Genomic DNA, 111,431 nt, shown 5'->3' with positions numbered 1-111,431 from the left:
CTGATCCGCGGCGCCTTTATCGCGACCTTCCTCAACAAATATTCGGCGTTGCCGATGGCGCTTACCGGCACGCTTGGCCACGCGACCGCGGCGCGGCGGGTCAAGGAAACCGCGACCTTCTTTGCCACGACCGCGCTGCCGGGCGCGCTCGACCGCTATGGCCCGGGTTTCAAGGCGGCGGCGATGGTGCGGTTGATGCACTCGATGGTGCGCATCAATGTTCTCTCGCGCCCCGGCATGTGGGACGCCGAAACCTATGGCACGCCGATCCCGCAGCTCGACCAGATGCCTGCGGGGCTGATCCCCGTATATTTCCTGTCGCAGGAGGTGCTGGCGAAGGGCCGGACGAGCTTCACACGCCTCGAACGCGGCCGCGTCGAACTCGCGCGCTACCGCTGCTATCTGCTTGGACTGCCCGAGGACCTGCTCGCCGACACGCCGCAGGAGATCGTCCGCATCTGGCGCACGCGCAGCGCGACGCTCCGCTACGAATATGATGATCAGGTTTGCGGCGGGCTCCTGCGCGCGACGATGGATGCCGAGCTGTCGAAGGACCGCTCGCCCAAGGGACAGGTCAAGCGCCGTCTCGAATATTCGGTGAGCCGCGTCTTCTTCGTCAAGGCCTTCCTCGCCGGCGACGAGGAGCGCGCCGCCACTGTCGGCGTGCCGGTGCGGCGCCGCGATCACCTCATCTATGGCGCTACGATGCTCGGCATCGCGGGACGGATGGCGGCGTACCGCGTCGCGTCGCGGCTGCCCATTATCCGCCATCTGGCCGACCGGCGCCTCGTCCACCGGATCGAGCGGCAGCTCGCCGAATATGGCCGCGCCGAATTTACCTCGGACGCTACGCACTATAAGCCCGCGACGGCGAGCTAGATTTTTCGAACCGAAGGATTTTCATGCAGACCGAGCAGGCAAGCGTAAACGGCATCAGCATCACCTATGAGGACAAGGGGCCGCGCGATGGCCCCGTCATATTACTGGTCATGGGTCTCGGCGGGCAATTGACGCTCTGGCCCGACGAATTCGTCGATGCGCTCAACGACCGCGGCTTTCGCACGATCCGCTACGACAATCGCGACGTCGGCCTGTCGACGCGTTTCGAGGCGGCGGGCATTCCCAATGTAAAATGGATGATCGTCAAGTCGGTGATCGGCTTGCCGGTGCGCCCCGCCTACACGCTCGCCGACATGGCAGCCGACGGCATCGGCCTGCTCGACCACCTTGGAATCGACCGCGCGCATATCGTTGGCGTGTCGATGGGGGGGATGATTTCGCAGCATATCGCGGCGCGCTATCCGGGGCGCGTGCTGTCGCTGACCTCGGTAATGTCGACCACCGGCAACCGCCGCCTGCCGCGCGCGCAGAAAGAGGCGATGCGCGTGCTCGCCAACCGGCCGATGAACGGCGACAAGGAAGCGCTCATCGCCTATTCGGTCAATGCGGCGCGTGTGATCGGCAGTCCGGGCTATCCGTCCGCCGAGGAGCGGTTGCAGCGCCGCGTGCGCGCCGATTTCGAACGCGGCTGGTATCCGCAGGGCGTCGCGCGGCAGATGGCGGCGATCGTCGCCGATGGCGACCGGCGTCCGATGCTGAAGGACATCAAGGCCCCGACGCTCGTCATCCACGGTGAGGACGACCCGCTGGTTCCGCTCCCTGGCGGGCGCGATACGGCGGACAATATCGTGGGTGCGCGGCTGCTGACGATCCCCGGCATGGGTCACGACCTTCCCCTCGCGCTGGTCGATACGCTGGCCGATGCTGTGGCAGAGCACGCGAGGGCGGTCGCCGTCACCGCCTGACTTATTTGAGGAACAGCGCCAGCGTCGCGAGGAAGCCCTTTGCCTCGGCCTTGCCCGGACGCGGGACGGCGGGGAGGTAGGCGCGACAGTCGAGGCATGCGGCCTGCACCGATCCGGCCTGCGTCAGCATCGTCAGGTCCTGCATAAGGCGCCGTTCGGTCAGCTGGCGGTTCATCGCCGCGATGCCGAACCAGCCGCGCGGAAGCGCCGCAGTTTCCTTCTCGGCGCCCGACCAACTCGCGAGCATCTTCGAAAATTCGCTCGGCTCGTCCTCGAAATATTTGGGGTGGAAATCGCCGTCGACCTTGGCGAGTTTGGCCGCCGCTTTCATCGCGTCGGGCAGCCCGCCGAACTGGTCGACAAGGCCGATCTGGCGCGCGGTGCCGCCCGCCCACACGCGGCCCTCGGCGATCGTGCGGACCTTTTCGATCGGCTGCTTGCGGCTTTTCGCGACGAGGCCGGTGAAGCGCGCATAAATGTCCTCGACGCTCGCCTGCGCCAGCGCGTTGAACTCGTCGTTAACCCCGCCGAACACGTCGGGCTGGCCCGACAGCGGCGTTGTCGCGATGCCGTCGGCATTGACGCCGATCTTGGCGAGCGCCTGATCGAAACTCGGCAAGATGCCGAATACGCCGATCGACCCGGTGATCGTCTCGGGCTCGGCAAAGATGCGGTCGGCGGGGGTAGAGACCCAATAGCCGCCTGACGCCGCGACATTCGCCATCGAGACGACGATCGGCAGCTTCTTTGCCTTGGCGGCAAGCAAAGCCTGCCGGATTTCTTCGGACGCGAGTACCGATCCGCCCGGCGAGTCGACGCGCAGGACGATCGCCTTGATGCTGCTGTCTGCGGCAGCGTCGAGGATATGCTGCGCGACGGTCTCGCCGCCCGCGAGGCCGGTCGGCGCCTCGCCGTCGACGATTTCGCCGACGACGGGAACGACTGCGATCGCGCTGCCCTTTTCCTTCGGCGGATTGGCCGCGACCCAGTTTTCGAGCGGGATCGCATTATATTCCCACGGCCTGCTGTCGTCGGCAGCGCCGCTGATTTCGGCGACGCGCGTGTTGAACGCCATGCGGCTGCCGAGCTTGTCGACCAGTCCGGCGTCGAGCGAGGCTTTCGACAGGTCGTTCCCCGCGGCTTGTACGGCGCCCGCCGTGTCGGCGATGAAGGCGTCGAGCTTGGCGGCAGGGCGCGCCCTTTTGACGTCGGTCAGCCAGTTGTCCCACAACACGCTGGCGTAAGCGAGATTGGCTTCCTTCGCTTCGGGCGACTGGTCGCTACGCAGGAAGGGTTCGACAGCGCTCTTGAAGGTGCCGACGCGGTAGATATGCGCGGTGACGCCGAGCCGGTCCATCAATCCCTTGTAATAGAGGCGCGACCCGCCGGGGCCGGCAATGGCAACGCCGCCGATGCTGTCGGCCCAGATTTCGCTGGCGTGCGACGCGACCTGATAGCTGTCGGTGGTGTAGGCGGTGGCAAAGGCCAGAACCGGCTTTTTCTTCGCGCGCACCTTGTCGATCGCCCCGCCGATTTCGGCGAGCGAGACCTGCCCGCCGCCAAGGAAGCGATCGAGATCGAGCACGACCGAGGTCACGCGCTTGTCGTCGGCGGCAACCTCGAGCGCGTGTACGACGTCGCGGACGCGGACTTCCTTGAGCTGCGCGCCGCCCGACAGCGCCGCGAGCGTATCGACTTCGGCAGGCTGTTCGCTGACGATGCCGTCAAGTTCGATCAGCAGCGCGCCTTCGTTGACCGGCAGGCCGGCATTGGGGCGGCCGGAAAGCAGGCCGAAGAGCAGGACGAAGAAGAGCAGCAGGAAAATGAGCGCGAGCCCATCCTTGATCGCGACCAGCAGGTTCCAGACCTTGCGCGGAAAGCTGGTGGTCGGTCGGGGCCGGTCGCCGTCGGGCAGCGGGCGGCGGACGGGGATGGCCCAGGGGCCGGCGGGGTCGTTGGGCGTGTTCGCGGTCGTGTCGTTCATACGCGCGAATCTAGGGACACGCCTCGCCCTTGGCAATGCACGCTTCGACGGGCGGGCGACGGGGAGGGGGCGAATGGCGTTTTGCTTCCCTTCGCTTCGGAAAGAGGGCGCTTGCCGATGTTACAACCAGCCTTCGCGCTGGTACCAGCGCACGGTTTCGGCCAGCGCCTCGTCGGTGCCCATTTCGGGGCGCCAGAGTTCGGCCGGCGGACATTTCCCCTCGGTCGCGACCCAGTCGGGATGCGCGATATAGCGTGCGCGGTCGGGGGTCAGCTTGGCGCGGCCACGGCGCACCAGCGTGTCGAGACGGCCGCCCGCCTTCAGCAAAAGGGCAGGGGTTGCGAGTGTCGACAGGCGTTGCTGTCCGACTGCGCGCGCGACTGCGCGGGCAAAGCCGCGATGCGACCAGCCGGCGGGCTTGCCGTCGTCGGGTTCGTAGATCTGGCCGATGCTGATGCGGTCGTCGGCGGCCAGCGCGACGAGCAATCGCGCGAGTTCGTCGACGTAAATCGCGGACATGCGCCCATTGGGGACCAGTGCGATGCCGCGCCGCGCCATGCGAAACAGGTCGAGCATCTCGGTGTCGCCGGGGCCGAAGACGGCGGGCGGACGCACGATCGTCCAGTCGAGCCCGCTGTCTTTGACGATGGCCTCGGCGCGTTCCTTCGACCAGCCATAGTTGGAAATGGCGGGCTCGCGCGCGGCGAGCGAAGAGACGTGGACGAAGCGCGTCACGCCGGCCTGGCGCGCCGCATCGACGACATGCGCGGTCGCGGTGGCATTGCCGGCCTCGAAGGCGGCGCGGGTGGGGACGTTGACGACGCCCGCGATGTGCATGACGACGTCGGCGCCCGCTGCCATCTCGGCGAGGCTTTCGGTCCGGTCGAGCGCCCCGGCGACCCACGTTACGCCGTCGCGCTCCGGTTGCGGACGGCGGGTGAGCGCGCGGACCTGCCAGCCCGCCGCGACCGCATCGCGCATTGTCGCCCCACCCACGAACCCGGTCGCGCCGGTCATCGCAAGGACGGGCTTCATAGAAGGACCATATGGTCGCGGTGGACCATTGCGCTGCGGGGGGCATAGCCGAGCGCCGCCTCTTGGGCGTCACGGCCGAGGCCGACGATGTTTGCGGCGTCGGCGCCCGGATATTCGGAAAGGCCGCGCGCGATGACGCGCCCGTCGGGACCGGCGATGTCGAGAATGTCGCCGCGGGCGAAACTGCCGCTTACCGCGGTTACGCCCGCGGCGAGGAGGCTTGCGCCGCCTTGCAGCGCCTTGGCCGCCCCCGCGTCGATCTCGACCCGGCCCTTCGCGGTCAGCCCGCCGGCGAGCCAGGCCTTGCGGGCGCTCGCGCCCTTTTCGGCGACGAACAGGCTGTGCCGCGCTTCGATCGACAGCGGCCGGTCGACCCGCCCCGATGCGATGGCAAGATGCGCGCCCGCGGCATTGGCAATGCGCGCCGCCGCGATTTTCGAGACCATGCCGCCCGATCCCATGCCCGACGCCGAGCCGGTGTCGGCCATCGCCTCGATCGCCGCGTCGATCCGCTCGATGCGCGCGATATGGACCGCGCCCTCCTGCGCCGGGTTGCGGTCGTAAAGCCCGTCGATGTCGGACAGCAGGATCACCCCGCCCGCCCCGGCCGCCTGCGCGACGCGCGCGGCGAGGCGGTCGTTGTCGCCAAAGCGGATTTCTTCGGTCGCGACGCTGTCATTCTCGTTGATAATCGGCACGACGCCGAGGCTGAGCAGCCGGTCCAGCGTCGCGGCGGCGTTGAGATAACGGCGGCGATGCTCGAGGTCGCCCAGCGTCACGAGCATTTGCGCCGCGGTCACCCCCTCGGCGCCGAGCACCTCGGCCCACACCTGGCTCAGCGCGATCTGCCCCGTCGCGGCGGCGGCCTGCGCATCTTCGAGCGTGCCGCGTCCGCCCTTTGCCAAACCGAGCCGCCGCGCGCCGAGCGCGATCGCCCCCGACGACACGACCGCCACCTGCTGTCCCGCGCGCGCGCGTTCGGCGATGTCGGTGGCAATGCCGGTGAGCCAGTCGCGCCGTACCGCCCCCGACGGATCGACGAGCAAGGCCGATCCGATCTTGACGATCAGCCGGGGGCAGGAGGCAGGCGGAAACAGGCTCATGGCGCCGCCGATAGCGCGATGCGAGCGCCCCGCCAATGCGAATGTCCGAAGCAGGCTCCATCACCAAATTCTATTCGGAAGGTCACAAAGGTCACGCCACGCCCCCCTCGTTTCGATATCCATCGCGGGCCGCGATGTCAGACGTGAGGGTCGAAGGGAAACGGCAAGAGGCTGGCATGGCCGGCGAACGCTATGCGCGCGGGATATTGTAGGACAGCATTTTTGGGGAGCTGGGTTCGATGGCGGCTTAGGGGTGGTTCGCTGCCACCCCCTGTGACCTGTCCAAAGTTCAGTAAAGGTCAGCCTTGTGCGCTGCCCGATTTGACGCCGCAGGGGTGCGGGACGCACCCAACCGCGATCGCGTGCGCAAACCTGCCAAAACCGCTTTTATCTACCGGATGAAAGAGCCGGGATGAAGGCTGGCATAGCCCGATATTGTAGGAAAGACCTTTTTTCAGGCGTCGGATTAGAGGTGGGAAGCTGCCGTCGGTTCCGCCCCCTCGTCACCCCGGACTTGATCCGGGGCCCATGACCTCGACGCCGCGACAGTGTCCGTATTCGGTCGTTAGCCGCCGCGTGGCGACCCCTCCATCCACCGCGATGGCAGGTCAGCCGCCGGCTCGCGCCTTCACCGCCGGCACCGCTTCACGCGGATTGTCGCTGAACAGCCCGTCGATACCGGTCTTCAGATAGGCGTCGATTTCCGCCGCCAGATCGCCGTGGCCTGCGGGATTGATGCCGCCCTTGACGCCGAGCGGCAGGAAATAATTTTCGCGGCGAAAGGTCCAGGGATGGACCTTCAGCCCCGCGGCATGCGCGTCGCGCACCAGGTCCGTCGGATCGCCGAGGCGGCCCAGCGCGCCGCGCGGGATGACCATTTCCTTGTACGGCCCGATACCGTCGGCATAGGCGGCGACGGCCGCAAGGCCCGCGGGCGACGCCATCGCGGCATAGCTGGTGCCCGGCGTGTCGGCCGGACCCCCCTCTCCATCCATCAACTGGATCAGGGGCAGGTCGCTCTTTGCGCGCAGCGCCTTCAGATTGCCGACTTCGAAACTCTGGATGAACACCGGCGCCGCGCGTCCCCGGTAACCGAAGCGGTTGAGCATCGCGAGCAGCGGCCCCTCGTGCGGCAGGCCGATCGACGCGAAATAGGCGGGATGCTTGGTTTCGGGATAGACGCCGACGGCCCGCTCGCGCCCCTTGTTCGTTTCGGCAAGGAAGGTCAGGATTTCCTCGAACGTCGGGATATCATATTGCCCGTCGTAATCGGTGCTGCGCAGTTTGGGCAATCGCTCGCGCGCGCGCAGCGTCTTGAGCTCGGCCAGCGTGAAATCCTCGGTAAACCAGCCGGTGACCTTTTGCCCGTCGATGGTCTTGCTCGTCCTGCGATCGGCAAATTCCGGGCGGTTCGCAACATCGGTGGTTTCGGAAATCTCGTTTTCGTGCCGCGCGACGAGGATGCCGTCCTTGGTCAGGACAAGGTCGGGCTCGATATAATCGGCGCCCAGTTCGATCGCGAGCCTGTAGCTTGCCAACGTATGTTCGGGCCGCTCGCCCGACGCGCCGCGATGCGCGATGACGATCGGCGGCTGGCCGTCGAGGGTTGCCTGCGCGGTCACGGGCTCAGCCGCGCAGCCGGCGGTGAGCATCAGGGCGAGCAGCGCCGTGAAACGCCGCATCATTTCGCAAAGCGCGCCTGCCAGTCGTCGGCCGAAAAACCGACACTGACGCCGCTCGCCGCTTCGACCACCGGCCGCCGGATCATCGCCGGCTGCTCGAGCATCAGCGCCTTGGCCGAAGCGGCGTCGAGGCTGTTTTTTTGCGCATCGGGCAGCTTGCGGAAGGTCGTGCCGGCCTTGTTGAGCAGCTTTTCCCAGCCCAGCGTATCGATCCAGCCCTGGAGCCGGACAGGGTCGAGCCCGTCCTTGCGGAAATCATGAAAGAGGTACGCCACGTCCCGCTCGTCGAGCCAGCGGCGCGCCTTTTTCACCGTGTCGCAATTCGGAATGCCATAGAGAATCAGCGTCATGCCGGAAGATTAGCAGGACGCGATTACATATTCGAGGCGTCAGGTGCGGGCGCCGCCTTCGAAACAAGGGGCCGCTCGGCGATCCGCGTGTTCGCGCTCGCCAGCTTGCCGCGCAGCGCGCGCGCAAAGCCTTCGTGGAGCGCCCCGGCGAGGTCGGGATTGGCGGCCAGATAAGCGCGCAGCGCCGCCGCCGGGACGAACCACAGCCGCGCGTTGCTGCCCAGCACCACCGTGCCGGTCGCATGGGTGCCGTCGAGCACGGTCGCTTCGCCGATCAACGCGCCGTCCGACAGACGCGCGATCTCGGCGCCGTCGCGCTGGACCGAAGCGAGCCCTTCGGCGAGGTAGAAAAGGCTGGGCGCGGCCTGGTTCTCGCGGATCAGTACTTCGCCGCGCTTTGCCGAAATCCAGTGCCCCTGATCGATGAGGCCGCGCGCCGCTAGGGCACCGAGCCGCCCGAAATGCTGGCGGCGCAGCTCCTCTTCCTCCGCCGAAAAGCGGACCTTGGTCCCATGCAGCCACAGCCGGGTCAAGATCCCGATGTTGACGACCAGGATGGCGAGCACCAGCATGCCGTAGCCGACATCGGGCTCGCGGAACAGGACGAGCGGCAACGCGACGAGCGCGGCGGCGGCAAGGCCGATGCGGACATAATCGATGCGCACGACGAAGCTCGTCGCCAGCAGCAACAGCAGCACCCCATAAATGAACCATGCGGAATCGAAATTCGCCATAGCCAATCGCTTCACGTCGGGGCCCCAAATCGGGCCGCGGATGTATAACGTTACCGATAGCTCAATGCCTTGATCGCGCCCCTACCGCCGTTTCAAAAGCTTGTAACAAACTATCAGTTTTTGGGGTCCAAGAAAAGCATAGGTGCGCAAACGTCACGATAATGCTAATTTTCCCGATTGATCGTGCCGGAAACATTGCTTCCGCGCGGCATAGGCGCCATGTGGCGCTCGATTCGAACGCGAAAAGACAGGCAGATGACGAAAAATTGGCAACCGCATAGCTGGCGCTCGCACGAAGCCCGCCAACTCCCCACCTATCGCGACGCCGATGCGCTCGCGGCGGCGGAGCGCGAGCTCAGCAATTATCCGCCGCTGGTGTTTGCCGGTGAGGCGCGCGACCTGACCGCCGAACTCGGCAAGGTTGCCGAAGGCAAGGCGTTCCTGCTGCAGGGCGGCGACTGCGCCGAAAGCTTTGCCGAATTTCATCCGAACAATATTCGCGACACCTTCCGCGTGCTGCTCCAGATGGCGGTCGTGCTGACCTTTGCGTCGAAGATGCCCGTGGTGAAGCTCGGCCGCATGGCGGGCCAGTTCGCCAAGCCGCGCTCGGCGGACATGGAAGATGTGAACGGCGTCGAGCTCCCGAGCTATCGCGGCGACATCATCAACGACATCGCGTTCGAGGAAGCCGGCCGCGAGCCCGACCCGCAGCGCATGGTCAAGGCGTATAACCAGTCGGCGGCGACGCTGAACCTGCTGCGCGCCTTCGCGAACGGCGGCTATGCGAATTTGCACCAGGTCAACGCCTGGACGCATGATTTCATGGACCGGAGCCCGTGGGCGAAGAAATATCAGGAAACCGCAGCACGGATCTCCGAAGCGCTCGCCTTCATGGAAGCGTGCGGCGTGACGCCCGAAACGGTCCCGCAGATCAAGGGCACCAGCTTCTACACCAGCCACGAAGCGCTACTGCTTCCCTATGAACAGGCGCTCACCCGGCAGGACAGCCTGACCGGCGGCTGGTACGACACGTCGGGGCATTTCCTGTGGGTCGGCGACCGCACCCGTTTCGAAGGCTCGGCGCACATCGAATATCTGCGCGGTATCGGCAATCCGGTCGGCATGAAATGCGGCCCCAGCCTCGAGCCCGACGTTCTGCTACGCCTGCTCGACACGCTCAACCCCAATCATGTCGCGGGGCGCATGACGCTGATCACGCGTTACGGCCACGACAAGATCGAGGCGCATCTGCCCAAGCTGGTGCGCGCGGTGAAGGAATCGGGCCACCCCGTCGTCTGGTCGTGCGACCCGATGCACGGCAATGTCATCAAGACCTCGACCGGGTACAAGACGCGGCCGTTCGAGCGTATCCTGGCCGAAGTGCGCGGCTTCTTCGCCGTCCACCGCGCCGAGGGCACGCATGGCGGCGGTATCCATATCGAGATGACCGGCCAGAATGTCACCGAATGCACCGGCGGCGCGATGGACGTGACGCAGATGGACCTCGCCGACCGTTACCACACGCATTGCGACCCGCGCCTAAATGCCGGCCAGAGCCTCGAGCTTGCTTTCCTGCTCGCCGAAATGCTCAATCAGGAAATGGCGGATCGCGCGAAACAGGCGGCTTGATTTAACGGCGATCTGGTCTTTCCAAGCCTGCGACAAGAACGGCGGCTGACGACCGTTAGTTGCCATTCCCTTTCTTCGTCATTCCCTCGAAAGCGGGAACCCAGCGAGCCAGCGTAGCCACTGGGTTCCCGCATTCGCGGGAATGACGAGGGGGCGGAACCGACGTCCACTCACCACCCCCGATCCGACATCGGCTACTTGCCCGGCCACCGCTTGGTGTCGGCGAACGCCCTGCCGAGCGCGACGTGCAAATCGGCATCCTCGGCCGCGCCGCCCAGCGGGATCTTGTCGGAGAATTCGTCCGCCGGCCGGTGATAGTCGCTGCCGAGGAAGGCTTCGAGCAGCTTCATGTCCGAAAAGCTGCCGCCCACCATCAGCGACGTCACGCCCTTGGCGCCGAGCGCCCAGCCGTCCTGCCGCTGGATGAAGGCATCGGCTTCGCCATCGTCGTCGAGCGTGCGGCCGAGCTTGGTCGCCGCCTCGCGCACAACGGCGTCATAGGCGGGCTTGCCGCGGCCGATCGTCGCCACCGGCGTGCCGCGGGGCGAGATCGCGATCGTGTCGACGTTGAGCGCAACGGTGATGTCAGACAGCGGTACGGCTGGATGGTCGGCGAAATAATGCGCCCCCAGCAATCCCTTCTCTTCCGCGGTCGTCGCGAGAAAATAGATGTCGCGATCGGGACGTGCGCCCCGCCCCAGCCGCTTCGCGACTTCGATCAGCACCGCGATCCCGCTCGCATTGTCGACCGCGCCGTTGCAGATGCGGTCGGCCTCGCCCTCGGGCGCGCAGATGCCCAGATGATCCCAGTGGCCGAGGAACAGTATCGCCTTGCCATCGGGTTTCGCGCCGGGAAGCTTGGCGACGATATTGTGGCTGGCAAAGGGGCGTATCGCCGATTGCGCGGTAAAGTCGACAGTTACCGGCAGCGTGGCGCCCTTGTAATCGGGCGACTTGGCGGCCTCGCGCAGAGCGGCTCCGTCCTGCCCCGACGCCTTGAGCAACGCATCGGCAGCTTCGGGCGAAAGGAAGCCGCTGACCGGCGCGCCCGACTTGGCGCTGGCCAGTCGCATGACCTTGCTGCCGACGCTTTCGCGCAGCGCGTCCCACGGCACGGCGTCGGTCGCGATCACGAGCACTGCGCTCGCGCCCGCATCGGCGAGCAGTTGGCGCCGTTCGCGGTAGCGCGGCAATTTGTCGCCAAAGGGCGCATTGTCGAACATCATGATCGCGAGCTTGCCCTTGACGTCGGCGTTCACCTGTCCCGCCCCGTCGACACCATAGCCGACGAACACCGCCGGCACTCCCACGAGCGATACCGACGCGTCGCGTCCGGTCAGGACGATGCCGTCGTTGGCGAGCGCAAGATTGCGGCCCTGCACCGTAAATTTCGCCGTTCCGCCAAGCGCCTGTGTCTCGACGAACGGTACGGGCTGCAACCATGGCGTTGCGCTGCCCGGTACGGCTTCGAGCCCGGCCTTCGCCCATTCGCCGACGATATAGGCGATGGTGCGGTCCTCGCCCTCGGTTCCCGGCGCACGGCCTTCGAACGCGTCGCCGGCCAGGATTTTCATATGCGCGGCAAGGTCGGCTTCGGTGACTGGTGCATCGCCCTTGGTGGGCGCGGCCGAAACGGCAGGCGTGACGGAAAGCAGGGCGACCGCCGCGATCGCGGCGCGGAAGGAACTATGTCTCATGGACGCGCCGCATGGCATTTCCGCCTTGTTCCGGCAAGGCTGTTCGTCGAACGACGAACGACCGGCCGGCCTCCCCGATATCATCCGTTAGTGCGCTGCTCGCGCCAGCAGCGCCCGTGCCGCCGCGACGTGCATATCCTCGATCATCCGCCCCTCGTGCCGCTGCGCGCCGCCGGTCGCGGCCGCGACCAGTGCCTCGGCCGCCGCGATCGCGTGCGCCGATGGCGCGAAGGCGGCGTTGCACGGACCCACCTGCGACGGGTGGATCAACGTCTTGCCGTCGAAGCCGAGCCGCCGCCCTTCCGCCGCTTCGGCCGCGAAGCCCACGGCATCGTCGATGGCGTTATAGACACCGTCGAATGCCCAGACGCCGCCCGCACGCGCCGCGAGCACAATCGCCTGGATCGCGTGGCCCATCGCACCGCGATCCATGCCGTCGGGCAACTTCAATTCATACGCCAGGTCGTTGAGTCCCGCGATCAGACCGACCACCGCCGGATCGGCGGCGATATCGCGCGCGGCGTAGATCGCTGCGGGCGTCTCGATCATCGCCAGAATCGGCAGGCCGAGGCCGCGCGCGCGTTCAAGGTCGGCGACGGCATCGACCTTGGGCAGCACGACGGCGCCCAGCGGCAGCCCCGCGACGGCATTGATATCCGCCGCCTGGTGTTCGCTGCCGGTGCCATTGATCCGCACCGCGACGCGCTTGCCCGGAAAGCCCGCGATCACCGCCGCGCGCATCGCCGCGCGCGCGTCGGCCTTGCGATCGGCAGGCACCGCATCCTCGAGGTCGATAATCAGCATGTCGGCCGCAAGACCCGCGGCCTTTTCGAGCGCGCGGGCATTCGATCCCGGGACATAGAGCAGCGAGCGGGGGGCAAAATCGGTCATGCGCTTTTCTGTGGCGCAGCCGCGCCGTTGCCGCAATAAGGAAGGCGGGTTTGCAACGTCGCAATTGCAAGAGGGGATGATCGATGGAATTCGCAATCGCAATGGTGGTTCTGGCGCTGGTGTTCCTGATCTGGGCGCTGACGCCGGTGCGGCAGGGCTATGCCTATACGATCGAACGCTTCGGCCGCTACACGCACACCGCGCAGCCGGGCCTCAACTTCATCATGCCGATCTTCGACCGCGTTGGGCGCAAGGTGAATGTGATGGAGCAGGTGCTCGACATTCCGGGGCAGGAAATCATCACCAAGGACAATGCGATGGTCGCGGTCGACGGGGTGGTCTTCTTTCAGGTGCTCGACGCCGCCAAAGCGGCCTATGAGGTCAGCGACCTGTATCTGTCGATCATGAACCTGACGACAACGAACCTGCGCACCGTCATGGGCTCGATGGACCTTGACGAAACCTTGTCGAAGCGCGACGAGATCAACCTTCGCCTGCTCCATGTCGTCGACGATGCGACGACGCCGTGGGGCGTCAAGATCACGCGCGTGGAGATCAAGGACATCCGCCCGCCCGCCGACATCTCCAACGCGATGGCGCGGCAGATGAAGGCCGAGCGCGAAAAGCGCGCCAACATCCTCGAGGCCGAAGGGATGCGGGCATCCGAGATCCTGCGCGCCGAGGGCGAGAAGCAGGGCCAGATCCTGCAGGCCGAGGGTCGCCGCGAAGCCGCCTTCCGCGACGCCGAAGCGCGCGAGCGCGAAGCCGAAGCCGAAGCCAAGGCGACGCAGATGGTGTCCGATGCGATCGCGAGCGGCAATGCACAGGCGATCAATTACTTCATCGCGCAGAAATATGTCGAGGCGGTGAGCCAGTTCGCGACCAGCCCGAACAGCAAGACGATCCTCTTCCCGGTCGAGGCGACGCAGCTGATCGGAACCTTGGGCGGCATCGGCGAACTCGCCAAGGACGCGCTCGAACGCAAGGGAGGCGCCTGACATGCCCGACTGGCTCGGCAACATGGAACCGCATTGGGCGTGGCTGTCGCTCGGCGTGCTGCTCGCCGCGGCCGAGATCGTCGCGCCGGGCTTCTTCCTCATCTGGATCGGCGCCGCGGCGGTCGTCACCGGCGTCATCGCGTGGATCGTGCCGCTCAGCGTCCCGTTACAGCTTGGCATCTTTGCCATATTGTCGTTCGTCGCGCTCTATGGCGGTCGCCGCTGGCTGAAGGCGAACCCGATCACCACCACCGACCCGCACCTCAACCAACGCGGCGGCCGCCTGGTTGGCGAGGTGCTGACGGTGACCCACGCGATCGAGGATGGCCGCGGCCGTGCCAAGGTCGGCGACGGCGAATGGCCGGTGCGCGGTCCCGATGTCGCCGAGGGAACGAAAGTCCGCGTCGTCAGCGCCGATGGCGGCGTGCTGGTGGTAGAGCCGATCTAGACCCTGTTTCAATAGGATTGAGGCAGGGGCTAACCGCCCTTGGGCCGCGAATAGATCGCCACCACATGCCCCAGCGCATCGCTGTCGCCGATGCGCCCGAACCCCAGCTTCGCCGCGACGCGCTCCGACGCATCATTGCCGGGGTCGATGATGCAGCGCACCTCCGCCGCGTCGAGGTTTGCGTCGGCCCAGCCCAGCGCCGCGCGCATCGCCTCGGTCGCGTAGCCCGCGCCCCAATGGTCGGCATCGAATGCCCAGCCCGCTTCGGGCCGCCCTTCGAGTTCGGGGATGCCGCGGCCGAAATAGGACAGGCCGCCCATGCCGATCAGCGTGTCGCTCGCGCGGTCGGCAAACACCCAATAACCGAATCCCATCACCGGCCACAGCCCGGCCGAACTCAGGAACTTGCCCCAGCTGACGTCGGGCGCACGCGGCTCGCCGCCGATAAACCGCGTGACGCGCGCATCGGCCCACATCGCGATATGCGTGTCCTTGTCGGCCAAACGTCCCGGGCGGAGACGCAGGCGGTCGGTTTCGATGACGGGGGCGATGTTCGGCATGGCGCGGATGTGCCCAAGCCTGCGCGCGGGGTCAATCGGGGATCAGATAATGATCGAACAGATCGTGGAGTACTGCCTTGCCGTCGACGGCGTGCTTGGCGCGCAGCACCGCCAGCGTGTCGACGCGCGCGAGTATGTCGGCATGTTTCAGCACGACATGATAATGTGGCCGGTCGCGAAAATCGTGGAACAGGAAAATGCAGTCGGGTTTGCAGTGGACGATCGACTGCAACAGGCAGGCAACGCGGAAACGCCCGTCGATCAGGACCGCGTCGGGACTGCCATTGAGGCCGCGCCAGATTTGCGTGTGATAGCGCGGCCAGTCGCGAATCCGGCCTTCGTCGGTGGGATAGCCCCACTCGCCCACCGGCCCGATATCGGCGTGAAACGGCGTGAATTCGACGACTTCGTGCGCCACCTCGGCCTGGACCTTCGCCAGCCAGCCGGGGTCGCTGTCGACGCTGACGATCCGCCGCACCTGCCGCGCCGCGACCAAAGTGCTGCCGCCGCAACCGAATTCGAGCAGCGAGCCGAGCCCCGCCAGTTGCAGTTCGAACTGCGTGACTTCCGCCGCGGTCATATGTGGCTGCATGGTCCCTCCACCGGAAAAGCGATATGGGACGAAACGCGCCGCGTCCAGCCCGGCGGAAAGGCGAGGGAGCGAACGTCGGTTTGGGGGGTGGGGAGCTGCCTCTCGCGAACCCCGGCGAAAGCCGGGGCCCAGACTCCCAATACCCAGATTGCGTTTTTGCGCCGGGCCCCGGCTTTCGCCAGGGTTCACATCTCTATCGGCGGCAAACGGTCGTTAGCCGCCGAACCGCTTTTCCCGTTCGTGCCGAGCGAAGTCGAGACACCCATCGACGCGACGCCGGACCCGATGGGCATCTCGACTTCGCTCGATGCGAACGGGTTGGGTTTGGCTTTATGTCCACTCCCGGTCGAAAGCGGACGGCGCGGGCGTTAGCGGTCGCCGCCGAAGGTATAGCTGAGCGCGATGCCGCCCGATGGCTGGCTGCGCGACCCCAATTGGCGCGCCACCGGCGAATCCGCCGCGTCGCCGACGAGCCGGTCGTAGCGGCCATAAACGGCGACACCCCAATTCTTGCCGATCATGCGGTGGTAACCCGCCGTGACGCCGACCGACTGGACCCCGCCGCCCGGATTATAGGCGGGAAGGCCGGAGGCAAGCGCGGCGGCGGGGGCGACACCGAAATAGGCGCGGGTGTATTTCGCGTCGCCGAGCGTGACGCGCGGGCCAATCGACAGGAGCCAGTCGTCGCCCTCGCGCGCGATATAGTCGGCGCTCACTTCGCCGACCCAACCCTTGTGGCCGCTGAGGCCCTTGCGCCCTTCGACGCGGACGCGGAGCGAAGGCGTCAGATAGGCTTGCGCGAAACCGCCCGCTTCGATCGAAAAGCCGACCTTGGGCAAGTCGGCGCCGATGTCGGACGCGGTGCGCTTGCCGATAAAGCCCAAGGCGGGCCCGAAGGCGAAATCGCCCGAATGGACGAGCGGCGAGCCAAAGCTTTCGTCGGGCGCCTCGAACTCGAACTCGCTCGCGCGGGTGCGCGAGACGTCGATATAGGGGCCGACGCTGTATTTGTCGGCGCCCGGCCAGGACGGAGCCAGTTGCGGGCCGAGGATGATGCGCGTGCGCTTTGTTCCCCCCGCATCCTCCTCCTGTGCGTGCGCCGGACCGGATACCAGCGCGCATGCGAGGACGAACAGGGCGGGGAATTTGCTATAGTCGGTCATGCGGAAATCCTTGTTGTTCCGCATGAAATCCCCGCGGCGGGTTTTTGTTCCTAGACCGGCGACCAGCCGGCGGCTTCGTCGCTTTCGTCCTCGCCGGGTTCGGGATGGCCGATCGCCTCGAGCAGCTTGTCGAGCACTGCGGGCACGCCCGCGCCGCTCGCGCCCGACAGCGCCATCACCGGATGCCCGCTCTCTTCCTCGAGCTCGGCCGACAGGGCGGCGATCAACTCGTCGTCGAGCGTGTCGGTCTTGTTGAGCGCCACGATTACCGGCTTGTCGTTGAGGTCGGCGCCATAGGCTTCGAGTTCGTCGCGCACGATACGGTAGCTGGTCGCGACATCCTCGTCGTTCGCGTCGACGAGGTGGAGCAGCACGCGGCAGCGCTCGATATGGCCGAGAAAGCGGTCGCCGACGCCGGCGCCTTCAGCCGCGCCCGCGATCAGCCCCGGAATGTCGGCGACGACGAATTCATGTCCCTTGTGGCTGACGACGCCGAGCTGGGGGCGGAGGGTGGTGAAGGCATAGGCGCCGACCTTGGCCTGCGCGTTGCTCACCGCATTGATGAAGGTCGATTTGCCCGCGTTGGGCAGGCCCACGAGCCCCGCGTCGGCGAGCAGCTTGAGGCGGAGCCACACCCACATCTCCTCGCCCGGCCAACCGGGCCCATGCTGGCGCGGCGCGCGGTTGGTCGAGGTCTTGTAGCTCGCATTGCCGCGGCCGCCGTCGCCGCCGCGCAGGAAGACGATCCGTTCGCCTTCCTTGGTGAGGTCGGCGAGCAGGCTGCGATCCTCATCGTCGTCGAGGATCTGGGTGCCGATCGGGACCTGGATGACGAGGTCGGGGCCGCCCGCACCGGTGCGGTCGCGGCCGGCGCCGGGGGTGCCGCGCTTCGCCTTGAAATGCTGGGTGTAGCGAAAGTCGATCAGCGTGTTGAGCCCTGCGACCGCTTCGAACACGATATCGCCGCCCTTGCCGCCGTTGCCGCCGTCGGGTCCGCCATATTCGACATATTTCTCGCGCCGGAACGACACGGCGCCGGGGCCGCCATCGCCGGACTTGATGAAGATCTTGGCTTGGTCGAGGAAATGCATGGCTGGGCCTTCAGCGGCGAGGAAGCGAAACTAAACCTCTAAACCCGCTCGTGTCGAGCGAAGTCGAGACACCCCGCAGCACAGCGTCAAGCCGAGAGGCAACTCGACTTTGCTCGATGCGAGCGGGAGTAGGGAAGGCGGCGCCTTAGCGCGCGCGCAATAAAATTGCCAGCGGCTTAGGCGCCGGGCTTGTCCCCATGTTCGGACCAGAATTTCGCGATCCGCCCGGTGATCAGTTCGGTTGCAAGGACGCGCGAGGTGTCGCGCGGCAGGCCCAGCGCCTCGGCCATCGGTCCGCCAAGCTGCGCGTCGCCCAATGCCATCAGCACCAGCGCGAGCGTATCTTCGTGCATCAGCCGTTTTTCGTGCGCGTCGGGCGCCATGCCGTCGATCAGCCGGTGGATCGCATCGACGATCGGGTCGAGCGCGTCGTCGTTGCCCGTCGCCGCCATCCAGGTCGCGAGCGCGCCCGCGCCGCCACTGTTGAAGGCATCGAAGGCAAGATCGACGATTTCGCGGACATTGCGTTCGCCCGGCGGCGATTCGGCCATTTTCCGGCCGATCGTTTCGCACACCGTCTCGGCCTGATAGGCGGCGAGCGCCTTTTGCAGCCCGGCAGCGCTGCCGAAATGATGCAGCAGGTTCGCATGCGTGCGGTCGATCCGCGCCGCGACGGCCTTCAGCGTCACGGCCGCCGGCCCCATTTCGATCAGGATCTGGCGCGCGGCTTCGAGTGCGGCCGACCGGCTCTCCTCCGGACTCAGACGCTTCTTTGCTATTGACACCACTGTAAGTAACCTCTAACTTTGCCCCACAGGCGTCCCCACGCCCGATTTCCCTTTCCGACGGTGAGCACCATATGTCCAGCCTTTCCCAGTCGCCGACGCCCGCCGATCTGTCGATCACTCCGCGCGACATGCGCTTTGGCCGCGACGACCGGCAGGGCCGCTGGTGGCTGAACGGCGACCCGATCGCCTCGGCTTTCCACACCGCCTTGTCGGTGACCTTTCCGCGCGGCGAGGCGATGTTCATCGAGGCGGTGAAGGCGCATCGCGACGGCGTTCCCGACAAGCTGGCCCGCGAAATCCGCGCTTTCACCCAGCAGGAAGTGATCCACAGCCGCGAGCATGTGGTCTTTAACAAGAAGGCTGCGGAAGCGGGTTACGACCTCTCCGAGCTTGAGGATGACGTCAACCAGGTACTCGACCTGATCAAGACGCGACCGCAGATCGTCAACCTGATGGCGACGATCGCGCTCGAACATTATACCGCGATGATGGCGGCGGTGATGCTGCGCGAGGACAAGATGTATGCGGGCGCCGAGCCCGAATGGGCGGCCTTGTGGAAATGGCACGCGATCGAGGAAATCGAGCATAAGGGCGTCGCCTACGACACCTGGCTGCACGCGACGAAGGACTGGAGCCGCTTCAAGCGCTGGCGCGCCAAGTCGCTGATGATGCTGCTCGTCACGACGCGCTTCTGGCCGAAGCGGGTGAAGGGCATGAAGGCCCTGCTCCGACAGGACGGTCTGACCGGCTGGCGTGTCACGGCGCGCATCTGGTGGTATCTGCTCGGCACGCCGGGTGTGCTGCGCAAGAGCTTCTTCCCCTGGCTTTCCTATTTCATGCCCGGTTTCCACCCGTGGAACCACGACGACCGTGCGCTGATCAAGAAATATGAAAGCGACTATGCCGACGCGATCATGCCCGCGCATTCGTCAGGGCCCGAACTGGTCGCGGCGGCGGCCTGATCTTACGTCTCCGCGGTTGCGGAGGCCCAGAACGGTTCTCTCTCTCGCTGCTTCTGGGCTTCCTCATCCGCGGAGATATATTGTTTGTGCGGATTAGGCTGGCGACAGAGAAGAACCTTTACTCTCCACCCCAATCGCGCCTTCGGCCACCCCGTCATGCGACGCCGTGATACCACCACACGCCGTCGCGGTCCTCGCGCTTCACCCGTCCTTCGACTTCCAGCCGCTTCAGATGCGCAAGCGCTTCGCCGGTCGCCATGCCCAGTTGCTCGGGACCGATGGACCGGTTGAACAGCATCGGAAAGCTGTCGACCGCGCGCATCGGCGCCTTCGCTATCGCTTCGGACAGATTGTAGAGACGCATGCGATGCTCATCGCGCAGCGCCATCAGGCGGACGTGCAATCCACGGAACGGCTGGCCGTGCGCGGGGCAGGTGATCACGTCGGCGGGGATCGTCGCGATCAGCTTGTCGATCGACGCCAGCCATTCGCCGAGCGGGTCGGCGTCGGGTTCGGTGATATTGACCGACACGTTCGAACTGATCCGCGGCAGCACCTGGTCGCCCGACACGAGCACGCCCTCGCGCTCGTTCCACAGGCACGCATGTTCGGGGCTATGTCCCGACCCGGTCACGACGCGCCATCGGTGCGTCCCCATGTCGAGCGTCTCGCCGTCGCGGATCCGTACATAGGAGCGCGGCAGGGCGAAAATCATGCGCTGGAACATGTTCCAGCCGCGCGAACGCTGTGCCTCGATCGCATCTTCGTCCCAGCCCGCGGCGCGCGACTGGGCGAGCACCTCGTCGGGTGCAGTGTCGGAGGAATCGGCGACGATCGCCCGGGCGGTGAGCATCTCGCCGCGCGTCATCCAGAGCTTCACGCCCTGCTTCTTCGCGATCCAGCCGGCAAGGCCGATATGGTCGGGATGCAGGTGCGTGCCGATGACGCGCGTAATGCGCTTGCCGTCGAGCGCACCGGCATAAAGCGCCTTCCACGCGTCGGAACACATCGTCAGGCAGATGCCGGTATCGACCACCGCGATACCGTCGCCCCGGTCGTCGGCGTCGTCGAGCAGCCAGCTGTTGATATGGCCGAGCGAGCCCGGCATCGGGATGCGCGCCCAGCTGATCCCGTTCGCGATGGGGATCGTTTCGCCCGTCCCCGGCGCCGCGTCGCCCCACGGATAGGTCAGGCCCGCGTGGCTCGTCGCGGTGAAACTGTCGTCCTGGGTCAGCGAGGCGTCCGGCGAGCCGCTGGCCGCCGGGATATGATCCTCATCGCCCCCCGCCGCCACGACGTCAGGCTTCGCCGTCGGCTTCGGCTTCCTCGGCCGCACGTGCTTCGGCGGCGGCGGTGCGTTCGGCGCGCAGTTCTTCGAGCAACGCCTCGCGGTCGCCCTCGAACCGGCTGTCCTCGGGCGCCTTGATCCCGGCCTTCTTCGCGGCCTTGGCGACGAGCGCGTCGAGTTCGCGCTGCGAGCAGAGGCCGAGCGTTACCGGATCCTTGGGCACGATGTTCGCGCTGTTCCAGTGGCTGCGGTCGCGGATCGCGCCGATGGTGTTGCGGGTGGTGCCGATCAGCTTGCCGATCGCGCCGTCGGATACTTCGGGATGGTTCTTCAGGATCCACGCGATGCCGTCGGGCTTGTCCTGGCGCTTGCTGACCGGCGTGTAGCGCGGGCCGCGAGTACGGCGGATCGTATCCTGCGCCTGCACGCTCATCTTGAGCTTGTAATTGGGGTCCTTCTGGCCCTTTTCGATTTCGTCCATCGACAGCTCGTGCGCGCGGACGGGATCGCGGCCGGTATATTTGGTTGCGGCCGTCTCGTCGGCGATCGCCTGCACTTCGAGGATGTGAATGCCGCAATATTCGGCGATCTGGGCGAAGGTCAGACCGGTGTTGTCGACCAGCCAGGCGGCGGTCGCGTGCGGCATCAGCGGGGTCGGATTGGCGTTGGCCATGGCGAAACACTCCAAGCGGAAATAATAAGGGCCGCCCCTCGCGGGGCGGCCGTTCGGCGGCTGATGTAGACCCGTTTGGCCGGTGGAGCAAGCGCGAACGGCGCTTGGGCGCCGGTGCGGCCGCGCCAAAGCGTCGGCGGCGCTTACGGACCGCACTGCCACAGCCCCGCGAAGACGCGCTGCGCGCCGTCGGCGCGGTCGGCGGTCAGCGTCGCCGGGCGCGGCGGCGATTCGCCTCCGCCCGCCGCCGGACCGACAAGCGCGACGCGAAGCTCGAGCCCCTTGGCGAAGAATTTGGTGCCCTTCGCCATCGCATCGAAGCCGCCATTGGCCGATATCGGCTCGACCGTGTCGCCGACCTTGACGATTCCGCGTGACGGCTCCTGCGACGCGACGTCGCCCTGCGCGAGCAGGATCGGCTGTGCGCCCTCTTCATCGGCGAAGCTGCAGGCGAGTTCGCCCTTCAGCTTGGCGCCGCCGACATCAGCTTCGGTCAACGCCGCCAGTTCGATCGGCGAGCCGTCGCCGCCGCGCGTCGGGACGTCGGTCGGCTTGATCGCGGGCGGCGGCATATTGGCCGCCTTGCCATCGGCGGCGACCTCGCCGTCATGGGAAGCGGTCGACGTTTTGTCGGTATCGGCGGGCTGCGAACAGGCGGCGAGGGCAAGCGAAAGAGCGGTGGCTGGAAGAAACAAACTGCGCATATTCATCGGGAGAATTTATCCTTTTGATTGCCCCCCGCTTGGCTAACCGCTGGAAATGGCAAGCTGTTCCCTCGGTTCATCCCACCATGAGCACGATCTTTCCCACATGCGCGCCCGCCTGCATGCGCGTGTGCGCCGCAGCGGCTTCGACGAGAGGGAAGGCCTGATCCATTGCGGGCCTCCACCCGCCGTCGGCAAGGCGAGGCCACAGCGTGCGATGGATTTCGTCGGCAAGCAGCGCCTTGAACTCCGCGCTCCGCGCGCGCAGCGTCGAACCCGTCAGCGTGAGCCGGCGGCGCATCACGTCGGCGATGTCGATTTCGACCTTCATTCCGCGCTGGAAAGCGATCGTCACGTGCCGCCCGTCCTCGGCCAGGCAGGCGAGGTTGCGCGGCAGATAGTCGCCGCCGACCATGTCGAGCACGACGTCGACGCCTTTGCCGCCAGTAAAGTCTTTCACCGCCTCGACATAGTCCGCGCTCGAATAATCGATGGCGAGGTCGGCGCCGAGTGCGGCCGCGGCGGCGCATTTGTCCGCGCTGCCACAGGTCACGACGATCTTGATATCGAACAATTTGCAGAGGCCGATCGCGGTCGTCCCGATCCCGCTGGTGCCGCCATGGACCAAGACCGTCTCGCCCTCGCGAACATAGCCGCGTTCGAAAAGATTATGCCATACCGTGAACACGGTTTCGGGGAGCGCCGCGGCTTCGGCCATCGAAAACCCCCCCGGTACCGGCAGGCAGCTTCCGACTGGTGCGACGCAATATTCGGCATAGCCGCCGCCCGCGACGAGCGCACACACCGCCTGCCCCAAAAGCTCGGGATCGCCGCCCGGACCGACCGCGACGACGGTCCCGGCAATTTCCAGTCCCGGCAAGTCCGATGCACCCGGCGGCGGCGGGTAATAACCCATGCGCTGAAGCACGTCGGGGCGGTTCACGCCGGCCGCGGCGACGCGGATCAGCACCTCGCCGGGTGCCGGCTGCGGCACCGGCCGCACCTCCGGCTGCAAGACTTCGGGCCCGCCCGGCGCGCTGATGGCGATGGCGGTCATGCTCGATGGCAAGCTGGTCACTTCGGAAAATCCCCCACTGGTCCTGTCATTCCCCCACCCCCTGCCTCGCCTTATTGACAGCGCGGCGACACGGGTCAACAGTCGCGCGCCCAAATTGGCATCTGGGACCAAAAGGATACGCCATGGACGATGACGACCTTCCCCGCCGCCGCGACGACGTTCTGACGGCGCTGGTCAAACAGCCGCTCGATCCGCTGTCGGTCGATGAACTCGACGACCGCATCGCCGCGCTTGAAGGCGAAATCGAACGCATCAAGGCGCATCGCGCCGCCGCGACGAGCCAGAAAGCCGCAGCCGAAGCGCTGTTCCGCAAGGGCTGATTATTCGGCCTCGGTGCTGAGCCCGAGTTCGGGGATGCCGATCGAGCGCCGCCCGCCGAAATCGGCGCGCACGACGATCACGCCCTGCTTTTCCATATATTCGACGAGGCGGCGGATGCGGCCGGGCGAGCGGCTGCCATAGGCGCGGCCGAGGATCTCGTCGTCGGGGCAGGGGTCGCCCTCCATCGCGGCGCGCGCGATTTGCAGGAAGGGTGCGAACATGTCGTGCGGCAGCCGGTCGGCAACGGCGAGCGCCTCGCGCCAGCGTGGCTCGGCCGGATCGAAAACGCCCCCCTTGGCGAGCGCGAAGCGGCGGCGGAACCCGGCGAGGTCGAGCGGCACCTTCTTCAGTTTCTGCATCCGGCAACGCACCGAAAAGTCCTGATAGAGGAAGGATTCGGGCTGGAAGGCGCATTCGGGGTCCGACAGCATCTCCTGCAACGTCTCGATCACCACCGCGTCGCTCTGCTCGGCTTCCTCGACCGCTTCCAGGATATCGAGTACCGGCGGCGCATCGGCATCCTCGTGCAGCGCCTCGCTCGCCGCGATGCGCTCCATCACCTCGCTCGCCGCGACCGGCTCGGGCTCGGGCGCAAAGACGCGTGGGACTGCGGGGGCCTCCATCTCGGTGAAGAGCATCGAACGCATGTCCTCGCCGCCCGCTTCCGGCAGCGGCATCAGCCCGTGCGTTCCCATCCGTGTCGAGGTCTGAGTCGACCCGATCCGCACCGCAACCGGCCGCCGCGAGATCGCGGGGCCGAGCCCCAGGAAGTGCCCGCGTTCGAGGTCGCGGATCGTCTCGGCCTGCCGCCGCTCCATGCCAAGCAGGTCGGCGGCGCGCGCCATGTCGATGTCGAGGAAGGTGCGTCCCATCAGGAAATTGCTCGCCTCGGCGGCGACATTCTTCGCGAGCTTTGCGAGCCGTTGCGTCGCGATTGCTCCGGCCAGACCGCGCTTGCGCCCGCGGCACATCAGGTTCGTCATCGCGCCAAGGCTCGCGCGACGGACATTGTCGGCGACGTCGCCAGCGACGCTCGGCGCGAACATCTGCGCCTCGTCGACGACGACCAGCGCAGGGAACCAATGCTCGCGCGGCGCATCGAACAACGCGTTCAGGAAGGCCGCGGCGCAGGTCATCTGCGCTTCGATATCGAGCGATTCGAGGCTGAGGATGATCGACGCGCGATGCTCGCGGATGCGCGCGCCCATCGCCGCGATCTCGCGCTCGTTATAATCGCCGCCGTTGATCACGACGTGGGTATAGGCATCGGCGAGCGTCACAAAATCGCCCTCGGGATCGATCACGATCTGTTGCACCAGCGCGGCGCTTTCCTCGAGGATGCGGCGCAAAAGATGCGACTTGCCCGACCCCGAATTGCCCTGCACGAGCAGGCGCGTCGCGAGCAGTTCCTGCACGTCGATACGCACACCCTGCCCGGTGCTGTCGGTCCCGATGTCGATGCTGGTCTTCACGGGGCCCGCCCTATCGGGGCGCTTGGGCAAAGACAACCGGGCGGGCTTCGGGTGGGCGGATTTTGCCGCGCGACCTTGCCAAGCGGCGCGAACGAGCCGAAAGCGCAGCATGGATTTCGACGACCAGCTTCGCCGCTATTTCGGTACCGCCGACATCGCGGCGATCCACCCCGAGGCGCATGCCGCGGGCACCGAACGCATGCGCGTCGACTTCGGGCTGGAGACGAACCCCGGCCGCCGCTTTGCGCTCTGGGCGCTGATGTACATGCTCGGCGCCGCCCCCGACCTTGATGTTGCGTTCAAGGACGAGGCGGAACGCAACACCGCGCGCGACTTCATGGATATGGTCGACCGGACCGCGGCGGACGACGGCAGCTAACGGCCGATTGTGGACGTCCGCCTTACTTGGGCGACACTATCTGCCAGCAGTTATCGCGAAAGGCTATGCGCTCACGCTTAGGCAGCCAAGCGGCAAAATCCGGCGCGAAAAAATCCCTTATCCGCGCTTCATAGGTGCAATCAAAGACGTCCTTGCCCTGGAGGTTGCAACTAACATTGCGGGTCTCAACCGTCGGTCCGAACTCGACAAAAGCCCGACCGTCCCGGGCATGACTTACATAAGTGGCGGTTGCACGGGTAACTTCGATTGCATGGATGTCACTCGGCTGAGGGGCAACAATTGCGGCAATGAGAAACATCGCGAACATCGGACGACGATATCATCTTGCGATGGCAACTGGAAGTCCGCTCCCCACGCCAAAACCGCTAAAAGCCCGGCCCGACGCCACCGGGGAGGGGCGTGGGCCGGACCCGCGCGGCCGCGCTGTCTCAATCGCCGGCGTCGTCCCACTGAAACACCGCTTCGAGCGGCTTGCCGAAGACGCGCGCGATCCGGAAGGCGACTTCCAGCGAGGGCGAATATTTGCCTTGCTCGATCGCCGCGATCGTTTGCCGCGTGACCCCGACGCGGTCGCCGAGGTCGCCCTGCGTCATCTCGCCCGCAAGGAATCGGAGCGTGCGGATATCGTTGGTGAAGGGCGGCTTAGCCATGCCAGCCCCGCCGGTAGCTCATCAGCACGACGATGCTGTTCACCAGTTCGGCGGCAACGATCGCGAACAGCCCCATATTCGCCAGCGGCACCCCGCTCTCGACGAAGGGCAAGTAGACCCCGACGACCATCATCCCCACCAAGAGGACATAATAGGCCGTTGCCGCGCCGCGGCGACGGATCGCGCGGTCGCGCTCGTCGGCGCGCGCGCGCTCCGACTTCGGCGCCTGCGCCGACAGGATGACGGTGCCGACGATGACGGTGACCGCATGCGCCACGGCGATCGACCCGAACAGCCACAGCATCGGAAACACCTCGCGCCCGGCGGGATGCCCGGAGAGGAGAAGCCCGAAATAGACGCAGTAGGCGGCGACCATGGCGAGGACGTTCAGCCAGGCGGTTTTTTCGCGGAAATTCATCTGGTGGCCTCCGGCATCGGCGATGAGAAGGGCCATGGCTCAATAACCCCGGCGATAGAGATAGAGTTGGGTACCGATCCGCACGATTTCGGCGACGACCAGCGTCGCGATCATGAGGTTGAGCTGCTCGGCCTGCCCGATGCCCCAGAAGATCAGGAAGATGTTGATCCAGATGCCGACGACGAGCGGATAATAGCCGAAATGCGTGCCGCGCATATGTATGTTGCGGTCGCGCTCATCCTCGCGTGCATGGACCTCGCGCGGGCTACGGATCGCGAGGAAGGCCGTCGCAACCGTCATCGCCACGATGATCGCGATAGTCACCGGCACCAGCATGCCGGCGGTCGCCATCACCCCCGCCGGACTTGCAACGATCCGCCACGGGTAAACGAGGAAATACCAGCCGAACGCCAGAATCATCGTCACCAGCGTGACCCAGTGAATCTTTTCCCGAAAGGACATCGTGCAGCTCCATGTCATGTGATTCGAACTCTATGTTGAATATTTTTAACATTGAGTCAATCAAAGATAACATGACCGGGCTTTGCCGCTTTCGCGCCCGATCGTTAGGCGCTAAGCCCCCGCGCCATGTCCACGCTCCCCAAAACGCTCACCCTCGACACCTCGACCAGCCGCGCGAATCCGACGCCGCAGCCGATGAAGCGGCTGACGGTGCCACGCATTCGCCAGCGCAAGGGCGGCGAACCGCTCGTGATGCTGACCGCCTATACGGTCCGTATGGCACAGCTGCTCGATCCGCATTGCGACATGCTGCTCGTCGGCGATTCGCTGGCGCAGGTGATTTACGGCCTGCCGCATACCGTCGGTGTGACGATGGACATGATGGCGCTGCACGGCGCCGCCGTCGTGCGCGGCAGCTATCATGCCGCGGTGATCGTTGACATGCCGTTCGGCAGCTATGAAGGCAGCCCGCAGCAGGCGTTCGACAATGCCGCGCGGCTGCTTAAGGAAACCGGCGCCGCGGCGGTCAAGGTCGAGGGCGGCAAGGTGCTCGCCCCGACGATCGAATTCCTGACCCAGCGCGGTATCCCGGTGATGGGCCATGTCGGGCTGACGCCGCAGGCGGTCAACATTCTCGGCGGCTATGGCGTGCGCGGCAAGAGCGAGGAAGAAGCCCGCTCGATCGTCGAGGATGCCGTCGCGGTGGCGCAGGCGGGCGCCTTTTCGATCGTCATCGAAGGCGTGCTCGAATCGATCGCGATCGAGATCACGAACAAGGTCGATTGCCCGACGATCGGCATCGGCGCTTCGGCAGAGTGCGACGGCCAGGTTCTGGTCACCGACGACATGCTCGGCATGTTCGAGCGCGTCCCCAAATTCGTCAAAAAATATGAGGATATGGCGGGTGTCGTCAGCGGCGCGGTGAAGAACTATGCCGACGAAGTCAGGTCCCGTTCATTCCCGACCGACGATCAGACCTACGCAGGTTGACGGTCGGCGCGCCCGCGCAACAGTGAAACGCTTGGCCTTTTTCGGCGTCGTCGCTAAGGAAGCGACCGGCCCAGCGCCACACTGAGTTTATGGAGGTTTGATTGGCCCTGAGCCCGACGAATGATGCCGCGCTGTTGCAGGAAGTCGACGAAGCCGTCCGCAAGGACCGGCTCGACACGATCATGCAGCGCTATGGCCGCTGGATTATCGGCGCGGTCATCGCCGGCCTGCTTGCGTTCGGCGGCTATCTTTATTGGGGGCATCGTCAGGATCAGGCGCGCGGCGAGCAGGCCGAAGAGCTGGTCGCGGCGTTCGACAAGCTCGGCGCCAACCAGCCCCGCGCCGCCGATGCCGAGCTTCAGAAACTCGTCGATGCCGGCGACCCTGCCTATCGCGCCGCTGCCCAGATGCAGCAGGCGAACATCAAGGCGCAGACGGGCGACCTGAAGGCCGCCGCTGCCTTGATGGCGAAAGTCGCCGCCGACACCAAGCTCGACCCGTCGCTGCGCGACCTCGCGCTGATCCGCCAGACCGCGTTCGAATATGATACGCTGAAACCCGAAGCGGTGATCGCGCGCCTGAAGCCGATGGTCGATGCGAAAGATCCGGCGTCGAGCTGGTTCGCGAGCGCGGCCGAATTGTCGGCGAGCGCGCATTACCAGCTCGGCCAGTTCGACCAGGCCGGCGCGCTGTACGCGCGCATCGCGAAATTGCCGAACGTCGCCAAGTCGCTCCAGTCGCGTTCGGTGCAGATGGCGGGCATGCTGGGCGTCGACGCGGTTTCCGACCGCGCGACCGACAGCGCCAGCGCCGAAAAGACCGCGGCGACCGCCGCCGCGGGGGACCAGAAAGGCAATGCCGCGCCCAAGGCAGCGGCAGCCGAAAAAGTTGAGGACACGAAATAATATGCGGAAAGCGCGTTACGGAATCTATGCGGCATTGCTGGCGCTGCCGCTTGCGGGCTGCGGCGTGTTCAAGGGCGATGGTGGGCCCAAGACGCCGACGATCGGCGATCGCGTGTCGATCCTGTCCAATGACAACAGCATCAAGGTCGACCCGGCAACCGCCGGCATCGCGGTCGTCCTCCCCGAACCCGAGGTCAATACCGCCTGGTCGCAATCGGGCGGGAACGCGTCGAAATCGATGGGCCATCCGGCGCTGGCCGCGACGCGCAGCCAGCTGTGGCAGGCGAGCATCGCGGGCAGCACCAACAAGCAGCGGCTCGCCGCTTCCCCCGTCGTAGCCGACAATCGTCTGTTCGCGGTCGACACCGATGCGGTTGTGTCGGCCTTTTCCGCCGACACCGGCGCGCAGCTGTGGCGGACGCCGATCGGCAGCACCGGCAAGGATTACAAGGATTCGCTGTTCGGCGGCGGCGCCGGGGTCGACGGATCGGTCGTCTATGCGACGAGCGGCGCGGGCGATGTCGCGGCGCTGAACGTCGCCGACGGGTCGGTGATCTGGAAGGTCAAGCCGGCAGGCCCGCTCCGCGGCGCGCCGACGATTGCCTTCGGCGGCGTCTATGTGATCAGCCAGGACAACCAGATTTTTGCGCTCAACGCCGCCAATGGCGCGGTGCTGTGGCAGGCGACGGCGTCGCTCGAACCCGGCAGCGTCTTTGGCGCCGCGTCGCCCGCCGCGGGGCAGGGAACGATCGTTGCCGGTTTCTCGTCGGGCGAGGTCCAGGCCTATCGCTACGAAAACGGACGCGACCTTTGGGAAGATGCGCTGGCGCGCACGTCGATAGCGCTGTCGGTTTCGACGCTCACCGACGTCGATGCCGATCCGGTGGTCGATCGCGGCCGGGTCTTCGCGCTTGGCCAGGGCGGGCGCATGGCGAGCTATGAACTGCTCACCGGACAGCGCAGCTGGGAAATTTCGATCGCGGGCATTTCGACGCCCTATGTCGTCGGCGAGTGGGTCTATGCGATGACCGACGACGGCAAGCTGCTGTGTGTCGCGCGCGGGACCGGCAAGGTGCGCTGGATCCAGCAGCTCGCGCGCTTCCGCGTCGAAACCGAAAAGAAGAAAAAGGATCCGATCCGCTGGACGGGACCGATCCTCGCGGGCGGGCGCCTGATCGCGGTGAACAGCGAGGGGTTTTTGCAGGAATTCTCGCCGACCGACGGTTCGCTGCTCGGATCGACCGATTTCAAGACGTCGCTGTCGCAGCCGCCGATCGTCGCGAACAATATTTTGTACGTCCTCGCGGACGACGGGAAGATCACGGCCTGGCGCTGATACGGCGTCCGGGCCGGGGCGGCCCGGTGTAGGAATAGGGACATGTCGCGATTCGCGACGATTGCCATTGTGGGCCGGCCCAATGTGGGCAAATCGACGCTGTTCAACCGGCTGGTCGGCAAGCGTCTGGCGCTGGTCGACGACCAGCCGGGGGTGACGCGCGACCGACGCGAGGGCGACGGCGAACTGCTCGGCCTGAAATTCACGATCGTCGATACCGCGGGTTTCGAGGATTATGACGCCGCGACCTTGCCCGGCCGGATGCGCGTCCAGACCGAAAAGGCGGTGCGTGAGGCCGACGCCGCTTTGTTCATGATCGACGGCCGCGCCGGCGTGACCCCGCTCGACGAGGAAATCGCGCGCTGGCTGCGCAGCGAGGACACGCCGATCATCCTTCTCGTCAACAAGGCCGAGGGGAAACAGGGCGAAAATGGCCTGATGGAAAGCTATTCGCTCGGCTTCGACAATCCGATCGCGCTCAGCGCGGAGCATGGCGAAGGCGTCGTCGACCTGTTCGATGCACTGCGGCCGATCGTCGAGGGTTTCGACGCCGCCGAGGCTGAGGCATTGCCGCCGATCGAAGGCGAAGAAGATGATGAGGACGCGCCGCTCGGCCCGATGAAGCTGGCGATCGTCGGCCGGCCCAATGCGGGCAAATCGACGCTGATCAACCGCATGATCGGCGAAGACCGGCTGATCACGGGACCCGAGGCGGGGATCACGCGCGATTCGATCCGCGTCGACTGGCAATGGGAAAAGGACGGCGAGGTCCACGAGATCCAGCTGTTCGACACCGCGGGCATGCGCAAGCGCGCCAAGGTGGTCGACAAGCTGGAGAAATTGTCGGTCGCCGACGCGCTCCACGCGGTCGATTTTGCCGAGGTTGTCGTGCTGCTGCTCGATGCGACCAAGGGGCTCGAGGCGCAGGACCTTCGTATCGCCGACAAGGTGCTGCAGGAAGGACGCGCGCTGATCGTCGCGCTCAACAAATGGGATATCGCCGAAGATCCCTCGTCGCTGTTCAACGGCGTGCGCACCGCGCTCGACGACGGGCTGAGCCAGGTCAAGGGGGTGCCCGTGCTCAGCATTTCGGGCGCGACGGGCAAGGGCATCGACACGCTGGTCCGCGTCGCGTTCGAGCAGCGCGAAATCTGGACCAACCGGGTATCGACCGCGCGGCTCAACCGCTGGTTCGAAGGCGCCGTTACGGCGAACCCGCCCCCGGCGCCCGGCGGCAAGCGGATCAAGCTGCGCTATATCACGCAGGCGCGGACGCGGCCGCCGACCTTTGTCGTGTTCGGATCGCGGACGGACGCGCTGCCCGGAAGCTACGAACGCTATCTGGTCAACGGGATGCGCAAGGAACTGGGGTTCCAGGGGGTACCGGTGCGACTCAATTTCCGTAATTCGCGCAATCCCTATGACGAGTGAGCGGGCGGCGCTGGTCGTCGATGCGCGCGGAATGCGCTGTCCCTGGCCCGCGCTGCGGTTGGCGCGGGCGATGCGCGACGCGGCCGAGGTCGTGTTGATTGCCGACGATCCGCAGGCGGGGCGCGAAGTCGCGGCGCTTGCCGCCGAACATGGCTGGCGTCTCGACAGCGACTCCGCGGCCGAGGGGAAGGGGCGCTGGCGCGTTAGCCGCTGACCCAAAATGGATCGCTTTCTTTGCCCGGACGTCCTCACCGTAACGTCTTTTTTACCTGATTTGGGGCATGGACTGCTTGGGACCACGGCCGAATTTGAATACCAAGGGATAAAGCATTGGACGAGATCCTGGTCGATTGGGATGAATTTCGCGCGACGCGGACCCAGTTGGGTGCGGCGTTCGTACGGATTCTCGGCTATTTTCGCGAAGACGGCACCAAGTCGGTAGCGGCGATCGAGGACGCGATGCGCGCCCGCGACGCCCGCGGACTCGTGATGCCCGCGCATACGCTGAAAAGCGAAGCGCGGCAGTTCGGCGGCGAAAAACTCGGTGCGCTCGCCGAGGATATCGAGATGTTCGCGCGCCACTGCGTCGAAAGCCAGATCAGCCCTGAGGAATATCTGCCGCGCGTCGTCGAACTGCGGCGGTTGTTCGAGGAAACGCTGGGCGCGCTCGAGCGCGAGGCCAATCCGCTCGTCCAGCGGCGCCCGGCCGGGTTCGGACGCGCGATCGGTTACTGAGCGGGCAAGGCTTTCCGCATCGGCTGCACCTGTCCGCGCGACAGGCTGCGCCACAACCATTCGAGCGGCCCGTATTGGAAGCGATCAAGCCAGGGTTTCGACCATAGCAGCATCGCGGCCCACATGCCGAAGCAGAACAGATAGAGCGCGGCGCGTCCGACGCTGCCGAACAGCCCCAGCCCATAACCGTAAAAGATCGTCGTCATGACGATCGATGTCGCCAGATAATTGGTAAAGGCCATGCGGCCCGTCGCGGCGAGGCGCGCACGGACGCGCTCGCTCGCGGCGGTCTGGATCAGCATCATGATCAGCGCCGCCCAGCCGACCGTCGCGGCGATGTCGAACGGCGCCGACAGCGACAGCGAGGCGCCGAAGGTCGATATTGCGCTGAACCCGGTAGCATATTGATACCAAGCCAGGCCGACGAGCGGCGGGAGTCCGATCAGGAAGCCGGCCAGTGCCCATTTTCGGTAGCGCGCGGCGTCCCATTCGCCGGTTAGCATCCGCGATTTGAACAGGGCCATGCCGATCAGCATCAGGCCCATCGTTTCCCACAGGAACATCAGCGCCTGGACAAAGGGGTCGGTCGCCCTCGGCCCCAGCTTTTCGGCGACGATGCCATTATAGCTGCCGAGGTGCCGCGCGATTTCTTTAGCGTAACTGGGGGAGTTCGGTCCCATGTCGGCGCTCAGCCGCGCCAGATCGCCCTGCATTTGCGCGGCTGCCTCGGGCGGCAGCTTTCCTGCTTCGGCTGCCGCGAACATCAGCCAGCCCATGCCGAAGAAGCCGATCCCGATGACGAAAAAGACGATCGCCCAGGTCAGGAGCGCCCTCACCGACAGGTTACGGAACGCGAAGAGCAGGACGCCGCACACTGCGTAGAGGAAGAGGATGTCGCCGAACCAGATGAAATAATAATGGATCAGGCCGAAGATGCCGAGCCAGAGCATGCGCGAATAATGCGCACCCGCAGCGCTGCGCCCGCGCGCGGCGGCGCTTTCGATCACCAGCAGGGTGCTGGCGCCGAACAGGATCGAAAACAGGCCGCGCATCTTGGAATCGACGAAAACGAAATTGAAGAACCAGGCCGCGAGATCGAGCTCGCCGACGGGCCCGCCCGCCAGCGGATTGGTATAGGCCGAAAAGGGCAGCGCAAAAGCGACGATGTTCATCGCCAATATGCCCATCACTGCCACGCCGCGGATCGCGTCGAGCGAGACGAGGCGGCTGGGCGGAGCTGGTTGATCTTCACGCATGCCGCTCTCCGTCTGTGTTGCTTCGGTACTACAGCCAGGATGCAATCTGGTCGAGCGGCTTTTTCCGTGTTGCATAGACGGGAACCGTCGCGTCGGTTGCGGGGTGGCCGGTGACGATCAGCATCAACGGCTTTTCGTCCGCGGGGCGTCCGCAAATCTCACGCAGGAATCCCATTGGTGACGGTGTATGGGTCAGGGTCGCGAGCCCCGCGCTGTGGAGCGCGGTGAGCAGCAAGCCGCTGGCGATGCCGACGCTTTCGGTGACATAATAATTTTGCCGCGTGTCGCCGGGTTCGATGCCGCCGCGCCGCTGTCCGAAAACGACGATTAGCCATGGCGCGACGTCGAGGAAGCCCTTGTCCTCGTCGGTTCCGAGCGGCGCCAACGCTTCAAGCCACTCCTGCCCGGCTCGGCTTGCGTAAAACTCGCGTTCCTCCTTTTCGGCGGCAAGGCGGATGCGATGCTTGATGTCGGGCGACGCGATCGCGGCGAAGTGCCAGGGCTGGTGGTTGGCGCCGCTGGGCGCGGTGCCGGCGGCCGCGATCGCAGCCTCGATCACGGCGCGCGGCACCGGGGTGTCGGCAAACATCCGGCACGTTCGCCGCGCCGCGACATGATCGCGAAACGCTTCCGCGGCGGCAATGCGGTCCGCGTCGGGGATCGAGGGCAGGGCGGTGTAGGGGATGGTGGGGTGCGGTTTCATCGTGCCGGTCTATCGTGGATGTGGCGGCCTCGCCAGCTTCCGTTTACCAGCTATTGACATCTATGTCAGTAATGCTATCTGATCATCATCTCCAGATTCGCACGAGAGCAGCCATGACCCCGACGATCTTCTCCCACCCCGACCGCAAAATGCCGACCTTTCGCCCGCTCAAGGCGCTGTCGCATTTCCGCAAGCTGATCAAGGACAAGGAAGACACCGAACAGGTGTTCCACATCTTTGAAAGCCTGCCGCGCAAGGGGTTCATGGACGACGCGCGTGCTTTCGTCGAAAGCGATCTCGGCAAGCGGCTGATGGAAAGCGAACCTTATCTGCCCGACCTGCTCGACGATCATGCATGGATCGATGCGCTGCCCGAGGGGAGCGTTGGCCACGCCTATGTCACCTTCATGCGCCGCGAAGGCCTTTCGGCGGCGGGCCTCGTCGCCGAAAGCGAGAAGATGGGGCGCCCGCAATATGACGACCAGGTGCAATGGTATTCGAACCGGCTGCGCGACACGCACGACCTGTTCCATATCCTGACCGGCTACGGCCGCGACGCGCTGGGCGAACAATGCGTGCTCGGCTTCACCTATGGCCAGACCGGCAATTACGGCAATTTCTTCATCGCCTATGCCGGCGGTTACGAAGTGAAGCGCAGCATCAAGAGCGATGCGCCCGTGTTCGGCGCGATCCGCCAGGGGCAGCGCAACGGCAAGGCGGCGAAGGCGATCATCGAACAGGATATCCGCGCGCTGCTCGCCGAGCCGCTCGAAGCCGCGCGCGCGCGCCTCGGCATTGCCAAGCCGACGCTGTATGAGGAAGCGCATCGCGCGTATCGGAGCCGCGGCATCGATCCGTATAATTTCCTGGCGTCGCAGCAGGCGATGGCCGCTTGAGCTGAAGATCCTCCCCATCGCTTCGCGACAGGGAGGAACTTGTTATAGCTTGGCGATCAGCGCTTGCGCCGCCGCCGGGTTGCGTACTTTCGCCCCCGAAATAAAGAATAGGAAGACGTCGCGGTCGCCCTTGGCCCAATCCTTGGCCCGCGCGCCCCACTGATCGAGCGCCTTGTCGTCATAGCCGGTTTCGACATCCTCCTGGCTGCGCTGCAACCGCGCATAGGTGAAATCGGCGGTCTGCTCGTCGATGCACGGAAATTCGTCGCTGTCGGCATAGACGATTGCCATGTTGCGGTCGCGCAGCATCTCGGCAAATGCCGGATCGCGGAAACTTTCGTTCCGCACTTCGATCGCGTGGCGCAGCTTCAGGCCGTCCTGCGTGTCGGGCAGCAGGTCGAGGAAGCCCGCGAAATCGTCGCGATCGAATTTCTTCGTCGCCATGAACTGCCAGTGGATCGGCCCGAGCCGGTCGCCGAGGCGGGTGAGGCCTTGCGTCAGGAACTTCTCGATCGAGGCGGCGCCGTCTTTCAGCACCTTGCGGTTGGTGCAAAAACGTGACGCCTTGACGCTGAACTTGAAACCGTCGGGAACCGCGGCCGCCCAGCTCGCAAACGTCTCGGGCTTCTGGCTGCTGTAATAGGTGCCGTTGATCTCGATGCCCGTCAGATGCTGGCCGGCATATTCAAGCTCGCGCTTCTGCGGGTGTTTGGGCGGGTAGAAGGTCCCGCGCCAGGGTTCGAAGGTCCAGCCGCCGATGCCGATGTGAATGGTCATTTGGGCCGTCTCCTCGCCTTTTTGTCGTCATCCCGGCGAAGGCCGGGATCTCATCGTTGCGCTATGCCGCACCGGAGAGATTCCGGCCTTCGCCGGAATGACGAGTTGGGGTTGTTACGCCAACGCCGCGTCGGCGCCCATCAGGTTCGGGAAGAATCCTTCATGCGCTTCGCGCAGTTCCGCGAGCGTCACCTGATGGTCGCTGTCGGGCAGCTCGAACACGATGCGGTCCTTGATCGTGCGGCCGACCGGGTCGACCGGCACGTCGGCGCGGCCGGCGGCGTCGAGGAAGTCGGCGAGGCAGGTGTCGCAGACGGTGACGAGGTAAAGGCCCTGGTCCTCGCCGAAGAAACTCTCGGCGACGCCGAAGGGCTGTTCTTCGCTGACCAGCACGCCGATGTTCGACTTCAAGGCCATTTCGGCGAGTGCGACCGCGATGCCGCCGTCGGACACGTCGTGGCAGGCGGTGATCCAGCCGGCGTTGATGGCGGTGCGGATGAAGTCGCCGGTGCGCTTTTCGCAGCGCAGGTTGACCGGCGGCGGCGGGCCTTCCTCGCGGCCGTGGATTTCGCGCAGCCACACCGACTGGCCGAGATGCCCGGCGCGCTCCCCGACGGCCAATACGATGTCGCCGGTGCGCTTGAAGCCGATGCCGACCGCCTTGTTCAGATCCTCGATCACGCCGACGCCGCCGATCGCGGGGGTGGGCAGGATCGCGCTGCCGCCGCCGGTCGCCTTGCTCTCGTTATAGAGGCTGACGTTGCCCGAAACGATCGGATAGTCGAGCGCGCGGCACGCCTGCGCCATCCCGTCGAGGCAGCCGACGATCTGCCCCATGATTTCGGGACGCTGCGGGTTGGCGAAATTGAGGCAGTTGGTGATCGCGAGCGGCGTCGCACCCACCGCGCTGATGTTGCGCCACGTTTCGGCGACCGCCTGCTTGCCGCCCTCGACGGGGTCGGCGTAGCAATAGCGCGGGGTGCAGTCGGTCGACATCGCGAGCGCGCGGTTGGTGCCGTGGATGCGGACGAGCGCGGCGTCGCCGCCGGTCTGCACCGTGTCGGCGCCGACCTGGCTGTCGTACTGCTCCCAGATCCAGCGGCGGCTGGCAATGTCGGGGGTGCCCATCAGCGTCTTGAGGTCTGCAGCGACGTCCGTGGTTTCGGGAACGTTCGTCAGTTCGGCCTGTTTCGGCGTCGGAACGTGCGGGCGGTCATAGAGCGGCGCGTCGTCGGCAAGCGGGGCGAGCGGGATGTCGCAGACGATTTGCCCATGATGTTCGAGCACCATGCGCCCCGTATCGGTGACGGTGCCGATGACCGCGAAATCGAGTTCCCATTTGTGGAAGATCGCCTTCGCAAACTCTTCCTTGCCGGGCTTCAGGACCATCAACATGCGTTCCTGGCTCTCGGACAGCATCATCTCATAGGCGGTCATGCCGGTTTCGCGCTGCGGCACATCGTCCATCTTGAGGTGGAGGCCGACACCGCCCTTTGACGCCATCTCGACTGACGAGCTGGTCAGACCCGCGGCACCCATGTCCTGGATCGCGACGATCGCGTCCGACGCCATCAGTTCGAGGCACGCCTCGATCAGCAATTTTTCGGTGAACGGATCGCCGACCTGCACCGTCGGGCGCTTTTCCTCGGCATCCTCGCCGAAGTCCGCGCTCGCCATCGTCGCGCCATGGATGCCGTCGCGACCGGTTTTCGAGCCGACATAGACGATCGGATTGCCGACGCCCGATGCGGCCGAATAGAAGATCTTATCCTGCTCGGCGACGCCGACGGTCATCGCGTTGACGAGGATGTTGCCGTCATACGCCTTGTGGAAATTGACCTCGCCGCCGACCGTGGGCACGCCGACGCAATTGCCATAGCCGCCGATACCGTGGACGACGCCCGATATGAGATGCTTCATCTTCGGATGGTCCGGGCGGCCGAAACGCAGCGCGTTGAGATTCGCGACCGGGCGCGCGCCCATTGTGAATACGTCGCGGAGGATGCCGCCGACCCCGGTCGCCGCGCCCTGATAGGGTTCGATATACGAGGGGTGGTTGTGGCTCTCCATCTTGAAGATCGCGGCGAGCTTCTTGCCGCCTTCGCCTTCGCCGATGTCGATGACGCCGGCGTTTTCGCCGGGGCCGCAGATCACCCACGGCGCCTCGGTCGGCAGTTTCTTCAAATGGATGCGCGAGCTTTTATAGCTGCAATGCTCGGACCACATGACCGAGAAGATGCCGAGTTCGACGAGGTTCGGCTCGCGCCCGAGCGCCGCGAGGACGCGATCATATTCTTCCGGAGACAGGCCGTGTTCGGCGACGATCTCGGGGGTGATGACGGAGGCGGGCGCGGTTGCTGTCTGAGTCATGGCGCGCCTTTAGCTGTGCGCGCGTAAAACGAACAGACCCCATGATGCGAAAACATCATGGGGTCTGCGGTCGGAGCTGGTTCAGCGCGAAGCGAGCGTGGTCGTCGCGGTCTTGAGCGGCTTGACGTCGCGAAGCGCGAAGCTCACCTGCTGCGAACCGACGGTGCCGCGGACGCGGCGGTCGCCGACGCGGAGCGTGAACGGCTTGCCGGTGCGCTCCTCGACGCCGCTGATCACGCGGGTGTCGCCCACCTTGGTGACGGTATAGCTGTAGGTCGCGCCTTCATGCTCGAAACGCTTGACCGTTTCGTCCTTGGCGAGCGCGGCGGTCGGCGCCAGCGCGAGCAGGCCAAGGGCGGGGAGAATATAGTTTTTCATGGTGCAAGTCCTTGTCGATTGAACAAAACTTGCCTTCGAGCCCCTCTCTTCTTGTGCGGTGCAGCATGGCGGGCGATGCGCGCGCCAGCAATTGCAAAAAACAGAAATGTGATTGCGCGGAGTGAAGCGGGTCAGCCGCCGCGCGGCATCCAGGCAAGCACGAGCCGCGCCGCCGCGCCTGCGGCGAAACCCGTCGCGAGCGTGCCCCAGGCGATGTCAAGCAATGTGACCCTGGTCGACCAGATCTTCATCGTGGCATGGTTGGTGAGATCGTAGGTCATGTAGCAGAAAAAGCCGAACAGGGCGCCCCAAAGCGCCGCGACCTGCCACTTGCCCGCCGTCAGCGCGGGCGCGACCGCGAATATCTGGATGCCGAGAATGTATAGGGCATAAAAGATCAGCGCGGGGGCCGGTCGCCATCCGTCCATCAACAGCGCGCCGATTTCGGGGCGGTAGATTTTGACGACCATGATCCGCAGCCATATCGCATCGAGGATGCCGAAAAGGATCGCAGTCGCGACATAGCCCGCGGCGAATTGCGGCATCATGGCGTTTCTCCGGCCTTTCGAGGACGTCTGTTCGCGCCCGCCCACGCCGCCGTCCCCGCGAGCAGCGCATAGGCAGAGAGCATCGTCGCGGGGATGGCGAGCGAATAGGCGGGCTCTTTCGGGCCGAACCAGTCGATCGCCTGCACGAAGAGGAGCAGCGCGGCGAGTATCCAGAGCCGGCGATTGCCGCCCGGCGCCCCGGTACGGCGGGCATAATAAAGGAAGGCGGCGCCGATCAGCAGCAGTTCGAGCGGCATCGCGACCATCGGGTGGTTCCAGAGCCCGAACCCGAGCTTGGGCGGCGCGCCATAAAGCGTCAAATCGGGGATATGGACGATGAGGTCGATGAACCAGTGCGAGACGACCACGAGCGCGGCGCCGATGGCGGCTTCCTTGCTCCGTGTTACGACCCAGACGATCGTGCCGAATATCTTTGCGAAGATCAACGTGCCGAGCAGGCTGTGCGTATAGGGCATGTGATGCAGGTCCATCGGGTTCATCGCGGTGATCCCGGGAACGATCCGCATCGCCTCGATTCCGGGGACGAGCAGTGCCGCGAAGCCGATATCGACGAGCTGGGCGGCGACGAACAGCGTCCCGAGCCCCGCCGCCTTGGGGCGCGCTGCGGCGACCAGCGCCGGGGCGAAATGGCCGATGAACATGGCGCGACGCTATCGGGCAAAATCACCACGTCAAGCTTGACCGCGAGGGGGCGAAGGGGCCAAAGCAGGGGCCATGACGGATACCCCCGACCCCGCTGCCGCTCCCGACATCGCCTCGCTGTCGTTCGAAGCCGCGATGGGCGAGCTTGAAACGATCGTGCGGCGGCTCGAAAGCGGCGACGTCAGCCTTGAAGAGTCGGTAACGCTTTACGAGCGCGGCCACGCGCTGCGCGGCCATTGCGAAGCGCGGCTGGCGGCGGCGCAGGCGCGGATCGAGCAGGTCAGTCTGGGTGCCGACGGCCGTCCCGCGGGAACCATCCCCTTCGGCGAAGGCTGATCCGCCATGGCGCGCGCCGACGACCAGCTTTCGCGGGGAACCCAGTTGCTGCTCTCGACTCAGGCCGAGGTTATGGCGGGGATCGACCGGCTGTTCGACCAGCTGCTGCCCGTGCCGGCCGACCCGCGCGGGCCGCTCTATGAAGCAATGCGACACGCCGCGATCGCAGGTGGGAAACGGCTGCGTCCGATGCTCGTCCGCGCGGCGGGCGACCTGTTCCATGTCGATCGCGCGCTGACCCTGCGCGTCGGCGCGGCGGTCGAGGCAATGCACGTCTATTCGCTGATCCACGACGACCTGCCGTGCATGGACGATGACGACATGCGCCGCGGCAAGCCGACGGTGCACAAGGCGTTCGACGAGGCGACCGCGGTGCTCGCGGGCGATTCGCTCCACGCACTCGCCTTCGAATGGCTCTGCGACCCGGTGACGAGCGCCGACCCCTTCGTGCGCGGCGAGCTGTGCTGCGAACTTGCACGCGCCGCGGGGCCGGCGGGCATGGCGGGCGGGCAGATGATGGACCTCGCCGCCGAAACGTCCGATTTCGACCTGCCGACGGTGACGCGGCTCCAGCAACTCAAGACCGGCGCGCTGATCGCCTTTTCGGTCGAGGCGGGAGCGATCCTCGCGCGCATCCCGCCCGACGGACGCCGCCCGCTGCGCGGCTATGCGCGCGACATCGGGCTGGCGTTCCAGATCGCCGACGACATCATGGACGTCGAGGGCGACGAGGCGCTCGCGGGCAAGGCGCTGCACAAGGACGAAGCGGCGGGCAAGGCGACGTTCGTGACGCTGATGGGGCTGGAGCGCGCGCGCGAACAGGCGACGTTGCTCGTCGATCAGGCGATCCAGCACCTTGCCGGCTTCGGCGAAGAGGCGGCGCTGCTCCGCGCGATCGCGCGCTATGTCGTGGAAAGGGACCGTTGATGCGGGTGGGGGTTTATCCGGGCACGTTCGATCCGATCACGCTCGGCCATATGGACATCATCCGCCGCGGCGCGAAACTCGTCGACCGGCTTGTCATCGGGGTGACGACGAACATCACCAAATCGCCGATGTTCGACGACGACGAACGCATCGCTATGGTGAAGGCCGAGGTCGCCTCGATCGAGGGCGACATCCGCGTCGTGGGCTTCAATTCGCTGCTGATGGATTTTGCCGAGCGCGAGGGGGCGAGCGTCATCGTCCGCGGGCTGCGCGCCGTCGCCGACTTTGAATATGAATATCAGATGGCGGGGATGAACCAGCAGCTCAACGACCGGATCGAAACGATATTCCTGATGGCCGACGTCGGCCTGCAACCGATCGCTTCGCGTCTGGTCAAGGAAATCGCGATCTTCGGCGGCGACATCCATAAATTCGTGACGCCCGCCGTGTGCGAGGCGGTCACCGCGCGTATCGCCGAACGTGGCCTTCGTCAGGGCGAAGGGTGATACCATCCATTGAGCGTTCAGCTTTTTCCAGCTAGGGCGCGCCGGACGGGGCGCAGTTCCGGAATGTTACACAAAGGCCGATCCAGCATGAAATCTTCCTTCCGCCCCCTGGTATTGATGGCGATGGCATTCGGTCTCGCGGGGGCTGCCGCTGCGCAGGAGGCGCCGCCCGCGCCCGCGCCGAACCCCGAGGCAAGTCAGCCCGCGCCGCCGGTGGAAACGCCCGCTCCCGCTCCGGTCGAAACCCCCGCGCCCGCCGCGGAGGCGACCGACGCGGCGCCCGCGGCAGAGGTGCCCGCGGTCCCGGCGATGACCCCCGACCAATATATCGGCAACCCCGAATATATGCTCAACCTCGACCTTTCGACGGGCGGGCGTGTGGTAATCCAGCTTTATCCCAACGTCGCGCCGAACCATGTCGACCGGATCAAGCAGCTTGCCCGCGCGGGCTTCTATGACGGGATCAAGTTTCACCGCGTGATCGACGGCTTCATGGCGCAGACGGGCGATCCGACGGCGACCGGGCAGGGCGGATCGCAGCTTCCCGACCTCAAGGCCGAATTCAACGCGACGCCGCACCTGCGCGGCACGTTGTCGATGGCGCGCGCCGAGAATGAGGACAGCGCGAACAGCCAGTTCTTCATCATGCTCCAGCCGCGCTTCGCGCTCGACCGGCGTTATACGGCGTTCGGCCGCGTCGTTTCGGGCATGCAATATATCGACGCGATCCATAAGGGCGAGCCGCCCGAAGTGATGTCGCGCATGGTCCAGGTGTCGGTCGCCGCCGACAACAAGCCGATGCCGCCGGCATCGATGCTGGTCGAGGCACAACCCGCGCCGCCGCCCGCTGCCGACGTGAGCGTCGACGAACTCAACGCGCCGATCGCGCAGTAATCGCAGGCAGGCGCGCGAACCCACATGCGCGTCGACGCCTTCGATTTCGATTTGCCGACCGATCGCATCGCGCTGCGTCCGGCGCGCCCGCGCGATGCCGCGCGGATGCTGGTGGTCGATGGCGCGGCCATCGCCGATGCCGGGGTGCGCGACCTGCCGGCGTGGCTCCGCCCCGGCGACTGCCTTGTCTTCAACGATACGCGCGTGATCCCCGCCCAGCTCGAAGGCCGTCGAGGCGTTCGAGATGATGGCGCGCAGAGCGCCCCGGGGGCAAAAATCGGCGCGACGCTGCACAAACGCATCGACTTGCGCCGCTGGCAGGCGTTCATCCGGAACGCCAAGCGGCTGCGCGTCGGCGAAACGGTCGATTTTGGCGAGGGCGTAGCCGCGCTGGCCGAGGAGCGACTGGCCGACGGCAGCTTCATCCTCGCCTTTGCCGGCGACGAGCCCGTCGAACTGTTGCTCGAACGCGCCGGAACCATGCCGCTGCCGCCCTATATCGCGGGCAAGCGGGCGACCGATGAGGACGACCGCCGCGACTATCAGACGATGTTCGCGCGCGAAGACGGCGCGGTCGCGGCGCCGACTGCGGCGCTGCATTTCACGCCGGGCTTGCTCGAGGCGCTCGCGGCGGCGGGAGTTAAGACCGAGACACTGACGCTCCACGTCGGCGCGGGCACCTTCCTGCCGGTAAAGGCCGACGATACCGAAGATCATGTCATGCATGCCGAATGGGGCCGGATCGACGCCGAAACCGCGGCGCGGCTCAACGCGGTCCGGGCAGCGGGCGGACGCGTCCTCGCGGTCGGCACCACCAGCCTGCGCCTGCTCGAAAGCGCCGCGCGCGACGATGGACAGATCGGACCATTCGCGGGCGACACGGCGATCTTCATCACCCCCGGCTATCGTTTCAAGGCGATCGACGGGTTGATGACCAATTTCCACCTGCCGCGTTCGACCTTGTTCATGCTCGTCAGCGCACTGATGGGGCTGGACACGATGCAATCGGCGTACGGGCACGCAATCGCGGAAGGCTACCGCTTCTACAGCTATGGGGACGCCAGTCTGTTGTTGCCGACGCGGTAAGCCGGAAGAGCGCGGCTTTCCGGCTTGTCCGGGGGGGCAGGGCGGTGCGCCGGCGCGGGCGGCCGATCCCGGTCCGCTTTAGATTTCGATGATGATCCTGATCTTGTCGAGATCGACCTCGGCCGCCTTGGCGATGTCGTCCTTCGCGCGTGCGATGACGTCGCCCAGGCTTTCGGCTTCTTCGATACCGAGCAATTCGGAAAGCTCGACCCCCAGCAAGACCGCCAGCGTTTCCATCCGGCCGGCTTTGGGCCGCGCCTTGTCCTGTTCCCACGCCGAAATCGACGGTTCGCTGACGCCGAGCTGTTTTGCAATTTGCGACTGGGTCAGCCCCCTCGTCGTCCGCAGCCGCTGCAGCCGGGCACCAAGACTTTCGGCCTTCGGCGGTTCCGACGCGGGCAAGGTGCTCCCCTGTGGTCCGACGACGCTGCGCAGCTGCGCGGCGCTGAGCGTCGCCGACGAGACGGGCGCGTCGAACTGACAGCCATGAATGCGCGCGCTGGTCCAGACGACCTTGGCCCAGGTCGGCCCGGCGTGCGGCAGGCCGATTTCGATCCGGTCGCCGATATCCAGCGCGATTTCGCTTTCGATCAGCAGGCCGGTCGATGAAATATTGTGCACCAACACGGACACATCGCCGCCGCTCGGCTTCGCGCCCTGCAATTGCAGCCGAAGCGTGTGGCGAGCGCTGCGCAGCTTGCCGCGCGAGGCTCCGCTGGTGTCGATATATGCTGGAATCGCCATAGCCTGCCTGATCAGCCCGCTGGCGTTAAGGGCGCGTTACCGCCCACGCAAATGCCGTGCGACCATATGTGCGATCGCGGCGACCGCTGCCGGTTCCTGCCCGCCCAAATTTCCTCGAAATCACAAACGACTCGCCTTGCTCGCCGGGGCCCGGAGGCGTTCGATACAGGCCCGGCCGGTGTTCGATCATGCCTGCCGTGGCGGGAACTTAGCTATTGGCTAAGTCGCCTCAATTCGCTTCGTCGCATACCGATTTCCGGGGGCAGTCCAGCGATTTTGGCACTCATAGCGCCATAAGTTGTTAAGATCGTGAAGTTTATCGACCTTCCGGCCGCCTTAACATTTGATCGTCCACTGTCTCAAACTCGAACAGGCCGTGCGCGCTGCGGCCGGGCCGGGCGAATCCTAAGCGCCCGGGATTGCTTATGTAAATTATTTGTTTATTTTCCCGAAGGGATTTGAACGATTCTTTAGTTCACTGCGGTGGACGACAGGATTGGGCCCGCGACGTGCCTTGGACCAACAAAGGCATGTTTGCGGGATTGGGGGTATTTTTGGCATATATCGATCGTCAGTTCGTGGCGCGATTCTGCGCGGCTGCAGCGCTTATGCTGTTGTCGGCGGGGGCGACCACTGCGAATGCCAAGGACAGCGGCGTTGCGTTCGATGGCGTGTCGCTCAATGTCGTTCTTTCGGGCCATATCACGGCGAAATGTTCGGTCGGCGGCGGCGGCACGGTCAACCTCGGCGAACTGGCCGGTGACAAGCAGGCTACCGCGCGTTTCGACGTCGGGTGCAACGTTCCTTTTGAAATGATTTTCCGGTCGGCTTCGGGCGGGATTGCCCATGCCACGCGACCGCAGGGCGAGGGGCCGTATGTCGGCCTCGTCCCTTATCGGCTGGGCGTGACCGTTCCAGCGCTGTCGCCACTGCCGACGCAACTTCACGCCGATTTCACAAGCAATCAGATGATCGCGGGCGCCGCGCTCAACAGCGGCGACGCCATCGCAGCCGGGGGCGGCGAAATCCGCCTCCAGACAGAAATGACGCAGGGCCGCGATCTGCTGGCCGGCCAATATGTGGATTCGATCACGATCGTCATCAATCCCCGCGTCTGAAAGATGCTGGCTCGTGAAGCCAGTAGGGTCGTTGGTAAGTAAGTGCATGTAAGTAAACGTGAAAGGGAGTAATAAAATGAAGTTTTCGCATCTGATTATCGCCGCTTCGGTTGCCGCTCTGAGCAGCACCGCCGTTTCGGCCCAGACCACCGTTTCGAACGCAACCTACGTCAATCCGGCCAACCCGGGCAACGTCGGCACGGCGAGCTCGTCGGAAACCGCCGACTTCACGATCCAGGGCACCGTCAGCCAGGCTTGCGTCCTGGGCGCCGGCGGCGACCTGAACGACGTGAACTTCGGCACGATCGGCATCTATGCCGATGCGACGAGCACCGTTGAAAACGTGTTCACCTCGGTCGGCCCGGCCAACGGCCACACCCGCACCAACCTCGCGGGTTGCAACACCGCAAACCGCATGACCGTCCGCAAGGGCAATGGTGTCGACGGCCTGCGCAACACCACCAACACCGGTGGTTATGACGGCAACGTGTTCCAGGCGAACATTCCTTACTCGATCGCCGCCCAGTACACGGCGGGTGCCGTCGGCACGATGGTGCCGCAGGCTTCGATCAGCCAGTTCTCGGTCAGCACGACCGAAGACCAGGACTTCAAGGAAAATGCAGCCTGGAAGTCGGGTGCGGCGTTCCGCATCGACATCTCGGATCCGACGAAGGCGCTGGTTGCCGGCACCTATTCGGACACCGTGACGGTTGAACTGGCTGCCATCTAAGGCGCTGGACAATAGATGTCGTGGGGGACTTTATGTCCCCCCGGCATTTGCTTTTTGGGGGACGGGGGATGTGCGGGCGCAGTTCGCACGACAATTCTCCCTCGTGCGAGGGGTAAATGGCAAAATTCCGGCTGACGGGCCTTTTCACGAAACTGCGTCTGGGCGCGGTTCTTCTCGTTCTGGGCATCATCGCGTCGACATCGGCGCTCGCGATGCGGGTTTCGCCGATGGTCTCCGAACTGTCGACATCGGGCAGCGGCGCCGTCGCGCGTATCGAAGTCGGCAATGTCGGCTCGGTTTCGATGCCGTTCGAAACCAAGATCACCCGCATCGATTTCGACGAAGACGGCAAGCTGATCGAAACTCCTGGTGATGAGGATTTCATCACCTTTCCGCCGCAGGGGCTGGTTCCCGTATCGGGCCGGCAGGTCGTCCGCGTCCAGTGGATCGGTCGCCCCGACATCCCGACGTCGCAGGCCTATTATCTGTGGGTCCGCCAGTTGCCGGTCGAAACCAACCCGCAAAAGATCCAGGGCACCGACGCGTCGGTGTCGATCGATATTCTTTACACGATGAAGGCGCTGATCATCGTCGCCCCGCCGGGCGCGAAGCCCGAAGTCGAAGTGGCGTCGCTGGTGCCCGAAATGATCGTACCGCCGACACCCGACATCGACCCGTCGCTGCAGTCGGCCACGCCTGCGGATGCCAAGCCGCCCGAACCGCAGCCCGGTTTGAAGGTCGTCGTCGTGAACAAGGGCAATCGCTATGCCCTGATGAGCGGCGCGAAATGGGTGCTCACCGCGACGACCGCCGATGGCAAGCCGTTCGAACGCACCTACGGCAACGAGGAAGTGGCGCAGCTTGTCGGCGTGGGCTATCTGGCGCCCGCGGGCGGAAAGCGTACTTTCTCGATTCCGACCGGAACGGCGCTCGACCCAGCCAAACCGATGACGATGCGATTTGTCCGGTGAGGGCCTGGGTCCGCGCCGCGGGCAGCGCGATCGCCATCAGCGTCGGGATGTTGAGCGCAGGCCATGCTTCGGCCTCGGGCGTCGTGCAACCTGCTCTGCCAGTCACGAATCTCGCCCAGAGCGCGGTTCCCGCCGCGCCTGAGGCCGTGCGGCGCGCCGACATCAATCCCTATAATCGCGATATCGAGATTACCGCCCCGCTCCAATTCAACCGGCGGATATTGGGCGAACTGCCCGTGCTGCTGACCGCCGATGACCGCTTCGTCGTGGGCACCGAAGGGTTTCTTTCGCTGATCGGTCCGCTGCTGACGTCCGAGGCGCAGGGCGAACTGCGCGCGCTGCTCGGTGACAAGCCGCGCTTCCTGCCCGAAGAGGTCGCGGTGTCGGGGATCCGGCTCGAATATGATCCCGAGCAGCTCGCGGTCCTCGTGCTCAAGATCGCGCCCGAAAAGCGCTCGATCGAAACTCTCTACCAGAACCGCCAGGCGGAAGAGCCCGGCGACCCGCCCGTGCCGTTCAGCGCCTTCATGAACATCAGCACGACGGTCTCGCGCCTTTCGCAGACCGGCAATATCGAAAAGCCGGAGCTGTTCCTGAACGGGGCCGTTCGGTACAATAACCTGGTCCTCGAAGCGGATGCCCAGGCACGCCGCGATTTCTTTACCGACAAATATAAGGTTGAGCGCCGCTACGCGCGGCTGGTTTACGACCAGCCGGAGCAGGCGCGGCGCTGGTTCCTCGGCGATCTCGAGCCCGAGACCCGCGGCCGCCAGAGCTTCCTCAACATGGGCGGGATCGGCGTGGTGCGCCAGCGCCAGCGGTTCGACTCGTTTCGCAACAATGTCCTGTCGGGTGGTCGGCGGCTCGTGTTGCAGGAACAGTCGACCGTGCGCGTCATGCGCAACGGCATCTACCAGCGCGAATTCACGCTCGACCCGGGGCAATATGATATCTCGAACCTGCCGCTCGATACGGGCAGCAACAATATCCAGATCGAGGTCCAGGGCATTTCCGGCGCGCGCGAAACCTTCGACTATCAGGCCTATCTCGATACGATCGACCTCGAACCCGGCGACTACGAATATGGCGCCTATCTCGGCGTCCTCGATGATGGCGGGTTCGGCAATCCCGATTATTCCAGCGGGACGCCCGTTTTCACCGGCTTCTGGCGAAAAGCCTTTTTGAACCGGCCGGCGATCGGTTTTGGTACGCAGCTTTCCGAAGACGTCCAGAACATCACCGGACAGACCCAGTTCCTGCTCGCGAACAGCGGTCGCATCCGCGTCGATGTCGGCGGCAGCCACAGCAAGGACGAGGGAGCGGGTTTCGCCGCGACGGTCGGCTATGACCAGATCATTGGCGGGGCCACCGGCTACGACACGCTGACCGTCGTTCTCGACTATACGTCGCGGAATTATGCGACGGTAAGCTCGATCGAGGGCGTCAATCCGATCTCCTTCAATCTCAGCGCCGCTTATACCAAGCGGTTCTCGCACAAGCTGTTCGCGAGCACCAATGTCTCTTTCCGCAAGAGCCGGAGCCCGCTGTTCGACGATTCCTACAGCATTTCCTCGACCGCCAACTACCGGTTCAACAAGGAATGGACGCTTCAGTTCGGCGCTGAATATGTGAAATCGGGTTTCCCGAACGGGTTCGGCCGCAACAATGGTTTCGGCGTGACGGTCGGGCTGATCTGGCAGCCGAGCTACAATCGCCGTGCCGAGGCGCGCTATAATTCGCTGCGCAACAATGGCAGCGCGCGTTACCAGAAGACCGTCGACAACCGCGCCGGTTCGTTCGGCTATTCGCTGGCGAGCAATTACAACGATGGATCGACCTCGATCGGCGGTCAGCTCGACTATGTCGGCAACCGGTTCGATGCGAACCTCACGCACACGGTCTTCGGCGAAAACTTCGACAATATCGGCGACAATCAGGTCACGACGCTGCGGGTCGGCAGTTCGATCGCCTATGCCGGCGGCCGGGTCGCGGTCGGACGCACGATCAACGACAGCTTCGCGCTCGTCTATCCGCACAAGACGCTGAAGGACCGGCAGGTCATTGTCGGCGACGCGCTGGAGGGCGGCACCTATGTCAGCAAGAGCGGCGCGCTTGGCCCGGCGGTGCAAAATTCGCTGACGTCGTTCCTCAACCAGTCGGTCCGCTATGACGTAATCGACCCGCCGCGCGGCTATGATATCGGGGACGGGGTCAAACGCGTAAGACCGGCTTACAAGAGCGGCTATGTCATCGAGGTCGGAAGCGCCGCATTCGTCAGCGCGATCGGCACGCTGAAGGGTCGCGACGGCCAGCCGCTCAAGCTGGTCAGCGGAATCATGCGGCGCACCGATCGGGCCGATGCGAAGGAAGAACCGTTCTTTACCAATACGGTTGGTCGCTTCGCTATCGCCAAGCTGGAGCCCGGCGCCGAATATAATGTACAGTTCCATTCGGGTGGCCACAGCGGCTTCACGTTCAAGGTACCGGAAGACAATGACGGGCTTTTGGATCTCGGCATTGTCGAACTCGGGCGCAGGGAAGGCCAGTAGCATGACGATATCGCGCAAGACTGGAAGGAGCCGGCTGTTTCTCGGCGCCGCCGCCGTTTGCGTCGGGGCCTTGGTGCCGGCCGCGGCACAGGCGTGCACGCTGTCGGTCGAACCGGTGCAGGACCAGCTGATCATCCGCCATAATCCGCTCGAGGATGGCGCGGCCTTCGGCACGTTGGAGATCAATATCGTCAACCGGGGCGACGGCGAATGTGTCGGCCGGCTGGGCGCATCGCTGCGGGGGGAAACCTTCGGTTTCCGATCCGAGGATGGCGCGGCGCCGATCCCTTACCAGCTTGTCGACGAGAAGGGCAGCAACGACATTACGCCGCGTGCCGGCCGGAACATCCAGGGTATGGGCGGGCGGCTCATCCGGCTGATGCCAGGCGAACGGACGATGGAATTGCTGTCGGTCGCCGCCGCCCCCGATAGCGCGACATCGCAGGGCCGCTATACGCAATCGCTCGACCTGACGGTATCCGGTGACGACGGCATGCTGCTCGGCACCAGGCCGCTGACGCTGGGGATCGACGTCCTGCCCGCCGCCATGATCGGCCTGAAGGGGCAGCTCGCGCGCGCGCGGGGTACCAACTCGGTCGATCTGGGTGAACTGGTCCCGGGAACGAAGGACCTCCCGATCACGCTGTACGTGATCTCGACGGGAGGGTACCGGGTATCGGTCGTCTCGGAAAACCAGGGCCGGCTCAAGCATGAAAATGCCGGATGGTATGTCGACTACCGGTTGCGGATGGGGCGGTTCGACCTCGACCTGACGTCGCCGGCCGGTTTCGAAATCGTCTCGAACCGGGCGCGTTTCGACAATTACCCGGTCAGGATCGAAATCGGCGAAACCGCCGGCAAACGTGCCGGCGGCTATATGGATACGGTGACCTTCACGGTCGCCGCGCTGTAATTCAGATCGGCTGGATCGTCAGCGAAAGCGTCAGCGGCGTTTCCAGCGACACCTCGTCGAAACGATAGGCGATCTGCTGGATGCGCGGGCCATATTCGCGGTGCACTTCCTGTATGCCGAGCGCCGACAGTTCGACGGTGCTGTCGCCATAGAGCAGGCGCGCACGCTCGGTCTGCGCCAGCGGGCGATATTGCGCCGAGACCATATAGCCCGACGCATTGTTGCACCCTTCGGTCACGAGACCCGGCGAATTGCCGAGCGCGTCGGCATAGATGCTGTGATCGACCCAGCACGCCATCGGCACCGTGGCGGTGACTTGAAACGTTCCCATGGCCTGCTGGCTTGCCGCCGCGGCCGGTGTGGACGCGAGCAGGGCCGCAATGCAGCCCAGCTTCGTCACATTCTGTATCGCAGTCGCCATTTCACGAAAGCCCCTACAAGTTCGAGGACCTTCATACCGGGCAAGTAGTTAATGCCCTGTTCTCCCATTCTGGTTAACAATTCATGCCGTAAACGCTGAAATTCGAGGTCACGGTGCGATGGGCGGGGCGTCGATATGCCAATTCCCCGGCCGCTGTTCTGCGGTGATCGCTGTCCCGCTCCGGGACGGCTTATTTACACTATCGCAAGGCATTGCGGGCATAGCGGCCAAAGTGTGGGGATCAGCAAGAGTTTGATTGATGGATGTTCCATCGCAGATGGATTTCGGGGACCGGGGGGATGACAGTGGCGAAGAGGGCCAGCGCGGCTTCTTCGGCATGATCGGCTCACGTATCGGCAAACAGCGCGGCGATGCCGTACCCAACCTGCACACGCGCGAAGCGCTGCTCCTGCTCCAGAATTATGAAGAAAGCGGCCAGGGATGGTTCTGGTCGACCGACGCCAAGGGGCGGCTGACCTATATCACCGATTCGGTCGCGCGGTTGATGGGACGAACGCGCGCCACGCTGCTCGGCACGATGTTCACCGACCTGTTCCTGCCCGCCGACAGCCATGGCGAACGCCAGCGCACCTTGCCCTTCCTGCTCACCCGGCAATCGAAGTTCGAGGAATTGCCGCTGCGCAGCGCGTTCGAAGGCGACGGCCGCTGGTGGGCGATATCGGGGCGGCCCCAGTTCGACGGCGACCGGTTCACCGGCTATCGCGGCAGCGGCACCGATATCACCGCGCAGCGCCGATCGGCCGAGGATGCGTCGCGGCTGGCGCTTTACGATTCGCTGACCGGGCTCGCCAATCGCTTCAATATTTCGAAAAAGCTCGACACGACGCTCGCCGCCTTTTCGCAGCAGCAGCGCGCGTGCGCGATCATGCTGCTCGACCTCGACAGGTTCAAGCAGGTCAACGATACGCTCGGCCACCCGGCGGGCGATGCGCTGCTGAAACAGGTTGCCGAACGCCTGCTCAAGATCGTTGGCGACAAGGAAATGGTCAGCCGGCTCGGCGGCGACGAATTCCAGATCATCCTCCCCGACATCGAGGATCGCGGCAAGCTCGGCGACATGGCGGCCGATATCATCGCCAGCCTGTCGCAGCCCTATTCGGTCGAGGGCAGCCGCTGCATCATCGGCGCGTCGGTGGGCGTGGCGATCGCCCCCTTCGACGGCGTCAGCAGCGACGATCTCGTCCGCAATGCCGACCTCGCGCTCTACGCGGCCAAGGGCAACGGGCGCGGCCGTTTCGCATTCTATTCGAGCGACCTTCACCAGGCAGCCGAACAGCGCCGCGCGCTCGAAGAAGATTTGCGCGACGCGCTGGCCCGCGGCGAGATCGAATTGCGGTACCAGCCGGTCGTCCACGCCAAGTCGAACATCGTGACGGGCGTCGAGGCGCTGGTTCGCTGGACGCATCCCGAACGCGGGCTGATCTCGCCCGCTGTGTTCATCCCGATCGCCGAGGAAGCCAATCTGATCTGGCAGCTTGGCGAATGGGTGCTGCGCAAGGCGTGCGAGGACGCGTCGCGCTGGCCGGGCGACATGCGCGTGGCCGTCAATGTGTCGCCGATCCAGTTCGCCAACGCCGACCTGCCGAAAGTCGTCGCCAACGCGCTCGCCGCGACGGGTCTTGCACCCGACCGGCTCGAACTGGAAATTACCGAAAGTGTGTTCCTCGGCGATTCGGCCGAAACCGGCCGCATGTTCAAGGCGCTGAAAGGGCTGGGCGTCCGTCTCGCCCTCGACGATTTCGGCACCGGCTATTCGTCGCTCGGCTATTTGCAGACGGCGCCGTTCGACAAGATCAAGATCGACCAGAGCTTCGTGCGCGGCGCCACCGAGCCCGAATCGCGCAACAGCGCCATCATCGCCGCGATCGTGGCGCTCGCCGAAGCGCTGGAGATGGAAACGACCGCCGAAGGGATCGAATCGCTCGACCAGCTCGACCTGATCCGCCGGCTCAACGTTAGCCATGTGCAGGGCTATGTTTACAGCAAGCCGGTGGCGAATGCGGAATTGCTCGACCATGCCGAGGCCGGAACATGGACGATCAAGCCCGCCGGTCCAGCGCGCCAGCGCAACGATCGCTTTTCGCTGTTCCGCAAGGTCGGCGCGATCCACGACAACCACCGCTACAATGTCGTGATCCGCAACCTGTCGGCGACGGGGGCCTTTATCGAAGGCATTTTGGACGTGCCCGTCGGCACGCGCTTCGTCATCGATTTCGGCGAGGGGCAACTCGTCACCGCAACCGTCCGCCGGTCGATCAAGCACCAGCAGGGCGTCGAATTCGAACAGACGATGGTCAGCGACGGCAATGGCGGCCTCTGCACGCGGCATCGCGTTTCGCCCTATCTGATCGCGGCGGCGGCGCAGCAGACCGACAGCGCGCTCGCGCTGCCGTCCTTTACGACGACCAGCGACTGGAAAGCCGCCTGACACCGGAACCCGGCGGGCGCTGACCCGTTTTGTCTTCGACCATCACCGGACGGAGACCAACATGAGCCAGACCAAAATCTTTGCGCGGCTGAAGGCCGATCACGACCGCCACCGCGAACTGCTCGACCGCATCGACGCGACCCATGGCGACAGCGACGAGCGACGCGCGCTCTTCGAGACCTTTCGCGTCGAGGTGACCGCGCATGCGGCGTCCGAGGAAATGTCGCTCTATGCGACGATGCTCGCGAACCCGGACCTGCGCGACGAGGCGCAGCACAGCGTCGCCGAGCACAAGGAAATCGAGGATTATCTGACCGAACTTTATGAAATGGACTTTTCCTCGACCGGCTGGCTGACGCGCTTTCGCACGATGAAGGAACGCTATCTCCACCATATCGACGAGGAAGAGGAAGAGATGTTCCCCGAGGCCGAAAAGGGCCTTTCGGAGGCAAAGAAGCGCGAACTCGTCAAGATTTTCGAAAAGGAGAAGCCGAAGGAAAAGGCCAAGGCGGCGGACGAGGAACCATCGAGCGAACACGCAAAGGCCTGAGCGCCCGGCCTCGACTTTCGGCGCGCGTCCCGCCATAGGCGCGCGCCATGACCGACAGATTCGCCTTTTCGATTGCCGCGACCGACGGCGCCGCGCGGACGGGCACGATCCGGATGCGGCGCGGCGAGATTCGCACGCCGGCGTTCATGCCCGTCGGCACCGCGGCGACGGTGAAGGCGATGCGTCCTGCTGAGGTGCGCGCCACGGGCGCCGACATCATCCTCGGCAACACCTATCATCTCATGCTCCGCCCGAGCGCGGAGCGCATGGCCCGGCTTGGCGGGCTGCACGATTTCATGGGCTGGGACCGGCCGATCCTGACCGACAGCGGCGGCTATCAGGTGATGAGCCTGTCGGCGCTTACCAAGCAGAGCGAAGAAGGCGTCGCGTTCAAGAGCCATCTCGACGGCTCGCGGCACATGCTGACCCCCGAACGCTCGATGGAAATCCAGCGGCTGCTCGGCAGCGATATCGTGATGGCGTTCGACGAATGCCCGCCGAACGGCGTCGATGCGAAGCGCGCCGAGGCCAGCATGGAACGCTCGATGCGCTGGGCCGCGCGCAGCCGGGCCGGGTTCGATGCCGGCGAGGAGCATGCGGCGCGGTCGGCGCTGTTCGGCATCCAGCAGGGCTCGCTCGACGAGACATTGCGCGCGCGTTCGGCGGCGGCGCTGACCGACATCGGTTTCGATGGCTATGCGATCGGCGGGCTCGCCGTGGGCGAGGGGCAGGAAGCGATGTTCGGCGTCCTCGATTATGCGCCGGGCCAGCTTCCCGCCGACAGGCCGCGCTACCTGATGGGGGTCGGCAAGCCCGACGACCTGGTCGGCGCCGTCGCGCGTGGGGTCGATATGTTCGATTGCGTGCTGCCGACGCGGTCGGGGCGCAACGGCCAGGCCTTTACCCGGGACGGGCCGATCAATATCCGCAACGCGAAATTCGCCGAAGATCGCGAACCGCTCGACCCGTCGTGCGGCTGCCCGGTGTGCACGACCTGGTCGCGCGCCTATCTTCATCATCTCGTCCGCTCGAACGAAATACTCGGCGCGATGCTGATGACGCAGCACAACCTGCATTTCTATCAGGATTTGATGCAGGGTATGCGCGAAGCGATCGTCGCTGGGACCTTCGCCTCGTTCCAGGGCGATTTCGACGCGCGCTACCGGCGCTGATTCAATCGAGCTTGCTCAGCAGGTCGAGCAGCGATTGGGGAATTGTCTCGTCGACGGTCGATTCATAGGCGCGGCGCAAGGCACCGTTGACATCCTGCCCCTTGGCGGATGGCTTCTTTTCCAAGGTCTTTCCCGAATTTTCACCGTGCGGCGAACCGGTTTTCGACGACATTATAGGGGCATCCGCTGGGACATGGGGCCTTTTGCTAACCGCGCATGAACCAAAGAGCAATGGCGCGTTTGGTTCTTTCCCATGAAACCAATTTGCGGCTAAATCGTTCCCTAAGGTCGAAATATATCGGAATGGTGGGCTGGGGGGCAAAAAGACCTGTCCCTTTTCCGGACGGTCACCGCCGATTTCGACGCTAATCAGGAGGTAGAATATGTCATTGGGTCAGTCGGTTGCACCGCATCTTCCCTATCTGCGGCGCTATGGCCGGTCCATTTCCGGGAGCCAGAAAAATGGCGATGCGCTGGTCGCTCGCCTGCTCGAAACGCTTGTCGTCAATCCGGGCGCGGTCGATGCGGCCGGCGATCTGCGCATCCAGCTTTACCGGATGGTGCACGACAATTTCGGGCTGATGGCCGAACAGACGGGCGCCGGCGAGGAAATCGCGCACAGCGACATCGCCATTGCCGACGCGCGGCTTCGCCGCATTCCGTCGCTGGCGCGGCAGGCGCTGCTGCTCACAGCGGTCGAAGGTTTCAGCTTCGAGGATACGGGGCGGATCATCGGGCGCGATGCCGAAGCGGTGCGCGCCCTGATCGACGAAGCGACCGACGAGATCGACCGCCAGACGCGCGCGCGCATCCTGATCATCGAGGACGAGCCGATCATCGCGATGGATATCGAAATGATCGTCCGCGACCTCGGCCACGATGTCGTCGCCGTCGCGACGACGCATCGCGAGGCGGTCGACGAAGCGCAGAAGCACCAGCCGGGCCTCGTGCTCGCCGACATCCAGCTTGCCGACAACAGCTCGGGGATCGAGGCGGTGCAGGAAATCCTCACCGATCTCAAGGTGCCGGTCATCTTCATCACCGCCTTTCCCGAACGGCTGCTCACCGGCGACCGGCCCGAGCCGGCCTTCCTGCTCACCAAGCCGTACCAGCCCGCGACGCTCCGCGCGGCCATCTCGCAGGTGCTGTTCTTCGACGAATCGACGATCCCGGCCTGAATATCGGGCGAGGGGTTGATACCGCAGGGGTGGCGGGCGATAGCGGCGGTCGATGACCGCACCAGACGCTTTCGCGCGCCAGTCCGCGCTTGACCGGCTCACCGCCCATGCGCCTTTCCTCGCGCGGCTCGCCGAGCTCAACCCCGACGATGTGACGCGTTTCCTTGCCGACGGAACCGACGCGGCACTGGCCGACGTCGCACCACCGCCCGTCGACGACGATATCATGCGGTCGCTGCGCCTTTGGCGCGGCCGGATGGCGCTGCTGCTCGCGCTCGGCGACCTGTCGGGCGAACATGATGTCCGGGCGACGACGCGGCTGCTTTCGGACTTTGCCGATCGGGCGTGCGACTCCGCGCTCGCCGCCGCCTTTGCCGAGCGCGTGCCCGGCGAGGAACCGCGCGGCCTGTCGGTGATCGCGCTCGGCAAGCTCGGCAGCCACGAACTCAATTATTCGTCCGACATCGACCCGATCCTGATCTTCAACCCCGACACGCTGCCGCGCCGTTCGCGCGACGATCCGGGCGAGGCGGCGGTACGGATCGCGCGGCGGATGACCGAGATTTTGTCGGCGCGCACCGGCGACGGGCATGTGCTGCGCGTCGACCTGCGCCTGCGTCCGCATCCCGAGGTGACGCCGATCGTGCTGCCCGAAAGCGCGGCGATATCCTATTATGAGTCCGAGGCGCTGGCATGGGAACAGGCCGCCTTCATCCGCAGCCGCGCGTCGGCGGGCGACCGCGCGCTCGGCGAAGATTTCCTTGCGGCGATCCAGCCCTTCATCTGGCGCCGCAGCCTCGATTTCCGGCAACTCAAGGAAATTGGCGCGATGAGCGACCGGATCCGCGATCATTTCGCGCAGGGGCAGGCGTTCGGGCCGGGGTTTGACCTGAAACGCGGGCGTGGCGGCATCCGCGAGATCGAGTTTTTCGCGCAGGTCCACCAGCTCATCTATGGCGGGCGCGATCCGTCGCTGCGCGTTCCCGCGACGGTCGATGCGCTCGCGGCGTTGGCTGCGGTCGGGCGGATCGAGCCCGATGTCGCGACGCGGCTTTCGGGCCATTATGCGACGCTCCGCCGGATCGAACACCGGCTTCAGATGATCGAGGACCAGCAGACGCATTGCCTGCCCACCCAGGAAGCGGCGCTCGATTGCGTCGCGCGGCTCGATGGCGAAACCGACGGTGCGGCGCTGCTCGCGATGCTCGAACCCGTCGCCGCCGACGTCGGTGCCTGTTACGACCGGCTCGTCGCCGAGCGCGCGGTGACGACCGGCCTGCCCCGCGACGAGGGCGGCCTTGCGACACATCTGGTGGCGGCGGGCTTCGACCCGCCCGACGCCGCGCTGCGCACCATCGCCGAATGGCGCGGCGGCAAGCTGCGCGCGCTGCGCAGCCCGGCGGCCCTCGACGCGCTCGAAACCGTGCTGCCCGAACTGGTGAGGGCGCTCGGCGCGGCGCCCGATCCGCAAGCGGCGCTGACGCGCTTCGACAAGCTGGTGGCGGGCCTGCCGAGCGCGGTGGGTTTTTTCCACCTGCTCGCCGCGCAGCCCGAGCTGGCGAAGATCGCGACGCGCACGCTTTCGCTCGCGCCGACGCTTGCCGATGCGCTTGGCGCGCGCGTCGAACTGATCGAGGGCCTGATCGACAAGCGCGCGTTCGAAGCGCCTGCGGCCAAGGCCGAACTGCTTGCCGAGTGGGAGGCCGGGCTTGCCGGGCTCGACTATGAGCGCCTGCTCGACCGTGTGCGCGACCGCGTCGGCGAACGGCGTTTCGCTTATGGCGTACAACTGATCGCCGGGGCGACCGATCCGCTCGCGATCGCGTGCGGCTATTCCGAACTGGCCGAGGCGGCGTTGCAATTGCTGGCCGACGCGACGGTCGCCGAATTTGTCGAGGCGCATGGACGGATCGCGGACAGCGAATTGGTGGTGCTCGCGCTGGGGCGGCTCGGGGGGAGGGCGCTGACGCATGCGTCGGACCTCGACCTCATCTATCTGTTCACCGGCGACCATCTCGCCGAATCCGACGGACCGCGGCCGCTCGGCGCGACGACCTATTACAACCGGCTCGCGCAGCGCGTGACCGCGGCGATGTCGGTGCCGACCGCGGCGGGCAAGCTCTACGATGTTGACACGCGCCTCAGGCCCCAGGGCGCGCAGGGGCCGTTGGTGGTCACGCTCGACAGCTTCGAACGCTATCAGCGCGAAGAGGCGTGGACGTGGGAGCATATGGCGCTCCTCCGCGCGCGGCCGGTCTATGGCTCCGATGCCGCAAAGGCGGCAGTGCAGACGGTCATCGGCGACCTGCTCGCCATCCCGCGCGATGCGGGGAGGATTGCCGCCGATGCCGCCGGAATGCGCGACAAGATCGCCGCACACAAGCCGGCGAAGGGCGCGCTCGATATCAAGGGCGGACCGGGCGGGCTCGTCGATCTGGAATTCGCGATGCAGGTGACGCAGCTTGTGAGCGGCCGGTGCCACGATCCGAATATTGCGGCGGCGCTGGCGTGCCTCAAGGCCGCCGGGCTGGCGCCCGCCGCGGTGTGCGACGCGCACGGCCTGCTTGCGCGCATGCTCGTCATGCTGCGCCTCACCGCGCCCGAGGGCGAGCCGCCGACGGCGGCGGCGCGGCAGTTGGTGGCAAGCCAGTGCGGCGAGCCCGGCTGGCCGCAGATGCTTGCCGCGCACGACGCAGCGCGGCAGGAGATCGCAAATTGGTGGGCCTCGATTCGCCCCGCACAGCAGGAGACAAAGCCGTGACACTCGCCATCGGAGACGCCATTCCCCCGGTCAAGCTGCTCGACGCCGACGGCGCGGCGATCGATCTTGCCGCGATGAAGGGCGCGCCGCTTATCGTCTATTTCTATCCAAAGGCCGATACGCCGGGCTGCACGACCGAGGCGCAGGACTTCACTCGCCTCGCCCCCGAATTCGCGCATCTGGAGGCGCAGGTGCTCGCGGTGTCGCGCGACGCGCCGGCAAAACTCTGCAAGTTCCGCGACAAATATGGGCTCACCGTCCGCCTCGCGTCGGACGAGGATGGCGCGGTGTGCGAGGCATTTGGGACGTGGGTCGAAAAGCAGAATTACGGCCGCACCTACATGGGGATCGAACGGTCCACTTTCCTCTTCGGCCGCGACGGCAAGCTGGCGAAAGAGTGGCGAAAGGTGCGGGTGAAAGGCCATGCCGACGCCGTGCTGGAGGCCGCAAAGGCGCTTTGACATGCCGACGCTGGGCGAAGCCGCGCGTGCGGTCCTGCTGACCGCGGATCCGCACGATAAACGCCGCGCGGCGCGCCGTCTCGCGCGGGCGTGGCGGCGCGGCGAGCTCGAACATCGCTGCGACGTTCCGATGCCAGGCCAGCCCGCGTGGCCCGCGCGGCCCGAACTGCTCACGCCCAGCCAGATGCCGCGTCGCCGCAAGGGCGGGTCGGACCGGGGCCGCATCGCCATGCTCCACGCGCTCGCGCATATCGAGTTCGTCGCGATCGACCTAGCGGTCGATCTGGTCGGCCGGTTCGGCGGCGAGTTTCCGCGCGGCTTCGTCGACGACTGGATCGGCGTTGCGGCCGACGAGGCGATGCATTTCGCGCTGCTCGACCGGCGGCTGCGCCAGATCGGCAGCTTCTATGGCGATCTGCCCGCGCATGCGGGGTTGTGGGAAGCGGCGCAGCTCACCGCCGACGACGCGCTCGCGCGCCTTGCGATCGTCCCGATGGTGCTCGAAGCGCGCGGCCTCGACGTGACGCCGATGACCGTCGAGCGCTTCCGGGGTGCCGGCGACGAAGCTTCTGCGAAGATTTTATCGCGCATTTACAACGACGAAATCCGTCATGTGAGCGCGGGCACAGACTGGTTCCGGCAAAAGTGCGACGAAAGGGGATTCAACGTCGTCGAAACGTGGCAGGCGCTCGTAAAATCGCGATTTCGCGGCAGTTTGAAGCCGCCATTCAACGACTCGGCGCGTGAGCGTGCCGGTTTAACGCAAGAATTCTACGCTGTTATTGCTTCGTAAGGATTGGAACAGCACACAGGCTTCCGCGGGGGATGAGCAATCATCCAAACCAAGAAACACCGGCGCCAAGGCCCGTTTATGGACTTTGGCGACATGGCAAACGCGGGGTCGTCGTTTTGATTAACACTCTTCTGGCGCAGAAGTTGCACCAAGTCGCAATTCTTTGCGTAGCAGCAAGTTTCGGATTGGCCGCTCCGGCCGTCCACGCCGTCGAAACCAGCGCCGATGCCGGCATCATCGTTCCCGACGAGCCCGATGACGACAGCTTTACCGCTGGCGTGCCCTCGGCCAGCGAAGACAGCGAAGCACGCGCGATCTTCCAGGCGTGGAAGCGTCTCGATACCGGCCTGACGGCGTCGATCGGGGTTTCGGTTCCGTCGCGTCGCCCGATCGAAAAAATGTCGCTCTCGTCCTCCTATGGCATGCGCGTCCACCCGGTCACCGGCAAGGTCGCACGCCACAATGGCATCGATATTCCGGCGCCGCACGGCACCCCGATCTACGCAACCGCCGACGGCATCGTCGGCCGCGCCCAGCGCCTCGGCGGCTATGGCAATTATGTCGAAGTCGAACATGGCAACGCGATCCAGACGCGCTACGGCCATATGTCGTCCTACATCGTGCGCCCCGGGCAACAGGTGAAAAAGGGCGACATCCTCGGCTATGTCGGTTCGACCGGCCGTTCGACCGGCAACCACCTCCATTATGAAGTCCGCATCGAAGGCGCCCCGGTCAATCCGATGCCTTTCGTTCGCTCGGATCAGATGGCGATCGCCGCGATCACCGGCAAGAATGTCGCGATGGGCGGCCCCGAATAAGAATTAACCAGGCTTTCCTGGGTCGGAGAGGAGGGCGCTCCACGGCTGATGCCGGGGCGCCCTTTTCTTTTGCAACCGACGCCCTATCTTGACGCCATGGCCACGCAGCTTTCCGATATCACCCTGTCGCCCGCCGCCGCGGCGCGCGTCCGCTGGATCGCCGACCGCAAGGGCGAGGCCGACGCAGCGTTGCGCCTCGCGGTCGATGGCGGCGGCTGTTCGGGCTTCACCTATCGCTTTGGCCTCGCCGACAGCATCGACGCCGACGACATCGTCAGCGAAACCGACGGTGTGAAGCTCGTCGTCGATCCGGTCAGCATCGACCTGGTGCGCGGCTGCATCGTCGATTTCGTCGATTCGCTCGGCGGCTCGTCGTTCAAGGTCGAAAATCCCAACGCCGCCTCGGGTTGCGGCTGCGGGTCCAGCTTCTCGATCTGACGCCTTTCCCCGCCGCCTGCTTGCTGGCATAGCTGCGGCCATGAAAATCGCGACCTTCAATATTAACGGGATCAAGGCCCGCTTGCCGCGCCTCGTCGAATGGCTCGAAGAAACGCAGCCCGATATCGCCTGCCTGCAGGAATTGAAATCGAGCGACGAAACGATGCCGACGAAGGAGATCGAGGCGGCGGGTTACGGCTTCCTCTATCACGGGCAAAAGGGCTTCAACGGCGTCGCGATCCTCGCCAAGGGCACGCAGCCGGTCGAAACGCAGCGCGGGCTGGCGGGCGAGGACGAGGATGAGCAGTCGCGTTATCTCGAGGCCGACGTCCACGGCCTGCGCGTCGGTTGCATCTACCTGCCCAACGGCAATCCCCAACCCGGCCCCAAATTCGATTACAAGCTGCGCTGGATGGCGCGGCTGCGCGAGCGCGCGAAAGTTCTTCTCGCTTCCGAAATTCCGACCATCCTGACCGGCGACTACAATGTCATCCCGCACGACGACGATGTGTGGGACCCGCGCGCGATGTCGACCGACGCGCTGATGCAGCCCGATTCGCGCGATGCGTGGTTCCGCCTGCTCGGCGACGGCTGGACCGACGCGATCCGCAGCCGTCATCCGGCGGGCGGTGTGTGGACCTTCTGGGACTATCAGGCGGGCGGGTGGCAGCGCGACCATGGCTTTCGCATCGACCATCTGCTCTTGAGCCCCGCGCTCGCCGACCGGCTGGTCGATGCCGGCGTCGACAAGGATCACCGCGGGCGCGAGAAGGCGAGCGACCATGCGCCGACCTGGGCGGTTTTGTCGTAGATTTTTCCACTGACGTGGAAGAGCGGCACCGGCCCGCTCCCCCACCCGGCCTCCCCGACGATAGTGGTCTATGGGAGGCCGGGTGGGGGAGCGGGCCGGTGCCGCTCTGCTTCGGCCGCGCCGAAGCGACCCTCACGCGTCGGGATACAGGGTCGTCATCACCCGCTTGGGATCGAGCGCATAATGATGCGCGACCGCCCCCGCGATTACGCTTTCGAGACTGCGTGTCGGCTTGAGGTCGCGGCCTTCGTATCGCGCGGCGGTCGCCAGCCCCGGCCAATCCGCCGAGACCTTGCCGCCTGCCGCCAGCCTGCCGCCCAGTAGCATCGCCGTCGATGCGGTGCCATGGTCGGTGCCGCCGGTGCCGTTGACCTCGACCGTGCGGCCGAATTCGGTCGCGACGATCACGAGCGTCTCGTTCCACGCCGGACCGAGCCCCGTCTGCAACGCGCCGATCAGCTGGTCGAGCCCGCGCAGCTGCGCGGCAAGCCGCCCGCGCTGGCCGCTGTGCGTGTCCCAGCCGCCGGTTTCGACCATCATCACGCGCGCGCCATCGGCGGGCATCATCAGCGACGCGGCGAGCTTGCCGAGGTCGGCGCCGTTGCGGCCATTGTTGCCGCCGATGTCGCTCGCCAGTTCCTGCGTCCTGACCGCGCTGTCCCACAAGGGATGGAGCAGCGGGTCGTTCGCATACATGGCGGTCAGCCGCGCGATCAAGTCGGCGTCGGCCTGCGGCAGGCGGCTCGGCGCATAGGTGCCGACCTGCACCGACCCGCGCAGCGCGAGCGGGACGGCGGGTGCGATGGCGATCGCATCGCGCTCGGCGGCGGGCAGCAGGGTCAGCAGCCGCCCGACCCAGCCGTCGTCGCGGCCATAGGGCCGCGCCCCGCCGCCTTCGAGCATATTCTGTCCGTCGAAATGCGACCGGTCGCGATAGGCCGTTGCGACCGCGTGCGCGAAATGTGCCTGCTTGCCGGTGTAAAGGCTCGCGGTCTGCGCAAGCGACGGGTGCAAGGTAAACAGGGCGTCGAGCTTCACGCCGCCCGCGCTTTCGTCGGCCAGCGCGCGGCGCGCGGCGGCAAAGGCCGGGTCGCCCGTCGGCGCAACGGTGGCGAGCCCGTCGGCGGCGCCGCGCTGGATGACGAAGACGAGGCGCTTCGGCGTGCCCGCGGCGGCATAGGCAAAGCGGGGCAGCGCGCCCGCGGCGGCGACGGTGATGCCCGACAGGATGATGGAACGGCGCGAGAGGATCATCGTCTATCTCCGCAAAAAAGCCGGGCTCGCGAACAGCATCGCGATACCCTGTCCGGGGCTGTCGGCGCGCGAGATCGCCTGTGCCGTTTCGGGGGTGAGTGCGTCGGCGAGGACGAGCGGCGCCAGCACGCGCGCATCGGCGCGGTCGCCGATCCGCCCCGCGATGCGGCTCGCCAGTTCGACGCGCTGCATCAGCGCCGCCGATCCGGCCCAGGTCGCGACCATGTCGTCATAGCCCTTGGGCGATCCGGGGCGCCACACCGGCTGGCCGAGCTGGGCAAACATCGCGGCGATATTCTGGCGCTCGCCAAGCCCCGGCGCTTTCAGGGCGCGCAGCATCGACACCGTCCAGTCCCATGGCGATTTGAACATCGCGGGTTCGGCCGCCCAGGGCTCGGGTGAGGCGATGAGCGTGCGATAGAGCGAGGGCAAGTCGCCGCCGGTGCGTTCGAAATCCTGCGCCAGCCGGCCGACGAGCGGCGCGGGCGGTTCGTCGCCGGTGAAGTGGCGCGCAAGCTTGGTCGCGACATGGCGCGCGGTCGCGGGATGGACGGCCAGATCGCGCAGCACCTCCTCGGCCTGTTTCGCCCCGGGCTGGCCGTAACTCTTGCCCAGGATCGTCTGCGCCCCCGGCTGGTGGAGCCGGTCGACGAAGACGGTCTCGCCCGGTCGTGCGTTGGCCGGCATCAGCCGCTGTCCTGCCCCCCGCCCGAGCCCGGCGACGGTCAGCCCCGTCAGCGCCTTGGCGAAATTCGTGACATCGGCCTGCGTATAGCCGGCGCGCACGCCGAGCGTATGCAGCTCCATGATTTCGCGCGCCAGATTCTCGTTGAGCCCCGGTGCCTGCCGTTTGCCGCGGTTCCGCACGCGCGTCGCAAAGACGCTGTCGGGTCCGAAGCTTTGCGCCTGGTCGAGGAACAGCAGCATCGCGGGATGATGGACCGCAGCGACCAGCAGGTCGGAAAATTTGCCCATGATATGCGGGCGGATTGCCTCATTCTCGTAATTGCCGGCGAAGCCCACGACCGTCTGCTTGTCGGCCGAGATCGCGAAATGATTGGCCCAGAAATGAACGAGGCGCTCGGCGAAGGGCGTCGGCGTCGCGACCGCCGCGGCAAGGCGCGCGCTCGCGGCCTCGCCGTAATGGCGGCGGAACCCCGCGCGCGCCATGCGGCGCATCGCTTCGGCCGCGTCGCCGCCGTCGTCGCCCATTTGCGCATTTGTCGCGTCGCGGCGCATTGCCTGCCGCTCGTCGCGATATTCGGCATAGGCGATGGCGATCGCCTCGCGCCCCGCCAGCCCCGCGATCGCCGCGGGCGCGGGGTCATAGTCGCCGATCTGGCGGGTCAGCCAGTCTTTCGGGTCGTCCACCGCCGGATCGTCGAAACGGCGGCCGAGCCCGAAACGGTTGGCGGCAAGATACTGGACTGCCATGACAAACCTTTCCGTGCCCCCAAACGCACGATGACGGCCATTTGTCGCAAAGCTGTCCCAGCGATCAGAGCGATTTGTCGTAAATCTGGTACACCCGGTTGACCTTCGCCTCGATCGCCTCGGCGACGGCATTCATTCCCTGATTGTCGTCGAGCACCCAGCCGATGTCGCCTTGTTTGGCGTCATAGTCACGCACCGCGTCGCGGCGGATGAACTCGATCATCATGAACGCCAGCGTGCTGGCCATGCGGCTGTTCTGCAGCTTTTTTGCGACGCCCATCAACGGAACGCGCAGGATGCGGCTCTTGGGTTTGCGCAGCCACCACAGCAATCGCGCCCAGTTGAAGGGCAGCAGCGAGCCATCCATGTCGATCAGCAGCTGGTTGATGTTGGGCAGCACGATCATGAACGCGACCGGTTCGCCATCGAGTTCGGCGACACGGATCAGATCCTCGAACACGATGTCCTTCAGCTTCTTGCCGACATAGGCGATTTCGCTGTCGGTCAGCGGTACGAAGCCCCAATTGTCCGACCAGGCGTCGTTGAGCAGCCCCATGATCAGCGTCGCTTCGGCGTCGAAGCGGCGCTTGTCGACCTTGCGGATACGGATCCGCGCGTTCTTCTCACCCGCCGCGACGATGCGGTTGACCAGCGGCGGAAAGCCGTCGGCAATGGCGACCGAATAGTTCAGAAGCTGCTTGGCGGGGGCATAGCCCGCGCCCTCGATCCAGCCGCGATAGAGCGGACTGTTGTGGCCGAGCATGATCGTCGGCGGCGTATCGAACCCCTCGATCAAGAGGCCGGGCTCGTCCCAGATCGAAATCGACAGCGGCCCCAGCGCGCGCGTCATGCCCCGCGTCCGCAGCCAGTCTTCGGCGGCGACGAGCAGCGCCTGCGCGCTCGCTTCGTCCTCGGCTTCGAGCAGCCCCCAGTTGCCGGTGCCCGGCCCCATGCCCTGTTCGGCCGGCTGCGCGAGCGCGAGTTCGTCGATATGCGCCGAGATGCGCCCGGTCGTGCGGCCATCGCGGCGCGCGAGGAAATATTGCGCCTTGCCATGTTCAAACCATGGATTCTTGCCGGGCGTGAGCAGGCCGTACACTTCGCCCTTCAGCGGCGGGACCCACGCCGGATCGCCGCGATTGAGCCGATAGGCGAGTTCGACAAATTCGCGCAGATCGGCCTTGTCCTTGACCGGGACGATCGTGATCGGGCCTTCGTTATGCGCGCTCATACTGGTTTCCTGAAATGCCAACCCTACATGGATGGCGACGCATTAGGGCATAGATAGGGCGCTGGCGACCCGCATTCGGCCATTTTGCTGCCACGAAACTATGGTTCTGGACTCGCTATGACGACGATCAATCCCCCCGCCGATCGGGTCGCGACTCCCTTCGCGCCGTCGGCCCCAAAGACGCCCAAATCCGCGATTGCGGACGATATGGCGATGATCCGCGCGGCGTCGGAGCTGACGCGCGATCTCGTGCAGCCGTCGGCGCGCATCTATTGGACCGACATGCTGGCGTCGGCCTTCATCGGCTATGCCGGCATCGCGGCGGCGATTTTTGCGCCGTCGACGCTATGGATGCTCGTCGCCGCGGCGATTTCGGTCGTTGCGCTCTACCGCGCGGGCAGCTTCATCCACGAACTCACGCATATTCGCAAGAATGCGCTGCCGGGCTTCCGCCTTGGCTGGAACATCCTCGTCGGCGTGCCGATGCTGATCCCCTCTTTCATGTATGAAGGGATTCACAGCCTGCACCACAACCGCACCAAATATGGCACGGTCGACGATCCCGAATATCTGCCGCTCGCGCTGATGAAGCCCTGGACTGTGCCGCTGTTCGTCGTCGCCGCGGCGTTCGCGCCGCTCGCACTCGTTTTCCGCTATGGCATTCTGACCCCGCTATCCTTCCTGATCCCGCCGCTGCGCCGGGTCGTGGTCGAACGCTATTCGGGGATGATCATCAACCCGCTGTTCCGCCGCAAGCCGCCCGAGGGCGAGTTCCGCCGCCAGTGGGCGTGGCAGGAAGGCGGCGCCTGGGCGTGGTCGACGCTGCTGATCGCTGCGGGCCTATTCGGCTGGGTGCCTTTGCGCGCGCTGGTCATCTTCGGCGCGATCGCATCGGCGACGCTGGTCCTCAACCAGATCCGCACGCTCGTCGCGCATCTGTGGGAAAATGACGGCGACGTGCTGACCGTGACCGGCCAGTTCCTCGACAGCGTCAACGTGCCGCCCCCGGGCCTCCTGCCCGAATTGTGGGCGCCGGTGGGCCTGCGCTATCACGCGCTGCACCATCTGCTGCCCGGCGTGCCCTATCACGCGCTGCCCGAGGCGCACCGCCGCCTCAAGGACGCGCTGCCCGCCGATTCGCAATATCATGGCGCGAATTACGACAGCCTGCCCAGGCTGGTGATGAACCTGGTCGCGGGTTCGGCGAAGGGCGCCGCGGCCTGAAGCCGCGCAGGCGCGGCCGGTTTCCGCCGGCCCCTTCCTGCGTCTTCCCGGACCCACGCCTCCCCGCGTCGCGGTTCCTATCACCCCCCGCGCCCCAGCCGCTCGACCAGGAAGTCGACGAACACCCGCACCCGCGCCGGGGTGTTCGCGCCGCCCGCGAAAACCGCGTGGATCACCTCGACGTCGCCCGGATTATACTCCTCGAGGATCGGGACGAGCGCGCCGCTCGCGATCTGGTCGGCGATGCTGAACGCGCCGACGCGGGCGATGCCGACCCCGGCAGCGGCGAGCTGCCCCAGCGTCTCGCCATTGTTCGCCTCGATATTGCCCTGCACCGCCAGCGCATAGTCGCGCGTGTCGTCGCGAAAAGGCCAGGTTGGTTCGGCGCGGCGGAAATTGAAATTCAGGCAGTTATGATCGTGCAGATCCTCCGGACGGCGCGGCGTGCCGTGCGCCGCCAGATAGGCGGGCGAGGCGACGATGACGCGGCGGCCTTCACCAAGCTTGCGCGCGGTGAGCGGGCTGTCGGCCAGCGGGCCGAAGCGGATCGCGACGTCGGCCTGTCCCGCGGCGATATCGACAAGCCGGTCCGCCAGGCTGATGTCGACCAGGATATGCGGATAGAGGCGCACGAAATCGCCGAGCAGCGGCACGATGCGCAGCCGGCCATGCGCTTGGGCCGCGCTGACGCGCAGCCGCCCGCGCGGGGCTCCCTGATCGGCGATCGCCTGTTCGGCGTCGCCAAGGTCGGCCAGGATGCGCCGCGCCGCGCGCAGATAGGCCTCCCCCTCGGGCGTGAGCGCAAGCGCGCGCGTCGACCGCAGCAACAGCCGCACGCCCAATCTGGCCTCGATCCGGTCTATCGTGCGGCTGACCGCCGACGGGGTGAGGCCAAGGCAGCGGCCCGCCGCGGAAAAACTGCCCTCCGCGACGGTTGCGACAAAGACCTCCATCGACCGCGCCCGATCGCTGCCGCCATCGATCTTTGCGTTCATTTCAAAAATCCTTCGCTTCGTGCGGCGCTACACCAGCCACATGTCCCCGTCCATCTATGCGTGCAACGCAATCGAAAGGACGGATAATGGAATATCGCCAATTGGGATCGTCGGGGCTGCGCGTCCCGGCCTTGAGTTTCGGGACCGGCACCTTCGGCGGGCAGGGACCGCTGTTCGGCGCGTGGGGCACGAGCGACGCGGCCGAGGCGCGGCGCCTGATCGACATCAGCCTCGACGCCGGGGTGACCCTGTTCGACACCGCCGACGTCTATTCGAACGGTGCGTCGGAGGAGATTTTGGGCGAAGCGATCAAGGGCCGCCGCGACGCGGTACTCATCTCGACCAAGACCGGGCTGCCGATGGGCGACGGGCCGCAGGACTGGGGCGCCTCGCGCAGCCGGTTGATCGGCGCGGTCGACGCCGCGCTCCGCCGGCTCGGCACCGACCATATCGACCTGCTCCAGCTCCACGCCTTCGACGCGTCGACTCCCGTCGAAGAACTGATGGACACGCTGGCGACGCTGATCGCCGCGGGCAAGCTCCGCTACGCCGGCGTCTCGAACTATCCGGGCTGGCAGCTGATGAAGGCGCAGGCGGCGGCCGGCCGGCGCGGCACGCCGCGCTTCGTCGCGCACCAGGTCTATTATTCGCTGATCGGGCGCGCTTATGAAGCCGACCTGATGCCGCTCGCCGCCGATCAGGGGATCGGCGCGCTGGTGTGGAGCCCGCTCGGCTGGGGACGCCTCACCGGCAAGATCGGGCGCGGGCGCCCGCTCCCCGCGGGCAGCCGCCTCCACGAAACCGAACAGTTCGCGCCGCCGGTCGCCGAAGAACTGCTCTACCGCGTGATCGACGCGCTCGAAGCGATCGCCGCCGAAACCGGCAAGACGGTGCCGCAGGTCGCGATCAACTGGCTGCTCCGGCGCCCCACCGTGTCGTCGGTGATCATCGGCGCGCGGAACGAGGAACAGCTTCGCCAGAACCTTGGCGCGGTCGGCTGGGAACTGAACGCCGAACAGATAGCAGCACTCGACGCGGCAAGCGACGTGCTGCCGCCCTATCCGCACACGCCGTACCGGCAACAGGCGGGCTTCGCGCGCCTCAACCCGCCGCTCGTCTGATCGGAAGAACCGACATGAAAATCAACTTTCCCCTGCTCGCGCTCGCGACGGGCGCCTTCGGCATCGGCATCACCGAATTTGCCCCGATGGGGCTGCTCCCCGACATGGCCAAGGGGCTGGGCGTCTCGATCCCCGCCGCCGGGCTGCTCGTTTCGGCCTATGCGCTCGGCGTCATGCTCGGCGCGCCGCTGATGACGCTTGCCACCGCACGGATGAACCGCCGCACCCTTCTGATCGGCCTGATGGCGATCTTCACGCTCGGCAATTTCCTGTCCGCCATCGCGGGCGACTACACGACGCTGATGGTCGCGCGCGTGATCACCTCGCTCAATCACGGCGCCTTTTTCGGCGTCGGCTCGGTCGTCGCGGCGAGCCTCGTTCCGCCCGAGAAGCGCGCGAGCGCGGTCGCGGCGATGTTCATGGGGCTGACACTTGCGAATGTCATCGGCGTGCCGCTCGCGCCCTGGGTCGGCGAGACGTTCGGCTGGCGCGCCGCCTTCGGCGCGATCGCCGTCTGGGGGCTGATCACCATCGCGGCGCTGCGCTTTGCGCTTCCCGACATCGGCCGCGATACGGGTGGCAACATGCTCGCCGAACTCGGCGTGCTGAAGCGCCGCGAGGTGCTGATCGCGCTCGCGCTCACCGCGATCGGTTCGTCGGCGATGTTCACCGTCTTCACCTATATCGCGCCGATCCTGCGCGACGCCGCGGGGGCGGGGACCTTGTTCGTGACCGCGATGCTCGTCGTCTACGGGCTCGGGCTCACCGCGGGCAACTGGCTCGGCGGCCTGTTCGCCGACAAGTCGATCGACCGCACCCTGATCGTCTCGCTCGCCGGGCTCGCCGCGACGCTCGTGATTTTCGCGGGTGCGATGTTCCAGCCGCTCGCGGCGGCGGTCACCATTTTCGTCTGGGGAGTCGCGACCTTCGCGATCGTCCCGCCGCTCCAGATGCGCGTGATGGAGGCGGCGTCCGATGCGCCCAATCTGGCCTCGGCGGTCAATATCGGCGCCTTCAACCTCGGCAACGCCGTTGGCGCTGCGGTCGGCGGCGGGGTGATCGGCCTCGGGCTCGGCTATCCGGCGGTCTCGTTCGCGGGGGCGGCGATGGCGGTGACGGGACTTGCGATCGTAGTGGCGACGCGGACGCAAAAGGCTCCCGCGCTGGCCAAAGCCTGATTGCCATTTCGGCGGCGGGCCCTATGCAATCGGCGGCATGAAGACCCTGATTCTCGCTGTCCTGACGGGCAAGGCACGCCCTTTTCGCGGTGACGAGCCGAGCGCGATCGGCAAGCTGCCGGTCGCCGATGCGGTCGCGGTCGACGCGATGGGGCTCGTCGGCGACGAACAGGCCGACCGCAGTGTTCATGGCGGCATCGACAAGGCGATCCATCATTATCCCGCCGACCATTATGACTGGTGGCGCGGCCAGCTCGGCGCCACGCCGTTGCTCGATGCGGCGGGCGCGTTCGGCGAGAATATCTCGACCATCGGGCTCGACGAAAACAGCGTCTTCCTCGGCGACCGCTTCCGCCTCGGCAGTGCGCTCGTCGAAGTGACGCAGGCGCGCCAGCCATGCTGGAAGCTCGACCATCGGTTCGGAACGAAGGGCGTGATGGCGGGGGTCGTCAAGTCGCGGCGTTCGGGCTGGTATTACCGCGTGCTCGAACCCGGCACCGTGCGCGCGGGCGACGATCTCGATCTGGTCGACCGGCCGTATCCCGAATGGCCGCTCGCCTCGCTTTTCGGCCTGTTGATCGGCGGCGAGGCGAAAGATCGCGTCGCCGATCTCCGCGCGCTCCGCGAGGTGCCCGTACTCGCCGAAACCTGGAAGGTCCGCCGCGCCAAGCTCGCCGAACAGTTCGGCGCCGATTAGGCGGTCATCGCAAAACGCTTCGGCGGCAACCCGACATGGCGGGTAAAGGCGGTGCTGAACGCGCTCGCCGATCCATAACCGACCTGGCTTGCAATCTCGTCGAGCTTTCCCGCGCCGCGGCGCAGCAAGTCTTTGGCGATGCTCATCCGCCAGCTTTGCAGATATTCCATCGGCGGCACGCCCACCGTCCGCGCGAACCGGTCGAAGAAGGCCGAGCGCGACAGCGCGGCTTCCTTCGCTAGCGCCGCGACCGTCCACGGCCGCGCGGGCGCGCCGTGGATCTGCCGGATCGCCGCCGCGAGCCGTGGGTCGCGCAGGCCGCGCAGCAGCCCCGGCGGCGCGTCGTCGCCCTCGACCGATCGCAGCGCCTCGACGATCAGCACCTCGACCAGCCGCGACAGGATCAGGTTGCATCCGGGCCGCTCTTCGCCCGCTTCTTCGCGCACCAGCCGCACCAGCGTCGCCAGCCGTTCGGCGCCGCGCAGGTGGATGAGCGCCGGAAGCTGCGACACGAGCAGCGCGGCGTCGGGCGACTCAAAGACGAAATAGCCGCCGAGCATCGTCACATCGGGCGCGCCCTCCTGCCGGCCGTGGCGCACTTCGCCGGTCAGGTCCGCCGCCGCGTGCGGATCGATCTCGACGGGCTCGGCGGGCTCGAACCCTCCCATGGTGAAGCCGGGCGTCGCGGGCAGGAACACGAAATCGCCCGCCTCGATCGTCACCGGATCGGCCTCATCGACCGACAGGCGGCAGCGTCCCTCGATCACCGTGCAGAACCCCGGATACCCGAAATCGCCATAGCGCACGCTCCACGCGCCCGCGCCGCTGATCGCTTTGGAAAAGACGGTGCGCGGGCGCAGCAGCGCGATCAGGTCGGACAGGGGGTCAGTCATATGGACTATCTCGAACAAAATATGGACTTCATATTATAGATAGTCCGATGTTCGCCGTCTAGGCTCCTTTCATCACCCCCGCGAAAGGAACATATATGAAAACCATCCTCATCACCGGCTGTTCGTCGGGCTATGGCCTTGAAACCGCGCGTCATTTCCACGCGCTCGGCTGGAATGTGGTCGCCACCATGCGGCGCCCCTCCGCGGCACCTTTGACAGCTTCCGACCGCCTCCACACGCTTGCGCTCGACGTCACCAACCCCGACAGCATCGCCCTCGCGCTCGAACGCGCAGGCCCCATCGACGTGCTCGTCAACAATGCCGGCATCGGCCTGTTCGGCGCGCTCGAACATTCGCCGATGCAGAAGATTCGCGACATTTTCGAAACCAACACGCTCGGCACGATCGCGATGACGCAGGCGGCGATCCCGCAGATGCGCGCACGCGGTTCGGGCGTCATTGTCAACATCACTTCGACGACGACGCTCGCGCCCTTTCCGCTCGCCGCCGCCTATACCGGCAGCAAGACCGCGATCCAGGGCTTCACGCGCAGCCTTGCCCACGAACTGGCGCCGCTCGGGATCGCGGTGAAACTCGTCGAGCCCGGCTACGGCCCGACCACCGCTTTTGCGCAGAATACCGAGATCCGGCTCGAAGACGTGCTGCCCGAACCCTATTGGTCCTATGCGCAGCCGATCCTTGCGGGCATGGCCGAACCGGCGCTGTTCACGACCGAGGCCGATGTCGCCAAGGCGGTGTGGCAGGCGGTGCACGACGAGAGCGGCCGGTCCCATTTCCCAGCCGGGGCCGATGCGCTCGCACTGGTCGCCTGACGATATGCGTCAGCTATCCACGCGGCCCTCGAAATATTCCGGATCGGCGAGCCGCGCCTCGGCGACGAGGCGGGCGGTCTGTTCGGCGAGGGCCGCCACCTCGTCGGCGCTGAAATGCAGCCCCAGCTTGCTGCGCCGCCAGAGGATATCGTCGGTCGTGCGCGCCCATTCGTGCGTCACCATCCAGCGAACTTCGGCGAGGCTGAGCCCGTGCGCGATCTCGCCGCCCAACGCGTCCCAACCGTCCGCGCCCGCCAGCCAGCGGCGCGCATCGGTGCCATAAGCCTGCGCAATGCGGTCGACCGTCGCGGCGGGCAGGAAGGGATAGGCGAGCTTATATTCGGCCTTCAGCGCCGCAATGCCGTCGGTCGCGAAATCGCCGCCGGGCAGCGATGCCTTGCCGGTCCAATGCTTGCGCGCCAGCGCGTCGATATGGCCGGTGAGCTGGTCGACGGCATCTTGCGCGACATGGCGATAGCTGGTGATCTTGCCGCCATAGATGGTGAGCAGCGGCGCGCCCTCGGCCATGTCGAGATCGATGCGGTAGCCGCGCGTCGCCGCCTCGGGGCGCCCCGATCCGTCCTCGACCAGCGGCCGCACGCCCGAATAGGTCCACACGACGTCGGCGGGAGTGACGGGCGCGCGGAAATAGAGGCTCGCGCCTTCGCACAGATAGGCGATTTCCTCGTCGCTCGCCCTCGCTTCGCTCGCCGGACCCTCGTGATCCTGATCGGTCGTCCCGATCAGCGTGAAGTCGCGTTCGTAAGGGATGGCAAAGAAGATGCGCCCGTCGGGGAGCTGGAAGAAATAGGCATAGCCATGCTCGAAGACCTTGCGCACGACGATATGCGACCCGCGAACCAGCCGCATCTGGTGGTCGGGTTCGGCATCGGCGCGCTTCAGCAGGTCGAGCACCGCCGGGCCTGCCGCATTGACGACGCTGCGCCCGGTAAAGCGATATTGATGCCCCTGGTCGTCGCGCGCGTCGACGATCCACAGCCCGTCCTCGCAGCGCAGCATTTCGGCGCGCGTTCGTGTGCGGACGCGCGCACCGCGGTCGGCGGCGTCGCGTGCGTTGAGCGCCACCAGCCGCGCATCGTCGACCCAGCCGTCCGAATATTCGAAGCCCTTGACATATTGCGGTTGGAGCGGCGCGCCCGCGGTGTGGCGGCGAAGGTCGATCGACCGCGTCGCGGGCAGCTTCTTGCGGCCGCCGATATGGTCGTAAAGAAACAGGCCGAGCCGCAGCAGCCAGCGCGGGCGCAGCCCGTCGCGATAGGGGAGGACGAAGCGCAGCGGCCGGATGATATGCGGCGCGATGCCCCATAAGACCTCGCGTTCCTTCAGCGCTTCGCGCACCAGGCCGAATTCATAATGTTCTAGGTATCGCAGCCCCCCGTGGATCAGCTTGGTCGATTTCGACGAGGTGCCCCCTGCAAGGTCGTTCGCCTCGATCAGCAGCACGCGCGCGCCGCGCCCGGCGGCATCGCGCGCAACGCCGGCGCCATTGACACCGGCGCCGACCACGATGACATCATAGGGGGACGGGGCATCGGACATCGCCGTTCCCTATGGCAAGTGTGACGAATTTGCCAAGGGGGCGACATCGTATGCGGCTTACGTATGCGCGTTGCATTCGCGGGGTGCATCCTCCAATTCTGAAAAACTATCCAAGGGGACCGTAGTTGAGCGTGAAAGTCGAAACCCTGATCCTGTTCGGCGCAACGGGCGACCTTGCGCAGCGCATGCTCTTTCCCTCGCTCTACAATCTCCACATGGACGGCCTGCTCGAAGAGGCGCTGACGGTCGTCGCGTCGGGACGTTCGAAGATGGATCGCGCGGCGTGTCACCAAATGGTGCGCGAGGCGCTGACCGAGCATCTGCCCGATGACCGGCTCGACGACGGCGCGATCGCGCGCTTCCTCGAACGCATCGATTATTGTCCGGTCGATGCCGGCGCGGGCACCGGCTATGACGAGCTCGCGATAATGCTCGGCGACCGGCTCGGCCGCCCGATCGGAGCCTATCTATCGACCCCGCCGTCGATGTTCGGCCCGATCGCGCAGGGGCTGAAGGCCGCGAATATCGCGTGCGCTGAGTGCCGCATCGCGATGGAAAAGCCGATCGGTCACGACCTTGCCTCGTCGCGCGAGGTGAATGCCGAGGTCGGCGATGCCTTTGCCGAGGATCGCGTCTTTCGCATCGACCATTATCTCGGCAAGGAAACGGTCCAGAACCTGCTCGCGCTGCGCTTCGCCAACATGCTTTTCGAGCCGCTCTGGAATGCGCAGGCGATCGACCATGTCCAGATCACCGTCGCCGAAACCGTCGGGCTCGAAGGCCGCGTTTCCTATTATGACGGCGTCGGTGCATTGAAGGACATGGTGCAGAACCATATGCTCCAGCTGCTCGCGATCATCGCGATGGAGCCGCCCGCGAGCGTTTCGTCGACCGCGGTGCGCGACGAAAAGGTCAAGCTGCTGCGCTCGCTTCGCAAGATGAGCGCCGACGATGTGAAGGCGCACAGCGTGAAGGGCCAATATAGCAGCGGCGCGGTCAATGGCGGCGCGGTCGCGGGCTATGCCGACGAACTCGGCAATCCGTCGAACACCGAAACTTTCGTCGCGCTGAAGGCCTATATCGACAATTGGCGCTGGAAGGGCGTGCCTTTCTACCTGCGCACCGGCAAACGCATGCCGCAGCGAAAGTCCGAGGTGCTGATCCAGTTCAAGCCGGTGCCGCACAATATCTTCGCGCGCGTCGGCGCGGGCAAGCTCGATGCCAACAGCATGATCATCAACCTCCAGCCCGAGGAAAATATCCGGGTCAAGGTGATGGCGAAACAGCCCGGCCTCGACCGCGACGGGGTGAAGCTGAAAGAGGTGACGATGGACGTCTCGCTCTCGCACAGTTTCGCCGGCGAGCGGCGGCGGATCGCCTATGAGCGACTGCTGCTCGATTTTATCGAGGGCGACCAGACGCTGTTCGTGCGCCGCGACGAGGTCGAGGCGCAGTGGCAGTGGATCGATTCGATCCGCGACGCCTGGGCGGCGGTCGACATGGCGCCGCAGACTTACACCGCGGGAAGCTGGGGGCCGAGTTCATCGATCGCGCTGATCGAACGCGACGGAGCGAGCTGGCATGATTGAGCGCACTGAAAACCTTCTCCCCTTGGGGGAGAGGGATAGGAAGCCTTGTCGCGTAGCGATTGGGCGCAGTTGGATGAGGGTCGCTGCCGTCGCTTTCGCCCCTGCCGTTCACACCCTCACCCAGCTTCGACCAGCGAGCAAACTCGCAAGTCTGCGCATCCCTCTTCCCCAAGGGGAGAGGGTTTTGGAATTGTCATGACCCCTCTCCACCCCACCATCGCCGCGGTCACCGACCGCATCATCGAACGCAGCCGCCCGCGCCGCGCCGCCTATCTCGAGCTGATGGATCGCCAGCGCGAGGCCGGAACAAACCGCGGCAACCTGTCGTGCGGTAATCTCGCGCATGGCTTCGCCGCCTCGGGCGAGGACAAGCCCGCGATCCGCACCGGCGCGGCGATGAATATCGGCATCGTCACCAGCTACAACGACATGCTGTCGGCGCATCAGCCCTATGGCCGCTACCCCGAGCAGATCAAGCTGTTCGCGCGCGAAGTGGGCGTCACCGCGCAGGTCGCGGGCGGCGTCCCGGCGATGTGCGACGGCGTGACGCAGGGGCAGGCGGGTATGGACCTGTCGCTGTTCAGCCGCGACAATATCGCGCAGGGCACCGCAATCGCGCTCAGCCATGCGATGTTCGAGGGCGCGCTGCTGCTCGGCATCTGCGACAAGATCGTCCCCGGCCTGCTCATCGGCGCGCTGCGCTTCGGCCATTTGCCGCAAATCCTGATTCCTGCCGGGCCGATGCCCTCGGGCCTCGCGAACAAGGAAAAGCAGCGCGTCCGCCAGCTTTATGCCGAGGGAAAGGCGACCCGCGACGAACTGCTCGAAGCCGAGGCGGCAAGCTATCACGGTGCGGGCACTTGCACCTTCTATGGCACCGCGAACTCGAACCAGATGATGATGGAGCTGATGGGGCTGCACATCCCCGGCAGCGCTTTCACCAACCCCGGCACCAAGCTCCGCCAGGAACTGACGCGCGCTGCGACGCACCGGATCGCCGCGATCGGCTGGGACGGCGACGATTACCGCCCGCTCGCGCGCTGCATCGACGAAAAGGCGATCGTCAACGCCGCGATCGGCCTGCTCGCGACCGGCGGTTCGACCAACCACGCGATTCACTTGCCCGCGATCGCGCGCGCGGCGGGGATTATCATCGACTGGCAGGATTTCGACGAACTCAGCCACGCGGTGCCGCTGCTCGCGCGCGTTTATCCGAATGGCGCGGGCGACGTGAATAATTTTCACGCCGCGGGCGGGATCGGCTTTGTCGTGCGCGAGCTGCTCGGTGCCGGACTGCTGCACGGCGATGTGCTCACCGTCGGCGGGACGATGGCCGACTATGCGGCCGAGCCCGTTCTCGTCGACGATAAACTTCGCTGGCAAGCCGCGCCCGTCGAGAGCCGCGACGATACGATGCTGCGCCCTGTCGCCGCGCCCTTTTCGCCCGACGGCGGGATGCGCCTTCTCGCGGGCAATCTTGGGCGCGCGATCATCAAGACCAGCGCAGTCGCCGAAGACCGCTGGACGATCGAGGCGCCGTGCCGGATCTTCGACGACCAGAATCAGGTGCTCACCGCGTTCAAGACGGGCGAGCTCGATCGCGACGTCGTCGTCGTCGTCCGCTTCCAGGGGCCGCGCGCCAATGGGATGCCCGAACTGCACAAGCTGACCCCGGCGCTGGGCGTGCTGCAAGACAAGGGTTTCCGCGTGGCGCTGCTCACCGACGGCCGCATGTCGGGCGCCAGCGGTAAGGTGCCCGCCGTCATCCATTTGTCGCCCGAGGCGCTGCCCGGCCCCGACGGGGTCAGCGGCCCGCTCGCCTATCTTCGGGACGGCGACGTCGTCCGCGTTTGCGCGGTGAAAGGCGAGGCGATTGCGCTCGTCGACGAGGCCGAATGGGTCGCTCGCACCCCCGCCACCGCACCGCCGCCCGCGCTGGGCGTCGGCCGCGAGCTGTTCGCGCTGTTCCGCCACCACGCCGACGAAGCCGAAAAGGGCGGCTCGGCCGTTCTTGCTGCCATGGAGTCCGTCATTTGAGCCAGTCCATCGACCAGATCATGCGCCTCGCGCCGGTCATCCCGGTGATCGTCATCGACCGCGTCGAGGATGCGGTGCCGATGGCCGAGGCGCTCGTCGCGGGCGGGCTCCGCGTCCTCGAAGTGACGCTGCGTACCCCCGCCGCGCTCGATGCGATCCGGGCGATGAAGGCGGTGCCCGGCGCTGTCGTTGGCGCGGGAACGGTGCTCAATCCCGCGATGCTGAAGGACGCGATCGATGCAGGCTCCGAATTCATCGTCTCGCCCGGTCTGACCGACAAGCTGGGCGAGGCCGCCGTTGCCAGCGGCATTCCCTTCCTGCCCGGCACTGCCAACGCCGGCGACATCATGCGCGGGATGGACCTTGGTCTCGAGCGTTTCAAATTCTTCCCCGCGGCGACGAGCGGCGGCATTCCGGCGCTGAAGGCGCTCGCGGGGCCCTTCGGCAACGCGCGCTTCTGCCCGACGGGCGGGATCAGCGCCGCGACCGCCCCCGAATGGCTCGCACTCGAAGCGGTGCTGTGCGTCGGCGGCAGCTGGGTCGTCCCGTCGGGGCCGCTCGACCCGGCCCGGATCGAGACATTGGCGCGCGAGGCATCGGCGCTTTCGGCCCATTGATTAACCCCATCTTACCTGTCATCGTGCAGGGACAAGCGGCAACATAGCCGCCGTGGGGAGATGTGCGTGCCAAGACCGCAGCCGCATTTGGAAGAAGTTCTGAGTTCCGAACCCGGGCCGCACATCGCCGCGCTCTTCGATTTCGACGGCACGATCATCTCGGGCTATTCGGCGACCGCGATGCTGCGCGAGAAATTCCAGCGCCGCGAAATGTCGGTCGAGGAGATCGCCGAGACCGCGCAGGTCGTCGCGCAGCACAGCCTTGGCCAGATCGGTTTCTCCGGCCTGATGTCCGCCGCCGCCAAATTCATGAAGGGCGTCGACGAACAAAGCTTCGTCGACTTCGGCGAGGAACTCTACAAAAAGCATATCGCGCGCAAAATCTATCCCGAAACGCGCGCGATCATCGAAGCGCACCAGGCGAAGGGGCACCGCGTCGCGATCATCTCGTCGGCGACGATCTACCAGATCGAACCGACCGCGCGCGACCTCGGCATCACCGATATCAAATGTTCCGCCTATGAAATCGAGGACGGCGTTTTCACCGGCGATATCATCCGTCCGCTCTGCTTCGGCGAGGGCAAGGTGCTGGCCGCCGAGGAATTGGCCGCCGAATATGGCCTCGATCTCGACCAGAGCTTTTTCTATTCGGACAGCGACGACGATATCGAGCTGCTCGAACGCGTCGGCAAACCGCGCCCGCTTAACCCGAACATGAAATTGAAAGCCATCGCCGACGAACATGGCTGGCCCGTCCAGCGGTTCGCAAGCCGCGGCACGCCGAGCTGGGTCGATTACACCCGCACCATCTATGCCACGGGCTCGCTTGTCGGCGCCTTCGCCGCAGGCCTGCCGATCTGGGCGCTCACCCGCTCGCAGCGCGAAGCGGCGAATTTCTCGATCGGCCTGTTCGGCGACTTCGCGACCGCGATCACCGGCGTCGAGCTCGAGGTCGAGGACGAACGCCACCTCTGGTCGTCGCGCCCGTGCGTCTTCATCTTCAACCACCAGAGCAAGGCGGACGTGATGATCCTCGCCAAGCTCATCCGCCGCGACATGGGCGGGGTGGGCAAGAAGGAGATCAAGGACATCCCCATCCTCGGCAAGCTGATGGAATGGGGCGGCACCGTTTTCGTCGATCGCGCCGACGGCAAGAGCGCGATCAAGGCAATGGAGCCGCTGGTCGACGCGATCCAGAAAGAGGGCAAGTCGATCTGCATCGCGCCCGAGGGCACGCGCAGCCTGACGCCGAAGCTCGAACCCTTCAAAAAGGGCGCCTTCCACCTCGCGATGCAGGCAGGGGTACCGATCGTCCCGATCGTGATCCACAACGCCACCGATGTCGCGCCCAAGAACGAGTTCGTGATGCGCCCCGCAACGGTGCGCGTCACCGTCCTGCCGCCGGTCGACACCTCCAAATGGACCCCGAGGACCATCAACAGCCATGTCCGCGATGTGCGCAACATGTTCCTGCGTACGCTCGGCCAGCCCGAGGAGAGTGTTGCGGAATCGGTCGCGACCGAAACGCCTCCTATGGCAAAGACTGAAAAGCCGAAGGCAAAGAGGGCGGCGGGGAAGACGCCCGCCCCAAAGAAAAAGGCGCCGGCGCAAAAGCCGGCCGCCCGCAAGGGAAAGACCGGCTAAGCGGTGGCCGACGGAACGCCCCGCGCCGAAATCGTGGCGGAGCAGGCGGCCGACCGGCTTTACATCATCGACGCGCGCAACGGCGTCGAACGGCGCATATTGCTCGACTGGATTCATTCGACGAGTGGCGATGACGAGCCCGTCTGGGCGAGCCTCGATATCGAGGACGGCGACCATGCGCTGCCCGTCGATGTATTGCAGGCGCGGCTTGGCGGTGCCTCGTCGCGGCTGGTCGTGCCGCTGCGCGTCGCGTGGCGCATCCCGGGTTTCGACAAGGACCGCGCGCTCAAATTCCGTCACCTGATTTTCGGCGACCCGCGCCACCCGGGGCCGCTCCGCGCGCGTGCGATTCTGCTCCGCGACCGCCGCCGCGCGCAAATATTGGTGGGAGAGGCGGCGACGCTCGACATGCTGCGGACACGTTTCTGCGCGCAGACCGGCGGCGGCGACGGCGAAGGCGAGGGCAGTCCGGAATTTGCGCGCTTCGTCGCGCGTCAGGCGGCGCTTGCGCTTGACGTGGCCGAGCGCGGCATTCGCGGAACGCGGTACAAGGTACCCCGCTTCGTCGCCGATGGCCTGCGCACCAGCCCCAAATTCCGTGCTGCGCTCGCCGATCTGGCCGAGGCCACCGGTCGCCCAGTCGCCGACCTTTACCGCGAAGCGCGGCCGTTGATGAAAGAGGTCATCGCGCGACCCAGCGCGCTGTTCCTCGACCTGCGCGCGCGCCTCGATCGCATGATGTTCGGCGGCTATGCGCCCGAGATGGAGATCGACGCCGCCGAGCTGGCAAAGCTCCGCAATATCCTTCGCGAGCACCCGACCGCGATCCTTTTCACCCACAAAACCTATATCGACGGCGCGACGCCCAGTCGGCTGACCTATGAAAAGGACATGCCGATGCTGCACAGCTTCGGCGGCGCGAACCTCGACTTCGCTGTTATGGGGGAATTTTTCCGCCGCTCGGGGATGATCTTCATCCGGCGCAGTTTCCAGGACCAGCCCGTCTACAAGCTGGTGCTGCGCCACTATATCGCATGGCTGCTCGCCAAGCGTTTTCCGCTGAGCTGGGCGTTCGAGGGCACGCGCTCGAGGCTCGGCAAGCTGATGCCGCCGAAGTACGGCCTGATGAAATATGTCCTCGACGCGGCGCATGCGACGGGGACGCGCGGCGTGTATTTCGTGCCGTTCGTCACTAGTTTCGACCTGATCCGCGACGTCGAGGAATATGCCGCCGAACAGACGGGGCGGAACAAGAAGCCCGAAAGCCTGTCGTGGTTCATCGGCTATATGAAGAGCCTGAAGGAACCGTCGGGGCGTATCCGCCTCGACATCGGCGAACCCGTTGTGATCGACGCTGCGCCGGGCCCCGACGATCGGCGCGCGCTCGAAAAAATCGCCTTTGCCGTCGCGGTCGAGGCAAACCGCGTCACCCCGCTGACCGTCACGTCGGTGATGTGCCTGATCCTGCTCGGCATGGCGCCGCGCGGCGCGACCTCGGCCGAATTGCTCGGCGCGATTGGCGCGGTGACCGACTGGGCGCGCGCGCGCGGCATCAGGCTCAGCAAGGAACTCGAAAGCGGCGGCGATGGGGCGCTATCCGCCACCGTCGATACGCTCGTCGCGAGTGGGCTGCTCGCGCGCTACGAAGCGGGCAGCGAGACGATTTATTCGATCGACCCCGCCAAACACCCGATGGCGAGCTATTATCGCAACATCATCGCGCATCATTTCCTCGACCGCGCGATGGTCGAACTCGCGTTGTTCGAACTGCGCGATGCCGTCAGCGGTGACGCGACCGCCGCCTTCTGGGCCAAGATCGATCGCCTCCGCGACCTGTTCAAATTCGAATTTTTCTATCCGCCGCGGGGCGAGCATCTCGCCGCGATCGAAGCCGAGCTTTCGCGCATCGACCCCGTCTGGGACCGACGGCTCGCCAGCGGCGACCGCGGCATCGCGCAGCTCCTGCGCCGCTGCCAGCCCGTCGTCGGCCACGCGATCCTGTTGCCCTTTGCCGAGGCCTATTCGGTTGTCGCCGACCTGCTCGCGCGCGCGAACCCCGGCGACGCCGTCGACGAAAAGGCGCTGCTCGATGCCGCACTGACCGAGGGGCGGCAGGCCTATCTGCTCCGCCGGATCAGCAGCGAGGCGGCGATCGGCAAATTGCTCTTCGCCAACGGCCTGTCGTTGATGCGCCATATGGGGCTGGCCGAGGAGGCAACGCCGGACATTCTTACGCAGCGCCGCGCGTTGCTGTTGGAACTGCGCGGGCTGGCGAACGTGATGGAAACGATGCGACTGTCGACCGTGGCGCTGGCCGACCGGTTGCCGGGGACGAGCGATGTCTGAACTGCCGCCCCATTTTCGTCATCCCGGCGAAGGCCGGGATCTCGCCATTGCGTCAGATTGCCACGATGAGATCCCGGCCTTCGCCGGGATGACGACTGTGGCGGGAGGATAATATGCTCAAACAGCTCAGCGCACAGGACGCCCAGTTCCTCTATACGCAGACCGCGAACAATCTGACGCACATCATGGGCGTCTATATCTACGACCCCTCGACCGCGCCGGGCGGCTTCGTGCGCTTCAAGGACATTATCGCCCACGTCGAGAGCCGCGTCGACACCTCGCCGCTCTTCAAGCGCCGCCTTCACCGCCTGCCCTTCGATATCGACCACCCCTATTGGGTCGAGGACGAGCATTTCGACATCGAAGCGCATATGAGCCACGCGCGCCTGCCCGAACCGGGCGACTGGCGGCAGTTCTGCATCGCGGTCGCGCGCTGGTTCTCGAAGCCGATGGATATGAACCGTCCGCTCTGGGACATTTATATCATCGAGGGGCTCGACCGGATTCCCGGCATTCCGAAGGGCAGCTTCGCGATGCTCCACCGCGTCCACCACGCCGCGGTCGATGGCGCGTCGGGCGCGCACGCCTTCATCGCGATGAGCGATATCGACGCAAAGGGCACCCCCGCGATCCCCGAACCGCCGCCGGTCGAGGAATTGGGCGAGGCGCCGTCGAGCGCCGAAACCCTCTCGCGCGCTTGGTCGGCGTCGATGCAGTCGCCGGTCAAGTTCATGAACGCGCTGATGAAGATGTCGCCCGCGATCGTCGCGTCGGCGCGCAAGTCGATTGCCGAGGGCGGGATGACCGCGGGGGTTCCCGAAACGCGCTTCAACGTGCCCGTCGGCCCACACAAGATGTTCGACGCGACAACGGTTGCGCTGGCCGACGTCGCCGAAATCCGCAAGAAGGTGCCCGGTGCGACGGTCAACGACGTCGTGCTGACGACGGTTGGCGGCGCGCTGCGTAAATATCTTCTGAAGCACAAGGAATTGCCGAAAGAGAGCCTCGTCGCGGTCGCGCCGGTCAATCTGCGCGGCAAGGGCGGCAAGGCGTCGACCCCCGGCAATCAAGTGTCGGCGATGAGCGTGCCGGTGCGCACCGATATCGCCGATCCGCTCGAACGCCTCGCGGCGGTGCGCGACTATACGGTCGAGGCGAAGGAGGCGAAGGCTGGCGTCAGCGCGCGGATCATGACCGACCTGTCGCAGCATATTCCGGGCGCGACGATGGCCGCGGTCGCGCGGCTCGTCACCAGCGAGCGTTTTGCCGTGCGCGGGACCAACCTGTTCATTTCGAACGTGCCGGGTGCGCAGGTGCCGCTTTACCTAGCGGGCGCAAAGCTCGTTCAGCAGCACGGCATGGCGCCGCTTGCGAACAATATGGGACTGTTCGTCGCGACCCCCAGCTATAACGGCCGCATCGCCTTTTCGATCATCTCGGAACGCGCGATCATGCCCGACATCGCCTTTTTTCGGGAGTGCATCGACGAAAGTTTCGCCGATCTGATGGCGGCGGCGCCAAAGCCCGAAAAGCCAAAAGCCGTTACGGCAAAGCCAAAAACGGCCGCGAAGCCCAAAGCCAAACCGAAAGCCGCGCCGAAACCGGCTGCAAAGAGCCGGGCGAAACCGGTTGCCAAAGGCAACGCAACCCGCAAGACTCCGAAAAAATAACGATGCTCTCGCAGGATTACCGAATGCTCTTCACCCCGACGCTCAGCGCCGACCGCGATCTTGCGACCGCGCCCGACTATGCCGCCTGGAGCAAGGCAGCCCGCGAACATGACAAGAAATCGGGGCTTCAGACTTGGCGCGACGCCGACGAGAGCAAGCATTTCGACTATAAAGCGATCCGCGCCCGGCTCGAAAAACTGCGCGCGCTGTCGGCGGCGGGCGACGTCAAGGGGCTGCTCTTCGTGCTGAACGAGGGCATCCACGGCAATATCGACGGCATGGGGCACGAACGGCTGTACCAAAAGGCGCGTTTCGGCACGAAAAAGCTGGTCGAAGATTATATCGCCGAGGTCGTCGCGTCGCTGCACAAAATCGCCGCCGCGCGCAGCATCCCCCGCGAGGAAAAGCGCGATTTCTTCCGCCGCGCGCAGCATTGCTACGGCCGTTCGGCGCTGCTGCTCTCGGGGTCGGGCAGCTTTCTGTTTTTCCATATCGGCGTCGTCAAGGCGCTCTGGTCCGAAGGCGTTCTTCCCGCGATCATGTCGGGCGCGAGCGGCGGGTCGATCGTCGCCGCGGTCGTCTGCACGCGCAAGGACGCCGACATCGGCGCCTTCCTCGAAAGCGAACGCCTCGCCAACCCCGACCGCGATCCCGAGGGACGCCGCCTCGCGCCCGACGAGGTACGCGACCGCCTCGCTGACCTTATCCCCGACCTGACCTTCCAGGAAGCCTATGAGGTCAGCGGTCGGCATCTCAACGTTTCGGTCGCGCCCGCCGAAAAGCATCAGAATGGCCGGCTCTTGAACGCGATCACTGCGCCCAACGTGCTGATCCGCGAAGCTGTGCTGGCGTCGTGCGCGGTTCCGGGCGTCTTTCCGCCGGTGATGCTGATGGCGCGCGACGATGCGGGAGAGCGCGTTCCCTACCAGCCCGACCGCCGCTGGGTCGACGGGTCGGTGACGCACGATATCCCGACCAAGCGCCTCGAACGCCTCTATGGCGTCAACCATCATATCGTCAGCCAGGCGAACCCGATCGCGCTGCCCTTCGCGACCGACACGCGTAAGCAGATGGCGCCGATCGAGGCGATTCAGCACGCCTCGATGACGACCTTCAAGGCGTGGCTCAACGCCAATATGGTGATTTTCCAGAAGCCGCTCGAACTGATCCCGCCCTTGAACAGCATCGCCAATATGGCGCGCTCGGTGATCAACCAGGAATATACTGGCGACATCAACATCATCCGCCCGCCCAAATTCTGGTCGCCGGCGAAAATTCTCTCGGACCTCGGACAGGACGACATCGACGAGCTCATCGACACCGGCATGCGCACCGCCTGGCCCAAGATCGAGATGGTCCGCACCCAGACCGCGATCAGCCGCGCGCTCGAAGCGATATTGGCGAAAATCGACAAGGCGGGCGACGATGGCCCCGGGCACCGCAGCGGCGCGCTGCAAAAGGCGGTTCGCTGAGCATGGCGGCCGGCGCCGTCATCCTGCCAGCCGAATCCGCCGGTGCGGGGGCGCGGCTGCACGTCACTCACTGGCTTCCCGAAGGCCGCCCGCGCGCCATCGTCCTCCTTGCGCACGGCTATGCCGAACATGCCGGGCGCTACACCCATGTCGCGACGCGGCTGACCGACGCCGGCTACGCGATTTATGCCGTCGATCATTGGGGGCATGGCCAATCGGATGGGGAGGGCGGCTATGTCCCGCGCTTTTCGGCCTTTCTCGACGGGATGAGCGAACTGCTGACGCTCGTCGAAATCAACCATGGCGAGACGCCGCGCCTGCTGCTGGGGCACAGTATGGGCGGGCTCATCGCGACGCTGTTCCTCGTCGAACGGCAGCAGGCGTTCGTCGCCGCCGCGCTTTCGGGTCCCGCGATTCTGCCCGCCGAACCGCCGTCGCGTTTTACCGTCTGGATCAGCCGTTTCCTCTCGCGCTTCTTTCCCCGCCTTGGCGTGTTGTCATTGGATGCGAGCGGCGTCAGCCGCGACCCGGCGGTGGTCGACGCCTATCGGGCCGATCCGCTGGTCTATGGCGGCAAGATCGGCGCGCGCCTCGGTAAGGAATTCATGGACGCGATGGCGGTCGCGCAGGCCGACGCGCCGAAAATCCGCCTGCCGATCCTGATCCAGCATGGCGCGGCCGATCGCCTCACCGCGCCCGCGGGCTCGCGCTATCTGTTCGACAATGTGGCATCGCAGGACAAGCGCCTCGAAATCTATCCGGGCCTGTTCCACGAAATCTACAACGAGCCCGAACAGGGTGCGGTGCTGGGCGACCTGATCGAATGGTTCGACGCGCATGTAAAGGAACGGGGCGCCGCATGAAAATCCTCCTCGTCCTGATCTTTTCCCCGCTCATCACGCTCGCGCTGCTCTATTTCCTCTTTCCCGAACAGCTTGTGCAGCTCATGCGCTGGCTGATGCGCAAACGTGCGCGGGTGGTGCGCAAGACCGTCGTCGTCGACGGCCGGACCTGGCCCTATCTGGAGGGCGGCGATCCGTCTAAACCCACCCTCGTGATGGTGCACGGTTTCGGCGCCGACAAGGATCACTGGACCTTCTATGCCCCCTGGCTGACCAAGGACTATCGCCTGATCGCGCCCGACCTGCCGGGCTTCGGCGAAAATGACCGTGACGGCGAACTGCCCTTCGACGTCGCAAGTCAGGCGGCACGGCTCCGGGCCTTTCTCGATGCGCTCGGCGTCGAACGCCCGCACCTTGGCGGCAACAGCATGGGCGGCTGGATCGCGCTGCGCTATGCGATCGACTATCCGGGCGCCCTTCGCACACTGACGCTGATGAACAATGCCGGCATACTCGGCGCGGATGAAAGCGAACTCCAGAAGCTTGCCGCCGACCGCGATTACAACCCGCTCGTGCTCGCCAGCCTCGAAGATGCCGACCGGTTGATCGCCTTCGTCGTGCACAAGCCGACTTTTGTGCCCGCGCGCCTGAAGCCGGTCATCTACGCCGACGCGCTCAGGCACCGCGACCTTCTCGACAAGATTTTCTGGGTTATCGCCGACGAAATGGAGCAGCGACCGCTCAACGACGAACTCGGCAAGGTGACGGTGCCGACGCTGATCATCTGGGGCCGCCACGACAAGCTGATCGACGTCAGCTGCGTCGCGGTGCTCGAAAACGGCATCGCGAACAGCCGCACCCACATCTTCGAACATGTCGCGCACGTGCCGATGATGGAGGACCCGAAGGCGACTGCCGAGATCCAACGCGCGTTTCTGGCGGAGCATTAAATCCTCCCTGCGGCGAAGCCGTGGGGAAGGGGGGGCGCGTGCAAAGCGCGTGGTGGAGGGGCGCGCTATACCCCCCCCCCCGTCAGCGCTCCGCGCTGCCACCGTCCCATCGCTGCGCGACAGAGAGGAACTTGCCTTGCCAACCCTTTAATCCCGCGTCAGTCTCTCCCGAAAATAGCGGGAGAGACATATGCGCCTCAAAGTGGGGCTGCTCGGCGGGGGCAGTTGGGGGACGACGGTCGCATCGGTGGTGTCGCGCAACGCGCCGATCACGCTGTGGGCGCGCGACGCCGAGACGGTCGACGGTATCAACGCCGACAACGAGAACCGCAAATATCTGCCCGGCATCAAGCTGCCTTCCGCGCTGCGCGCGACGCACGACATGGCCCAGGTCGTCGCGGGCGCCGATGTGCTCGTCATGGGCGTCCCCTCGCACAGTTTTCGCGCCGTCCTCGAAGAGGCGAAGCAGCATCTTCGTCCCTGGGTCCCGGTGATCAGCCTGACCAAGGGGCTCGAACTCTCCTCGGGCAAGCGGATGACCGAACTGATCGAGGAAGTGCTGCCCGGCCACCCCGTCGGCGTGCTCACCGGCCCCAACCTCGCGCGCGAGATCATGACGGGCCAGGCGGCGGCGAGCGTGCTGTCGATGGAGGACGAGATCGTCGTGCGCGCGCTCCAGCCCGTGTTCCACTCGGGCCTGTTCCGCGTCTACACCAACACCGACCTCTTGGGCTGCGAACTCGGGGGGGTGCTCAAGAATATCATCGCGATTGCGGTCGGCATGGGCGACGGGCTTGGCGCGGGCGACAATACAAGGTCGGCGCTGATGACGCGCGGGCTCGCGGAGATCACGCGGCTCGGCGTGGCGATGGGCGGGCGGCCCGAAACCTTTGCGGGCCTCACCGGAATGGGGGACCTGATCGCCACCTGTACCAGCCCCTTGTCGCGCAACCGCCACGTCGGGGTCGAACTCGGCAAGGGGCGCTCGATCGACGCGATCATCGCGGGCATGAACATGGTTGCCGAGGGGGTGAAGAGCGCGCCCACCGTGATCGCGCTCGCCGAACGCCATGGCCTCGACATGCCGATCGCGCGCGACGTCTATGATGTGACGCAGGGAAAACGCAGCGCGCAGGAGGTATTTCGCGGCCTCCTGCGGTCCGCCGTCGGCGACGAAGCGCACCCCGGCTGAGGATTTTTGGACGATTCCGCCGCGACCCGTGGCATTTCGGCGACCAGCCGGGAAGAAAAGGACGCGGTGCTTCGTTGACTCCCCTGACCGGCCCGCACGCGGGCAGGCAATCAGGAGATGGACGATGAAAAAATGGACCACCCTCGCCGCAATCTTGGCTCTCCCCGCCACCGCCGCCGTGGCCGCCGTTCCCTATGGCGCGATGCCGCCGGGCTTCGAGGCGCCGCACATCCGCACCGCCCCGATCGCGGGCGTCGTCAACCAGCAATGGTATAATTACAAGGCCGATATCATGGAGGCCGAGAAGGAGCTGACCAGCGATCTTCGCCGCGCCACCGACCGTGAAGACCGCTGGGACGCGTGGGACGAATGGACCGTCGAAGTCGTCGACGCCGACAAGGACTATGTGAAGGAAATGCGCAAGAAGGGCTATCGCACCGGCCGCGTCACGGTCGGCGGTTAAGCCGCGCCAATTTTCCCGGAGCCCTCTCCGGGTCGCACGGAAGGGCGGGTGTCATGGGGCACCCGCCCTTTCTTGTTCGGGAATGACGAAATTATTCGATGCCTAGGAAACGCCCTCCGCCAGCAGCGCCTTCGCCTCGGCGCCCTGCCAGTCGATCGCGCCGACGACGCGCCAGATTTCGCGGCCTTCCGCGTCATAATAAATGCTCGTCGGCAGCGCGCTGTTCGCGGCGTCGAGCAGGCCGTTTTCGGGGTCGAGATAGGGTTGCAGCGCCGTCAACCCCGCTTTCTGGAACCACGGATCGACGATCTCGGCGCCCTGCAGATCCTGCGCGACCGCGATCACCGTCATCCGGTCCTTGCTCTTCGCCGCGAGCGCGTCGAGCGTCGGCATCTCGGCCACGCACGGCGCGCACCAAGTCGCCCACAGATTGACGAGCAGCGGCTTGCCGCGAAAGGCGGCGAGCGTCACCGCCGCGTCGTCGGGACCGCTGAAGGCGGCCTTGGGCGCGGCTTCGCCCTTGTGGCTGCGGTCGATCATATATTCGAAGGCGCTGACGCCCTTCGCTTGGCCCGCCGAAACATTTGCTTGGCCTTGCGCGGCTTGCTCGCTGCCTGCCTTTTGCCTATCGCAGCCCGCGACCGATCCGGCCAGAGCTAGGGCGAGGATCAACAGCGACGGATTTGGAACGCGGCGAATGGCGAATACTCCGGACAGCAACAGCATGTGGGGCGGCCGCTTCGGTGGCGGACCCGCCGCGATCATGCAAGAGATTAACGCGTCGATCCCCGTCGACAAGCGCCTGTGGGAAGAAGATATCACCGCCAGCCGCGCGCATGCGGCGATGCTCGGCGCCACCGGAATCATCGATTCGGGGGACGCCGTGGTCATCGACCGCGGCCTCGCGCAGATCGCCGACGAATTCGCCGCGAACGGCGTTCCGGTCGACCTCAGCCTCGAAGATATCCACATGACCGTCGAGGCGCGGCTGAAGGAGCTCGTCGGCGACGCCGCCGGGCGGCTCCACACCGCGCGCTCGCGCAACGATCAGGTCGCGACCGATTTCCGCCTGTGGACGCGCACCGCCTGCGAACGCATCGATGCAGGGCTCGCGGCGATCCAGGCGGCGCTGCTGACGCGCGCCGACGACCATGCGGACAGCATCATGCCCGGCTTCACCCACCTGCAGGTCGCGCAGCCGGTGACGCTTGGCCATCACCTGCTCGCCTATGTCGAAATGTTCGGCCGCGACCGCAGCCGCTTCGCCGATGCGCGCCGCCGCCTCAACGAATCGCCGCTCGGCGCCGCCGCGCTCGCGGGCACCAGCTTTCCGCTCGATCGCGACGCCACCGCATCGGCGCTCGGGTTCGACCGCCCGATGGCGAACAGCATCGATGCGGTGTCCGATCGCGACTTCGCGCTCGAATTTTGCGCATCGGCGTCGATCGCCGCGATCCACCTGTCGCGGCTTGCCGAGGAAATCGTGATCTGGGCGAGCCAGCCTTTCGGTTTCATCAGCCTGCCCGACGCCTGGTCGACGGGTAGCTCGATCATGCCGCAAAAACGCAACCCCGATGCCGCCGAACTGGTGCGCGGCCGTGCCGGCCTGCTGCTCGGCGCCTTCCAGCGTCTGTCGGTGATCGTGAAGGGGCTGCCGCTCACTTACTCGAAGGATTTGCAGGACGACAAGGAAACCGTCTTCGGCGCGTTCGATGCGCTTGCGCTGTCGCTCGCGGCGATGACGGGCATGGTCGAAACGCTGACCTTCCGCACCGACCGGATGCGCGCGCTTGCCGCGTCGGGCTATTCGACCGCGACCGACTTGGCCGACTGGCTGGTGCGCGAAAACGGCCTGCCGTTCCGCGAGGCGCATCATGTCGTCGGCGCCTGCGTGAAGCGCGCCGAGGAACTGGGCGTCGAGCTCTCGGCGTTGCCGGCAGAGGACGCCGCCGCGATCCACGCGGCGGTCACGCCCGACGTCCTCGCCGCGCTCACCGTCGAGGCGTCGGTCGCCAGCCGCACCAGCTATGGCGGAACGGCGCCCGAACGGGTAAGGCAGGCGATCGCCGCGGCGCGTGCCGCGCTGGAAGGACAGGATTGATGGCGACCAAGCGCCTCGTCATAGCCGGTTTTGCCGTTGTTGCGCTGCTCGGCGCGTGCGGCAGCAAGGAAGATTTGAAGCCCGTTGCAGGCCAGCCTGCGGCAGCCATTCCCGTCGGCGCGACCCGCGCCCCGACCACGGAGGAGCTTACGACGCCTGACGCGCAGGCCCGGCCCGCGCGCAGCGACGAACTTCTCAAACGGTCCGAACGCCGCGAAGCCGACGATTTTGACTTGCCGCCTCCGGGCTGAGCTTAGGACTTTTCAATGGATCATTTTGACTATCGTGACGGCGTTCTCCACGCCGAAGACATCCCCCTGCCGCGTATCGCCGAGGAAATCGGCACCCCCGTGTATGTCTATTCGCGCGCAACGCTCGAACGCCATGCGCAGGTGTTCCGCGACGCGCTGAACGATATCCCGAAAAAGCACATCGCCTTCGCGATCAAGTGCAACCCCAACCTCGGCGTGCTGCGCGTCCTCGCGCGGCAGGGCTATGGCGCCGACGTCGTCTCGGGCGGCGAGCTCGAACGCGCGCTCGCGGCTGGCATGGCGCCCGAGGACATCGTCTTTTCGGGGGTCGGCAAGACGCGCGCCGAACTGGCGCTGGGGCTCGATCGCGGGATCGGCCAGTTCAATATCGAGCATGAGCCCGAGGGCGTCGCGCTTGCCGAAATCGCGGCGCGCAAGGAAATGACGGCGCGCGCGGTGCTGCGCGTCAATCCCGACGTTGATGCAGGCACCCATGCCAAGATCTCGACCGGCAAGGCCGAGAACAAGTTCGGCGTCGGCATCGACGTCGCGCCCGAAATCTTTGGCCGGCTCGCCGGACTGCCGGGGCTCCAGATGCGCGGCATCGCGCTCCACATCGGCAGCCAGCTGACTAGTCTCGATCCGCTCGAGGCGGCGTTCGAACGCGTTGGCCGCTTGATCGCCGACCTGCGCGCCGCGGGGCACAGCATCACGCATGTCGACCTCGGCGGCGGGCTCGGCGTCCCGTACAAGCCCGACGACAATCCGCCGAGCCCGGCCGAATATGGCGCGATGGTCGCGCGCGTGACCAAGGATTGGGATGTCACCTTGATGTTCGAACCCGGCCGCGTCATCGCGGGCAACACCGGGGTGCTGCTGACCGAAGTCCTGTGGGTCAAGCCCGGCGCGACCAACCCCTTCGTCATCGTCGATGCGGCGATGAACGATCTCGCGCGCCCCGCGCTCTACGATGCGTATCACGACTTTGTCGCGGTGAAGCCGTCGGGCGAGACGATGACCGCGTCGATCGTCGGCCCGGTGTGCGAAACCGGCGACACCTTCGCGCGCGACCGCGTGACCGATCGGGTCGAGGCGGGCGACCTCGCCGTGTTCCGCACCGCGGGCGCCTATGGCGCGACGATGGCGTCGACGTACAACAGCCGCAGCCTGGTGCCCGAGGTGCTCGTCGATGGCGAGCGCTATGTCGTCGTCGCCGACCGCATCGCAGCGGGAACGATCATGGCCGCCGAACGCGTGCCCGACTGGATCGACTGATACGGCGCAGTTGCGCGGATACGCGGCGACGCTATCTTTTCTTCGTCACCCCGGACTTGGTCCGGGGTCCATGGCCCAACGGCGCGGCAGGGATCATGAATGCCGGACCAAGTCCGGCATGACGAAGAAAAGGGCGAACTGATGCACCAACTCCCGATCTTCCTGAACCTGACCGGCCGCACCGTCGTGCTGGTGGGCGAGGGGGAGGCTGCCGATGCCAAGGCGCGGCTGATCGAGCGCGCCGGCGGGCGCATCGTTCCGGCGTGGGAAGCGGGCGCGGCGCTGGCCTTCGTCGCGCTCGACGATGACGCCGCGGCGCGCGCCGCCGCCGAAGAATTGCGCGCGCGCGGCTTGCTCGTCAACGTCGTCGACCGCCCCGATCTCTGCGATTTCACCACCCCCGCAATCGTCGACCGCGCCCCGGTTACCATCGCCATCGGCACCGGCGGCGCGTCGGCGGGGCTGGCGAAGGCGATCCGGCAACGCGTCGAAGCCTTGCTCCCCGCGCGGCTCGGCGCGCTCGCCTCGGCGCTGCAGTCCGCGCGCGGTGTGATGAAGGCGCGCTGGCCCACCCCCGCCGACCGCCGCCGCGCCATCGACGCCGCGCTGGCAAGCGGCGGCGCGCTCGACCCGCTCGACGCGACCGCGCCGGACAAGGTCGATGCCTGGCTGGCCAGCGACACCGCCACCCCGCCATCGCGCCTCGAAACCATCCAACTGACCAGCCCCGACCCCGACGACCTGACCCTCCGCGCCGCGCGCCTGCTCGGCGAGGCCGATCATATCTTCCACCCCGCGAAAATCCCCGCGGCGATCCTGACCCGCGCCCGCGCCGACGCGGTGCGGCATGTCGTCGATGCACCGCCGCGCGATGCGCCGACGGGCCTGTCGCTGTGGCTGGAGATGCCGACGAGCCGGCGCAGCGACTAAAGACCCGAAGCCGATATCCGAACCTCGCCATCGGCTTGCGATCGGCAGGGGGCAGCGACCTGTCTTATGCCGTGCCGGTCGCCAATTTTATCGGTTGAGCCACATGTCGAACAGCCGATTGAACATGAAGGTGAATGTCCCCGCGATCAGCAACGCGCCGATAACGATGCCGTGAATATGTTTGCGATGCGCGACATGATCGCCCTTTCGCGCGCTGGCGACGATGCGCCAGCTGACATAAAGCGTCAGAACGGACAGCAGGTGGATCAGGCTGAACTGACCGGCGTTGAGGTCGCGAATGAAGAAGGTGTCGATCGCGGTGATTACCATCGCGGTGATCCACACATAACCGGTCATGCGGTGCAGCCGGTCACCTTTCGCCCGCAGCAACAAAAAGGGCGTCAGCGCCAGCGCGATTGCCAAGGTTCCGAAATGGATCGGATATGTGATCGGGACCAGTGCCATCTGATCACGCCCGCGCCAGATGGCCAACCCCATCGCCGCCAGCATGCCCACGCTACCGACGGACAGGACATAATCCATCGCCCCTGGCTGATAACCCCACAATTTGCGCGACGGCTGGACGCCTGCCGAAATCGCTTTTTCCATCATTCCCCCCTTGTGGAAAGGCTAGCGCAGACAATCAAAAGTGCAACTTTTGGTGAGAACGGCTGGATCGGCGATGCCGGGAGCCGCCACGCCCCGACCAGATTGCCGGTGTCGGCCGGTCGATGCTGAAAGACGGCTATGTGATCGAAAACCACATTCATTCGGACCACCCGATCTTTGCCGAGCTCGCAAAGACGCACGCGCTCGGCTGATCGCGCTTACGGCGCGATCGCCAGCCCGTCGCCATTTTTCCCCGCCGCGATCCGCCGCAGCACCTGCCCGCTCGCGACATCGATTTCGGCGACCTTGTCGTGACCCGTCTCGGCGGCATAGATTCGCGTCGAATCGGCGCTGAACAGCAAGGTTACCTGTCCTTTCGCCTGCTCGCCCGACACGGTGATCGTCTTCAGCGGCGCGCGCGTCTCGGCATCGAACAGGCTGATCGTTCCCGACGCGATATTGCTGGTCGCGACCAGCTTGCCGTCGGGGCTCGCCAGCACGCGGATCGCGACCGGGTCGACCGGCCGTTCGGCGATTTTCTCGCCCGTCGCGGTATCCCACACCGATACGCGCGGCGCGTCGAGGTCGCCCACCCACAGCTCGCGCCCGCCCTTGGTCAGCGCCAGCCCCTCGGGCTTGCCGCCGACGGTCAGGTCGCGCAGCTTCGCGCCCGCATTCAGGTCGAGCACGCTCACCGTCCCCGACCCGATATTGGTGGTATAGGCGGTGCGGCCGTCGGGTGCGACGACGATCATGTGCGTCCCCTTCTGCCCGGTCGGAATCGAAGTCAGTGCGCCGTCCGGCGCGACCACTGCGACCGACTCGCTGCCCTCGGTCGTAGCAACCAGTCGCCCGTCGCCAAGCCACAGCAACCCGTGCGGCCGCCGGTTGGGGCTCAGGTCGATCGTGCGCAATTTCGTCCGCTTCGCGATGTCGAACACATCGATCGTCGTCCCACCATAGGCCACGACCGCCGCCTGTTTGCCGTCGGGCGAAATCGCGATTTCGTGCGGCATCTTCCCCGTCGGCAGCCGCGCCAGCTCGCGTCCCGTCGCTAGCGATATGATGCTCAGCGTATCTTCGGCCTTGTTGCCGACCAGCAGCGTTTCGGCCGCCGCGGCGGGCGCAGTCAGAAGCAGGATGGCGAGGGCGGCGGCACGGTGCATGGCGGGTCTCCCGGTTACGGCCGCCCATCCTATCCCGCGGCGCGCGCCCCGCAACCGCGCTTCGACGAGTGACGGGCGCGCCATTACGATAAGTTAACTCGGCGATTGCGGAGGGTCCCCTTACCCCGGTCGGGCGGCCCGGGGCCGCAGAGCGACGGAGGAGGGGGACTATGGAATTGCCATCGATCGATATCGACAGCGTGCCGCTGCTGGAAACCGCGGTCGGGCTGTTCGGGTCGCTGATCGGCGACAGCGCGTCGTCGGGACCGTCGGTGTTCGAGATCGCGGTCACCATCGCGCTCATCGTCAACGACTGACCCGCCGCGGCGGCGGGTCAGTCGTTGACGATGAGCGCGATCCTGCACCTCGACACCGCGCGCCAGGGCTTCACGCTCGCCGCCGCGCGCGCCGACGTGTTGCTGCTCGAACTCGCCGTCCAGCCGCCCTCGCCGCTGCCGATCCGCAGCTATGACGCGGCGAGCGGCCGCCTCATCCATGTCAGCGCCTCGCGCCGCGACAGCAGCTTTCGCGCGATGGCGCTGACGCTGCTCCGCCAGCTTGGCCGTACCGACGCCGCGCCGCTGTTCGCGGCCGAGACGCAGGCCGGCGATTTCGCCGCGCGCTGGCACGCGATGCGCGAACTGGTCGCGCTCGATTCCGCCGCCGCGCATCGCTTGCTCGCCGCGATGGCCGCGGGCGATCCGCATCCCGAGGTGCGCCGCGCGGCGGTGGCGACGCTGGCGCTCTTTCCGCCTTCCGGTGAGACGGGGCGGAAGGGGGGCGGAGGGCCGGGGCCTTGCACAAGCCCTGCGCCCTCCGCCCCTTGTCGCCGCGAGGATGCGCAGCCGTGCCGCGCCTGATCGACCCGCCGGGCACCCCCGCGCTCGACCTTGCCGAAGTCGTCGCGCGCCTCGACGAAAGCGGCGTCGACCTCGCGGACGAAGGCAGCATCGCGCATTGCGCCGCGCTGCTCGCCGGTCTGCGGCGCAACCGCGACTTTCTTGCCGACCGCGTCGTCGCGGCGCTCAAGGCGAGCTACGCCGACCAGCTCGAAATCAACCGCTATTCGGCGCAGGTCTTCCTCCTGCACCGCAGCCCGCGCGGCTATTACCTCCGCGCCAACCTCTGGCCCGCCGCGACCGACGCCGTCTATGCCGCGAGCGGCTCCGCCGCCTTCTCCTACGGCGTGCCGCACGACCATAATTTCCATTTCCTCACCGCCGGCTATTTCGGCCCCGGCTATATCAGCGACTATTATGACTATGACCCCGAAGCGGTTGACGGCCGCCTCGACGAGCCGCTGAACCTCAAATTCGTCGAGCGCAGCAGCCTGAGCGAGGGCAAGCTAATGCTCTACCGCGCCCACCGCGACATCCACAGCCAGCTCCCCCCCGAAAGCCTGTCGGTCAGCCTCAACATCATGGACGAGGGCGAGCATGTCCCTTGGCGCGACCAATATATCGTCGATCTCGGCCAAGAAGCGGACAAGCGCGGCACGATCGCCAGGCGCCCGACGCTGACCAGCGGCGAAATGCTGCTCCGCTGCGCGGTGCATCTGACGGAAAACGGCCGGGACGTGGCCGACCATTTCGCGAAAGCGCATCCTGTCCCCCGCGTCCGTGCCAACGCCATCGCCGCGCTGGCGGCGGTAGAGGAAGGCGCGGGCAGGGCGGCGGTGCTGGAGCGCGGGATGCGCGACGCGGACGCGCGGGTCAGGGATGATTGTGAGAGGTGGCTGGGCCTCCGCGCATGATAGCCGATCTCGCGCCTTCGGCATGTAAAGCAGACAAACCTGCCCCAACTTTGTCATCCCGAACTTGATCTGGGATCCATAGCACCGCCGACGTCATGCCACAGGATTAAGCATGACCCTTCACGCCGCCTGTCCAGAGTGGCGTACCTTTGGGCACCCGGCGTCTGAGAAGGGATATCGGAAGCACACGCTTGGCGCCCTCGATCTATTCGTATCGCGTCGCTGACGTTCTGAGGCCTCGATTACCTTGGTGAACTCGTCTATGGTTCCGCTGCATTAAGGGGCATGGAGTGCGCATGATCGAAGACCTAAGGGCGAGAGCAATGAATTCCGTTTTTGCCATGTCGAGTTTTTCGACTTCTTGGCGGACATGGAGGCCTGCGATTGCAGAATTGACCGACAACCTGACTGATGCAGGCAAGGTTTACGAACTTGGGGATCATCTAAGTGACGTTTTCAAGATGACGGGCGGCGCTGGGCGCGATCAGGGGTCACTTTCGGGCGGCGGAGCCGCGTGGGAAGGCCTGGTTTGCTGGTATCTGAATCTCGTGATGACCGGATCCCGAGCTGTCGTGGTGAAGCAAAGCAAAAGTTTGATCCCAAAAACTCTGTCGGATGCCATGACTGTGACTTATAAAAATGTGCCGACAAATACCGAATCAGATCTTTCGGGAATAATATTTCCACAAAAAATTCGAGATATATCTGATGTTTATGATACATCTATATTGAATTCTTTTATTGAAAATAATATATCAGATATTTCTCTTCACAATATACAATGTAAGACTAATTGGAACGATAACGCGCAGATTCCAATGCTTTGGGACATGATTTACCAGTTTAGAGGCGTGAAGAAGCATAGCGTAAGGATTGGCGTCTCGGGCGTTGATTTGGATGATTTGGCAGATTTTACCTACTCGTTTGTGACGGTGCCAACTCAGTCAAAACCGATAAAGCCAAATTCGATGGCTGTTCGCCGCGTGGAATCGCTTTCTGGCGGGAACTATTGGGGTCGTTCGAGTCAGGCTGGTGTCGCGGAAAGCCTTTCGGAAATCTTCAAGCGAGTGTTCAAGTCGGCGTTCGATGGTGGCATTCGGGGTCATATCGACAACCAAATCAAGAATGGATCAATTTCCATTTCAGTGCCCTAGGATGGGCTTGATTTGTTCTCAGTCTATGACAGAAAGAAACTCCCTTCTGGAGACGATGTATGCTGCTTGAGCGAACTCCCGCATTAAGGATCGATGAAAGCCCCGTCGAGGCGATCGTCAAGGTGCACCGGCCGATGATCGACCTGTTTGCGGGGTGTGGCGGGTTGTCGCTCGGATTTGAGCAAGCTGGGTTCACCCCTGTTTTCGTGAATGAATTGAACGCAGATGCGCGATCAACATATCTTGCGAACCGCGACCATCTCATCGCTGGAATACCTTTTAATCAGCGAACCGATCTGCATTCGGCCGATATTCATGAACTGGACGGCGATAGAATTTCGGCCCTCAAGCTGCGCCTAGAAGGTTTGAACCTGGGTTTGAATTTTGGGGGAAGCAGCAATTTGGACGTGCTGGCTGGCGGACCGCCATGTCAAGGTTATTCGGGCATCGGGCATCGGCGCTCATATTCTGTGGACAAGGCCGAACTGCCGTCAAATCGACTTTACGAACGAATGGCTTTCGTAATCGAGCAAATACGGCCACGAATATTTCTTTTTGAAAATGTTAGAGGTCTGTTGTCCTCTCGATGGACCGCCGAAGGAACAAAGGGAGAGATTTGGCGTGACGTCTATGGACGTTTTAAGCGCCTCGGTCTTGAGCACGGGTATGTCGTGCGCTGGAAATTGGTTCACGCGAAGGACTATGGCGTCCCTCAAAATCGACCGCGTGTCTTAATAGTTGGCATTCGTTCTGACATTGTAGACAAGATGGGTTCTCGGCTTTCGCTTGCTGCGCATGAGGAAGATGCCGTCGCGTGTGGAATGTTGCCGCCTCATGGCGAAATTGCACCTCACCTTGAGGATATCTTCTCTGATCTGGAAGATTCTACGATTCTTAAAAGTTTGCACGATCAGGAATTTGGCGGGAATTTTTCTACGAGCGCTTATCCCCGACCGGCCATCGGGAAATGGCAACAATATTTCCGCCCTGGCGAGCTAGCCCAAGCTCGGGCGCCATTGCAGGAGCAGGAATATAGCAAGCACTCATTGCACGTTGTGCAGAAGTTCGCTGCAATGATCGCTAATGGGGGCCGAATTCCGCCGGAGTTCCAAACAAAGAAGTTCGCTCAGCGTGTGTTGCCTCGTCGTTGGAGCAATCACGGGCCGACAATCACCGCCTGCTCGCTGGCTGATGACTATGTGCACTACCAGCAACCCCGATCATTGACGGTGCGAGAGTGGGCGCGTCTACAAACATTTCCTGACACCTATGTCTTTAAGGGCAAGCGAACGACAGGTGGCTTGCGACGTGCCGGTAATCCACGCGAGGGGAACTTTGAACGAGAGGTGCCAAAGTACACTCAAATTGGAAACGCGGTTCCCGTTAAGCTTGCGGAAGCTGTAGCCAAGCATTTCGATGAGTTATTGAAGTATGCTGGTTTGTAGGGCGTCCCTTGATTGATTTTGTTTCGCCCGAAAAGCGATCTCGGATCATGCGCGGGTCGAAAGGAAAGGATACTAGGCCGGAGATTGCAGTAAGGCGGGTGCTAAGACGGCTGGGCATTGGTTATCGGTTGCACCGGAACGATTTGCCGGGGCGTCCTGACATTGCATTGATTGGGCGGAAAAAAGCAATTTTTGTACATGGTTGCTTTTGGCATCAACACGGCGACCTAACCTGTCCAATCGTCCGTCGACCTTCAAGCAACAGCGGGTTTTGGTCGCGAAAGTTTGAAAAAACGCGGGAACGGGACATCCGAAACGAAAGGGCATTAGTAGGCACCGGTTGGTCGGTGCTTACATTGTGGGAGTGTGAGACATTGGGATCAGATTTGGAAGCGAAGCTAAGGTCATTCCTCGAAATTTCCTGACGGTTTTACGTATAATCCGGCGCAAAATCTTCGGCCACACCGCGAAAAACCCCTTTCCTACATTATTCCGCCATGCCAGCCTCGGGGTCTGGCTCTTTGACTTGTCCGAACCGCTGCTTCATCGCGCGCCAAACATCGCGGCCGCGCGCGATTTTTTGCGATCTTTCCTGCCGCCGCCGCGCTGGGCGACATTGGTGACTTTCCGCCCATGGCTGGCCGTCAACCCCTTGTTTCCGGTGTCGATGCGGTGGCAAGCTTGACAACTTCCGCCTGCCGCGCGCCTCATTGGCGATCGGGGGTCAAAACAGACGCATGTTGGGCTGACCTTTACTGACTTTTGGCCGAAAGCGACGCCCGCGGCGCCGCGCCGTCCACTCCCTGCTGACAGCGCCGCAAACCCCTGCTAGGGCGCCGCGCATGACCACGCCCTTGTCCCATATCCGCAATTTTTCGATCATCGCGCACATCGACCATGGCAAGTCGACGCTCGCCGACCGGCTGATCCAGTTCACCGGCGGGCTGACAGCGCGCGAAATGTCGGCGCAAGTCCTTGATAATATGGATATCGAGAAAGAGCGCGGGATCACGATCAAGGCGCAGACGGTGCGGCTCAAATATACCGCGAAGGACGGCGAAACCTATGAGCTGAATCTCATGGACACGCCGGGGCACGTCGACTTCGCCTATGAAGTGTCGCGCAGCCTCGCCGCGTGCGAGGGCGCGTTGCTCGTCGTCGATGCGGCGCAGGGGGTCGAGGCGCAGACGCTCGCGAACGTCTATCAGTCGATCGAGCACGACCATGAAATCGTGCCGGTGATCAACAAGATCGACCTGCCCGCCGCCGACGTCGACAAGGTGAAGGCCGAGATCGAGGATATCATCGGCCTCCCCGCCGACGACGCGGTGCTCGCGTCGGCTAAATCGGGGATCGGCATCGAGGAATGCCTCGAGGCGATCGTGACGAAGATCCCGCCGCCGAAGGGCGACGCCGCGGCGCCGCTCGTCGCGATGCTCGTCGACAGCTGGTACGATCCCTATCTCGGCGTCGTCATCCTCGTCCGCGTGATCGACGGCGTGTTGAAAAAAGGTCAGCAGATCAAGTTCATGCAGGCGGGCACCACCCACCTGATCGACCGCGTCGGCTGTTTCACGCCCAAGCGCGAGGAACTGACCGAGATCGGCCCCGGCGAGATCGGCTTCATCACCGCGCAGATCAAGGACGTCGCGCAGGCGCGCGTCGGCGACACGGTGACCGACGCGAAAAAGCCCGCCGCGGCGCCGCTGCCGGGGTTCAAGGAAGTCCAGCCGGTCGTCTTCTGCGGCCTCTTCCCGACCGACGCCAACGACTTCGAGAAATTGCGCGAGTCGATCCAGAAGCTGCGTTTGAACGACGCGAGCTTCTCGTTCGAGATGGAAAGCTCGGCCGCGCTCGGCTTCGGCTTCCGCTGCGGCTTCCTCGGCCTGCTCCACCTCGAGATCATCCAGGAGCGGCTGACGCGCGAATATGACCTCGACCTCATCACCACCGCGCCGTCGGTGGTCTACAAGCTGAAGCTCAGCCACACCAAGAATGAGGCGGCGAAGGAGATCGAGCTTCACAACCCCGCCGACATGCCCGACCCGAACCGCATCGACGAGATCGAGGAGCCGTGGATCGAGGCGGTGATCTATGTCCCCGACGATTATCTCGGCCCGATCCTGAAGCTGTGCCAGGACCGCCGCGGGGTGCAGAAGAACCTGACCTATGTGGGCGGCCGCGCGCAGATCACCTATGAACTGCCGCTCAACGAAGTCGTGTTCGACTTCTACGACCGGCTGAAAAGCATCAGCCGCGGCTATGCGTCGTTCGACTATCACCAGATCGGCCACCGCCCCGGCGACCTCGTCAAGATGAGCATCCTCGTCAACAACGAGCCGGTCGATGCGCTGTCGATGATTGTCCACCGCGGATCGGCCGAAAGCCGCGGCCGCGGCATGTGCGAGCGGCTGAAGGACCTGATCCCGCGCCACATGTTCAAGATCCCGATCCAGGCGGCGATCGGCGGCAAGGTGATCGCGCGCGAAACCATCGCCGCGCTGCGCAAGGACGTGACCGCCAAATGCTATGGCGGCGACGCGACCCGCAAGAAAAAGCTCCTCGAAAAGCAGAAAGAGGGCAAGAAGCGGATGCGCGAATATGGCAACGTCAACATTCCGCAGGAAGCCTTCATCGCCGCGCTTCGCATGGGCGACGACGCCTGACCGGCTTGATGCGCTAGGTCGGCGACGGCGCGAATTGCCAGCGTCGTCGGTCTTGCCTATCCTGCGAGCCGCAGGAGGCCGCGATGACCGGGACGACGGACAGGCAGGCGGGGGTGCCCGCGCAGCAGGCAGCGGCCGGGCGGCTGGGCGATATCGCGGTGCACAGCGCGCTGAACGACGGGACGCAGGTATGCCTGCGCACGATCACTCCCGACGACGAGGCGCTGCTGCGCGACGGGATCGCAAAGCTGTCCTCCGAGTCGCGCTACCTGCGCTTTTTCTCGCCGGCGCCGATGCTGCCCGATGCGGTGATCGAGCGGCTGGTCGACGTCGACGGGCACGACCATATCGCCTGGGGCGCGATCTGCAGCGAATGTCCGGGCTGGCCCGCGATCGGCGCGGTGCATGCGGTGCGCAATCGCGGCGGCCCGAACGGCGAGAGCCGCGTCGGCGAATATTCGGTCGCGGTGCTCGATGCCTTCCACGGCAAGGGGCTGGCGCGGATGATGACTGCGGCGCTGTTCGTCCAATGCCTCGCCGAGGGACTGACCGAACTCGACGTCCACACCCTGTCCGAAAATCGCGCCGCGATCGCGCTCGTCCATGCGCTCGACGCCCGGTGGAAGGGCGAGAGCGCGGGTGTTGCCGAATATGCGGTCGACGTCGCGGCAGCGCTCACCGCGCTGCGCGCCGACCCCGCCCAGCGCGGCGTCCGGGACGTCTTGGCACAGCTCGGCGCCTGACGAACGGCCTGGTCCTCCCCGCCGCCGCGGGTCGCAGACGGCGGCGGGAAGGTGAGGGGGCAAGGGTTGCCTCGCCGCCCCGCGGCCGGGATTAGCGCGCGTGGCGCGGGGCAGCGGTGACGCGGGTCACAGCACGGCGACCGTTCCGGACATGCAAAAAGGGCGCCGAAGCCAAGCTCCGGCGCCCTCTGGCAACCCCGAAGAGGGATTATTTCGTCTGCGTGTCGCCGACGCCGGTTTCGGACGGGGCGATCTCGCCATTGTCGTCCATCGCGTTGGCCTTTTCCTCGCCCATTTCCTCGACCTTGTCGGCCTTGTCTTCCATCGCTTCCTTGGCGGCGCCTTCGGGCATCGCGTCAGCCTGATCGTCGATCGCTTCGGCTTGGGCTTCGGCCTGGTCCTCAACCTTGTCGGCGGCCGGGCTCTGGCAGGCGCCGAGCGAGAGGGCCGAGGCGGCGGTGAGGGCGATAATCATCTTGCGCATGTCGAGTTCTCTCCAAAAGTTGACTCAGCCGCTTAACGCGGGGTGAACAGGAGGGTTGCAAAGAAAACGTCATCCTGTTGAAAGAACGCGCATCTTCTTTGGGTTTCTGACGCCGCCCGCTGCTCGAGGCAAAAAAAAGAGGGCGCCCGAGGCGCCCTCTCTCATTCTGGTCCGGTCCCGCGGCTCAGAAGCGCTGTTGGCGCTCGTAGAGGTCGCGATAATGCTGGATGCGCGTCACGCGCAGTCCGGGCATGCCGCTGCGGTCGATCGACCGCTGCCAGCCGGCAAATTCCTCGAGGGTCAGCCCATAGCGTTCGCACGCTTCGTCGACGGACAGGAGCCCGCCGTTGACGGCCGCAACAACCTCTGCCTTGCGGCGAACGACCCAGCGGGTCGTCGATGCGGGCGGCAAGGTGTCCAGCGTCAGCGGTTCACCCAAGGGGCCGATGACCTGTGCGGGCCGGATTTTCTGATTCTCGATCATAGTCATTCCATATTTGCATCGTCGGAGGGGGGTGGTTCCGACGTTTTTTGCTTTAGGCCGGAGGGATTCAACATCGACTGAAGCCCTCTGGTAAACAGGTCATTCATAGTTTCCGGCAGGGCGTTCACCTCGTCCGACAGGTCGAGGAAGCGAACGGCGCGCGCCGCTTTTTGTTCCGCCGTCCGGCGCGCTCCGCCCAGAATTTGACGCAGCGCGTTAAGCGCTGCGTCGTGCGATTCGCGCAACGCCTGCGCGCGCACCAGCCGCGCGGTCGGCAGCATCGCCTGACGCGCCCCGGACACGGCCATGATGATGTCGAAGTCGGGCTTCGACACTCTGGCGGCACCAGGCAGGCGCGGAAATTCTGACGGGGCAACATTCATGATGCCGGTCTAGCGCAGAGGGCCTAAGGTCCCGTAAATGCCCGTTTCAGTCCCTGTTAGCGAAGCTTAACCCCCGTCAATATCTTGACGCGCGTGGCGGAAAAGCTGGTATTTTGGGGCCTGCATCCCTAGATGGCGCCGACCATGATCGATACGATTTTCTCGCCCGCCGGGCTTGCCCAGGCCGATTTTCAGCTGCCTATGCCGCTGAAGGACCGGCGAATCGTCGTCGCGATGTCGGGCGGAGTCGACTCGAGCGTCGTCGCCGCGCTTGCCGCGCGATCGGGCGCCGAGGTCATCGGCGTGACGCTGCAACTCTACGATCATGGCGCGAAGGCTAAGCGCGTCGGCGCCTGTTGCGCGGGACAGGATATCCGCGACGCGCGCGCGGTCGCTGACCGGCTGGGCTTCGCGCATCATGTCTATGACCATGAAAGCCGGTTCCGCGACACGGTGATCGACCAGTTTGCCGACGAATATCTCAGCGGACGGACGCCGATTCCGTGCGTGCGGTGCAATATGGGGGTGAAGTTCACCGACCTGTTTCGCCTTGCAAAGGAACTTGGCGCCGACTGCCTCGCGACCGGCCATTATGTCCGGCGCATGATGGGCCCGGCGGGCGCCGAACTGCACCGCGCGGTCGATCCGGCGCGCGACCAGAGCTATTTCCTCTTCGCGACGACGCAGGACCAGCTCGACTTCCTGCGCTTCCCATTGGGCGGTCTCGAAAAGAGCGTGGTACGCGAGATCGCCCGCGACTTGGGGCTGGGCGTCGCTAGCAAGCCCGACAGCCAGGACATTTGTTTCGTGCCAGACGGCGACTATGCGACGCTGGTCAGGAAGCTGCGGCCCGAAGCCGACGACCAGGGCGCGATCGTCCATGTCGACGGCACGGTGCTCGGCGCGCACAGGGGGCTGATCCATTATACGGTCGGGCAGCGCCGCGGGATCGAGATCGGCGGTCAGGCCGAGCCGCTTTATGTGGTGCGGCTCGATGCTGAGAAGAAGGAAGTGATCGTCGGACCACGACGGGCGCTTGCCGTGTCGGGCGCGCGGATGGGAGAGGCGAACTTGCTCGCCGATGTCGAGGGGCGCGACGTGCTGGCGAAGGTGCGCAGCATGGCGAAGCCTGTGCCGGCGACGATCGCGGGCGACCGGCTGATCTTTGCCGAAGCCGAATATGGCGTCGCGCCGGGACAGGCGGCGGTGCTGTACGATGCTGCCGACAATTCGCGCGTACTCGGCGGCGGCTGGATCGAAGAGACGTTCGCTTCCTCCGGCATTTGACGCGGAAGAGATTGAACTTTCTTCCCCGATGCCGCAGCTTGCGGCAAACAGGGAGAAAAATGATGGTCCATATGGTCTTGCGCGGCGCCGTCCTGCTGTGGGCGGCATTTTTTGGCATCGTCGGCGCGCGCGGGTTGATCGATCCCGCGAGCTATACCGAGACCTTCGGTTTCACGATCAGCGGGGTCGCGATCAACACGCTGCGCGCCGATCTGTCGTCCTTCTTTCTCGTCTCGGCGGGCGCGGCGGCGCTCGGCGCACTGGTCCCGGCGTGGGTACGCGCATTGCTGGTGCCCGCGGCGCTTTACGGCACGGCGCTGGCCGGGCGGCTGTTCGGCGCCGCGAGCGGCGATCCGGTCAATTCGGGGATCGTGCAGGCCATGATCGTCGAGGCCTTGTCGGTGCTGCTGCTGATCGGCGGCTGGTGGGTGCTGTCGCGACCGGCGCCGGTGGCTGCGGTCGATGGAACGGCCAATGCAGGCCTTTAATTCGGCAGATTGACAATTTTCGGCCGGACGTGGCCGATAGCGATGTAAACCCCGGCGAGAACCGGTGCCGGGAATTCCGCCCCGAACCTCAAGCCGATGCCCAACAATCGGCGGATTCGGACCGTTGCTTGTCTTTTTGATCATTATATGAGTTACTGGGCGCCGGGTCGCTTCCATTTTCCTTTGGGTGGGAGGAAGCCTATGGCGGACGATGAGGACAAGAGGGGGCGTTCGGACCGGCGCGCGGGCGACCGCCGCAAGGCCGATGATCCCGATTATAAGGGGCCGGATCGTCGCAAGGGCGACCGGCGAACAGGCAAGGATCGCCGCGCAGCCGATTGAGCGCGCCGCGCCGCGCCGGCAGGAGATCGGCTTTGACTGAACCGCGCGTGCCGCGCTTGAGCGTCGATATCGTGTCCGACGTGATGTGTCCCTGGTGCATCATCGGCTGGCTGAAATTCCGCAAGGTCATCGATCATTTCGCCGGGCGACTGGATTTTCGCGTCCAGTGGCATCCATTCGAGCTCAATCCCGATATGCCGGTGGAGGGCGAGGCTGCCGCCAGCCATGTCATGCGTAAATATGGCATCAGCGCCGAGCAGAGCCGCGCCAATACGGAGCGTCTCGCGAGCATTGCGGCCGAGTTGGGCTTTGCCTTCAACCGCGGGCCCGATTTCCGCATGCGCAACAGTTTCGACGCGCATCGCCTGCTGACCTGGGCGGCGGCGATGGAAGACCCCGAACAGAAGGGGCCGACTGGAGTACAGACGGCATTGAAGCTGGCGCTGTTCGCCGCTCATTTTACCGACAATCGCGATGTCGGCGACCATAACGTACTAGCCGATGCCGCCGCATCGGTCGGGCTCGACCGGGACCGCGCCGTGGCGATCCTTGCGTCGGGTGAATTCGGCGAAATGGTGCGCACCGAGGAAGCCTATTGGGCCGACCAGAATATCACCGGCGTGCCCGCTTTCATTCTGGGCGGCCGGATGCTGATTCCCGGCGCGCAGGATCCGGAGGCGCTCATCCGCGTGATCGAGAATAAGGTGCTCGCCGCGACCGTCTGAGGAACGGCACGACGGAGCTGTGCGTTTTCCGGCCATCCCTAAAAGGAACCGGACATGATCGACGATCCCCGCATACCCCCCGCAGCAGATGCCCCCGAGGCCCGCAACCGCGAGCAGGATGACGAGGGCGCGCAGGCGCAGAGCGTCGCCGAGGCGGCACGGCGCGAGACGCGCCTCGAGGATAGTGCCAAGAAGCCGAGCGCCGGCGCGAGCGACGATGTGCAGGATCTGGTCGATCATATGCGCCAGATGGAACGATCGGGCCGGATCGACATGGACGCTTATCGCGGCGAGCGCAGCGACGATGACGAGGAGGACGAACTGGGCCCGGGCGGGGTCGACGACGACGAACCGCGCGGCGCGCCCTGACTGGTCGACATAGGATCTGAAACGGCGCCGGAGCGAACGCGTTTGTCGGGTCTTGCCCGCCATTGCGGAGCCGCCTCGTTGGGGTTTTGCTAAGCCCCACTCGCTAGGGTCGGGATATGTCCGGCCCCGATTTCCATCACAGAGAGCGACGCGCGGTGCGCCGCCGAAACCCGATCGTGCGGCAGCGGTCCGTGCGCGCTAATCCGTGGCTGGCGCCGGCGATGATGGTTGCGTTCGTTGCGGCGGTGTCGATTTTCCAGCGGTTTCCAGAGGAGGCCGATGCCGTGGTGGCACCCGTCGCAGCGCTGTTCGCTTCTGAGGAAGGCGCGGCGTCCGGCAGGGCAATGCACGACGAATTGTCGGCTCATTTCACCTTTTGCCACAGTGGCGGCGGCAGCAATTGCGTCGTCGATGGCGACACCTTCTGGTTCGCGGGCGAAAAATACCGGATCGCGGACATCGACACCCCCGAAACCCATCCCGCGCGCTGCGCCGAGGAGGCGGCGCTGGGCGGCGCGGCGACCGAGCGATTGCAGCAATGGCTTAACGAGGGCGCCTTCAGCCTCGAAAGCGCCGGACGCGACAGCGATCGTTATGGGCGCAAGTTGCGGATCGTCACGCGCGACGGCGACAGCGTCGGATTGCTGCTCATCGGAGAAGGGCTGGCGCGGTCGTGGGAGGGCCGACGGCGCCCCTGGTGCGCTGGCTCGTCCTAGGGCGCTCGCCCTAGCTGGGTTCGCCGTCCTCGCTTTCGATATCCGTCTCTTCGGCGCTCTCGGCGTCCGCCGGGTCGGGCGCCGGCGGCAGCTCGCCGCGCAGCGGCGGGTTCGGCCCCGCAAGCTGGCGGTCGATGTCCGCGGCGACCAGCTGCGCGACGGGATCGTCGCCAAGCGCGGCGAGTTCTTCGCGGCGCCCGGCGAGCGCAGCGGCACGTTCGGCTTCGGGCAGCTCGGCGATGTCGACGTAAAAGCGTACGAGCCGCAACCAGGGCGCGTCGTCGGTCAGCACATCTTCGGCCCAGCGGCTGAACGGGCCGCCCGCCGCGCGCCAGCCGCCATCCTGCCGGTCGAGGAAGAAGAGCACGCGCGACCCGCGCGGAAACAGGTAACGGATGCACGCCCCGGCAAAGCTCTGCGGATGCGCTTCTTCGAGTTCGTAGGGATTGCTGGGCAGCGTTTCGGCGCCGGTCGCGATCACCCCGTCGAGGGCAATGGGGCCGGGAGGCATGACGCCCTTGAGCGCTTCGACGGGCTCGACCGCGATCGTCGGTTCCCTGCTGCTTTCAGGGGCTGGATCGCCCGCGGTTACGGTGCCGAGCAGAATCAGGTCGGCGCTCTCGACAAGCTCCAAATTCGTCGGCACCCGATAACCTGGGGCAACCGAGCAGCCCAGGGCTGGAAGCGGCGCGGCAAGAAGGGTAAGGCCGATGATGGCGAACAAGCGGCGCATCGGCGAAGGATAACGCGACCGGGCGTGAATGGAAAGCGGGCGCGAGTCTGGGGCGCTTCGTCCATGGCTATGGAGCCGACTCGAACTTCGCGCGTATGGTGGCGAGGCTCCCCCACCCGGAGCGCAAGGAGACTGACGATGGCAGAGCATGACCATAGCGCGATCAAGGAAGATATGAATGTCATCGGCGCCGACGGCGTCCATATCGGGACCGTCGACCATCTCGACGGCGAGCGTATCAAGCTGACCAAATCCGACAGCGTCGACGGCAAGCATCATTACCTGCCCGCCGGCCTCGTTGCCGCGGTCGAGGGCGACACCGTCCGGCTGTCGGCCAATGCAGCTAATGCGATCGACCTGTTCGAAGAGGCCGAATAACGCAATACCGGAGGGCTGGCGGCGTAATCCGGCGTGCCGGCAACGAAACTGGCCCGCTCCCTTTTTTTTGGGGGGGCGGGCCATTTTCTTGCCCGGCTCGACATCATCGGCTGAACGGCGAAAGGGAGCCGGTATCCCGGCTCCCTCCCCGATCGCTGATGCGATACGGTCTGCTGAGGGGAGCCGGGTGCACCCGGCTCCCCGAGCGTGGCAACCTCCCTTGCTGCAAGGGGTCGCCGCCGCTGTTCGTGCGCGGCGCTATTCGGCTGCGGCGGCGGTGCGCGCCTCGATCTCTGCGCTCGACAATTTGGTGACGAGGCCATGCGACGAGCCGACCGCGCCATGGTAGATGGCAGCGAGCGGGATATTGTAGAGCGCGCCGTCGCGTACGACGATGGCGGTGTCGCCGTCGATGCTCTGGACGGTGCCGACGCTCTGGCCGTCGGTCGAATGGATCTGCGCGCCGGGGCGCACCTGTTCGCGCGTCGCAAGCGTGAGGTTGGCGGCATCGGCGGCTTGGCCGGCGGCGTCGGTGCGTTGCGCGGGACCGGCGGCGGGGTCGGGAGCGGGCTGGGCCAGCGCGGGCGCCGCCAAAAGGGCGAGCGCGAGCGCGCCGAGAGCGGGAGCTGGGGCTTTGCGCATGTCGGTCTCCATCGTCTGGCATCGGTTCGATGCCGCCAAGGAGAAACCGGCGATCTGCCCGCTTGTTGCCTCTGCCCGCGGGCGCTTGCGGCGGACGGCGGCGCGCGCGCGACGAGCGGCCGGTGCCGGTGCGCCTAGTGCGGGTTTTGGCGCGCGGGCCCCGCGATCAGCTTGTTGAGCGTCGCGAGGCGCTGGCGCGCCGCGGTCCAGTCGCGTTCGGGATGCGCCTGGATCTGGTCGAGGAGGGTGCGCACCTCCTTACGGCGGTCGCCTTCGGTTACGGCCTGCATGGGCTTTCTCCTTTCGCTTGCACTATAGCAAGGATGAAGCAGGTGCGGCACCGGCTTGCCGCGCGCACGGCCCGGTTAGTCCCTTCGGGGCACGGTGACGGCGACGGGCTCCTCGGGGTCGACGGCGCCCCGGCAGTCGGTCGCCTTGCCCAGGCCCGTCATATAGAGTTCGCCTGCTTCGCG

119 protein-coding genes (2 of these 119 only partly in view) are annotated in these 111,431 nt (G+C 65.4%); 71 read left to right on the top strand and 48 right to left on the bottom strand.

The window, feature by feature from the left end; genetic code table 11:
• Together ATE71_RS02455 and ATE71_RS02450 are read left to right on the top strand one after the other, a co-directional pair.
• Positions 1-879 carry the 3' portion of an oxygenase MpaB family protein gene (locus tag ATE71_RS02455; protein ID WP_058801852.1) on the top strand. Its footprint begins 450 nt before the window's first position, so 879 of the gene's 1,329 nt are visible here — the last part of the coding sequence; its start codon lies off the left edge, out of view; the stop codon is at positions 877-879.
• A gap of 23 nt (positions 880-902) precedes the next feature.
• The gene (locus ATE71_RS02450; RefSeq protein ID WP_058801851.1) at positions 903-1,805 is read left to right on the top strand and encodes an alpha/beta fold hydrolase; all 903 of its coding nucleotides are present in this window, start codon (positions 903-905) and stop codon (positions 1,803-1,805) included.
• Between the two features lies 1 nt (position 1,806).
• On the opposite strand, the gene sppA is transcribed toward ATE71_RS02450, so the two are convergent.
• The 6 genes from sppA to ATE71_RS02420 form a co-directional block, all read right to left on the bottom strand.
• On the bottom strand, positions 1,807-3,789 hold the full coding sequence (gene sppA, locus ATE71_RS02445) for a signal peptide peptidase SppA (protein ID WP_082665035.1): 1,983 nt from the start codon (positions 3,787-3,789) through the stop codon (positions 1,807-1,809).
• Positions 3,790-3,909: 120 nt separating this feature from the next.
• A complete protein-coding gene (locus ATE71_RS02440; protein ID WP_235587874.1) occupies positions 3,910-4,824 on the bottom strand; it encodes an NAD(P)H-binding protein in 915 nt (304 codons plus the stop codon).
• A complete protein-coding gene (gene proB, locus ATE71_RS02435) occupies positions 4,821-5,927 on the bottom strand; it encodes a glutamate 5-kinase (protein ID WP_058801953.1) in 1,107 nt (368 codons plus the stop codon). The genes ATE71_RS02440 and proB overlap by 4 nt, the downstream gene beginning before the upstream one ends.
• 608 nt (positions 5,928-6,535) lie before the next feature.
• Positions 6,536-7,612 carry a glycerophosphodiester phosphodiesterase gene (locus ATE71_RS02430; RefSeq protein ID WP_058801850.1) on the bottom strand — a complete coding sequence of 359 codons (1,077 nt, stop codon included), beginning with the start codon at positions 7,610-7,612 and terminating at the stop codon, positions 6,536-6,538.
• Positions 7,609-7,959 carry an ArsC family reductase gene (locus ATE71_RS02425; protein ID WP_082665034.1) on the bottom strand — a complete coding sequence of 117 codons (351 nt, stop codon included), beginning with the start codon at positions 7,957-7,959 and terminating at the stop codon, positions 7,609-7,611. Before ATE71_RS02425 ends, ATE71_RS02430 begins: the two co-directional genes overlap by 4 nt.
• Before the next feature lie 23 nt (positions 7,960-7,982).
• The gene (locus ATE71_RS02420) at positions 7,983-8,693 is read right to left on the bottom strand and encodes a Crp/Fnr family transcriptional regulator (protein WP_058801849.1); all 711 of its coding nucleotides are present in this window, start codon (positions 8,691-8,693) and stop codon (positions 7,983-7,985) included.
• 255 nt (positions 8,694-8,948) lie between these two features.
• Between ATE71_RS02420 and ATE71_RS02415 the strand changes: the two genes are divergently transcribed.
• Positions 8,949-10,322, top strand: a complete 1,374-nt coding sequence (locus tag ATE71_RS02415) for a class II 3-deoxy-7-phosphoheptulonate synthase (protein WP_058801848.1) — start codon at positions 8,949-8,951, stop codon at positions 10,320-10,322.
• A 194-nt stretch (positions 10,323-10,516) separates the two neighbouring features.
• On the opposite strand, the gene ATE71_RS02410 is transcribed toward ATE71_RS02415, so the two are convergent.
• Together ATE71_RS02410 and ATE71_RS02405 are read right to left on the bottom strand one after the other, a co-directional pair.
• Positions 10,517-12,019 carry a M28 family peptidase gene (locus ATE71_RS02410; protein WP_235587873.1) on the bottom strand — a complete coding sequence of 501 codons (1,503 nt, stop codon included), beginning with the start codon at positions 12,017-12,019 and terminating at the stop codon, positions 10,517-10,519.
• Between the two features lie 87 nt (positions 12,020-12,106).
• On the bottom strand, positions 12,107-12,910 hold the full coding sequence (locus ATE71_RS02405; protein WP_058801846.1) for an HpcH/HpaI aldolase/citrate lyase family protein: 804 nt from the start codon (positions 12,908-12,910) through the stop codon (positions 12,107-12,109).
• An 83-nt stretch (positions 12,911-12,993) separates the two neighbouring features.
• Between ATE71_RS02405 and ATE71_RS02400 the strand changes: the two genes are divergently transcribed.
• On the top strand, positions 12,994-13,908 hold the full coding sequence (locus tag ATE71_RS02400; RefSeq protein ID WP_058801845.1) for an SPFH domain-containing protein: 915 nt from the start codon (positions 12,994-12,996) through the stop codon (positions 13,906-13,908).
• A gap of 1 nt (position 13,909) precedes the next feature.
• Positions 13,910-14,356, top strand: a complete 447-nt coding sequence (locus ATE71_RS02395; protein WP_058801844.1) for an NfeD family protein — start codon at positions 13,910-13,912, stop codon at positions 14,354-14,356.
• 29 nt (positions 14,357-14,385) lie between these two features.
• On the opposite strand, the gene ATE71_RS02390 is transcribed toward ATE71_RS02395, so the two are convergent.
• The 5 genes from ATE71_RS02390 to ATE71_RS02370 all read right to left on the bottom strand — a co-directional run bounded on the left by ATE71_RS02390 (position 14,386) and on the right by ATE71_RS02370 (position 18,547).
• Positions 14,386-14,916: a GNAT family N-acetyltransferase gene (locus ATE71_RS02390; RefSeq protein WP_058801843.1), complete on the bottom strand. Its 531-nt coding sequence runs from the start codon at positions 14,914-14,916 to the stop codon at positions 14,386-14,388.
• A gap of 31 nt (positions 14,917-14,947) precedes the next feature.
• Positions 14,948-15,496, bottom strand: coding sequence for a hypothetical protein (locus ATE71_RS02385; protein WP_235587872.1), 549 nt, complete (start codon positions 15,494-15,496; stop codon positions 14,948-14,950).
• 380 nt (positions 15,497-15,876) lie between these two features.
• Complete coding sequence (locus ATE71_RS02380) at positions 15,877-16,671, bottom strand: MipA/OmpV family protein (protein ID WP_160327997.1); 795 nt, start codon at positions 16,669-16,671, stop codon at positions 15,877-15,879.
• 50 nt (positions 16,672-16,721) lie between these two features.
• Positions 16,722-17,762, bottom strand: a complete 1,041-nt coding sequence (gene obgE, locus ATE71_RS02375) for a GTPase ObgE (RefSeq protein WP_058801837.1) — start codon at positions 17,760-17,762, stop codon at positions 16,722-16,724.
• A 176-nt stretch (positions 17,763-17,938) separates the two neighbouring features.
• Positions 17,939-18,547 (bottom strand): TetR/AcrR family transcriptional regulator, encoded by a 609-nt coding sequence (locus tag ATE71_RS02370; protein ID WP_058801951.1) that lies wholly within the window; start codon positions 18,545-18,547, stop codon positions 17,939-17,941.
• A gap of 74 nt (positions 18,548-18,621) precedes the next feature.
• Here ATE71_RS02370 and ATE71_RS02365 point away from each other — a divergent pair, with 74 nt between their 5' ends.
• The gene (locus ATE71_RS02365; RefSeq protein ID WP_058801836.1) at positions 18,622-19,512 is read left to right on the top strand and encodes a metal-dependent hydrolase; all 891 of its coding nucleotides are present in this window, start codon (positions 18,622-18,624) and stop codon (positions 19,510-19,512) included.
• Positions 19,513-19,666: 154 nt separating this feature from the next.
• On the opposite strand, the gene ATE71_RS02360 is transcribed toward ATE71_RS02365, so the two are convergent.
• From ATE71_RS02360 to ATE71_RS02345, 4 genes are all read right to left on the bottom strand, one after another.
• Positions 19,667-20,848, bottom strand: a complete 1,182-nt coding sequence (locus ATE71_RS02360) for an MBL fold metallo-hydrolase (RefSeq protein WP_235587871.1) — start codon at positions 20,846-20,848, stop codon at positions 19,667-19,669.
• Positions 20,811-21,446 (bottom strand): DUF1013 domain-containing protein, encoded by a 636-nt coding sequence (locus ATE71_RS02355; RefSeq protein WP_058801949.1) that lies wholly within the window; start codon positions 21,444-21,446, stop codon positions 20,811-20,813. Before ATE71_RS02355 ends, ATE71_RS02360 begins: the two co-directional genes overlap by 38 nt.
• 170 nt (positions 21,447-21,616) lie before the next feature.
• Positions 21,617-22,183 carry a hypothetical protein gene (locus tag ATE71_RS02350; protein WP_058801834.1) on the bottom strand — a complete coding sequence of 189 codons (567 nt, stop codon included), beginning with the start codon at positions 22,181-22,183 and terminating at the stop codon, positions 21,617-21,619.
• 70 nt (positions 22,184-22,253) lie between these two features.
• Positions 22,254-23,234, bottom strand: coding sequence for an NAD(P)H-quinone oxidoreductase (locus ATE71_RS02345; protein ID WP_058801832.1), 981 nt, complete (start codon positions 23,232-23,234; stop codon positions 22,254-22,256).
• 143 nt (positions 23,235-23,377) lie between these two features.
• Between ATE71_RS02345 and ATE71_RS02340 the strand changes: the two genes are divergently transcribed.
• Entirely contained in the window at positions 23,378-23,575 is a 198-nt protein-coding gene (locus tag ATE71_RS02340; RefSeq protein WP_058801830.1) for a DUF1192 domain-containing protein, read from the top strand.
• Here the strand turns inward: ATE71_RS02340 and ATE71_RS02335 are convergent, their stop codons facing one another.
• Complete coding sequence (locus tag ATE71_RS02335) at positions 23,576-25,048, bottom strand: ATP-binding protein (RefSeq protein ID WP_058801948.1); 1,473 nt, start codon at positions 25,046-25,048, stop codon at positions 23,576-23,578.
• Between the two features lie 109 nt (positions 25,049-25,157).
• On the opposite strand from ATE71_RS02335, the gene ATE71_RS02330 reads away from it, so the two are divergent.
• On the top strand, positions 25,158-25,427 hold the full coding sequence (locus tag ATE71_RS02330; protein ID WP_058801828.1) for a hypothetical protein: 270 nt from the start codon (positions 25,158-25,160) through the stop codon (positions 25,425-25,427).
• 22 nt (positions 25,428-25,449) lie between these two features.
• Here ATE71_RS02330 and ATE71_RS02325 read toward each other — a convergent pair whose 3' ends face one another.
• From ATE71_RS02325 to ATE71_RS02310, 4 genes are all read right to left on the bottom strand, one after another.
• Positions 25,450-25,755 (bottom strand): hypothetical protein, encoded by a 306-nt coding sequence (locus ATE71_RS02325; RefSeq protein ID WP_058801826.1) that lies wholly within the window; start codon positions 25,753-25,755, stop codon positions 25,450-25,452.
• Between the two features lie 121 nt (positions 25,756-25,876).
• Positions 25,877-26,098, bottom strand: coding sequence for a helix-turn-helix transcriptional regulator (locus ATE71_RS02320; RefSeq protein WP_058801824.1), 222 nt, complete (start codon positions 26,096-26,098; stop codon positions 25,877-25,879).
• Positions 26,091-26,552 carry a hypothetical protein gene (locus tag ATE71_RS02315; protein ID WP_235587870.1) on the bottom strand — a complete coding sequence of 154 codons (462 nt, stop codon included), beginning with the start codon at positions 26,550-26,552 and terminating at the stop codon, positions 26,091-26,093. Before ATE71_RS02315 ends, ATE71_RS02320 begins: the two co-directional genes overlap by 8 nt.
• A gap of 3 nt (positions 26,553-26,555) precedes the next feature.
• Positions 26,556-26,978, bottom strand: a complete 423-nt coding sequence (locus ATE71_RS02310) for a hypothetical protein (RefSeq protein WP_058801946.1) — start codon at positions 26,976-26,978, stop codon at positions 26,556-26,558.
• A 126-nt stretch (positions 26,979-27,104) separates the two neighbouring features.
• Here ATE71_RS02310 and panB point away from each other — a divergent pair, with 126 nt between their 5' ends.
• From panB to ATE71_RS02280, 6 genes are all read left to right on the top strand, one after another.
• Positions 27,105-27,968: a 3-methyl-2-oxobutanoate hydroxymethyltransferase gene (panB, locus tag ATE71_RS02305; RefSeq protein WP_058801823.1), complete on the top strand. Its 864-nt coding sequence runs from the start codon at positions 27,105-27,107 to the stop codon at positions 27,966-27,968.
• Between the two features lie 101 nt (positions 27,969-28,069).
• Complete coding sequence (locus tag ATE71_RS02300; protein ID WP_058801821.1) at positions 28,070-28,873, top strand: tetratricopeptide repeat protein; 804 nt, start codon at positions 28,070-28,072, stop codon at positions 28,871-28,873.
• A 1-nt stretch (position 28,874) separates the two neighbouring features.
• Complete coding sequence (locus ATE71_RS02295) at positions 28,875-30,209, top strand: PQQ-binding-like beta-propeller repeat protein (protein WP_058801820.1); 1,335 nt, start codon at positions 28,875-28,877, stop codon at positions 30,207-30,209.
• A 42-nt stretch (positions 30,210-30,251) separates the two neighbouring features.
• Positions 30,252-31,640: a ribosome biogenesis GTPase Der gene (gene der / locus ATE71_RS02290; RefSeq protein ID WP_058801818.1), complete on the top strand. Its 1,389-nt coding sequence runs from the start codon at positions 30,252-30,254 to the stop codon at positions 31,638-31,640.
• Positions 31,630-31,854, top strand: coding sequence for a sulfurtransferase TusA family protein (locus ATE71_RS02285; protein ID WP_058801816.1), 225 nt, complete (start codon positions 31,630-31,632; stop codon positions 31,852-31,854). The genes der and ATE71_RS02285 overlap by 11 nt, the downstream gene beginning before the upstream one ends.
• A 116-nt stretch (positions 31,855-31,970) precedes the next feature.
• Positions 31,971-32,375, top strand: coding sequence for an Hpt domain-containing protein (locus tag ATE71_RS02280; protein WP_201022914.1), 405 nt, complete (start codon positions 31,971-31,973; stop codon positions 32,373-32,375).
• On the opposite strand, the gene ATE71_RS02275 is transcribed toward ATE71_RS02280, so the two are convergent.
• Together ATE71_RS02275 and ATE71_RS02270 are read right to left on the bottom strand one after the other, a co-directional pair.
• On the bottom strand, positions 32,369-33,631 hold the full coding sequence (locus ATE71_RS02275; RefSeq protein WP_058801812.1) for a DUF418 domain-containing protein: 1,263 nt from the start codon (positions 33,629-33,631) through the stop codon (positions 32,369-32,371). The two genes, ATE71_RS02280 and ATE71_RS02275, sit on opposite strands and share 7 nt — an antisense overlap.
• 28 nt (positions 33,632-33,659) lie before the next feature.
• Entirely contained in the window at positions 33,660-34,334 is a 675-nt protein-coding gene (locus tag ATE71_RS02270) for a nitroreductase family protein (protein WP_058801810.1), read from the bottom strand.
• Positions 34,335-34,447: 113 nt separating this feature from the next.
• On the opposite strand from ATE71_RS02270, the gene ATE71_RS02265 reads away from it, so the two are divergent.
• On the top strand, positions 34,448-35,230 hold the full coding sequence (locus ATE71_RS02265; protein WP_058801808.1) for a Coq4 family protein: 783 nt from the start codon (positions 34,448-34,450) through the stop codon (positions 35,228-35,230).
• Between the two features lie 42 nt (positions 35,231-35,272).
• Here ATE71_RS02265 and ATE71_RS02260 read toward each other — a convergent pair whose 3' ends face one another.
• From ATE71_RS02260 to ATE71_RS02240, 5 genes are all read right to left on the bottom strand, one after another.
• On the bottom strand, positions 35,273-36,007 hold the full coding sequence (locus ATE71_RS02260) for a DUF72 domain-containing protein (RefSeq protein ID WP_058801806.1): 735 nt from the start codon (positions 36,005-36,007) through the stop codon (positions 35,273-35,275).
• A 114-nt stretch (positions 36,008-36,121) separates the two neighbouring features.
• Positions 36,122-38,377: a phosphoribosylformylglycinamidine synthase subunit PurL gene (gene purL / locus ATE71_RS02255; RefSeq protein ID WP_058801805.1), complete on the bottom strand. Its 2,256-nt coding sequence runs from the start codon at positions 38,375-38,377 to the stop codon at positions 36,122-36,124.
• An 81-nt stretch (positions 38,378-38,458) separates the two neighbouring features.
• A complete protein-coding gene (locus ATE71_RS02250) occupies positions 38,459-38,755 on the bottom strand; it encodes a hypothetical protein (protein ID WP_058801803.1) in 297 nt (98 codons plus the stop codon).
• A 131-nt stretch (positions 38,756-38,886) separates the two neighbouring features.
• Positions 38,887-39,303, bottom strand: a complete 417-nt coding sequence (locus ATE71_RS02245) for a DUF2177 family protein (protein WP_321164260.1) — start codon at positions 39,301-39,303, stop codon at positions 38,887-38,889.
• A complete protein-coding gene (locus ATE71_RS02240) occupies positions 39,300-39,965 on the bottom strand; it encodes a hypothetical protein (protein ID WP_058801800.1) in 666 nt (221 codons plus the stop codon). Before ATE71_RS02240 ends, ATE71_RS02245 begins: the two co-directional genes overlap by 4 nt.
• Before the next feature lie 73 nt (positions 39,966-40,038).
• On the opposite strand from ATE71_RS02240, the gene ATE71_RS02235 reads away from it, so the two are divergent.
• From ATE71_RS02235 to queA, 5 genes are all read left to right on the top strand, one after another.
• Entirely contained in the window at positions 40,039-40,302 is a 264-nt protein-coding gene (locus ATE71_RS02235) for an exodeoxyribonuclease VII small subunit (protein WP_058801798.1), read from the top strand.
• 72 nt (positions 40,303-40,374) lie between these two features.
• A complete protein-coding gene (locus ATE71_RS02230; RefSeq protein WP_414892387.1) occupies positions 40,375-41,229 on the top strand; it encodes a polyprenyl synthetase family protein in 855 nt (284 codons plus the stop codon).
• Positions 41,229-41,735 (top strand): pantetheine-phosphate adenylyltransferase, encoded by a 507-nt coding sequence (coaD, locus tag ATE71_RS02225; RefSeq protein ID WP_058801795.1) that lies wholly within the window; start codon positions 41,229-41,231, stop codon positions 41,733-41,735. Before ATE71_RS02230 ends, coaD begins: the two co-directional genes overlap by 1 nt.
• Before the next feature lie 123 nt (positions 41,736-41,858).
• Positions 41,859-42,629 (top strand): peptidylprolyl isomerase, encoded by a 771-nt coding sequence (locus ATE71_RS02220; protein WP_082665045.1) that lies wholly within the window; start codon positions 41,859-41,861, stop codon positions 42,627-42,629.
• Positions 42,630-42,653: 24 nt separating this feature from the next.
• A complete protein-coding gene (gene queA / locus ATE71_RS02215) occupies positions 42,654-43,715 on the top strand; it encodes a tRNA preQ1(34) S-adenosylmethionine ribosyltransferase-isomerase QueA (protein WP_058801791.1) in 1,062 nt (353 codons plus the stop codon).
• Between the two features lie 78 nt (positions 43,716-43,793).
• On the opposite strand, the gene ATE71_RS02210 is transcribed toward queA, so the two are convergent.
• Positions 43,794-44,459, bottom strand: coding sequence for a helix-turn-helix domain-containing protein (locus tag ATE71_RS02210; protein ID WP_058801790.1), 666 nt, complete (start codon positions 44,457-44,459; stop codon positions 43,794-43,796).
• A gap of 578 nt (positions 44,460-45,037) precedes the next feature.
• On the opposite strand from ATE71_RS02210, the gene ATE71_RS02205 reads away from it, so the two are divergent.
• The 5 genes from ATE71_RS02205 to ATE71_RS02185 all read left to right on the top strand — a co-directional run bounded on the left by ATE71_RS02205 (position 45,038) and on the right by ATE71_RS02185 (position 50,740).
• Complete coding sequence (locus ATE71_RS02205; protein ID WP_152998605.1) at positions 45,038-45,577, top strand: hypothetical protein; 540 nt, start codon at positions 45,038-45,040, stop codon at positions 45,575-45,577.
• A 76-nt stretch (positions 45,578-45,653) separates the two neighbouring features.
• On the top strand, positions 45,654-46,307 hold the full coding sequence (locus ATE71_RS02200; protein WP_058801786.1) for a hypothetical protein: 654 nt from the start codon (positions 45,654-45,656) through the stop codon (positions 46,305-46,307).
• Between the two features lie 116 nt (positions 46,308-46,423).
• Positions 46,424-47,278, top strand: coding sequence for a hypothetical protein (locus tag ATE71_RS22385; RefSeq protein ID WP_058801785.1), 855 nt, complete (start codon positions 46,424-46,426; stop codon positions 47,276-47,278).
• Complete coding sequence (locus tag ATE71_RS02190) at positions 47,275-49,827, top strand: fimbria/pilus outer membrane usher protein (protein ID WP_058801784.1); 2,553 nt, start codon at positions 47,275-47,277, stop codon at positions 49,825-49,827. Before ATE71_RS22385 ends, ATE71_RS02190 begins: the two co-directional genes overlap by 4 nt.
• A gap of 1 nt (position 49,828) precedes the next feature.
• On the top strand, positions 49,829-50,740 hold the full coding sequence (locus tag ATE71_RS02185; RefSeq protein WP_058801783.1) for a hypothetical protein: 912 nt from the start codon (positions 49,829-49,831) through the stop codon (positions 50,738-50,740).
• A 1-nt stretch (position 50,741) separates the two neighbouring features.
• Here the strand turns inward: ATE71_RS02185 and ATE71_RS02180 are convergent, their stop codons facing one another.
• On the bottom strand, positions 50,742-51,161 hold the full coding sequence (locus ATE71_RS02180; protein ID WP_058801782.1) for a hypothetical protein: 420 nt from the start codon (positions 51,159-51,161) through the stop codon (positions 50,742-50,744).
• 259 nt (positions 51,162-51,420) lie between these two features.
• Between ATE71_RS02180 and ATE71_RS02175 the strand changes: the two genes are divergently transcribed.
• From ATE71_RS02175 to tgt, 3 genes are all read left to right on the top strand, one after another.
• Positions 51,421-53,610 (top strand): EAL domain-containing protein, encoded by a 2,190-nt coding sequence (locus ATE71_RS02175; RefSeq protein ID WP_058801781.1) that lies wholly within the window; start codon positions 51,421-51,423, stop codon positions 53,608-53,610.
• Positions 53,611-53,671: 61 nt separating this feature from the next.
• Positions 53,672-54,160 (top strand): hemerythrin domain-containing protein, encoded by a 489-nt coding sequence (locus ATE71_RS02170; RefSeq protein WP_058801780.1) that lies wholly within the window; start codon positions 53,672-53,674, stop codon positions 54,158-54,160.
• A 47-nt stretch (positions 54,161-54,207) separates the two neighbouring features.
• Positions 54,208-55,332, top strand: a complete 1,125-nt coding sequence (tgt, locus tag ATE71_RS02165) for a tRNA guanosine(34) transglycosylase Tgt (RefSeq protein WP_058801779.1) — start codon at positions 54,208-54,210, stop codon at positions 55,330-55,332.
• Position 55,333: 1 nt separating this feature from the next.
• On the opposite strand, the gene ATE71_RS22380 is transcribed toward tgt, so the two are convergent.
• Positions 55,334-55,504: a NepR family anti-sigma factor gene (locus ATE71_RS22380; RefSeq protein ID WP_160327996.1), complete on the bottom strand. Its 171-nt coding sequence runs from the start codon at positions 55,502-55,504 to the stop codon at positions 55,334-55,336.
• A gap of 211 nt (positions 55,505-55,715) precedes the next feature.
• Here ATE71_RS22380 and ATE71_RS02160 point away from each other — a divergent pair, with 211 nt between their 5' ends.
• From ATE71_RS02160 to xth, 7 genes are all read left to right on the top strand, one after another.
• Complete coding sequence (locus tag ATE71_RS02160; RefSeq protein WP_058801778.1) at positions 55,716-56,510, top strand: response regulator; 795 nt, start codon at positions 55,716-55,718, stop codon at positions 56,508-56,510.
• A gap of 52 nt (positions 56,511-56,562) precedes the next feature.
• Positions 56,563-59,271: a bifunctional [glutamine synthetase] adenylyltransferase/[glutamine synthetase]-adenylyl-L-tyrosine phosphorylase gene (locus ATE71_RS02155; protein WP_058801776.1), complete on the top strand. Its 2,709-nt coding sequence runs from the start codon at positions 56,563-56,565 to the stop codon at positions 59,269-59,271.
• Positions 59,268-59,732 (top strand): peroxiredoxin, encoded by a 465-nt coding sequence (locus ATE71_RS02150; protein WP_201022913.1) that lies wholly within the window; start codon positions 59,268-59,270, stop codon positions 59,730-59,732. The genes ATE71_RS02155 and ATE71_RS02150 overlap by 4 nt, the downstream gene beginning before the upstream one ends.
• Before the next feature lies 1 nt (position 59,733).
• Entirely contained in the window at positions 59,734-60,525 is a 792-nt protein-coding gene (locus ATE71_RS02145; RefSeq protein WP_058801774.1) for a ferritin-like domain-containing protein, read from the top strand.
• 185 nt (positions 60,526-60,710) lie between these two features.
• Positions 60,711-61,343, top strand: coding sequence for a M23 family metallopeptidase (locus ATE71_RS02140; protein ID WP_235587869.1), 633 nt, complete (start codon positions 60,711-60,713; stop codon positions 61,341-61,343).
• Between the two features lie 96 nt (positions 61,344-61,439).
• Positions 61,440-61,781 carry an iron-sulfur cluster insertion protein ErpA gene (erpA, locus tag ATE71_RS02135; protein ID WP_058801944.1) on the top strand — a complete coding sequence of 114 codons (342 nt, stop codon included), beginning with the start codon at positions 61,440-61,442 and terminating at the stop codon, positions 61,779-61,781.
• A 40-nt stretch (positions 61,782-61,821) separates the two neighbouring features.
• Complete coding sequence (gene xth, locus ATE71_RS02130; protein WP_058801770.1) at positions 61,822-62,592, top strand: exodeoxyribonuclease III; 771 nt, start codon at positions 61,822-61,824, stop codon at positions 62,590-62,592.
• A gap of 132 nt (positions 62,593-62,724) precedes the next feature.
• Here xth and ATE71_RS02125 read toward each other — a convergent pair whose 3' ends face one another.
• The 3 genes from ATE71_RS02125 to ATE71_RS02115 form a co-directional block, all read right to left on the bottom strand.
• On the bottom strand, positions 62,725-63,846 hold the full coding sequence (locus tag ATE71_RS02125) for a DUF1501 domain-containing protein (RefSeq protein ID WP_058801768.1): 1,122 nt from the start codon (positions 63,844-63,846) through the stop codon (positions 62,725-62,727).
• Between the two features lie 3 nt (positions 63,847-63,849).
• Complete coding sequence (locus tag ATE71_RS02120) at positions 63,850-65,280, bottom strand: DUF1800 domain-containing protein (RefSeq protein ID WP_058801766.1); 1,431 nt, start codon at positions 65,278-65,280, stop codon at positions 63,850-63,852.
• Between the two features lie 64 nt (positions 65,281-65,344).
• Complete coding sequence (locus ATE71_RS02115) at positions 65,345-66,511, bottom strand: hypothetical protein (protein ID WP_058801764.1); 1,167 nt, start codon at positions 66,509-66,511, stop codon at positions 65,345-65,347.
• Positions 66,512-66,628: 117 nt separating this feature from the next.
• On the opposite strand from ATE71_RS02115, the gene ATE71_RS02110 reads away from it, so the two are divergent.
• Positions 66,629-67,735 carry a fatty acid desaturase family protein gene (locus ATE71_RS02110; protein WP_058801762.1) on the top strand — a complete coding sequence of 369 codons (1,107 nt, stop codon included), beginning with the start codon at positions 66,629-66,631 and terminating at the stop codon, positions 67,733-67,735.
• Between the two features lie 80 nt (positions 67,736-67,815).
• Here the strand turns inward: ATE71_RS02110 and ATE71_RS02105 are convergent, their stop codons facing one another.
• Positions 67,816-68,730, bottom strand: coding sequence for a LysR family transcriptional regulator (locus ATE71_RS02105; RefSeq protein ID WP_058801761.1), 915 nt, complete (start codon positions 68,728-68,730; stop codon positions 67,816-67,818).
• 86 nt (positions 68,731-68,816) lie between these two features.
• On the opposite strand from ATE71_RS02105, the gene ATE71_RS02100 reads away from it, so the two are divergent.
• From ATE71_RS02100 to ATE71_RS02090, 3 genes are read left to right on the top strand one after another with little or no spacing between them, the layout of a single operon-like run.
• The gene (locus tag ATE71_RS02100; protein ID WP_058801759.1) at positions 68,817-69,851 is read left to right on the top strand and encodes an aldo/keto reductase; all 1,035 of its coding nucleotides are present in this window, start codon (positions 68,817-68,819) and stop codon (positions 69,849-69,851) included.
• Positions 69,852-69,865: 14 nt separating this feature from the next.
• Positions 69,866-71,029, top strand: coding sequence for an MFS transporter (locus tag ATE71_RS02095; RefSeq protein ID WP_058801757.1), 1,164 nt, complete (start codon positions 69,866-69,868; stop codon positions 71,027-71,029).
• Positions 71,030-71,066: 37 nt separating this feature from the next.
• A complete protein-coding gene (locus ATE71_RS02090) occupies positions 71,067-71,726 on the top strand; it encodes an MOSC domain-containing protein (RefSeq protein ID WP_058801755.1) in 660 nt (219 codons plus the stop codon).
• On the opposite strand, the gene ATE71_RS02085 is transcribed toward ATE71_RS02090, so the two are convergent.
• Positions 71,723-72,619 carry an AraC family transcriptional regulator gene (locus ATE71_RS02085; RefSeq protein WP_058801754.1) on the bottom strand — a complete coding sequence of 299 codons (897 nt, stop codon included), beginning with the start codon at positions 72,617-72,619 and terminating at the stop codon, positions 71,723-71,725. The two genes, ATE71_RS02090 and ATE71_RS02085, sit on opposite strands and share 4 nt — an antisense overlap.
• A gap of 95 nt (positions 72,620-72,714) precedes the next feature.
• Between ATE71_RS02085 and ATE71_RS02080 the strand changes: the two genes are divergently transcribed.
• Complete coding sequence (locus ATE71_RS02080; protein WP_058801752.1) at positions 72,715-73,452, top strand: SDR family oxidoreductase; 738 nt, start codon at positions 72,715-72,717, stop codon at positions 73,450-73,452.
• Between the two features lie 9 nt (positions 73,453-73,461).
• On the opposite strand, the gene glpD is transcribed toward ATE71_RS02080, so the two are convergent.
• Complete coding sequence (gene glpD / locus ATE71_RS02075; protein ID WP_058801751.1) at positions 73,462-75,012, bottom strand: glycerol-3-phosphate dehydrogenase; 1,551 nt, start codon at positions 75,010-75,012, stop codon at positions 73,462-73,464.
• Positions 75,013-75,137: 125 nt separating this feature from the next.
• Between glpD and zwf the strand changes: the two genes are divergently transcribed.
• From zwf to ATE71_RS02020, 11 genes are all read left to right on the top strand, one after another.
• Positions 75,138-76,601 (top strand): glucose-6-phosphate dehydrogenase, encoded by a 1,464-nt coding sequence (gene zwf / locus ATE71_RS02070; protein ID WP_082665030.1) that lies wholly within the window; start codon positions 75,138-75,140, stop codon positions 76,599-76,601.
• A gap of 195 nt (positions 76,602-76,796) precedes the next feature.
• Positions 76,797-78,638 carry a phosphogluconate dehydratase gene (gene edd / locus ATE71_RS02065; protein ID WP_058801749.1) on the top strand — a complete coding sequence of 614 codons (1,842 nt, stop codon included), beginning with the start codon at positions 76,797-76,799 and terminating at the stop codon, positions 78,636-78,638.
• The gene (locus ATE71_RS02060; protein WP_058801746.1) at positions 78,635-79,255 is read left to right on the top strand and encodes a bifunctional 4-hydroxy-2-oxoglutarate aldolase/2-dehydro-3-deoxy-phosphogluconate aldolase; all 621 of its coding nucleotides are present in this window, start codon (positions 78,635-78,637) and stop codon (positions 79,253-79,255) included. Before edd ends, ATE71_RS02060 begins: the two co-directional genes overlap by 4 nt.
• Positions 79,256-79,315: 60 nt before the next feature.
• Positions 79,316-80,899 carry an HAD-IB family hydrolase gene (locus ATE71_RS02055; RefSeq protein ID WP_058801745.1) on the top strand — a complete coding sequence of 528 codons (1,584 nt, stop codon included), beginning with the start codon at positions 79,316-79,318 and terminating at the stop codon, positions 80,897-80,899.
• A gap of 3 nt (positions 80,900-80,902) precedes the next feature.
• Positions 80,903-83,245: a glycerol-3-phosphate 1-O-acyltransferase gene (locus tag ATE71_RS02050; RefSeq protein ID WP_058801743.1), complete on the top strand. Its 2,343-nt coding sequence runs from the start codon at positions 80,903-80,905 to the stop codon at positions 83,243-83,245.
• Between the two features lie 113 nt (positions 83,246-83,358).
• On the top strand, positions 83,359-84,915 hold the full coding sequence (locus ATE71_RS02045; protein WP_058801742.1) for a WS/DGAT/MGAT family O-acyltransferase: 1,557 nt from the start codon (positions 83,359-83,361) through the stop codon (positions 84,913-84,915).
• 23 nt (positions 84,916-84,938) lie between these two features.
• Positions 84,939-86,387, top strand: coding sequence for a DUF3336 domain-containing protein (locus ATE71_RS02040; protein WP_058801942.1), 1,449 nt, complete (start codon positions 84,939-84,941; stop codon positions 86,385-86,387).
• Between the two features lie 2 nt (positions 86,388-86,389).
• Positions 86,390-87,250: an alpha/beta hydrolase gene (locus ATE71_RS02035; protein WP_058801740.1), complete on the top strand. Its 861-nt coding sequence runs from the start codon at positions 86,390-86,392 to the stop codon at positions 87,248-87,250.
• Complete coding sequence (locus tag ATE71_RS02030; RefSeq protein ID WP_058801738.1) at positions 87,247-88,179, top strand: alpha/beta fold hydrolase; 933 nt, start codon at positions 87,247-87,249, stop codon at positions 88,177-88,179. Before ATE71_RS02035 ends, ATE71_RS02030 begins: the two co-directional genes overlap by 4 nt.
• Before the next feature lie 190 nt (positions 88,180-88,369).
• Complete coding sequence (locus tag ATE71_RS02025; RefSeq protein ID WP_058801736.1) at positions 88,370-89,371, top strand: NAD(P)H-dependent glycerol-3-phosphate dehydrogenase; 1,002 nt, start codon at positions 88,370-88,372, stop codon at positions 89,369-89,371.
• 124 nt (positions 89,372-89,495) lie between these two features.
• On the top strand, positions 89,496-89,834 hold the full coding sequence (locus ATE71_RS02020; protein ID WP_058801734.1) for a hypothetical protein: 339 nt from the start codon (positions 89,496-89,498) through the stop codon (positions 89,832-89,834).
• Positions 89,835-89,936: 102 nt separating this feature from the next.
• On the opposite strand, the gene ATE71_RS02015 is transcribed toward ATE71_RS02020, so the two are convergent.
• Positions 89,937-90,560 carry a TlpA family protein disulfide reductase gene (locus ATE71_RS02015; RefSeq protein ID WP_058801732.1) on the bottom strand — a complete coding sequence of 208 codons (624 nt, stop codon included), beginning with the start codon at positions 90,558-90,560 and terminating at the stop codon, positions 89,937-89,939.
• Between ATE71_RS02015 and argH the strand changes: the two genes are divergently transcribed.
• From argH to ATE71_RS01995, 4 genes are all read left to right on the top strand, one after another.
• Positions 90,559-91,935 (top strand): argininosuccinate lyase, encoded by a 1,377-nt coding sequence (argH, locus tag ATE71_RS02010; RefSeq protein WP_058801730.1) that lies wholly within the window; start codon positions 90,559-90,561, stop codon positions 91,933-91,935. The two genes, ATE71_RS02015 and argH, sit on opposite strands and share 2 nt — an antisense overlap.
• A complete protein-coding gene (locus ATE71_RS02005) occupies positions 91,935-92,186 on the top strand; it encodes a hypothetical protein (protein ID WP_058801728.1) in 252 nt (83 codons plus the stop codon). The genes argH and ATE71_RS02005 overlap by 1 nt, the downstream gene beginning before the upstream one ends.
• A 15-nt stretch (positions 92,187-92,201) precedes the next feature.
• Positions 92,202-93,461 (top strand): diaminopimelate decarboxylase, encoded by a 1,260-nt coding sequence (gene lysA / locus ATE71_RS02000; RefSeq protein ID WP_058801726.1) that lies wholly within the window; start codon positions 92,202-92,204, stop codon positions 93,459-93,461.
• A 141-nt stretch (positions 93,462-93,602) separates the two neighbouring features.
• A complete protein-coding gene (locus tag ATE71_RS01995; RefSeq protein WP_058801941.1) occupies positions 93,603-94,391 on the top strand; it encodes a bifunctional precorrin-2 dehydrogenase/sirohydrochlorin ferrochelatase in 789 nt (262 codons plus the stop codon).
• A gap of 87 nt (positions 94,392-94,478) precedes the next feature.
• On the opposite strand, the gene ATE71_RS01990 is transcribed toward ATE71_RS01995, so the two are convergent.
• Together ATE71_RS01990 and ATE71_RS01985 are read right to left on the bottom strand one after the other, a co-directional pair.
• Entirely contained in the window at positions 94,479-95,003 is a 525-nt protein-coding gene (locus tag ATE71_RS01990) for a DUF2306 domain-containing protein (protein WP_058801725.1), read from the bottom strand.
• 215 nt (positions 95,004-95,218) lie between these two features.
• Positions 95,219-96,250 carry a YncE family protein gene (locus ATE71_RS01985; RefSeq protein WP_152998603.1) on the bottom strand — a complete coding sequence of 344 codons (1,032 nt, stop codon included), beginning with the start codon at positions 96,248-96,250 and terminating at the stop codon, positions 95,219-95,221.
• An 86-nt stretch (positions 96,251-96,336) separates the two neighbouring features.
• Here ATE71_RS01985 and ATE71_RS22375 point away from each other — a divergent pair, with 86 nt between their 5' ends.
• The 9 genes from ATE71_RS22375 (at position 96,337) to ATE71_RS01965 (ending at position 103,927) form a co-directional block, all read left to right on the top strand.
• Positions 96,337-96,483 carry a hypothetical protein gene (locus ATE71_RS22375; RefSeq protein ID WP_160327995.1) on the top strand — a complete coding sequence of 49 codons (147 nt, stop codon included), beginning with the start codon at positions 96,337-96,339 and terminating at the stop codon, positions 96,481-96,483.
• A gap of 30 nt (positions 96,484-96,513) precedes the next feature.
• The gene (locus ATE71_RS01980; protein WP_058801723.1) at positions 96,514-97,026 is read left to right on the top strand and encodes a HEAT repeat domain-containing protein; all 513 of its coding nucleotides are present in this window, start codon (positions 96,514-96,516) and stop codon (positions 97,024-97,026) included.
• Positions 97,014-97,919 (top strand): hypothetical protein, encoded by a 906-nt coding sequence (locus ATE71_RS01975; protein WP_058801722.1) that lies wholly within the window; start codon positions 97,014-97,016, stop codon positions 97,917-97,919. The genes ATE71_RS01980 and ATE71_RS01975 overlap by 13 nt, the downstream gene beginning before the upstream one ends.
• A 296-nt stretch (positions 97,920-98,215) precedes the next feature.
• Complete coding sequence (locus ATE71_RS21955; protein ID WP_152998602.1) at positions 98,216-99,073, top strand: hypothetical protein; 858 nt, start codon at positions 98,216-98,218, stop codon at positions 99,071-99,073.
• A gap of 59 nt (positions 99,074-99,132) precedes the next feature.
• Positions 99,133-100,518: a DNA cytosine methyltransferase gene (locus tag ATE71_RS21565; RefSeq protein WP_201022912.1), complete on the top strand. Its 1,386-nt coding sequence runs from the start codon at positions 99,133-99,135 to the stop codon at positions 100,516-100,518.
• Between the two features lie 8 nt (positions 100,519-100,526).
• Entirely contained in the window at positions 100,527-100,943 is a 417-nt protein-coding gene (locus ATE71_RS21560) for a very short patch repair endonuclease (RefSeq protein ID WP_082665029.1), read from the top strand.
• Between the two features lie 101 nt (positions 100,944-101,044).
• On the top strand, positions 101,045-101,203 hold the full coding sequence (locus ATE71_RS22370; RefSeq protein WP_160327994.1) for a hypothetical protein: 159 nt from the start codon (positions 101,045-101,047) through the stop codon (positions 101,201-101,203).
• A 157-nt stretch (positions 101,204-101,360) separates the two neighbouring features.
• Entirely contained in the window at positions 101,361-103,184 is a 1,824-nt protein-coding gene (lepA, locus tag ATE71_RS01970; protein ID WP_058801721.1) for a translation elongation factor 4, read from the top strand.
• 83 nt (positions 103,185-103,267) lie between these two features.
• The gene (locus tag ATE71_RS01965; protein WP_058801720.1) at positions 103,268-103,927 is read left to right on the top strand and encodes a GNAT family N-acetyltransferase; all 660 of its coding nucleotides are present in this window, start codon (positions 103,268-103,270) and stop codon (positions 103,925-103,927) included.
• A 208-nt stretch (positions 103,928-104,135) separates the two neighbouring features.
• Here ATE71_RS01965 and ATE71_RS01960 read toward each other — a convergent pair whose 3' ends face one another.
• From ATE71_RS01960 to ATE71_RS01950, 3 genes are all read right to left on the bottom strand, one after another.
• A complete protein-coding gene (locus ATE71_RS01960) occupies positions 104,136-104,411 on the bottom strand; it encodes a hypothetical protein (protein WP_058801719.1) in 276 nt (91 codons plus the stop codon).
• 184 nt (positions 104,412-104,595) lie between these two features.
• Complete coding sequence (locus tag ATE71_RS01955) at positions 104,596-104,895, bottom strand: DUF1153 domain-containing protein (protein ID WP_058801718.1); 300 nt, start codon at positions 104,893-104,895, stop codon at positions 104,596-104,598.
• 2 nt (positions 104,896-104,897) lie between these two features.
• Positions 104,898-105,230, bottom strand: coding sequence for a hypothetical protein (locus ATE71_RS01950; RefSeq protein ID WP_058801717.1), 333 nt, complete (start codon positions 105,228-105,230; stop codon positions 104,898-104,900).
• A gap of 192 nt (positions 105,231-105,422) precedes the next feature.
• Between ATE71_RS01950 and mnmA the strand changes: the two genes are divergently transcribed.
• The 6 genes from mnmA (at position 105,423) to ATE71_RS01925 (ending at position 109,205) form a co-directional block, all read left to right on the top strand.
• Positions 105,423-106,565, top strand: a complete 1,143-nt coding sequence (gene mnmA, locus ATE71_RS01945; protein WP_235587868.1) for a tRNA 2-thiouridine(34) synthase MnmA — start codon at positions 105,423-105,425, stop codon at positions 106,563-106,565.
• Positions 106,566-106,624: 59 nt separating this feature from the next.
• Positions 106,625-107,053, top strand: a complete 429-nt coding sequence (locus tag ATE71_RS01940; protein ID WP_235587867.1) for a hypothetical protein — start codon at positions 106,625-106,627, stop codon at positions 107,051-107,053.
• 201 nt (positions 107,054-107,254) lie between these two features.
• Entirely contained in the window at positions 107,255-107,395 is a 141-nt protein-coding gene (locus ATE71_RS22680; protein ID WP_201022910.1) for a hypothetical protein, read from the top strand.
• Between the two features lie 32 nt (positions 107,396-107,427).
• The gene (locus ATE71_RS01935) at positions 107,428-108,120 is read left to right on the top strand and encodes a DsbA family oxidoreductase (protein WP_058801715.1); all 693 of its coding nucleotides are present in this window, start codon (positions 107,428-107,430) and stop codon (positions 108,118-108,120) included.
• A 54-nt stretch (positions 108,121-108,174) separates the two neighbouring features.
• The gene (locus ATE71_RS01930; protein ID WP_058801714.1) at positions 108,175-108,489 is read left to right on the top strand and encodes a hypothetical protein; all 315 of its coding nucleotides are present in this window, start codon (positions 108,175-108,177) and stop codon (positions 108,487-108,489) included.
• A gap of 221 nt (positions 108,490-108,710) precedes the next feature.
• Positions 108,711-109,205 carry a thermonuclease family protein gene (locus ATE71_RS01925; protein WP_201022909.1) on the top strand — a complete coding sequence of 165 codons (495 nt, stop codon included), beginning with the start codon at positions 108,711-108,713 and terminating at the stop codon, positions 109,203-109,205.
• Positions 109,206-109,215: 10 nt separating this feature from the next.
• Here ATE71_RS01925 and ATE71_RS01920 read toward each other — a convergent pair whose 3' ends face one another.
• Entirely contained in the window at positions 109,216-109,938 is a 723-nt protein-coding gene (locus ATE71_RS01920) for a hypothetical protein (protein ID WP_058801713.1), read from the bottom strand.
• 138 nt (positions 109,939-110,076) lie between these two features.
• Here ATE71_RS01920 and ATE71_RS01915 point away from each other — a divergent pair, with 138 nt between their 5' ends.
• Positions 110,077-110,316: a DUF2171 domain-containing protein gene (locus ATE71_RS01915; protein WP_058801712.1), complete on the top strand. Its 240-nt coding sequence runs from the start codon at positions 110,077-110,079 to the stop codon at positions 110,314-110,316.
• Between the two features lie 258 nt (positions 110,317-110,574).
• Here ATE71_RS01915 and ATE71_RS01910 read toward each other — a convergent pair whose 3' ends face one another.
• From ATE71_RS01910 to ATE71_RS01905, 3 genes are all read right to left on the bottom strand, one after another.
• Positions 110,575-110,958 carry a hypothetical protein gene (locus ATE71_RS01910; RefSeq protein WP_152998600.1) on the bottom strand — a complete coding sequence of 128 codons (384 nt, stop codon included), beginning with the start codon at positions 110,956-110,958 and terminating at the stop codon, positions 110,575-110,577.
• Positions 110,959-111,092: 134 nt separating this feature from the next.
• A complete protein-coding gene (locus ATE71_RS22675; RefSeq protein WP_201022908.1) occupies positions 111,093-111,248 on the bottom strand; it encodes a hypothetical protein in 156 nt (51 codons plus the stop codon).
• A gap of 75 nt (positions 111,249-111,323) precedes the next feature.
• Positions 111,324-111,431, bottom strand: the final stretch of a protein-coding gene (locus tag ATE71_RS01905; RefSeq protein ID WP_058801710.1) for a hypothetical protein. Its footprint extends 495 nt past the window's final position; only the last 108 of its 603 coding nucleotides appear in the window; its start codon lies off the right edge, out of view; its stop codon occupies positions 111,324-111,326.

Origin of the sequence: Sphingopyxis sp. H115 (genome assembly GCF_001468465.1) — a bacterium.
GTDB lineage: Bacteria > Pseudomonadota > Alphaproteobacteria > Sphingomonadales > Sphingomonadaceae > Sphingopyxis.
This window is presented reverse-complemented; position numbering and strand designations above follow the sequence as displayed.

Bases quoted from the DNA above. Each gene is read 5' to 3' on its own strand.
- ATE71_RS02450 (WP_058801851.1), top strand. From the start codon at position 903: ATGCAGACCGAGCAGGCAAGCGTAAACGGCATCAGCATCACCTATGAG.
- sppA (WP_082665035.1), bottom strand. From the start codon at position 3,789: ATGAACGACACGACCGCGAACACGCCCAACGACCCCGCCGGCCCCTGG.
- ATE71_RS02440 (WP_235587874.1), bottom strand. From the start codon at position 4,824: ATGAAGCCCGTCCTTGCGATGACCGGCGCGACCGGGTTCGTGGGTGGG.
- proB (WP_058801953.1), bottom strand. From the start codon at position 5,927: ATGAGCCTGTTTCCGCCTGCCTCCTGCCCCCGGCTGATCGTCAAGATC.
- ATE71_RS02430 (WP_058801850.1), bottom strand. From the start codon at position 7,612: ATGATGCGGCGTTTCACGGCGCTGCTCGCCCTGATGCTCACCGCCGGC.
- ATE71_RS02425 (WP_082665034.1), bottom strand. From the start codon at position 7,959: ATGACGCTGATTCTCTATGGCATTCCGAATTGCGACACGGTGAAAAAG.
- ATE71_RS02420 (WP_058801849.1), bottom strand. From the start codon at position 8,693: ATGGCGAATTTCGATTCCGCATGGTTCATTTATGGGGTGCTGCTGTTG.
- ATE71_RS02415 (WP_058801848.1), top strand. From the start codon at position 8,949: ATGACGAAAAATTGGCAACCGCATAGCTGGCGCTCGCACGAAGCCCGC.
- ATE71_RS02410 (WP_235587873.1), bottom strand. From the start codon at position 12,019: ATGAGACATAGTTCCTTCCGCGCCGCGATCGCGGCGGTCGCCCTGCTT.
- ATE71_RS02405 (WP_058801846.1), bottom strand. From the start codon at position 12,910: ATGACCGATTTTGCCCCCCGCTCGCTGCTCTATGTCCCGGGATCGAAT.
- ATE71_RS02400 (WP_058801845.1), top strand. From the start codon at position 12,994: ATGGAATTCGCAATCGCAATGGTGGTTCTGGCGCTGGTGTTCCTGATC.
- ATE71_RS02395 (WP_058801844.1), top strand. From the start codon at position 13,910: ATGCCCGACTGGCTCGGCAACATGGAACCGCATTGGGCGTGGCTGTCG.
- ATE71_RS02390 (WP_058801843.1), bottom strand. From the start codon at position 14,916: ATGCCGAACATCGCCCCCGTCATCGAAACCGACCGCCTGCGTCTCCGC.
- ATE71_RS02385 (WP_235587872.1), bottom strand. From the start codon at position 15,496: ATGACCGCGGCGGAAGTCACGCAGTTCGAACTGCAACTGGCGGGGCTC.
- ATE71_RS02380 (WP_160327997.1), bottom strand. From the start codon at position 16,671: ATGACCGACTATAGCAAATTCCCCGCCCTGTTCGTCCTCGCATGCGCG.
- obgE (WP_058801837.1), bottom strand. From the start codon at position 17,762: ATGCATTTCCTCGACCAAGCCAAGATCTTCATCAAGTCCGGCGATGGC.
- ATE71_RS02365 (WP_058801836.1), top strand. From the start codon at position 18,622: ATGTCCAGCCTTTCCCAGTCGCCGACGCCCGCCGATCTGTCGATCACT.
- ATE71_RS02355 (WP_058801949.1), bottom strand. From the start codon at position 21,446: ATGCCGCACGCGACCGCCGCCTGGCTGGTCGACAACACCGGTCTGACC.
- ATE71_RS02350 (WP_058801834.1), bottom strand. From the start codon at position 22,183: ATGAATATGCGCAGTTTGTTTCTTCCAGCCACCGCTCTTTCGCTTGCC.
- ATE71_RS02345 (WP_058801832.1), bottom strand. From the start codon at position 23,234: ATGACCGCCATCGCCATCAGCGCGCCGGGCGGGCCCGAAGTCTTGCAG.
- ATE71_RS02340 (WP_058801830.1), top strand. From the start codon at position 23,378: ATGGACGATGACGACCTTCCCCGCCGCCGCGACGACGTTCTGACGGCG.
- ATE71_RS02330 (WP_058801828.1), top strand. From the start codon at position 25,158: ATGGATTTCGACGACCAGCTTCGCCGCTATTTCGGTACCGCCGACATC.
- ATE71_RS02325 (WP_058801826.1), bottom strand. From the start codon at position 25,755: ATGTTCGCGATGTTTCTCATTGCCGCAATTGTTGCCCCTCAGCCGAGT.
- ATE71_RS02320 (WP_058801824.1), bottom strand. From the start codon at position 26,098: ATGGCTAAGCCGCCCTTCACCAACGATATCCGCACGCTCCGATTCCTT.
- ATE71_RS02315 (WP_235587870.1), bottom strand. From the start codon at position 26,552: ATGGCCCTTCTCATCGCCGATGCCGGAGGCCACCAGATGAATTTCCGC.
- ATE71_RS02310 (WP_058801946.1), bottom strand. From the start codon at position 26,978: ATGTCCTTTCGGGAAAAGATTCACTGGGTCACGCTGGTGACGATGATT.
- panB (WP_058801823.1), top strand. From the start codon at position 27,105: ATGTCCACGCTCCCCAAAACGCTCACCCTCGACACCTCGACCAGCCGC.
- ATE71_RS02295 (WP_058801820.1), top strand. From the start codon at position 28,875: ATGCGGAAAGCGCGTTACGGAATCTATGCGGCATTGCTGGCGCTGCCG.
- der (WP_058801818.1), top strand. From the start codon at position 30,252: ATGTCGCGATTCGCGACGATTGCCATTGTGGGCCGGCCCAATGTGGGC.
- ATE71_RS02285 (WP_058801816.1), top strand. From the start codon at position 31,630: ATGACGAGTGAGCGGGCGGCGCTGGTCGTCGATGCGCGCGGAATGCGC.
- ATE71_RS02275 (WP_058801812.1), bottom strand. From the start codon at position 33,631: ATGCGTGAAGATCAACCAGCTCCGCCCAGCCGCCTCGTCTCGCTCGAC.
- ATE71_RS02270 (WP_058801810.1), bottom strand. From the start codon at position 34,334: ATGAAACCGCACCCCACCATCCCCTACACCGCCCTGCCCTCGATCCCC.
- ATE71_RS02265 (WP_058801808.1), top strand. From the start codon at position 34,448: ATGACCCCGACGATCTTCTCCCACCCCGACCGCAAAATGCCGACCTTT.
- ATE71_RS02260 (WP_058801806.1), bottom strand. From the start codon at position 36,007: ATGACCATTCACATCGGCATCGGCGGCTGGACCTTCGAACCCTGGCGC.
- purL (WP_058801805.1), bottom strand. From the start codon at position 38,377: ATGACTCAGACAGCAACCGCGCCCGCCTCCGTCATCACCCCCGAGATC.
- ATE71_RS02250 (WP_058801803.1), bottom strand. From the start codon at position 38,755: ATGAAAAACTATATTCTCCCCGCCCTTGGCCTGCTCGCGCTGGCGCCG.
- ATE71_RS02245 (WP_321164260.1), bottom strand. From the start codon at position 39,303: ATGATGCCGCAATTCGCCGCGGGCTATGTCGCGACTGCGATCCTTTTC.
- ATE71_RS02240 (WP_058801800.1), bottom strand. From the start codon at position 39,965: ATGTTCATCGGCCATTTCGCCCCGGCGCTGGTCGCCGCAGCGCGCCCC.
- ATE71_RS02235 (WP_058801798.1), top strand. From the start codon at position 40,039: ATGACGGATACCCCCGACCCCGCTGCCGCTCCCGACATCGCCTCGCTG.
- ATE71_RS02230 (WP_414892387.1), top strand. From the start codon at position 40,375: ATGGCGGGGATCGACCGGCTGTTCGACCAGCTGCTGCCCGTGCCGGCC.
- coaD (WP_058801795.1), top strand. From the start codon at position 41,229: ATGCGGGTGGGGGTTTATCCGGGCACGTTCGATCCGATCACGCTCGGC.
- ATE71_RS02220 (WP_082665045.1), top strand. From the start codon at position 41,859: ATGGCATTCGGTCTCGCGGGGGCTGCCGCTGCGCAGGAGGCGCCGCCC.
- queA (WP_058801791.1), top strand. From the start codon at position 42,654: ATGCGCGTCGACGCCTTCGATTTCGATTTGCCGACCGATCGCATCGCG.
- ATE71_RS02210 (WP_058801790.1), bottom strand. From the start codon at position 44,459: ATGGCGATTCCAGCATATATCGACACCAGCGGAGCCTCGCGCGGCAAG.
- ATE71_RS02200 (WP_058801786.1), top strand. From the start codon at position 45,654: ATGAAGTTTTCGCATCTGATTATCGCCGCTTCGGTTGCCGCTCTGAGC.
- ATE71_RS22385 (WP_058801785.1), top strand. From the start codon at position 46,424: ATGGCAAAATTCCGGCTGACGGGCCTTTTCACGAAACTGCGTCTGGGC.
- ATE71_RS02185 (WP_058801783.1), top strand. From the start codon at position 49,829: ATGACGATATCGCGCAAGACTGGAAGGAGCCGGCTGTTTCTCGGCGCC.
- ATE71_RS02180 (WP_058801782.1), bottom strand. From the start codon at position 51,161: ATGGCGACTGCGATACAGAATGTGACGAAGCTGGGCTGCATTGCGGCC.
- ATE71_RS02175 (WP_058801781.1), top strand. From the start codon at position 51,421: ATGGATGTTCCATCGCAGATGGATTTCGGGGACCGGGGGGATGACAGT.
- ATE71_RS02170 (WP_058801780.1), top strand. From the start codon at position 53,672: ATGAGCCAGACCAAAATCTTTGCGCGGCTGAAGGCCGATCACGACCGC.
- tgt (WP_058801779.1), top strand. From the start codon at position 54,208: ATGACCGACAGATTCGCCTTTTCGATTGCCGCGACCGACGGCGCCGCG.
- ATE71_RS22380 (WP_160327996.1), bottom strand. From the start codon at position 55,504: ATGTCGTCGAAAACCGGTTCGCCGCACGGTGAAAATTCGGGAAAGACC.
- ATE71_RS02160 (WP_058801778.1), top strand. From the start codon at position 55,716: ATGTCATTGGGTCAGTCGGTTGCACCGCATCTTCCCTATCTGCGGCGC.
- ATE71_RS02155 (WP_058801776.1), top strand. From the start codon at position 56,563: ATGACCGCACCAGACGCTTTCGCGCGCCAGTCCGCGCTTGACCGGCTC.
- ATE71_RS02145 (WP_058801774.1), top strand. From the start codon at position 59,734: ATGCCGACGCTGGGCGAAGCCGCGCGTGCGGTCCTGCTGACCGCGGAT.
- erpA (WP_058801944.1), top strand. From the start codon at position 61,440: ATGGCCACGCAGCTTTCCGATATCACCCTGTCGCCCGCCGCCGCGGCG.
- xth (WP_058801770.1), top strand. From the start codon at position 61,822: ATGAAAATCGCGACCTTCAATATTAACGGGATCAAGGCCCGCTTGCCG.
- ATE71_RS02125 (WP_058801768.1), bottom strand. From the start codon at position 63,846: ATGATCCTCTCGCGCCGTTCCATCATCCTGTCGGGCATCACCGTCGCC.
- ATE71_RS02120 (WP_058801766.1), bottom strand. From the start codon at position 65,280: ATGGCAGTCCAGTATCTTGCCGCCAACCGTTTCGGGCTCGGCCGCCGT.
- ATE71_RS02115 (WP_058801764.1), bottom strand. From the start codon at position 66,511: ATGAGCGCGCATAACGAAGGCCCGATCACGATCGTCCCGGTCAAGGAC.
- ATE71_RS02110 (WP_058801762.1), top strand. From the start codon at position 66,629: ATGACGACGATCAATCCCCCCGCCGATCGGGTCGCGACTCCCTTCGCG.
- ATE71_RS02105 (WP_058801761.1), bottom strand. From the start codon at position 68,730: ATGAACGCAAAGATCGATGGCGGCAGCGATCGGGCGCGGTCGATGGAG.
- ATE71_RS02100 (WP_058801759.1), top strand. From the start codon at position 68,817: ATGGAATATCGCCAATTGGGATCGTCGGGGCTGCGCGTCCCGGCCTTG.
- ATE71_RS02095 (WP_058801757.1), top strand. From the start codon at position 69,866: ATGAAAATCAACTTTCCCCTGCTCGCGCTCGCGACGGGCGCCTTCGGC.
- ATE71_RS02090 (WP_058801755.1), top strand. From the start codon at position 71,067: ATGAAGACCCTGATTCTCGCTGTCCTGACGGGCAAGGCACGCCCTTTT.
- ATE71_RS02085 (WP_058801754.1), bottom strand. From the start codon at position 72,619: ATGACTGACCCCCTGTCCGACCTGATCGCGCTGCTGCGCCCGCGCACC.
- ATE71_RS02080 (WP_058801752.1), top strand. From the start codon at position 72,715: ATGAAAACCATCCTCATCACCGGCTGTTCGTCGGGCTATGGCCTTGAA.
- glpD (WP_058801751.1), bottom strand. From the start codon at position 75,012: ATGTCCGATGCCCCGTCCCCCTATGATGTCATCGTGGTCGGCGCCGGT.
- edd (WP_058801749.1), top strand. From the start codon at position 76,797: ATGACCCCTCTCCACCCCACCATCGCCGCGGTCACCGACCGCATCATC.
- ATE71_RS02055 (WP_058801745.1), top strand. From the start codon at position 79,316: ATGTGCGTGCCAAGACCGCAGCCGCATTTGGAAGAAGTTCTGAGTTCC.
- ATE71_RS02045 (WP_058801742.1), top strand. From the start codon at position 83,359: ATGCTCAAACAGCTCAGCGCACAGGACGCCCAGTTCCTCTATACGCAG.
- ATE71_RS02040 (WP_058801942.1), top strand. From the start codon at position 84,939: ATGCTCTTCACCCCGACGCTCAGCGCCGACCGCGATCTTGCGACCGCG.
- ATE71_RS02035 (WP_058801740.1), top strand. From the start codon at position 86,390: ATGGCGGCCGGCGCCGTCATCCTGCCAGCCGAATCCGCCGGTGCGGGG.
- ATE71_RS02030 (WP_058801738.1), top strand. From the start codon at position 87,247: ATGAAAATCCTCCTCGTCCTGATCTTTTCCCCGCTCATCACGCTCGCG.
- ATE71_RS02025 (WP_058801736.1), top strand. From the start codon at position 88,370: ATGCGCCTCAAAGTGGGGCTGCTCGGCGGGGGCAGTTGGGGGACGACG.
- ATE71_RS02020 (WP_058801734.1), top strand. From the start codon at position 89,496: ATGAAAAAATGGACCACCCTCGCCGCAATCTTGGCTCTCCCCGCCACC.
- argH (WP_058801730.1), top strand. From the start codon at position 90,559: ATGTGGGGCGGCCGCTTCGGTGGCGGACCCGCCGCGATCATGCAAGAG.
- ATE71_RS02015 (WP_058801732.1), bottom strand. From the start codon at position 90,560: ATGCTGTTGCTGTCCGGAGTATTCGCCATTCGCCGCGTTCCAAATCCG.
- ATE71_RS02005 (WP_058801728.1), top strand. From the start codon at position 91,935: ATGGCGACCAAGCGCCTCGTCATAGCCGGTTTTGCCGTTGTTGCGCTG.
- lysA (WP_058801726.1), top strand. From the start codon at position 92,202: ATGGATCATTTTGACTATCGTGACGGCGTTCTCCACGCCGAAGACATC.
- ATE71_RS01995 (WP_058801941.1), top strand. From the start codon at position 93,603: ATGCACCAACTCCCGATCTTCCTGAACCTGACCGGCCGCACCGTCGTG.
- ATE71_RS01990 (WP_058801725.1), bottom strand. From the start codon at position 95,003: ATGATGGAAAAAGCGATTTCGGCAGGCGTCCAGCCGTCGCGCAAATTG.
- ATE71_RS01985 (WP_152998603.1), bottom strand. From the start codon at position 96,250: ATGGCGCGCCCGTCACTCGTCGAAGCGCGGTTGCGGGGCGCGCGCCGC.
- ATE71_RS22375 (WP_160327995.1), top strand. From the start codon at position 96,337: ATGGAATTGCCATCGATCGATATCGACAGCGTGCCGCTGCTGGAAACC.
- ATE71_RS01980 (WP_058801723.1), top strand. From the start codon at position 96,514: ATGAGCGCGATCCTGCACCTCGACACCGCGCGCCAGGGCTTCACGCTC.
- ATE71_RS21955 (WP_152998602.1), top strand. From the start codon at position 98,216: ATGATCGAAGACCTAAGGGCGAGAGCAATGAATTCCGTTTTTGCCATG.
- ATE71_RS21565 (WP_201022912.1), top strand. From the start codon at position 99,133: ATGCTGCTTGAGCGAACTCCCGCATTAAGGATCGATGAAAGCCCCGTC.
- lepA (WP_058801721.1), top strand. From the start codon at position 101,361: ATGACCACGCCCTTGTCCCATATCCGCAATTTTTCGATCATCGCGCAC.
- ATE71_RS01965 (WP_058801720.1), top strand. From the start codon at position 103,268: ATGACCGGGACGACGGACAGGCAGGCGGGGGTGCCCGCGCAGCAGGCA.
- ATE71_RS01960 (WP_058801719.1), bottom strand. From the start codon at position 104,411: ATGCGCAAGATGATTATCGCCCTCACCGCCGCCTCGGCCCTCTCGCTC.
- ATE71_RS01955 (WP_058801718.1), bottom strand. From the start codon at position 104,895: ATGATCGAGAATCAGAAAATCCGGCCCGCACAGGTCATCGGCCCCTTG.
- mnmA (WP_235587868.1), top strand. From the start codon at position 105,423: ATGATCGATACGATTTTCTCGCCCGCCGGGCTTGCCCAGGCCGATTTT.
- ATE71_RS01940 (WP_235587867.1), top strand. From the start codon at position 106,625: ATGATGGTCCATATGGTCTTGCGCGGCGCCGTCCTGCTGTGGGCGGCA.
- ATE71_RS22680 (WP_201022910.1), top strand. From the start codon at position 107,255: ATGGCGGACGATGAGGACAAGAGGGGGCGTTCGGACCGGCGCGCGGGC.
- ATE71_RS01930 (WP_058801714.1), top strand. From the start codon at position 108,175: ATGATCGACGATCCCCGCATACCCCCCGCAGCAGATGCCCCCGAGGCC.
- ATE71_RS01925 (WP_201022909.1), top strand. From the start codon at position 108,711: ATGATGGTTGCGTTCGTTGCGGCGGTGTCGATTTTCCAGCGGTTTCCA.
- ATE71_RS01920 (WP_058801713.1), bottom strand. From the start codon at position 109,938: ATGCGCCGCTTGTTCGCCATCATCGGCCTTACCCTTCTTGCCGCGCCG.
- ATE71_RS01915 (WP_058801712.1), top strand. From the start codon at position 110,077: ATGGCAGAGCATGACCATAGCGCGATCAAGGAAGATATGAATGTCATC.
- ATE71_RS01910 (WP_152998600.1), bottom strand. From the start codon at position 110,958: ATGCGCAAAGCCCCAGCTCCCGCTCTCGGCGCGCTCGCGCTCGCCCTT.
- ATE71_RS22675 (WP_201022908.1), bottom strand. From the start codon at position 111,248: ATGCAGGCCGTAACCGAAGGCGACCGCCGTAAGGAGGTGCGCACCCTC.